This window comes from Ruegeria sp. BHSC026, assembly GCF_059613065.1.
On sequence record NZ_JBXWRV010000002.1, the window covers coordinates 1 to 112,425 of the forward strand.

Annotated in this window: 107 protein-coding genes, 2 tRNA genes and 2 pseudogenes; 66 read left to right on the forward strand and 45 right to left on the reverse strand. The window is 63.1% G+C overall.

Annotated features, from left to right (window positions below; all coding sequences use genetic code 11):
* The 6 genes from AC2FME_RS02755 to phoB form a co-directional block, all read left to right on the forward strand.
* The coding region (locus AC2FME_RS02755; RefSeq protein WP_496799552.1) for a PstS family phosphate ABC transporter substrate-binding protein at nucleotides 1-509 on the forward strand (509 nt) is incomplete at its 5' end.
* A 66-nt stretch (nucleotides 510-575) separates the two neighbouring features.
* Nucleotides 576-1,952, forward strand: coding sequence for a phosphate ABC transporter permease subunit PstC (gene pstC, locus AC2FME_RS02760; protein ID WP_496712001.1), 1,377 nt, complete (start codon nucleotides 576-578; stop codon nucleotides 1,950-1,952).
* A 10-nt stretch (nucleotides 1,953-1,962) separates the two neighbouring features.
* Nucleotides 1,963-3,267: a phosphate ABC transporter permease PstA gene (pstA, locus tag AC2FME_RS02765; protein ID WP_496799553.1), complete on the forward strand. Its 1,305-nt coding sequence runs from the start codon at nucleotides 1,963-1,965 to the stop codon at nucleotides 3,265-3,267.
* 19 nt (nucleotides 3,268-3,286) lie between these two features.
* Nucleotides 3,287-4,084, forward strand: a complete 798-nt coding sequence (gene pstB / locus AC2FME_RS02770; RefSeq protein WP_496685573.1) for a phosphate ABC transporter ATP-binding protein PstB — start codon at nucleotides 3,287-3,289, stop codon at nucleotides 4,082-4,084.
* Nucleotides 4,081-4,809: a phosphate signaling complex protein PhoU gene (gene phoU, locus AC2FME_RS02775; RefSeq protein WP_496799554.1), complete on the forward strand. Its 729-nt coding sequence runs from the start codon at nucleotides 4,081-4,083 to the stop codon at nucleotides 4,807-4,809. Before pstB ends, phoU begins: the two co-directional genes overlap by 4 nt.
* Complete coding sequence (gene phoB / locus AC2FME_RS02780) at nucleotides 4,809-5,492, forward strand: phosphate regulon transcriptional regulator PhoB (protein ID WP_496684579.1); 684 nt, start codon at nucleotides 4,809-4,811, stop codon at nucleotides 5,490-5,492. Before phoU ends, phoB begins: the two co-directional genes overlap by 1 nt.
* Here phoB and AC2FME_RS02785 read toward each other — a convergent pair.
* The 3 genes from AC2FME_RS02785 to AC2FME_RS02795 all read right to left on the reverse strand — a co-directional run bounded on the left by AC2FME_RS02785 (nucleotide 5,477) and on the right by AC2FME_RS02795 (nucleotide 8,968).
* A complete protein-coding gene (locus AC2FME_RS02785) occupies nucleotides 5,477-6,760 on the reverse strand; it encodes an O-antigen ligase domain-containing protein (protein ID WP_496799555.1) in 1,284 nt (427 codons plus the stop codon). The genes phoB and AC2FME_RS02785 overlap by 16 nt on opposite strands.
* Nucleotides 6,757-8,238, reverse strand: coding sequence for a GumC family protein (locus AC2FME_RS02790; protein WP_496799556.1), 1,482 nt, complete (start codon nucleotides 8,236-8,238; stop codon nucleotides 6,757-6,759). Before AC2FME_RS02790 ends, AC2FME_RS02785 begins: the two co-directional genes overlap by 4 nt.
* Nucleotides 8,239-8,353: 115 nt before the next feature.
* Nucleotides 8,354-8,968, reverse strand: coding sequence for a response regulator transcription factor (locus tag AC2FME_RS02795; protein ID WP_496742524.1), 615 nt, complete (start codon nucleotides 8,966-8,968; stop codon nucleotides 8,354-8,356).
* A 253-nt stretch (nucleotides 8,969-9,221) separates the two neighbouring features.
* On the opposite strand from AC2FME_RS02795, the gene AC2FME_RS02800 reads away from it, so the two are divergent.
* The 4 genes from AC2FME_RS02800 (at nucleotide 9,222) to AC2FME_RS02815 (ending at nucleotide 14,725) form a co-directional block, all read left to right on the forward strand.
* The gene (locus AC2FME_RS02800; RefSeq protein ID WP_496799557.1) at nucleotides 9,222-10,595 is read left to right on the forward strand and encodes a WecB/TagA/CpsF family glycosyltransferase; all 1,374 of its coding nucleotides are present in this window, start codon (nucleotides 9,222-9,224) and stop codon (nucleotides 10,593-10,595) included.
* A 21-nt stretch (nucleotides 10,596-10,616) separates the two neighbouring features.
* A complete protein-coding gene (locus AC2FME_RS02805; protein ID WP_496799558.1) occupies nucleotides 10,617-11,504 on the forward strand; it encodes a UTP--glucose-1-phosphate uridylyltransferase in 888 nt (295 codons plus the stop codon).
* A 100-nt stretch (nucleotides 11,505-11,604) separates the two neighbouring features.
* Nucleotides 11,605-12,105, forward strand: a complete 501-nt coding sequence (locus tag AC2FME_RS02810) for a putative pterin-binding protein (protein ID WP_496799559.1) — start codon at nucleotides 11,605-11,607, stop codon at nucleotides 12,103-12,105.
* A 166-nt stretch (nucleotides 12,106-12,271) separates the two neighbouring features.
* Nucleotides 12,272-14,725, forward strand: coding sequence for a hybrid sensor histidine kinase/response regulator (locus tag AC2FME_RS02815; RefSeq protein WP_496799560.1), 2,454 nt, complete (start codon nucleotides 12,272-12,274; stop codon nucleotides 14,723-14,725).
* On the opposite strand, the gene AC2FME_RS02820 is transcribed toward AC2FME_RS02815, so the two are convergent.
* Nucleotides 14,715-15,944 (reverse strand): polysaccharide biosynthesis/export family protein, encoded by a 1,230-nt coding sequence (locus AC2FME_RS02820; RefSeq protein ID WP_496799561.1) that lies wholly within the window; start codon nucleotides 15,942-15,944, stop codon nucleotides 14,715-14,717. The genes AC2FME_RS02815 and AC2FME_RS02820 overlap by 11 nt on opposite strands.
* 195 nt (nucleotides 15,945-16,139) lie before the next feature.
* On the opposite strand from AC2FME_RS02820, the gene AC2FME_RS02825 reads away from it, so the two are divergent.
* From AC2FME_RS02825 to AC2FME_RS02840, 4 genes are read left to right on the forward strand one after another with little or no spacing between them, the layout of a single operon-like run.
* The gene (locus AC2FME_RS02825; protein ID WP_496799562.1) at nucleotides 16,140-17,378 is read left to right on the forward strand and encodes an oligosaccharide flippase family protein; all 1,239 of its coding nucleotides are present in this window, start codon (nucleotides 16,140-16,142) and stop codon (nucleotides 17,376-17,378) included.
* A complete protein-coding gene (locus AC2FME_RS02830; protein ID WP_496799563.1) occupies nucleotides 17,375-18,295 on the forward strand; it encodes a glycosyltransferase family 2 protein in 921 nt (306 codons plus the stop codon). Before AC2FME_RS02825 ends, AC2FME_RS02830 begins: the two co-directional genes overlap by 4 nt.
* 20 nt (nucleotides 18,296-18,315) lie before the next feature.
* The gene (locus AC2FME_RS02835) at nucleotides 18,316-19,302 is read left to right on the forward strand and encodes a glycosyltransferase family 2 protein (protein ID WP_480727647.1); all 987 of its coding nucleotides are present in this window, start codon (nucleotides 18,316-18,318) and stop codon (nucleotides 19,300-19,302) included.
* Nucleotides 19,303-19,316: 14 nt separating this feature from the next.
* Complete coding sequence (locus AC2FME_RS02840; RefSeq protein ID WP_496799564.1) at nucleotides 19,317-20,300, forward strand: glycosyltransferase family 4 protein; 984 nt, start codon at nucleotides 19,317-19,319, stop codon at nucleotides 20,298-20,300.
* A 17-nt stretch (nucleotides 20,301-20,317) separates the two neighbouring features.
* Here the strand turns inward: AC2FME_RS02840 and AC2FME_RS02845 are convergent, their stop codons facing one another.
* From AC2FME_RS02845 to AC2FME_RS02870, 6 genes are all read right to left on the reverse strand, one after another.
* Nucleotides 20,318-20,740, reverse strand: coding sequence for a GNAT family N-acetyltransferase (locus AC2FME_RS02845; protein WP_496799565.1), 423 nt, complete (start codon nucleotides 20,738-20,740; stop codon nucleotides 20,318-20,320).
* 44 nt (nucleotides 20,741-20,784) lie between these two features.
* On the reverse strand, nucleotides 20,785-22,062 hold the full coding sequence (locus AC2FME_RS02850; RefSeq protein ID WP_496799566.1) for an amylo-alpha-1,6-glucosidase: 1,278 nt from the start codon (nucleotides 22,060-22,062) through the stop codon (nucleotides 20,785-20,787).
* 10 nt (nucleotides 22,063-22,072) lie between these two features.
* Entirely contained in the window at nucleotides 22,073-23,113 is a 1,041-nt protein-coding gene (locus AC2FME_RS02855; protein WP_496799567.1) for an ABC transporter ATP-binding protein, read from the reverse strand.
* A 21-nt stretch (nucleotides 23,114-23,134) separates the two neighbouring features.
* Nucleotides 23,135-23,974: a carbohydrate ABC transporter permease gene (locus tag AC2FME_RS02860; RefSeq protein ID WP_496683710.1), complete on the reverse strand. Its 840-nt coding sequence runs from the start codon at nucleotides 23,972-23,974 to the stop codon at nucleotides 23,135-23,137.
* A complete protein-coding gene (locus tag AC2FME_RS02865) occupies nucleotides 23,971-24,816 on the reverse strand; it encodes a carbohydrate ABC transporter permease (protein ID WP_496742536.1) in 846 nt (281 codons plus the stop codon). The genes AC2FME_RS02860 and AC2FME_RS02865 overlap by 4 nt, the downstream gene beginning before the upstream one ends.
* Nucleotides 24,817-24,917: 101 nt before the next feature.
* A complete protein-coding gene (locus AC2FME_RS02870; protein WP_496685540.1) occupies nucleotides 24,918-26,186 on the reverse strand; it encodes an ABC transporter substrate-binding protein in 1,269 nt (422 codons plus the stop codon).
* A 247-nt stretch (nucleotides 26,187-26,433) separates the two neighbouring features.
* On the opposite strand from AC2FME_RS02870, the gene AC2FME_RS02875 reads away from it, so the two are divergent.
* Complete coding sequence (locus tag AC2FME_RS02875) at nucleotides 26,434-27,480, forward strand: LacI family DNA-binding transcriptional regulator (RefSeq protein ID WP_496799568.1); 1,047 nt, start codon at nucleotides 26,434-26,436, stop codon at nucleotides 27,478-27,480.
* A gap of 41 nt (nucleotides 27,481-27,521) precedes the next feature.
* Here AC2FME_RS02875 and AC2FME_RS02880 read toward each other — a convergent pair whose 3' ends face one another.
* From AC2FME_RS02880 to AC2FME_RS02905, 6 genes are all read right to left on the reverse strand, one after another.
* Nucleotides 27,522-28,484, reverse strand: a complete 963-nt coding sequence (locus AC2FME_RS02880) for a 2-hydroxyacid dehydrogenase (protein ID WP_496799569.1) — start codon at nucleotides 28,482-28,484, stop codon at nucleotides 27,522-27,524.
* Between the two features lie 4 nt (nucleotides 28,485-28,488).
* Nucleotides 28,489-28,683, reverse strand: coding sequence for a hypothetical protein (locus tag AC2FME_RS02885; RefSeq protein ID WP_496799570.1), 195 nt, complete (start codon nucleotides 28,681-28,683; stop codon nucleotides 28,489-28,491).
* 4 nt (nucleotides 28,684-28,687) lie between these two features.
* Nucleotides 28,688-30,043 (reverse strand): amidase, encoded by a 1,356-nt coding sequence (locus AC2FME_RS02890; protein WP_496711979.1) that lies wholly within the window; start codon nucleotides 30,041-30,043, stop codon nucleotides 28,688-28,690.
* Nucleotides 30,040-31,404, reverse strand: coding sequence for a TRAP transporter large permease (locus AC2FME_RS02895; RefSeq protein WP_496799571.1), 1,365 nt, complete (start codon nucleotides 31,402-31,404; stop codon nucleotides 30,040-30,042). The genes AC2FME_RS02890 and AC2FME_RS02895 overlap by 4 nt, the downstream gene beginning before the upstream one ends.
* Nucleotides 31,397-32,005: a TRAP transporter small permease subunit gene (locus AC2FME_RS02900; RefSeq protein ID WP_496685530.1), complete on the reverse strand. Its 609-nt coding sequence runs from the start codon at nucleotides 32,003-32,005 to the stop codon at nucleotides 31,397-31,399. The genes AC2FME_RS02895 and AC2FME_RS02900 overlap by 8 nt, the downstream gene beginning before the upstream one ends.
* A gap of 82 nt (nucleotides 32,006-32,087) precedes the next feature.
* A complete protein-coding gene (locus AC2FME_RS02905; RefSeq protein WP_496684525.1) occupies nucleotides 32,088-33,182 on the reverse strand; it encodes a TRAP transporter substrate-binding protein in 1,095 nt (364 codons plus the stop codon).
* Nucleotides 33,183-33,427: 245 nt separating this feature from the next.
* On the opposite strand from AC2FME_RS02905, the gene AC2FME_RS02910 reads away from it, so the two are divergent.
* Nucleotides 33,428-34,258, forward strand: coding sequence for an IclR family transcriptional regulator (locus AC2FME_RS02910; RefSeq protein ID WP_496799572.1), 831 nt, complete (start codon nucleotides 33,428-33,430; stop codon nucleotides 34,256-34,258).
* Nucleotides 34,259-34,264: 6 nt separating this feature from the next.
* Here AC2FME_RS02910 and AC2FME_RS02915 read toward each other — a convergent pair whose 3' ends face one another.
* A complete protein-coding gene (locus tag AC2FME_RS02915; protein ID WP_496684195.1) occupies nucleotides 34,265-34,642 on the reverse strand; it encodes a winged helix-turn-helix transcriptional regulator in 378 nt (125 codons plus the stop codon).
* 113 nt (nucleotides 34,643-34,755) lie between these two features.
* Between AC2FME_RS02915 and AC2FME_RS02920 the strand changes: the two genes are divergently transcribed.
* The 12 genes from AC2FME_RS02920 to AC2FME_RS02975 all read left to right on the forward strand — a co-directional run bounded on the left by AC2FME_RS02920 (nucleotide 34,756) and on the right by AC2FME_RS02975 (nucleotide 44,583).
* The gene (locus AC2FME_RS02920; RefSeq protein ID WP_496799573.1) at nucleotides 34,756-35,364 is read left to right on the forward strand and encodes an NAD(P)H-dependent oxidoreductase; all 609 of its coding nucleotides are present in this window, start codon (nucleotides 34,756-34,758) and stop codon (nucleotides 35,362-35,364) included.
* Nucleotides 35,351-36,070 carry a glutathione S-transferase family protein gene (locus tag AC2FME_RS02925; RefSeq protein WP_496799574.1) on the forward strand — a complete coding sequence of 240 codons (720 nt, stop codon included), beginning with the start codon at nucleotides 35,351-35,353 and terminating at the stop codon, nucleotides 36,068-36,070. Before AC2FME_RS02920 ends, AC2FME_RS02925 begins: the two co-directional genes overlap by 14 nt.
* 223 nt (nucleotides 36,071-36,293) lie before the next feature.
* Entirely contained in the window at nucleotides 36,294-38,273 is a 1,980-nt protein-coding gene (locus AC2FME_RS02930) for a bifunctional 2',3'-cyclic-nucleotide 2'-phosphodiesterase/3'-nucleotidase (protein ID WP_496799575.1), read from the forward strand.
* 311 nt (nucleotides 38,274-38,584) lie between these two features.
* Nucleotides 38,585-39,352 carry an urease accessory protein UreD gene (locus AC2FME_RS02935; RefSeq protein WP_496799576.1) on the forward strand — a complete coding sequence of 256 codons (768 nt, stop codon included), beginning with the start codon at nucleotides 38,585-38,587 and terminating at the stop codon, nucleotides 39,350-39,352.
* Nucleotide 39,353: 1 nt separating this feature from the next.
* On the forward strand, nucleotides 39,354-39,656 hold the full coding sequence (locus AC2FME_RS02940; RefSeq protein WP_496799577.1) for an urease subunit gamma: 303 nt from the start codon (nucleotides 39,354-39,356) through the stop codon (nucleotides 39,654-39,656).
* Between the two features lie 11 nt (nucleotides 39,657-39,667).
* Nucleotides 39,668-39,826, forward strand: a complete 159-nt coding sequence (locus AC2FME_RS02945) for a hypothetical protein (RefSeq protein ID WP_496685513.1) — start codon at nucleotides 39,668-39,670, stop codon at nucleotides 39,824-39,826.
* Complete coding sequence (locus AC2FME_RS02950; RefSeq protein WP_170341542.1) at nucleotides 39,823-40,128, forward strand: urease subunit beta; 306 nt, start codon at nucleotides 39,823-39,825, stop codon at nucleotides 40,126-40,128. Before AC2FME_RS02945 ends, AC2FME_RS02950 begins: the two co-directional genes overlap by 4 nt.
* The gene (gene ureC, locus AC2FME_RS02955) at nucleotides 40,128-41,837 is read left to right on the forward strand and encodes an urease subunit alpha (RefSeq protein ID WP_496799578.1); all 1,710 of its coding nucleotides are present in this window, start codon (nucleotides 40,128-40,130) and stop codon (nucleotides 41,835-41,837) included. Before AC2FME_RS02950 ends, ureC begins: the two co-directional genes overlap by 1 nt.
* 15 nt (nucleotides 41,838-41,852) lie before the next feature.
* Complete coding sequence (locus AC2FME_RS02960) at nucleotides 41,853-42,299, forward strand: urease accessory protein UreE (protein ID WP_496711970.1); 447 nt, start codon at nucleotides 41,853-41,855, stop codon at nucleotides 42,297-42,299.
* Nucleotides 42,283-42,936: an urease accessory protein UreF gene (locus tag AC2FME_RS02965; protein ID WP_496799579.1), complete on the forward strand. Its 654-nt coding sequence runs from the start codon at nucleotides 42,283-42,285 to the stop codon at nucleotides 42,934-42,936. Before AC2FME_RS02960 ends, AC2FME_RS02965 begins: the two co-directional genes overlap by 17 nt.
* Nucleotides 42,933-43,568: an urease accessory protein UreG gene (gene ureG, locus AC2FME_RS02970; protein ID WP_170359481.1), complete on the forward strand. Its 636-nt coding sequence runs from the start codon at nucleotides 42,933-42,935 to the stop codon at nucleotides 43,566-43,568. Before AC2FME_RS02965 ends, ureG begins: the two co-directional genes overlap by 4 nt.
* Before the next feature lie 175 nt (nucleotides 43,569-43,743).
* Nucleotides 43,744-44,583: an EamA family transporter gene (locus tag AC2FME_RS02975; protein ID WP_496799580.1), complete on the forward strand. Its 840-nt coding sequence runs from the start codon at nucleotides 43,744-43,746 to the stop codon at nucleotides 44,581-44,583.
* A 9-nt stretch (nucleotides 44,584-44,592) separates the two neighbouring features.
* Here AC2FME_RS02975 and AC2FME_RS02980 read toward each other — a convergent pair whose 3' ends face one another.
* Entirely contained in the window at nucleotides 44,593-45,210 is a 618-nt protein-coding gene (locus tag AC2FME_RS02980) for a TetR/AcrR family transcriptional regulator (RefSeq protein WP_496799581.1), read from the reverse strand.
* A 127-nt stretch (nucleotides 45,211-45,337) separates the two neighbouring features.
* On the opposite strand from AC2FME_RS02980, the gene mbfA reads away from it, so the two are divergent.
* The 6 genes from mbfA (at nucleotide 45,338) to AC2FME_RS03010 (ending at nucleotide 50,835) form a co-directional block, all read left to right on the forward strand.
* The gene (gene mbfA / locus AC2FME_RS02985) at nucleotides 45,338-46,312 is read left to right on the forward strand and encodes an iron exporter MbfA (protein WP_496799582.1); all 975 of its coding nucleotides are present in this window, start codon (nucleotides 45,338-45,340) and stop codon (nucleotides 46,310-46,312) included.
* 43 nt (nucleotides 46,313-46,355) lie between these two features.
* Nucleotides 46,356-47,285 carry an AEC family transporter gene (locus AC2FME_RS02990; protein ID WP_496685499.1) on the forward strand — a complete coding sequence of 310 codons (930 nt, stop codon included), beginning with the start codon at nucleotides 46,356-46,358 and terminating at the stop codon, nucleotides 47,283-47,285.
* A gap of 97 nt (nucleotides 47,286-47,382) precedes the next feature.
* The gene (gene fghA / locus AC2FME_RS02995; RefSeq protein WP_496799583.1) at nucleotides 47,383-48,216 is read left to right on the forward strand and encodes an S-formylglutathione hydrolase; all 834 of its coding nucleotides are present in this window, start codon (nucleotides 47,383-47,385) and stop codon (nucleotides 48,214-48,216) included.
* A 3-nt stretch (nucleotides 48,217-48,219) separates the two neighbouring features.
* Nucleotides 48,220-49,689, forward strand: a complete 1,470-nt coding sequence (gene sthA / locus AC2FME_RS03000) for a Si-specific NAD(P)(+) transhydrogenase (protein WP_496684038.1) — start codon at nucleotides 48,220-48,222, stop codon at nucleotides 49,687-49,689.
* Nucleotides 49,686-50,141 (forward strand): YaiI/YqxD family protein, encoded by a 456-nt coding sequence (locus AC2FME_RS03005; RefSeq protein ID WP_496799584.1) that lies wholly within the window; start codon nucleotides 49,686-49,688, stop codon nucleotides 50,139-50,141. The genes sthA and AC2FME_RS03005 overlap by 4 nt, the downstream gene beginning before the upstream one ends.
* 73 nt (nucleotides 50,142-50,214) lie before the next feature.
* A complete protein-coding gene (locus tag AC2FME_RS03010) occupies nucleotides 50,215-50,835 on the forward strand; it encodes an HAD family hydrolase (RefSeq protein WP_496684041.1) in 621 nt (206 codons plus the stop codon).
* Nucleotides 50,836-50,837: 2 nt separating this feature from the next.
* On the opposite strand, the gene AC2FME_RS03015 is transcribed toward AC2FME_RS03010, so the two are convergent.
* A complete protein-coding gene (locus AC2FME_RS03015) occupies nucleotides 50,838-52,079 on the reverse strand; it encodes an MFS transporter (RefSeq protein WP_496685489.1) in 1,242 nt (413 codons plus the stop codon).
* Between the two features lie 145 nt (nucleotides 52,080-52,224).
* Here AC2FME_RS03015 and zapE point away from each other — a divergent pair, with 145 nt between their 5' ends.
* Nucleotides 52,225-53,283 (forward strand): cell division protein ZapE, encoded by a 1,059-nt coding sequence (gene zapE, locus AC2FME_RS03020; protein ID WP_496684046.1) that lies wholly within the window; start codon nucleotides 52,225-52,227, stop codon nucleotides 53,281-53,283.
* A 64-nt stretch (nucleotides 53,284-53,347) separates the two neighbouring features.
* On the opposite strand, the gene AC2FME_RS03025 is transcribed toward zapE, so the two are convergent.
* From AC2FME_RS03025 to AC2FME_RS03040, 4 genes are read right to left on the reverse strand one after another with little or no spacing between them, the layout of a single operon-like run.
* Nucleotides 53,348-54,622: a bifunctional folylpolyglutamate synthase/dihydrofolate synthase gene (locus AC2FME_RS03025; RefSeq protein ID WP_496799585.1), complete on the reverse strand. Its 1,275-nt coding sequence runs from the start codon at nucleotides 54,620-54,622 to the stop codon at nucleotides 53,348-53,350.
* Nucleotides 54,619-55,563 carry an acetyl-CoA carboxylase, carboxyltransferase subunit beta gene (accD, locus tag AC2FME_RS03030; protein WP_496799586.1) on the reverse strand — a complete coding sequence of 315 codons (945 nt, stop codon included), beginning with the start codon at nucleotides 55,561-55,563 and terminating at the stop codon, nucleotides 54,619-54,621. The genes AC2FME_RS03025 and accD overlap by 4 nt, the downstream gene beginning before the upstream one ends.
* A gap of 58 nt (nucleotides 55,564-55,621) precedes the next feature.
* Nucleotides 55,622-56,524: a CPBP family intramembrane glutamic endopeptidase gene (locus AC2FME_RS03035; RefSeq protein ID WP_496799587.1), complete on the reverse strand. Its 903-nt coding sequence runs from the start codon at nucleotides 56,522-56,524 to the stop codon at nucleotides 55,622-55,624.
* The gene (locus AC2FME_RS03040; RefSeq protein WP_496742552.1) at nucleotides 56,521-59,601 is read right to left on the reverse strand and encodes a cyclic nucleotide-binding domain-containing protein; all 3,081 of its coding nucleotides are present in this window, start codon (nucleotides 59,599-59,601) and stop codon (nucleotides 56,521-56,523) included. Before AC2FME_RS03040 ends, AC2FME_RS03035 begins: the two co-directional genes overlap by 4 nt.
* A gap of 222 nt (nucleotides 59,602-59,823) precedes the next feature.
* Between AC2FME_RS03040 and AC2FME_RS03045 the strand changes: the two genes are divergently transcribed.
* The 3 genes from AC2FME_RS03045 (at nucleotide 59,824) to AC2FME_RS03055 (ending at nucleotide 62,581) form a co-directional block, all read left to right on the forward strand.
* The gene (locus tag AC2FME_RS03045) at nucleotides 59,824-60,585 is read left to right on the forward strand and encodes a DUF6478 family protein (protein WP_496685480.1); all 762 of its coding nucleotides are present in this window, start codon (nucleotides 59,824-59,826) and stop codon (nucleotides 60,583-60,585) included.
* An 11-nt stretch (nucleotides 60,586-60,596) separates the two neighbouring features.
* Complete coding sequence (locus tag AC2FME_RS03050; RefSeq protein WP_496799588.1) at nucleotides 60,597-60,950, forward strand: hypothetical protein; 354 nt, start codon at nucleotides 60,597-60,599, stop codon at nucleotides 60,948-60,950.
* Nucleotides 60,951-61,054: 104 nt separating this feature from the next.
* A complete protein-coding gene (locus AC2FME_RS03055) occupies nucleotides 61,055-62,581 on the forward strand; it encodes an MFS transporter (protein WP_496799589.1) in 1,527 nt (508 codons plus the stop codon).
* A 54-nt stretch (nucleotides 62,582-62,635) separates the two neighbouring features.
* Here AC2FME_RS03055 and AC2FME_RS03060 read toward each other — a convergent pair whose 3' ends face one another.
* The 7 genes from AC2FME_RS03060 to AC2FME_RS03090 form a co-directional block, all read right to left on the reverse strand.
* Complete coding sequence (locus tag AC2FME_RS03060) at nucleotides 62,636-63,982, reverse strand: S41 family peptidase (protein WP_496685472.1); 1,347 nt, start codon at nucleotides 63,980-63,982, stop codon at nucleotides 62,636-62,638.
* Between the two features lie 6 nt (nucleotides 63,983-63,988).
* A complete protein-coding gene (locus AC2FME_RS03065; RefSeq protein WP_496742556.1) occupies nucleotides 63,989-65,122 on the reverse strand; it encodes a murein hydrolase activator EnvC family protein in 1,134 nt (377 codons plus the stop codon).
* Nucleotides 65,119-66,636, reverse strand: a complete 1,518-nt coding sequence (gene gpmI, locus AC2FME_RS03070) for a 2,3-bisphosphoglycerate-independent phosphoglycerate mutase (RefSeq protein ID WP_496799590.1) — start codon at nucleotides 66,634-66,636, stop codon at nucleotides 65,119-65,121. Before gpmI ends, AC2FME_RS03065 begins: the two co-directional genes overlap by 4 nt.
* 92 nt (nucleotides 66,637-66,728) lie before the next feature.
* Entirely contained in the window at nucleotides 66,729-68,396 is a 1,668-nt protein-coding gene (locus AC2FME_RS03075; protein WP_496799591.1) for an alkaline phosphatase family protein, read from the reverse strand.
* Nucleotides 68,397-68,642, reverse strand: coding sequence for a (Na+)-NQR maturation NqrM (nqrM, locus tag AC2FME_RS03080; RefSeq protein WP_170599965.1), 246 nt, complete (start codon nucleotides 68,640-68,642; stop codon nucleotides 68,397-68,399).
* Nucleotides 68,643-68,657: 15 nt separating this feature from the next.
* On the reverse strand, nucleotides 68,658-69,683 hold the full coding sequence (locus AC2FME_RS03085; protein ID WP_496799592.1) for an FAD:protein FMN transferase: 1,026 nt from the start codon (nucleotides 69,681-69,683) through the stop codon (nucleotides 68,658-68,660).
* Nucleotides 69,684-69,749: 66 nt separating this feature from the next.
* Nucleotides 69,750-69,935, reverse strand: coding sequence for a hypothetical protein (locus tag AC2FME_RS03090; RefSeq protein WP_149776649.1), 186 nt, complete (start codon nucleotides 69,933-69,935; stop codon nucleotides 69,750-69,752).
* A gap of 120 nt (nucleotides 69,936-70,055) precedes the next feature.
* Here AC2FME_RS03090 and AC2FME_RS03095 point away from each other — a divergent pair, with 120 nt between their 5' ends.
* Nucleotides 70,056-70,580 (forward strand): CBS domain-containing protein, encoded by a 525-nt coding sequence (locus tag AC2FME_RS03095; protein WP_496799593.1) that lies wholly within the window; start codon nucleotides 70,056-70,058, stop codon nucleotides 70,578-70,580.
* Nucleotides 70,581-70,587: 7 nt separating this feature from the next.
* On the opposite strand, the gene AC2FME_RS03100 is transcribed toward AC2FME_RS03095, so the two are convergent.
* Nucleotides 70,588-71,364 carry a metallophosphoesterase gene (locus tag AC2FME_RS03100; RefSeq protein WP_496799742.1) on the reverse strand — a complete coding sequence of 259 codons (777 nt, stop codon included), beginning with the start codon at nucleotides 71,362-71,364 and terminating at the stop codon, nucleotides 70,588-70,590.
* A gap of 135 nt (nucleotides 71,365-71,499) precedes the next feature.
* Between AC2FME_RS03100 and AC2FME_RS03105 the strand changes: the two genes are divergently transcribed.
* Nucleotides 71,500-72,519, forward strand: coding sequence for an NAD-dependent epimerase/dehydratase family protein (locus tag AC2FME_RS03105; protein ID WP_496682669.1), 1,020 nt, complete (start codon nucleotides 71,500-71,502; stop codon nucleotides 72,517-72,519).
* Nucleotides 72,520-72,555: 36 nt separating this feature from the next.
* Here AC2FME_RS03105 and nqrF read toward each other — a convergent pair whose 3' ends face one another.
* From nqrF to AC2FME_RS03135, 6 genes are read right to left on the reverse strand one after another with little or no spacing between them, the layout of a single operon-like run.
* Nucleotides 72,556-73,776, reverse strand: a complete 1,221-nt coding sequence (gene nqrF, locus AC2FME_RS03110) for an NADH:ubiquinone reductase (Na(+)-transporting) subunit F (protein ID WP_496685462.1) — start codon at nucleotides 73,774-73,776, stop codon at nucleotides 72,556-72,558.
* A 12-nt stretch (nucleotides 73,777-73,788) separates the two neighbouring features.
* A complete protein-coding gene (nqrE, locus tag AC2FME_RS03115; protein WP_170453916.1) occupies nucleotides 73,789-74,397 on the reverse strand; it encodes an NADH:ubiquinone reductase (Na(+)-transporting) subunit E in 609 nt (202 codons plus the stop codon).
* On the reverse strand, nucleotides 74,397-75,050 hold the full coding sequence (locus AC2FME_RS03120) for an NADH:ubiquinone reductase (Na(+)-transporting) subunit D (protein ID WP_093963366.1): 654 nt from the start codon (nucleotides 75,048-75,050) through the stop codon (nucleotides 74,397-74,399). Before AC2FME_RS03120 ends, nqrE begins: the two co-directional genes overlap by 1 nt.
* Nucleotides 75,050-75,865, reverse strand: coding sequence for a Na(+)-translocating NADH-quinone reductase subunit C (locus AC2FME_RS03125; RefSeq protein ID WP_496799039.1), 816 nt, complete (start codon nucleotides 75,863-75,865; stop codon nucleotides 75,050-75,052). The genes AC2FME_RS03120 and AC2FME_RS03125 overlap by 1 nt, the downstream gene beginning before the upstream one ends.
* Nucleotides 75,858-77,066, reverse strand: coding sequence for an NADH:ubiquinone reductase (Na(+)-transporting) subunit B (locus AC2FME_RS03130; protein ID WP_496799594.1), 1,209 nt, complete (start codon nucleotides 77,064-77,066; stop codon nucleotides 75,858-75,860). The genes AC2FME_RS03125 and AC2FME_RS03130 overlap by 8 nt, the downstream gene beginning before the upstream one ends.
* Before the next feature lie 5 nt (nucleotides 77,067-77,071).
* Complete coding sequence (locus AC2FME_RS03135; protein WP_496799595.1) at nucleotides 77,072-78,415, reverse strand: Na(+)-translocating NADH-quinone reductase subunit A; 1,344 nt, start codon at nucleotides 78,413-78,415, stop codon at nucleotides 77,072-77,074.
* Between the two features lie 299 nt (nucleotides 78,416-78,714).
* Here AC2FME_RS03135 and AC2FME_RS03140 point away from each other — a divergent pair, with 299 nt between their 5' ends.
* Nucleotides 78,715-79,827 carry a THUMP domain-containing class I SAM-dependent RNA methyltransferase gene (locus tag AC2FME_RS03140; RefSeq protein ID WP_496799596.1) on the forward strand — a complete coding sequence of 371 codons (1,113 nt, stop codon included), beginning with the start codon at nucleotides 78,715-78,717 and terminating at the stop codon, nucleotides 79,825-79,827.
* A 93-nt stretch (nucleotides 79,828-79,920) separates the two neighbouring features.
* A tRNA-Pro gene (locus tag AC2FME_RS03145) sits at nucleotides 79,921-79,997 on the forward strand.
* 348 nt (nucleotides 79,998-80,345) lie between these two features.
* Here the strand turns inward: AC2FME_RS03145 and AC2FME_RS03150 are convergent.
* The 7 genes and pseudogenes from AC2FME_RS03150 to AC2FME_RS03180 all read right to left on the reverse strand — a co-directional run.
* Nucleotides 80,346-81,875, reverse strand: coding sequence for a cryptochrome/photolyase family protein (locus AC2FME_RS03150; RefSeq protein WP_496799597.1), 1,530 nt, complete (start codon nucleotides 81,873-81,875; stop codon nucleotides 80,346-80,348).
* Between the two features lie 67 nt (nucleotides 81,876-81,942).
* Complete coding sequence (locus AC2FME_RS03155) at nucleotides 81,943-82,095, reverse strand: DUF2256 domain-containing protein (RefSeq protein ID WP_496682710.1); 153 nt, start codon at nucleotides 82,093-82,095, stop codon at nucleotides 81,943-81,945.
* A gap of 2 nt (nucleotides 82,096-82,097) precedes the next feature.
* Complete coding sequence (locus AC2FME_RS03160) at nucleotides 82,098-83,660, reverse strand: FAD-binding domain-containing protein (RefSeq protein ID WP_496799598.1); 1,563 nt, start codon at nucleotides 83,658-83,660, stop codon at nucleotides 82,098-82,100.
* Nucleotides 83,661-84,048: 388 nt separating this feature from the next.
* Entirely contained in the window at nucleotides 84,049-84,993 is a 945-nt protein-coding gene (locus AC2FME_RS03165) for an aldose epimerase family protein (RefSeq protein WP_496799599.1), read from the reverse strand.
* Entirely contained in the window at nucleotides 84,990-86,444 is a 1,455-nt protein-coding gene (xylB, locus tag AC2FME_RS03170; RefSeq protein WP_496799600.1) for a xylulokinase, read from the reverse strand. Before xylB ends, AC2FME_RS03165 begins: the two co-directional genes overlap by 4 nt.
* 231 nt (nucleotides 86,445-86,675) lie before the next feature.
* Nucleotides 86,676-87,000: pseudogene (locus AC2FME_RS03175) on the reverse strand (hypothetical protein); the annotation flags it as partial.
* A 239-nt stretch (nucleotides 87,001-87,239) separates the two neighbouring features.
* Nucleotides 87,240-87,680 (reverse strand): annotated as a pseudogene (locus AC2FME_RS03180) (SDR family NAD(P)-dependent oxidoreductase); the annotation flags it as partial.
* A 28-nt stretch (nucleotides 87,681-87,708) separates the two neighbouring features.
* Between AC2FME_RS03180 and AC2FME_RS03185 the strand changes: the two are divergent.
* The 12 genes from AC2FME_RS03185 (at nucleotide 87,709) to AC2FME_RS03240 (ending at nucleotide 95,523) form a co-directional block, all read left to right on the forward strand.
* Nucleotides 87,709-88,050, forward strand: a complete 342-nt coding sequence (locus tag AC2FME_RS03185) for a hypothetical protein (RefSeq protein ID WP_496799601.1) — start codon at nucleotides 87,709-87,711, stop codon at nucleotides 88,048-88,050.
* 1 nt (nucleotide 88,051) lies between these two features.
* Nucleotides 88,052-88,375, forward strand: coding sequence for an amino acid kinase family protein (locus AC2FME_RS03190; protein WP_496799602.1), 324 nt, complete (start codon nucleotides 88,052-88,054; stop codon nucleotides 88,373-88,375).
* A 174-nt stretch (nucleotides 88,376-88,549) separates the two neighbouring features.
* On the forward strand, nucleotides 88,550-88,903 hold the full coding sequence (locus tag AC2FME_RS03195; protein ID WP_496799603.1) for an amino acid kinase family protein: 354 nt from the start codon (nucleotides 88,550-88,552) through the stop codon (nucleotides 88,901-88,903).
* Nucleotides 88,904-88,964: 61 nt separating this feature from the next.
* Nucleotides 88,965-90,356, forward strand: a complete 1,392-nt coding sequence (atpD, locus tag AC2FME_RS03200) for a F0F1 ATP synthase subunit beta (RefSeq protein ID WP_496799604.1) — start codon at nucleotides 88,965-88,967, stop codon at nucleotides 90,354-90,356.
* The gene (locus AC2FME_RS03205) at nucleotides 90,353-90,763 is read left to right on the forward strand and encodes an ATPase (protein ID WP_496682695.1); all 411 of its coding nucleotides are present in this window, start codon (nucleotides 90,353-90,355) and stop codon (nucleotides 90,761-90,763) included. The genes atpD and AC2FME_RS03205 overlap by 4 nt, the downstream gene beginning before the upstream one ends.
* On the forward strand, nucleotides 90,760-91,047 hold the full coding sequence (locus AC2FME_RS03210) for an AtpZ/AtpI family protein (protein ID WP_496682697.1): 288 nt from the start codon (nucleotides 90,760-90,762) through the stop codon (nucleotides 91,045-91,047). Before AC2FME_RS03205 ends, AC2FME_RS03210 begins: the two co-directional genes overlap by 4 nt.
* Complete coding sequence (locus tag AC2FME_RS03215) at nucleotides 91,044-91,331, forward strand: N-ATPase subunit AtpR (protein ID WP_496799605.1); 288 nt, start codon at nucleotides 91,044-91,046, stop codon at nucleotides 91,329-91,331. The genes AC2FME_RS03210 and AC2FME_RS03215 overlap by 4 nt, the downstream gene beginning before the upstream one ends.
* Nucleotides 91,331-92,026, forward strand: coding sequence for a F0F1 ATP synthase subunit A (locus tag AC2FME_RS03220; RefSeq protein WP_496682703.1), 696 nt, complete (start codon nucleotides 91,331-91,333; stop codon nucleotides 92,024-92,026). Before AC2FME_RS03215 ends, AC2FME_RS03220 begins: the two co-directional genes overlap by 1 nt.
* Nucleotides 92,023-92,310: a F0F1 ATP synthase subunit C gene (locus tag AC2FME_RS03225; RefSeq protein WP_490362510.1), complete on the forward strand. Its 288-nt coding sequence runs from the start codon at nucleotides 92,023-92,025 to the stop codon at nucleotides 92,308-92,310. The genes AC2FME_RS03220 and AC2FME_RS03225 overlap by 4 nt, the downstream gene beginning before the upstream one ends.
* A gap of 3 nt (nucleotides 92,311-92,313) precedes the next feature.
* The gene (locus AC2FME_RS03230) at nucleotides 92,314-93,075 is read left to right on the forward strand and encodes a F0F1 ATP synthase subunit B family protein (protein WP_496799606.1); all 762 of its coding nucleotides are present in this window, start codon (nucleotides 92,314-92,316) and stop codon (nucleotides 93,073-93,075) included.
* A complete protein-coding gene (locus AC2FME_RS03235; RefSeq protein ID WP_496799607.1) occupies nucleotides 93,072-94,625 on the forward strand; it encodes a F0F1 ATP synthase subunit alpha in 1,554 nt (517 codons plus the stop codon). Before AC2FME_RS03230 ends, AC2FME_RS03235 begins: the two co-directional genes overlap by 4 nt.
* Entirely contained in the window at nucleotides 94,609-95,523 is a 915-nt protein-coding gene (locus AC2FME_RS03240) for a F0F1 ATP synthase subunit gamma (protein WP_496682715.1), read from the forward strand. The genes AC2FME_RS03235 and AC2FME_RS03240 overlap by 17 nt, the downstream gene beginning before the upstream one ends.
* Nucleotides 95,524-95,692: 169 nt before the next feature.
* On the opposite strand, the gene AC2FME_RS03245 is transcribed toward AC2FME_RS03240, so the two are convergent.
* A tRNA-Leu gene (locus AC2FME_RS03245) sits at nucleotides 95,693-95,777 on the reverse strand.
* Between the two features lie 618 nt (nucleotides 95,778-96,395).
* Between AC2FME_RS03245 and AC2FME_RS03250 the strand changes: the two genes are divergently transcribed.
* From AC2FME_RS03250 to AC2FME_RS03305, 12 genes are all read left to right on the forward strand, one after another.
* Nucleotides 96,396-96,800 carry a hypothetical protein gene (locus AC2FME_RS03250; protein WP_496799608.1) on the forward strand — a complete coding sequence of 135 codons (405 nt, stop codon included), beginning with the start codon at nucleotides 96,396-96,398 and terminating at the stop codon, nucleotides 96,798-96,800.
* Nucleotides 96,801-96,802: 2 nt separating this feature from the next.
* Nucleotides 96,803-98,815 (forward strand): dynamin family protein, encoded by a 2,013-nt coding sequence (locus tag AC2FME_RS03255; protein WP_496799609.1) that lies wholly within the window; start codon nucleotides 96,803-96,805, stop codon nucleotides 98,813-98,815.
* Between the two features lie 5 nt (nucleotides 98,816-98,820).
* Entirely contained in the window at nucleotides 98,821-100,479 is a 1,659-nt protein-coding gene (locus AC2FME_RS03260) for a dynamin family protein (RefSeq protein ID WP_496799610.1), read from the forward strand.
* A 124-nt stretch (nucleotides 100,480-100,603) separates the two neighbouring features.
* Nucleotides 100,604-101,005: a hypothetical protein gene (locus AC2FME_RS03265; protein WP_496684595.1), complete on the forward strand. Its 402-nt coding sequence runs from the start codon at nucleotides 100,604-100,606 to the stop codon at nucleotides 101,003-101,005.
* Nucleotides 101,006-101,028: 23 nt separating this feature from the next.
* Nucleotides 101,029-101,892 carry a hypothetical protein gene (locus tag AC2FME_RS03270; RefSeq protein ID WP_496799611.1) on the forward strand — a complete coding sequence of 288 codons (864 nt, stop codon included), beginning with the start codon at nucleotides 101,029-101,031 and terminating at the stop codon, nucleotides 101,890-101,892.
* 69 nt (nucleotides 101,893-101,961) lie between these two features.
* On the forward strand, nucleotides 101,962-104,004 hold the full coding sequence (locus tag AC2FME_RS03275; RefSeq protein WP_496799612.1) for a dynamin family protein: 2,043 nt from the start codon (nucleotides 101,962-101,964) through the stop codon (nucleotides 104,002-104,004).
* Nucleotides 104,001-105,281 (forward strand): dynamin family protein, encoded by a 1,281-nt coding sequence (locus AC2FME_RS03280; RefSeq protein WP_496799613.1) that lies wholly within the window; start codon nucleotides 104,001-104,003, stop codon nucleotides 105,279-105,281. Before AC2FME_RS03275 ends, AC2FME_RS03280 begins: the two co-directional genes overlap by 4 nt.
* A 339-nt stretch (nucleotides 105,282-105,620) precedes the next feature.
* Nucleotides 105,621-107,795, forward strand: a complete 2,175-nt coding sequence (locus AC2FME_RS03285) for a serine/threonine protein kinase (protein ID WP_496799614.1) — start codon at nucleotides 105,621-105,623, stop codon at nucleotides 107,793-107,795.
* A 202-nt stretch (nucleotides 107,796-107,997) separates the two neighbouring features.
* Nucleotides 107,998-108,984 carry an FHA domain-containing protein gene (locus AC2FME_RS03290; protein WP_496799615.1) on the forward strand — a complete coding sequence of 329 codons (987 nt, stop codon included), beginning with the start codon at nucleotides 107,998-108,000 and terminating at the stop codon, nucleotides 108,982-108,984.
* 3 nt (nucleotides 108,985-108,987) lie between these two features.
* Nucleotides 108,988-109,773 (forward strand): PP2C family protein-serine/threonine phosphatase, encoded by a 786-nt coding sequence (locus tag AC2FME_RS03295; RefSeq protein WP_496799616.1) that lies wholly within the window; start codon nucleotides 108,988-108,990, stop codon nucleotides 109,771-109,773.
* 22 nt (nucleotides 109,774-109,795) lie between these two features.
* The gene (locus AC2FME_RS03300; RefSeq protein WP_496683606.1) at nucleotides 109,796-111,058 is read left to right on the forward strand and encodes a substrate-binding periplasmic protein; all 1,263 of its coding nucleotides are present in this window, start codon (nucleotides 109,796-109,798) and stop codon (nucleotides 111,056-111,058) included.
* Nucleotides 111,059-111,104: 46 nt separating this feature from the next.
* The gene (locus AC2FME_RS03305; protein ID WP_496799617.1) at nucleotides 111,105-112,211 is read left to right on the forward strand and encodes a peptidoglycan-binding protein LysM; all 1,107 of its coding nucleotides are present in this window, start codon (nucleotides 111,105-111,107) and stop codon (nucleotides 112,209-112,211) included.
* Nucleotides 112,212-112,425: the final 214 nt, after the last annotated feature.

Here is a 112,425-nt window from a genome sequence, read left to right on the forward strand (position 1 = left end):
CCCGCGACGCCTTCGTCGAGCTGGCGATGCATGCCGGCTGCGAAGAGCTGGATTTTGTCAAGAATGGCGGGTTTGATGGCGACTGGGTCAAGGAAAACTGCTCGCGCATGCGCACCGACGGACCCTTCGTCGAAGCGGGCGAAAATGACAACCTGATCGTTCAGCGCCTTGAGGCGGACCCGAACGCCGTTGGCATCTTCGGCTACTCGTTCCTGTACGAAAACTTGGATAAGCTGAAGCCGGTCAAGATCGAAGGCGTCGAGCCGAATGCCGACACCATCGCCGACAAGTCCTATCCGGTGTCCCGCCCGCTGTACTTCTACGTCAAGAACGCGCATCGCGGCGTGATCCCGAACTTGGACGAATTCCTGGAAGAATACATGTCGGACGACGCGCTGGCCGCTGACGGCTATTTGGCCGAGCGTGGCCTGGTGGCCCTGTCCGACGAGCGCCGTGAAGAGCTGCAGGACGCAATCCTGAACGGCCAGAACATGGAACCCAAGTCGTAAGACTTGCAATTCACGGGGCTGTCCGGCCACGAAACCGGGCAGCCTATTTTTTTGCCTGGGGGGCAGATGACGACTTTCGTGTTTGCGGCGCTGTTGGGCGTCAGTATCCTTGGATATTTGCTGAACCGGCGGGCTGCAGCCGGTCTGCGCGCAGATGGGGCGCGTCTGCACTCTCTGCCCGGCTATCACGGGCTGTTTTCTTTTCTGTCCACGCTGGTTCCGGTCTTTGTGCTGATCGTACTGTGGCTGATCCTGCAAGGCCCGGTGATCGACCATGTGGTCATGTCGGGCCTGCCTGCCGGCAGCCTTGACGGATTGGACACTGGCGGGCGCCAGTTGGTGCTGGCCGAGATTAAGTCGATCTCGCGCGGGCAGATCTTCGGCGAGCCCGAACAATGGAAGATGGCCGCGGCCCAGCGGTATCTTGAGCTGCATAAGATGTCGGGATGGGTTCTGCTGTCGATCGTCCTCGCTCTGTCGTTGGCCATCGTGGCCTTTGCCCGCTCGCGCGTGGGGGCCGCGTTCCGCGCTCGCCACGGGGTCGAGCGCATCGTGTCAAGCCTGATGATCTTCTGCTCGACCGTCGCCATTTTTACGACCGTCGGTATCATTGCCGCGCTGCTGTTCGAATCCATCCGCTTTTTCGAGATGGTGCCGATCACCGAGTTCTTCTTTGGCCTGAATTGGGAACCGCAGATCCCTCTGCGCGAAGACCAGATTGCGGCCGAAGGTGCCTTTGGCTGGCTTCCGGTCATCCTCGGCACCATCGTCATTACCGTGGTCGCGCTGTTCCTGGCGGTTCCGGTGGGCCTGTTGTCGGCCATCTACCTGAACGAATTCGCACCCGACCGCTTGCGGGCGGTGGCCAAGCCGGTGCTGGAGATCCTGGCCGGCGTGCCGACTGTAGTCTATGGCTTCTTCGCGATCCTGGTGGTGGCGCCGGCGATGCGCAGTTTCGGCGCCTCGCTGGGCATTCCGGTGTCGCCCAACACGGCGCTGGCCGCAGGCAGCGTGATGGGCATCATGCTGATCCCGTTCATCTCGTCTTTCACCGATGACGCCCTGTCGGCGGTACCGCGTTCGCTGCGCGACGGGGCGCTGGCGCTGGGGGCAACCCGGGCCGAGACGGTTCTGAACGTGCTTTTCCCTGCCGCCATTCCCGGCATCGTCGGTGGCATCCTGTTGGCCGTCAGCCGCGCGATCGGGGAAACCATGATCGTGGTCATGGCCGCCGGCCTGATCGCCTCGCTGACCATCAACCCCCTGGACAGCGTAACCACGGTGACCGTGCAGATCGTCACGCTTCTGATCGGCGACACCTCGTTCGACAACCCCAAGACGCTGGCGGCCTTTGCCCTTGGCATGATGCTGTTCGTCGTCACCCTGATCATCAACGTCTTCGCGCTGCGCATCGTGCGCAAGTACCGCGAAGCCTATGACTGAGGCCAAGACCATGGCTGACCTGACCGCAGGACCCGAAAAGACGCCCCCGCAGGGCAACACCGCCGACGCCGTACGCGCCAGCCTGACCCGCCGCAACCGCAAGCAGAAGCTGCTGCAGGGCTTGGGCCTGGGCGCCATCGGCTTTGCCTTTCTGATGCTGTTCATACTGGTGGCCTCGCTGGTATCGTCGGGATATCAGGCCTTTACCCAGACCAAGATCACGCTCGAGGTTTATATCGACCCCGAGGAGATCAAGCCCGAAAAGCTGCCGCGCGGCGGCTTCAAGGACGTACTGCAAGCCTCGCTGTCCGAGTTGCTGCCCGAGGTGGACACCAGCGACCGGGCCACCCGTAAGGCCCTGGCGGGCATCCTGTCCAACGGCGCCCAGTTTCAACTGCGCGACCGGGTGGTGGCTGACCCTTCTCTGATCGGGCAGACCATCACGCTGACGGTGCCGGTATCGGATCCGTATGACCAGCTGAACAAGGGCACCATCGACCGCGACACGCCCGAGCAGAACCGCCGTCTGAACGATGCCGAGATCGCCTGGTTCGACCAGCTGAAAGCCCAAGGTGTAATCAGCAAGCCGCTGAACACCGGCCTGGTCACCAATGCCGACAGCCGATTCCCGGAACTGGCTGGTCTGAAGGGCGCGCTGATCGGGTCGTTCTGGGCGCTGTTCGTATGTTTCGCGATTTCCTTCCCGCTAGGCATCGGCGCGGCGATCTACCTTGAAGAATTCGCGCCCAAGAACAAGATCAGCGACTTTATAGAGGTCAATATCAACAACCTGGCCGCGGTGCCGTCGGTCGTGTTCGGCCTGCTGGCGCTGGCGGTGTTTATCGGCTGGTTCGGCCTGCCGCGCTCGGCCCCGTTCGTGGGCGGCATGACGCTGGCGCTGATGACCATGCCGACGATCATCATCGCCACCCGCGCCGCGCTTAAGGCGGTGCCGCCGTCAATCCGCGAGGCGGCCCTGGGCATCGGCGCGTCCAAGCATCAGGTGGTGTTTGGCCATGTGCTGCCGCTGGCGATGCCCGGCATCCTAACCGGAACGATCATCGGGCTGGCGCAGGCGCTGGGGGAAACGGCCCCGCTGCTGCTGATCGGGATGAACGCGTTCATCACCTCGGCCCCGGCCGGCCCGTTCGACAGCGCCACCGCCTTGCCCACCCAGATCTTCATCTGGGCCGACAGCCCCGAGCGCGGCTTCGTCAGCCGGACCTCGGCGGCGATCCTGGTGCTGCTGGGTTTCCTGGTCACGATGAATGCCATCGCGATCTATCTTCGGAACAAATTCGAGCGCAGCTGGTAAGCGCAAAGGGATCATCATGATGAATGACATGAGCAAGATCGAACCGGGCGTCGCCGTCGATGCCGTCAAGATAAAGGCACAGGACGTCCAGGTCTTCTATGGCGAAACCCAGGCGATCAAGGACGTCTCGGTGGACATTCTTGACAAGACGGTCACGGCCTTTATCGGGCCGTCGGGCTGCGGCAAGTCCACGTTCCTGCGCTGCCTGAACCGGATGAACGACACGATCGACATCTGCCGCGTCAAGGGCGACATCCGGCTGGACGGCGAGGATATCTATGACCCCAGCATCGACCCGGTGCAGTTGCGGGCGCGGGTGGGAATGGTGTTCCAGAAACCCAACCCGTTCCCCAAGTCGATCTATGACAACATCGCCTACGGCCCACGCATCCACGGGCTGGCCAAGACCAAGGCCGACCTGGACGAGATCGTGGAAAAATCCCTGCGCCGCGGCGCCATCTGGGACGAGGTCAAGGACCGGCTGCATGCGCCCGGCACAGGCCTGTCGGGCGGCCAGCAGCAGCGCCTGTGCATCGCCCGCGCCATCGCCACCTCGCCCGAGGTGCTGTTGATGGACGAGCCATGCTCGGCACTGGACCCGATCGCCACCGCGCAGGTGGAAGAACTGATCGACGAACTGCGCGAGCGGTTCTCGGTTGTGATCGTGACCCATTCGATGCAGCAGGCCGCCCGCGTCAGCCAGAAAACCGCGTTTTTCCACCTGGGCAGCCTTGTCGAATACGGTGACACCGGCCAGATCTTCACCAACCCCGAAGATCCCCGCACCGAATCCTATATCACCGGGAGGATCGGATGACCGACGAAGCCATGAAGGAAAAGCACATCGTCCGGTCCTTCGACACGGAATTGGAGGCCGTCCAGGCACACCTGATGCGCATGGGTGGGCTGGTCGAAACCGGGCTGTCCGATGCAATCAACGCGTTGCGCGATCGGGATATGGATCTGGCCCAACGGACGGTCAAGGCCGACCGCAGCATCGACGAGTTGGAAGAGCTGGTGAAGACCGAGGCCGCCAACATCATAGCGCGCCGTGCCCCCACCGCCGTCGATCTGCGCGTGGTTCTGGCCACCTTCACCATCGCCAATCAACTGGAACGCAGCGGCGACCACGCCAAGAACATCGCCAAGCGCGCCATCACCATTGCGGCATCGTCCAGCCTGGACGAGGTGAGCGCAGCGATTGCGCGTCAGGCCCAAATGGTTCAGGGCATGCTGGCCGACGCACTGGATGCGTTTATGCAGCGTGATCTGGACGCGGCGCAAAGCATCCGTGAACGCGATGCCGAGGTGGATTCGATCTACAACAACGTTTTCCGGACCCTGCTGACGCATATGATGGAGAATCCGGCCAATATCACCGTCGGCATGCATATGCACTTTGTCGCAAAAAATCTTGAGCGAATCGGCGACCACGCCACCGGCATCGCCGAGCAGACGATCTATTTGGTCACCGGCGAGTTACCGGATGATGATCGTCCACGTCAGGATCAGACACCAACGGAAATGACCGAGGTCCGGTGATGCCCACCCCTACGATCCTTGTCGTCGAAGACGAGCCGTCCCAGCGCGAGATCATCCGCTACAATCTTGAGGCCGAGGGGTTCACGGTCGTACAGGCCGAGAACGGCGACGAAGCCCTGCTGCAGATCAAAGAGGCCCCGCCCGACCTTATCTTGCTGGACTGGATGCTGCCCGGCGTTTCCGGGATCGAGATCTGCCGGCAGCTGAAGATGACCGCGGCCACCCGTGCGATCCCCGTGATCATGCTGTCGGCCCGGTCCGACGAGGTCGACAAGGTGCGGGGGCTGGAAACCGGTGCCGACGACTATGTCACCAAGCCCTATTCGGTGATCGAGCTGATGGCCCGGGTCAAATCCCAGTTCCGGCGGACCCGCCCCGCTGCCGTGGGCGAGCGGTTGGAATACGATGACATCGTTCTGGATGGCGAAACGCACCGTGTGACCCGCGCGGGCGAGGACATCAAGCTGGGTCCGACCGAGTTCCGGCTGCTGTCGACCTTCATGGAAAAGCCGGGCCGGGTCTGGAGTCGCGAACAATTGCTCGACCGGGTCTGGGGGCGCGATATCTACGTGGATACCCGGACCGTCGATGTGCATATCGGGCGTTTGCGAAAAGCTTTGACGGTGCGTGGGGGGGATGACCCGATCCGCACCGTGCGCGGGGCCGGTTACGCGCTCGGCTGAGCCCGGACCTCTGCCATTTCGCGCAGGTGACACCCCAGCATCAGCAGCGCGGGCCAGAGCAGATAGGCCTCGATCTCGATGTTTTCGCCGAAGGTCAGCAGCAGCAGGGTCATCAGCAGGCCCAGCGGCAGCCGCCCGCGCGCCGACCGGACCGCGTCGGTGATCACCACGCCGAAATGCACGGCGAAGGGGACAAGAAACGCCACGAAACCGGTGATGCCTTTAACGAACAGAAGGCCGTACCAGGTGTGGTGGCTTCCGATGGGCATGTATTCGACCAAATGCGCACCGGGCTGAACCGTTCCGTGACCAAACAGCACCGCGTCGGACTGCCAGCGTTCATAGGCGATGCGTTGCAGGGTTTCGCGCACGCGTGTGCTGTCGGCGCGGGCCGATTTGAAATTGTGCAGTGCCTGGTTTCCCAGATCAATTGCAGCGGCCCCCCACGCCGCGGACGCCGTCGCCACGGCCGACACCAGAAACCATCCGATGCTGCGCGCCACCAAAGGCAAAAGGCGCGGTCCCAGTGTGCAGGCCACCAGCCCGACCAGCCCCATGCGGGATTTCGACGCCAGGATCATGAGAATACCCGCGCTCAGCCCGACGGTCATCCATCCACGGTGCCGCTCTTCGAGCGCGAACAGGACCATGCATACCCCCAGCAGGGCGGCAAATGGCGACCAAGGCGCGAAGAACTGCCACCGGGGCGTCCAACTGGCCGGGTCGATCGTGTAGAGATAGACTGAGAAATACTCGGGCCCCGGCCCACCTACCGCCTTGAGCGGTGAGGTGAAGATCTGGCTGGGCAGGCCCAGATAAGGTGCCGCCAACAGCGGGGGCGCAAGGCACAGGGTCCACAGCCCCAGTCTGCACTGGCCCCGCACCAGAACCTCGCGCCGGATCGGCAGCACGGCCCCGGCCAGGATGAACAATGGAATAAGCGCCCAGCCCTTGGCCCAGCCGATCGAGGATTTTATAGTCTTGCTCAGCCCCAGCCCCCAATCCAGATGGCCGGCCCACAGTGCAAACAGCATCAACAGCATGCCGGCCATCCATAGCCAAGCCAGCGCGGGAACCGGCCCGGTGGCCCGCAGATCCGAACGGATCGCCGGCCCCAGATACAAGGCCAGCGCCGCCAACCCCGCCAAGGACCATCCCAGCACCGGCCCCACGACATAGAGCGCGCCGATGGCATAGAACGGCCATGTCCAGACCACCGCGCACCAGACAAGCCGCTCGGCCGGGTTCTGCGGCTCGGCCTGGGTCATGCCTTGTTCTCGCCTGTGTCTTTCAACAGCCGCGAGATCAGCGGGTTACGGACCCATGCCAGCGTCAGCCCGATCAGAAGCATCAACGTGGCGGCAATCCCGGCCGCGATCGACAGCTTCTTGTTGGGTGAAGACGGCCGGTCCGGCAGCGACGGATTTTCCAGCACCTGGATCAGCGGGTACGAAGCATAGACATCGGTCTTTTTCGATTCCGACCGGGCGATGGCCGAGGCAAAAACGGCTTCGGCCACGGCAAAATCCCTTTGACGGTCTTCAAGTTCGGCGGCCACCGGCGCCAGCGCGGACAGGCGCGCAGTTTCGGCCGCGACCTGTGCGGCGAGGGTTTTTACATGCTTCTCCTGCCCCGCGCGTAAGGCGTTTTCGCGGACAAGCTCGCTGAGCAACTGCGCGCGCTCTCCCTCGGGGGCGCGGTCCAGACCCGAGAGCTGCTCGACCGACAGGCCGGTCACCTCGGCCGCGCGTTGGACGGCAACCTTTCGTGCGCCTTCATATTCCTCCCGCGCTGTGCGATAGACCGGATGGCGCGGCCCGTAATTGGCATCGGCCTGTGCCAGCTTGGCCGCGCCGGCCGAGACATCCTTGAGCAGCGACATGTATTGCGCGTCGGCGTAAAGCTTTAGCGTCACCGCAGCGGCATCCGGAGGCAGATCCAGCGCCACTTCAAGCGCCGCGACGCGCTCGGCCTGGCGGGCCAGCGTGCTTTCCTCGGCCCGCAGCGTTTGGCGCGCGCGGTCATTGGCGGCCACCTGCTCACGGTATTGGGCGGCAGAGAGCAGCCCACTCTGCCGCTGCAACTGCTCGATCGCAGCGCGGGTTTCACGAACCGAGCGCTGATAGTCTTCGATTGCGCCGCTGTTGCTGGCTTCGCGCGTGGCGATTTCGTCCGCGCGCAAGGCGTCGATCTCGGCAAAGAACGCAGCGACAAGGGCATCGCCGTGGCGTTGCGCGTCCCCCGGGCTGGCGGCCTCCATTTCGATATGGATCAGGCTGGTCTGGTCCACCAGGCGGATGCGCGGCTTGCCGAACGCATCGCGTTCCGCGCCGACGGCGCGCGCCGCCGCATCCAGGATGCGATCCGCAGACAGCAGGCGCTTGTAGGTTTCGGTGGGGCTGATCGACCCGTTGGCAAAGGCTGAATTGGCGTAGGACGAGGCCTGCCCGATATTTGCCAGATTGACCGAGGCCGACGCGCCCGATCCCGGCAGGATCAACGAGGCGTGGGATGCGTATTTGACCGGCGCGGTTGCCAGATACCCGCTGATCGGGGCCCAGATGCAGCTGGACCCCAGAAGAAAAAGCGCAACATATCGCGGCAATCGTCCGGCATCGGTCAACCGCCCACCCTTGAGGACGCGCCGCCAACCCAGAGACCGGATGTCGCTGCGGCTTATACGCGCCCAGTCCCAGGAACGGTTGGGCGCAAGGGGCTGATGGTTGTCGGAAATCTGGTTCGGCATATCACATCCTCTCTCAAAGAAGTGATAGACCGGGACGGCATGGGCTGTCCGCTGCGCAATGGGTTAGACTGGGGCGGGTTGGGACAGGCCCACTATCCGAAAGGATGGGCGTGGGTCAGAACAGGCCCGCCTCGCGCGCGGCCATTGCGGCCTGGGTACGGTTGCTGACACCCACTTTGCGGTACAGCGTTTTCACATGCAGCTTGATCGTCGGCTCGGACAAGTCCAGATCGCGGGCGATCTCCTTGTTCGACTTGCCCTCGGTCAGACCCTTGAGGACCTGGCGCTCGCGCTCGGTCAGTTTTTTGGCCATCGGATGGGTGTCGTTCGGCTGCTCGGCGCTCATGAAACCGACGGGCAGATATTGCTCACCCATGGCCATGAAACGGATGGCGTTTACCAGCGACTTGGCCGGAAGGGTCTTGGGCACGAACCCGGCGGCCCCCAGTTCGAGCGCACGTTCGGCCAGACCGCGCGAGGCATCGCCGGTGAACAGCGCCACATGCCGCGCGCGATCCATGCCAATGCAGGTTTCCAGCCCACTCAGCCCGTTCATGCCAGGCATATTCAGATCCAGCAGAACCAGATCAAACGGACCCTCGGATTCGATCTTGGCCTTTGCGGTCGCAAAATCCGGCGCGGTGGTGGGTTCGATCCCACCCGTAGCCTCAATGAAGGCGACAAGCGTGTCCAGAACCAGATCGTGATCGTCGGCGATAAGAACTTTCATCAATGAACTCCATGTGCCTCCACCCAGACCTGAAAAGGTTAATAAAGCATTGATGATCGGCGGTGAAGCCTACCGAACGGACAGGCAGATACCCGATCGGATAGGAGCAACTGGCCGGATTTCCGGGCGGTGCCGCATCCGGGCCGTGCCGATCAGCCGATTTCTCCGCCAACTCTCCTGATGCTCGTCTGTACCGGTGCCGACACCGCGGACAGGTTTAGGGCAAGAGTTCAATTCATGTTCGGAGAGTTCCATGCACTTCCAAGCCGCAAACGCCCTTTTCGACGGCGCACACACCACGCCCTGCACCGCGCTGCCGATCACCGAAATCCTTGGGCAGCCGGTGGTGAATGCAGAATCCGGGCCGGTCATCAACACGCTTTTGGACGGTCACCGCCGAACCGTTTTTTTCCTGAATGCGCATTGCGCGAATGTCCGGGCAAAGAATGACCAATATCGAGCAGCCCTGACGCAAGCCGACCTCGTCCTGCCCGACGGGATCGGGGTCGAGCTTGCAGCCTCGATGCAGGGCGAACGCCTGGCCGAGAACCTGAACGGAACCGACTTTGTCCCGCGCCTGGTCCGGCGCGCGGCCAAACTGGGCCAGTCGGTCTATCTGCTGGGCGGAACGCCCGGCACCGCACAGGCCGCAGCAGCGCGCCTGCAAGACATGGCGCCCGGCCTTAGGATTGCCGGTTCCCGCGACGGGTTTGGGGGCATCGAACGGACGGACGAAACCTTGGACGAGATCAACCAGTCCGGCGCAGATATCCTGCTGGTGGCGATGGGCGTTCCGCTGCAAGAACTGTGGATTACGCGGCACCGCGCACGGCTGAACCCAAACCTGGTGCTGGGTGTCGGCGCGTTGTTCGACTTTCTGGCGGGCAACGTCCGGCGGGCCCCCGGGATCGTGCGGCGGACCCGGATGGAATGGGCGTGGCGGCTGGCGATGGAGCCGCGCCGCATGGCCCGCCGCTATCTGATCGGAAATTTCGAGTTTCTGGGCCGGTGCGTCGCCCAGGCTCTCGGCGGGCTGACGCCCAGCCGTAGTCTTGACCTGACCGTTGCGCTGGCGGCCATGACGGTTCTGGCCCTTCCAATGCTGGCCATTGCCGCGCTTGTCCGGTTGGACAGCCAGGGCCCGGCCCTGTTCCGGCAGACGCGGGTGGGCAGGAACGGGGTTCCCTTCACCGTCTACAAGTTCCGCTCGATGACCACCGACGCCGAAGCACAACGGGCCAGCCTGCTGGCGCAGTCCGACCGCGCAGGCGTGTGCTTCAAGGCACGTCAAGATCCGCGTGTGACACGGGTGGGCAAGCTTCTGCGCCGCTTCTCGCTGGATGAGCTGCCGCAGATCCTCAACGTCCTCAAGGGCGACATGTCGATCGTCGGACCGCGCCCTGCCCTGCCTGAGGAGGTCGCCAAATACCCGCCGCGCGCGCTTGAACGCCTGGCCGTCCGCCCCGGGATCACCGGCCTGTGGCAGGTGTCGGGCCGGGCCGCCATCGACTTCGACCGGATGATTGACCTGGACACGGCCTATGTGCGGTCCCGCTCGGCCCTTCTGGATCTGATGCTGATTGCCATGACCGTGCGGGCCGTCGTGTCCGGCCGCGGCGCCTACTGAGAAAACCCAAGGAGAATTGATATGACCAAGATTCGCAAAGCCGTCTTTCCCGTCGCCGGACTGGGCACAAGGTTTCTGCCCGCGACCAAGACCGTGGCCAAGGAAATGCTGCCGCTGATCGACCGCCCGCTGATCCAATATGCCGTCGACGAGGCGCGCGCGGCCGGGATTGAAGAGTTCATCTTCATTACGTCGCCCGAAAAAACCGCGCTGGAGGCCTATTTTGGGCGGAATACGGCGCTTGAACGCAAGTTGAAGGATGGTGGTAAAACCGAGTTGTTGAACAACCTGCGCTGCGCCGATCTGGAGGATGGCAAATACTGCTTTGTCCGGCAGGACGCGCCCCGTGGATTGGGCCATGCTGTGTCGCTGGCGCGCGAATGTGTGGGCAACGAGCCGTTTGCCGTGATCCTACCCGATGACGTCATCAGCGCCCGACGCCCAGCCTTGGCACAGATGGTCCAAAGCTATTGTGACCAAAACGGCCACATGGTTGCGACCCAATCCGTGCCGTCCGACAGGATCGGGTCCTACGGGGTGGTCGATATCGCTCTGCAGGCCGGGCGTGTGCAGAGCCTGCGCGGCTTGGTTGAAAAGCCCAACCCCGAGCAGGCGCCGTCGAGTTTCGGCATCGTCGGGCGGTATATCCTGCAGCCGTCGATCTTTGGTCGTCTGGCCGGCCAGGCACCGGGTGCGGGAAATGAAATTCAGCTGACCGACGCCATCGCTGCGGATATCAAAACCGCTGGCTGCTCGGGCTATGCCTTCGCGGGTGAACGCTTCGACTGCGGCTCGGTCGCCGGGTATCTTGAGGCCACCGCGGTCTTTGCCCTGCAGCGGTCAGAGCTGCGCGAAGAGTTTGAGCGGATCATGGCGCAGCGCATGGGCCACCTGCGCCCGGCCGCGTAACGAAGGGCACCTATCCGTTCGGATAGGTGCTTATCCCGATGCCCGTCTGTTGCCCTGCTAAGCTTTCTGATCTTGTGCAGATGGACACTAGGAGAATGACATGCGGATTTTACTTGCAGCTCTGGCAATGGTTCTGACCTTGAGCCAGGCACAGGCTAAGGATCTGGCCGAACCCACCGGAGAGGTGGTTCTGACGATCACCGGCAACCTGACTCGGCCCGGAGCCGAGGACGGAGCGCGGTTCGACATGGACATGTTGAAAGCCTTGCCCGCGCGGACTTTTGCGACCTCGACGATCTGGACCGAAGGAGAGAACTCCTTTGTCGGCGTGCCGTTGTCGGTCCTGCTGGAGGCTGTCGGTGCAGATGGCCGCATGATCCGCGCCACGGCGATCAACGACTATGCGGTTGAAATCCCGATAGACTCAGTCACCGAAAGCGACCCGATCGTGGCTTATGAGATGGACGGCGCCGAGATGTCGCGCCGGCAGAAGGGCCCGCTGTGGATCGTCTACCCCTATGACAGCGACCCGAAATACCAGACCGAGGTGACCTATTCGCGCAGCATTTGGCAACTCGATCGCCTCGAGGTCGTTAAATAGCTTGCAACCGGACCGAGTGCAGTAATGAGTAAAGCGCAGTGAACTATCGATGGGGCTCGGGTTGAGCGGTACCGGCACGCACATTTTGCGACGCCGATGGGTCTTCGGGCTCATCGGCTTTGGCGTTTTGTTAGGTCTGGTCGCGGTAGCGTGGCTGTCGGCGCAGGTGTTTACAGATTTCAACGACCGGCGGGCGGCGCCTTCGGACAATGTCCAATGGACGCTGTCGCAGGTCGAGGTTGACTATCTGTCCTACCTGAACGCTCTGGAAACTGCGTCGGCGGCCCAGGACGCGGAACATGGCACATTGGATCTGGTGCGCCGGCGGTTCGACCTGTTCTACAGCCGTGTCGATACGCTGGCACAATCCCGTGTGTTTCAACCGTTGCGCCAGGATGACCGGTTCCGCTTGCCGTTGGAGCGGGTGACCCAGCACCTGAACGCCGCAATCCCGTTGATCGACGGGCCGGATGCGGAGCTGGCCGAACAACTGGACGATCTGAAACGCGCCGCCCTTGAGATCGGTCCGCATGTCCGCACGTTGGCCGTTTCGGGCATCTCGTATTTTGCCACCGAGTCGGACCAGCAGCGCACCCAGACCGCCGCAAATCTTCTGCGATTGGCGATTCTGTCGGGAGCCTTGCTTCTGACCTTGGGTGCCGTCAGCGCCTATCTTCTGGTGGTCAACCAGCGCGCTACGCGCCGCGGCAGGGCGCTGCGGCAGGCGAATGAACGGATGAACACGATCCTCTCCACCTCGTTGGACGCGGTGATCGTGGTCGATTCCAAGGGCGACGTGATCGAGTTCAACCCAGCTGCCGAGGCAATATTCGGCTATACGGCAGATCAGGCACGGGGTCGCGCGATTGGTGACCTGATCGTGCCGCCGCATCTGCGCGCGGCTCATCGTGCCGGCATGGAACGTATGCAGGCTGGTGGAGAACGGCATGTCGTCGGTAAGGGGCGGGTCCAGTTGGAGGCGATGCGCGCGGATGGCGAGCAGTTCCAGGTCGAACTGGCGCTGCAATCGGCCCGGGCGGGTGATCAGGAAATCATCATTGGCTTTGTCCGTGACATCTCGCAGCGGGTGGCGGCGCAGCAGGAACTGATCCATGCCCGCGACCAAGCCCTGGCCGGTGAAAAGGCCAAGGCCGATTTCCTGACCGTGATGAGCCACGAAATCCGCACGCCGCTGAACGGGCTGCTGGGCAACCTCACGCTGTTGAAGAACACCCGCACCACCCGCGAACAGGCGCGGTTCGTCGAAAACATGGAAATCTCGGGCCAGATCCTCCTGAGCCACGTCGACTCCGTTCTGGACATCGCCCGGTTCGAGGCCGGGAAACTGTCGGTCGCGTTGCAGCCCACCGACCTGAACGACATCCTGCAAGAGATTGTGGACGGTCAAAGCGGCAACGCCGCATCGCGGGGGAACTCTATCTCTTGGCAATGGGTGGGCGAGGCGCGCCCCTGCGTCGCCGCCGATGCCCAAAGGTTGCGGCAGATTCTTCTGAACCTTGTCGGCAATGCCATCAAGTTCACCGAAAACGGCCGGATCTCGATCGAGGTCGAAGTAACCGAGCCTGGCCCCTCTGCGGGGGTCAACATCTTTGAATTCCGCATCATCGACACGGGCAACGGTATTGGCTCGGATGAGGTCGACGTGATCTTTGATGATTTCCACACCAGTGATCCAACCATCGGTCGAGCCACCGGGGGCAGCGGTCTGGGACTGGGCATCGCACGTCGGTTTGCTCAGGCCATGGGCGGAGAGATCGGCGTCGAAAGCACGCCCGGCGAGGGCAGCGTGTTCTGGGTTCGCCTGCCGCTGCAGGACGCGGAATTGGACGCCAACGTTGACAGCGACCAGCCAGAGGTTCAGCACGCCCAGCCGTTGGACGTGCTGGTGGTCGAGGACAACGAGATCAACCGCGAGGTGATCTGCAACATGCTGAAACTGGACGGCCACCGGGTGACGGTTGCCCAGAACGGTCAACTGGGCGTGGACGCGGCGGCAGCGCATCGATTCGACGTGATCCTGATGGATATCAGCATGCCGGTCATGGACGGCCCGACTGCGACGCGCCACATCCGCAGCGGGGGAGGGCCTTCGGCGGACATACCGATCATTGCCGTTTCGGCCAACGTGCTGCCTGATGCGGTCGACGAGTTTAGCTCTGCCGGGATGACGGCCTTTGTCGGCAAGCCGATTGCCCTGGATGCCTTGCGCAAGGCCCTGAGGGCGGTCACCGAACCCGACGCTTTGATCCAGCCCGAGGACGAAGCGGATCACATCGGCGATCTGCGCGCCAGCCTTGGCGCCGACGTGTTTGATAAGCTGCTTGCCAAATACCTGTCCGAAGGGGATGCCATCGTCGCGCAACTTGCCCAGTTGGAGGCCGGTGAAGCCGATCTGCACCAGGTCGCGCAGGAGTGTCACAGGCTGGCGGGAAGCGCGGCGACCTTTGGTGCGATTGGGTTCCGTGATGCGCTGATTGCAGTCGAGATGGCCGCAGAATCCGCAGACCGTCAGCAAGTCACTGACCTGTTGTGCGGTCTGCCCACGGTATGGGAGCGGGCAAAAGCTGCGCTGCCCGCCCCCGGTGCGGTCAAGGGCTGAGCAGAACCGCGGCCCCGACGATGCCCAGCGACCGGGCGATTTCGGTAACTCCGGTGACCTTGCTGTCGTAACAGGCAACGGCATCACCCGGCAGAACATAGGGATCGTAGTCGTCGCGGTCTCCGCGACGCAGCAGCTTTTCGATATTGCGCTCGATCACGACCGAGGATCCGGTCACGGGGTTGCGCGTGAACAGCACTGCGCTGCGGTTAGCGTTTGTCGTCTTCGACCCGCCGACGCAGTTGCTGTCGACCACGGCTTGCAGGAACCGGGTGCCATACGGCACCTCGCGCACGTCGCGCCCGATGGCGGACTGGGCGTTGCCCGCGGCCGGTTGGGTCAGGTTCGACATGTAAAGCGTCACGCCGGGCGGGCTGATCGGGCTGGGACGCATCAGCGCGTCTTGGAAACACCCACGGCTGTTGACCACGATCTGGTCGCCGGTCAGCAGCATGATGTCGGTGGGGTCCGATCCTTCGAACACACCACGCAGATCCATGCGATAGATGCGCCCTTGGCGGTGCAGTTCGACCGCTGACAGATCGGCATCCGGCCGCACCCCGCCCGCGGCCCGCAGCGCCACCGACAGGTTGCGCCCCTCGGTCGAGGCCCCCAGTGCGCCCTGGCGCCGACGGTCGAGGGAATCGCCCGGAACGCCGCCGATCTCGACCGAGTGCGGCTCGAACACCGCGCCGCGCACACCCACTGTCACCGAGGCGAAATCGCTGACCCGCACGGTCACGCGGGGTTCGGCGTCATAGAACTGGGCCGCAACCAGAACGCGGGCCACCTCTTGTTCGACCTGTTCGGTGGTGCGGCCCTGGGCGCGCACGGGCGGCAGGTAGGGCAGCTTGAGGTCTCCGTCACGCGAAACGACATAAGCGTCGCTCAGCAGGTCGTCCCCTTCGATGGTGATCTGGACCATGTCGTTGCGCGACAGTTTCTCGCCCAGCAAGGGGCTGAGCGCCGGTTGCGACCATTTCGCATAGGCATTTGCGCCCTGATCGCCGGCCTGCGGCATGCAGGTCTGGCCGTTCATCGCGGCGGCCTGCAGCAATGGCGTGTCGCCCCGCCGACGTCCGGGTTCGCGATATTGCGCCTGGTAGCTTTCGCCGCGCGATACGGCTTCGATGTTGCGCGGGGTCTGCATGCTGCTGCACCCCAGCAGGGTCGAAGCGCTGACCGCCGTAATAAGGAAAGTCTTGAAACTCGTGGTCATTTTCATCTCCTGATCTGTCACAGAAGATAAACCCCGCCGCGCGGCCTGCGTCAGTCCGGCATCGGGATGACGGCTTGTCCCATTCGGATAGGTCCCTCTCCGAACGGTCCTCTGCCCCGTCCGACCGCGTCCGGGACACAGACCTTGGCCACCCGTAAAACGGAACCAACAACTGTTTTTCGGGATCACGGCGTCATGATGCACAGCTTTGCACATTCCGGTTTTCTGCGGCACCTGTTGGCTTATACCGCCTCCGAAGTGGCGGCCAAGGCGTCGCGGCTGGTCGTCGTGGTGGCCGTTGCCCGTACCCTGAGCCCCGAAGCGATCGGTCTGGCCGCAGCGGCTCTGGCGGCGGGCGACATCCTCAAGGCGCTGACCGAGACTGGGGTGAACCAGCGTATCATTCAGGCCCCGCCCGAGGAGCTGGCGCAGCGGTGCAACACGGCGCACCGCATCTTCTGGGTCTGGTGCGCGGGGCTGTGCCTGCTGCAACTGGCTGTCGCGGCGGCGCTGTTCGCCATGGGCCACACGATGCTGGCGATGCTGCTGGCGGTGCTGGCCGGGGAGTACCTGTTCATGCCGGCGGGCCTGGTTCAGGCCGCACTGGCAATGCGCGAGGGCAAGCTGCAACAGACCGCCGCGATCGCCGGCGGGCAAGTCGTGGGGGCCAATGCCCTGACGGCGCTGCTTGCGGTAGTCTGGGCCTCGCCTCTGGCATTGGTTCTGCCGCGCCTGCTGACTGCACCTGTCTGGCTGGTGCTGATGCGCCGCCTGCGTCGGTGGTCACCTGATCGTCGGGCCGGGTTTGCAGCCTTGAAACCTTTCGCGGTCTACGGCTGGGCCGTTCTGGGCGTCGAACTGGTCAAGGTTCTGCGCCTGCAGGCAGACAAGCTGGTGGTGGGCGCAATGATGGGCGTCGAGGCGCTTGGCATTTATTTCATGGCCTTCAATGCGGGCCTTGGGCTGGCCACTTCGTTCACGCAAGCCTTCTCGGTCGTTCTGTTCCCGCATCTGTGCGCGGCCGAGGACAAGCACGGGGCGCTGCGTCACGGGCTGGGCCTGTCGCTGCTGATCCTGACGCCGCTGGTTTTGCTGCAGGCGGCACTGGCCCCGGTCTATGTGCCGCTGCTGCTGGGACAGGGCTGGGCCGAAATCGCCCCGGTGGTATCGGTTCTGTGCCTTGCGGCCCTGCCGACGGTGATCTGGTCGGCGGTCGCCGGCTGGCTGCGGTCGGAAAACCGCCCCGTCACCGAATTGCGGGTCAGCACGGTTCTGGCCGTGGGCCTGATCGCCAACACGGCCCTGATGGCGCCGCTCGGCCTGATGCCCGTCGCCGTCGGGTACGTCTGCACCTGCAGCGCCATCATGCTGGCCGCTTCCTGGGCGCTGCTGCCGCGGGGTTCTGCTATCATTCAGGAGGCGCGCGCCCAATGACCCGGTTTTCCATCATCGTTCCCTTCCACAATGACGCGGCAACCATTGCCGCCACCCTGAATAGCCTGCTGGTGCAGAGCTTTGCGGATTTCGAACTCATCTGCGTGGGCGACAAGCCCTCGCGCCAGACGACCGAAGTTGTCCGGCAATTTTGCACGCGCGACGCCCGGGTGCGGGTTGAGGCCAACCCCAATCGCGGTCCCAGCTCTGCGCGCAACCATGGTGCGGCAGTGGCCACCGGCGACATCCTCGCGTTCTGCGACGCGGATGACCTGTGGGTCACCGACAAGCTGGCCCAATTGGACCGGTTGTTTGCAGATACCAGCATTGATGCGGCCTTTGGCCAGATCGGGTTCTTTTCCGAAACCCCCGGCGATTGTCCGACGCGCTCAACGGTTCCCACCGATCCCCTGACCATTCCAGACCTGCTGGCGGAAAATGCGGTGTGCACGATGTCGAACCTTGCAGTGCGCCGCCAGGTGTTCGCTGCTGTCGGCGGACTGAACCCGGCTGCGGTCCACAACGAGGATCTCGAGCTGCTGATCCGCTTGGCAGGCGAAGGCCACGTGATCATCGGCGTCGATCGCCTGCAGGTCTGGTACCGGACCAGCGGCAGCGGTCTGTCTTCGGACCTCGAGGCGATGCGGGCCGGGCGCGCACGGGCGGTTGCAACGGCGGCCCGCTATGGCGTTTCACCATCGCCTGCATCTGAGGCGATTTACATGCGGTATCTGGCCCGCCGCGCGCTGCGTCTGGGGGCAGAACCGTCGATGGCCCGCGCCTATGCCCGCGCCGGTCTGGCGCTGAGTCCGCGCAGCTTTCTCAACCCCATTCGGCGCGGTGTGCCCACTGCACTTGGCGCGGCACTGGCCCCCGCCCTGCCCCGCCCGATCCGTCAGGCGCTGTTTGCCCGCTGATCCCAACCAGGAGACCCAAAATGCCCCAGGCATCCATTATTGTTCCCGCCTACAACACCGCCGCGACCCTCGCCGAGACTCTGGCCTCGCTTCTGTCGCAGACCCATGACGATTTCGAGATCATCATCGTGGATGACGGCTCGCAAGACGAAACCCGGGCCATTGCCCGCGCCCATGCGACCGACCCAAAAGTGCGGGTGATCCGGCAGGAAAACCGTGGCTTGGCCGGGGCGCGCAATACCGGCATCGCGGCCGCGCGGGGAGAGTTCGTTGGCTTCTGCGACGCCGACGACTTGTGGCTGCCCGAAAAGCTGGCCACCCATGTGCGCCACCTGCAGGCCGAACCCGACCTTGCGATCAGCTATTCCGGCAGTGCCATGATTGACGAGGGTGGTCGGCTGATGCGCGTCCGCCAGTCGCCGCGCCTGCGGGACGTAACGGCGGCACATGTCCTGAAACGCAACCCGATCGGCAATGGATCGGCAGCGGTGATGCGCAAATCCGCCTTGCTCGATCTGGCCTACCGTCCGGCGTTCGAGTCCAAGCGCGACTGGGTCTTTGACGAAACCTTCCGCCAGTCCGAGGACATCGAATGCTGGCTGCGGCTGATGCTGACGACGGATTGGCAAATCGCAGGCGTACCTGGGTTGCTGACCCGCTACCGGATCCACGCGACCGGCCTGTCGGCGGCCTTGGACCGGCAGTTGCAGGCGTGGGAGCGGATGGTCGACAAGCTGCGTCCGCTGAACCCCGAATTCTTTGCCCGGCACGAGGCGGCGGCGCGCGCCTATCAGCTGCGCTATCTTGCGCGCCGGGCGGTCAGCAATCTGGATCCGCACAAGGCTTGGGAGCTTGCGCAGCGGTCGGTTTCAACCAGCGCCCGGCCCCTGATCGAAGAACCGGCCAAAACGTTGACCACCATAATCGCAGCCGCAGCCCTGCGCGCGGTCGGGCCAGCGCCTGTTGTTCAAGCCGGTCGCCTCATGCGCCGCCAGACTTCCATCTGAACCGAGGTTTTTAAATGTCCAAGATCACCGTTCTTCACCTTGTTGATGACACCACGGCCGGCGGAGTCATGCGTATGCTCGACCATCTTGCGCAGCTGCCCGAACTGGCCGGCGAAGTCCACCAAGAGGTTCGCCCGGTCAAGCGGACCGCCTTCAGCTGGGGCAGTTTCGACGCCAATGTCATCGTGTGCCACATCGCCCCCGGCTGGCGCTGCCTGCCGGCCTTCTCGGCCTTGCGGGCGATGCATCCCACCACGCGGCTGGTGCATGTCGAGCACAGCTATACCCGGTCTTTCACCGCCTTGAACGTGCCGCACAAGCGGCGGTTCTTTGCGATGCTGCGCGTGACCTATTCGTTGTTCGATCAGGTCATCGCCGTCAGCAAGGCGCAGGCCGGTTGGATGGCTGAACGGCGGTTGACCCCCGCATCCAAGCTGAGTGTGATTTCGCCCCAGGTTGACCTAAGCGCGGTTGCCCGCGCAGCCGGGCCGGTCGAGGCGGCCCGGGTCATCGGTGCGATCGGACGGCTCGAGCCGCAGAAAGGCTTCGATCTTCTGATCGAAGGGTTTCGTATGTGCCCCAACCCCGATGCGCGGCTTGTGATCTTTGGTGAGGGCAGCCAGCGCGACCGCCTTGTGGCCTTGGCCGCAGGCGACCAGCGGATTGAGTTTCGTGGCCACGCCGACGACCCAGCCGAAGCCTATCGGACCGTGGACGTGGTGGCGATGCCCTCGCGGTGGGAGGCCTATGGGCTGGTGGCGGATGAGGCGCGCGCGGCGCGGCGTCCGGTCATCGTCAGCATGGTCGACGGTCTGCGAGACCGGATCGGGGCAAGCGGTGTGATTCCGTGCGGATCCGATCCCAAGGCCTGGCGCAAATCGATCGAGGCAGTTCTGGCGGGTACGCCTCCGGTGGTTCCCGCCCTTGCGCCTAAGGCAGATAAATCCCGCTATGCTCAGCGGTGGCAACAGGTGTTCGATCCGGCCAAACGGTTGTGAGGGCGGCGTGGCCACGGCTACGGCAAGGCGCGCCACAAGAACCAACGGCAATGTCCGGGCGGGCTTTGCGTGGGCGTGTCGGTCAGGCGACCAAAGGGCTCGAATCCCGAAGCCTCATAGAACCGCGCGGCGGCCGGGTTGGATGTGTCCAGCCACGCAGAATGACACCCGATCTGGCGCGCCTCGGCAAAGGCTTGGTCTATCAACTGCCGGCCCAAACCGCGGCGTCGGTGGGACGGATCGATCCATAAGGTCTTGGTCAGCAGCCACCCATAGGAGGCTGCGCCATGCAGGCCGCCCACCCGGCCCGCGCCATCCTGCGCAATCAGCGTGACGCTGGCATTGACCCCTTGCGGCGCGGTTGTCCGCAATTCCGCAAGAAGGGCTTGCTCGACCCAGTCCTCCTGCCCGGGGGCGGAAACAATGGACGGGCCCACCATCGGTCAGGCCCATGCCCGTTGGGTGGGGACCGGTGGCGCGCCGCTCATGCCGGGGTGGTTTCCGCGTTCAGGATCTCGATCACCATCGCGGCCGTCCAGGTAAAGCTGCTGCCGCCGCAGGGTTCGGCGGTGACCGGGTCGTAATACTCGGCAAAGCCGCTTTGTTCGATCAGGCGCAAGCTGTCGTCGACGATCCGCTGCACGATCCGGCTCTGGCCCGCGCGTTTCAGCCCATCGGCGATCATGTAGTTCACGATCAGCCAGACCGGGCCTCGCCAGTACCTCAGACCGTCGAACTCCGGGGCCGCCGGGTCGTGGCTGGGCACCAGAAACGGGACTGCGGCACCGATGGCGTCCAACCGCTGGGCGATGGCCTGCGCGCGGTGCTCGGGGACGGGGCAGAACGCCGCCAACAAGCCGCCGATCGAAGGGCTGTCAATCAGCTCCCCGGTGACACGGTCAAAGCACAGATATTGCCCGCGGGTCTCACTCCACAGGGCGTCCATCGCCGCGATGCCCGCTTGCGCATAGGCGCACGAAGCGCTTGCGATCTCGGCCTCGCCCAGGTCGTCGGCCAGCGCCGCCAAGTCCAGGCACGAGCGGATCAGGATCGCGTTGAATCCCGGATCGATAACCCGGAACGGCGAGGCGTCATGCAGCCTGGAATTATCCCAGCCAAGGTCGCGGAAATGTTGCACCAGCCAGATATAGCGGCGGTATTCTTCATCAGTCGGCCTGTGCGCCGGGTTGGCATGGGCTACGTCGCGACGCTGGAACGGGGCCACGCCCTCGGTCGGGACCCGGGCCAGCGCCGCGTCCCAATCGACCGAATTGTCGCGCCCCGATTCCCACGGGTGGATGATGGCGACCAGTCCGGTGCCCTGCGGGTCGCGGTTCGTGTAGAACCATTGGTGCCAGGCATGAATCTTGGGCAGCAGGGCGCGGGCCTGCGCATCGGCCAGCGCCCGGTTTTTCGCCCGCGCATGGATCCGCTGTACGGCGAACCCGGCCACCGCCGGCTGCGTGATGCCCGAGGTGGGAACCGCGTGGCCCGTTGCCCACACATCCGGCCCCGGGAAATAGCCGTCATTCATCTCGTGGAAGATGATATGCGGCACCATGCCGTCATCCCACTGATGCCGGAACAAGGTCTCGATCTCGCGCCAGGCGCGGGCTTCGTCGAAATGCGAGAACCCAAGGGCGCTGAGCGCGCTGTCCCAGTTCCACTGGAACGGATAGAGGCCGTGGGTGGGCACCGTGTAGTCGCCCCGGTCATTACGGGCCAGAACGGCGCGGGCCTGTTCGATCAGATCCTGTTTCATTTCGCGCTCCTCAGGCTACGGCCAGGGTTGTTTCGGGGTCGAACCAGCGCACCCGGTCTGGCTGCGGGGCCAGGGTCAGGGTGTCGCCGCGGCGGACGGTCAGATCGCTGTCCAGAACCGCGCGGAACAGGGCGCCGTCCACGCTGCAGGTGACCAGCAGATGCGCGCCCAGGGGTTCGACCACCTTGACTGTGGCGGCAAGGCCCGTGTCCGCCGGGCGCAGATCCTCGGGGCGGATGGCGAAATGCAGCGGCGTGGTCCGGGACGGCCCGTCGAGGATCTGGCCCGCGACTGTCCATTTACCGTCTCCGGTCGGAGTGGCGGGCAAGAAGTTCATCGGCGGATTGCCGATGAATCCGGCCACGAACTCGGCCGCTGGGTTGCGGTAGACCTCGATCGGCGAGGCCGCCTGAACGATCTTGCCCTGATGCATCACGCTGATCCGGTCGGCCATGCTCATGGCTTCGACCTGGTCGTGGGTGACATAGATGGCGGTGGTGTTGCTTTCGGCCAGAACGCCTTTGAGCTCGGCCCGCATCTCCATCCGCAGCAGCGCGTCCAGGTTCGACAGGGGCTCGTCCATCAGGATCACGTCGGGTTCCATCGCCAGGGCGCGGGCCACGGCGACGCGCTGGCGCTGACCGCCGGACAGCTCGCCGGAATAGCGCCCCAGCAGCTGGTCGATATGCATCAGGCCCGCAGTGCGCTCGACCCGGCGCTTGACCTCGTCATTGGGCAGTTTCTGCATCCGCAAGCCGAACCCGATGTTTTCGAACACGGTCAGGTGCGGGAATACGGCATAGTTCTGGAATACCATGGCGATGCCCCGATCCTTGGGCGGAAGGTGATCCACCCGACGTCCGCCGATCCAGACCTCGCCCTCGGTCGCGGTCTCCAGCCCGGCGATGATCCGCAGCAGCGTGGTCTTGCCGCAGCCCGAGGCCCCCAGCAGAACCATGAATTCCTGGTCCTGGATGGTCAGGTTGATGTCGTGCAGCGCCTGGTAGCTGCCAAAGCGTTTCGCGACATTCTTGATTTGAATTTCTGCCATTATTCCAACTCCTTGGGGCTGTCAGCGGTTGGCGATGCCCCACATGGCGAACAGGTATTTGCGCACGGCGAAGATGAAGATCAGCGCCGGCACGACCAGGATGAAACCGCCCGCGAATTTCAGATGCAGCGGCGAGGTGTCGAGGTTCTGCAGCAGAAAGGCCGTCAGGGTCCGGTTCTCGATCGTCAGGACGGCGGCGGCAAACACCTCGTTCCAAGAGATCACGAAGGCGAAGATGGCCGAGGCCGTGATCCCCGGCAGGATCAGCGGCAGCACCACCTTGGTGAAGGCGGTCAGCCGGGTGCAGCCCAGCGTCCAGGCGGCCTCTTCCAGTTCCAGCGGGATGCCGGAAAACAGCGAAAAGGTGATCAGCACCGCAAATGGGAGCGCCAGCGTGGTGTGCACAAGGGACAGGCCGAATACCGTGTCATCCAGCCCCGTCTGGATGAACATCACCGCCAAGGGCAGCGCCAGCAGCGGCAGCGGAAAGGCACGGGTCAGCAGGATCAGCAGGCGGAACGCCTCTTTCCCGCGAAAGTCGAACCGTGACAGGGCATAGCCCGCCGGCGCGCCGATCAGGATCGACATGATCATCGTCAGCCCTGCCACCAGGATCGAGTTCTTGAGTGCGGTCAGGATGCCCGCGAAACCCGCAAAGAACCCCAGGCTGCCCAGGTCGAATTCGGGGATGAAGGGCTTGGGGAAACTGTTCACCGTTTCCGGCGAGGACAGCGTGTTGATCAGCAGGAAATATAGCGGCACCAGCACCCAGGCGCACAGCAGCACCACCGCGGCGATGTAGACATAGCGTCCGGCCCGGCGCGTATCGGGCGCGGAGACATCGGTCGTGACGGTCGTCATATCGTGGCTCCTTTCGGGACACGCAGGGCGCGCAGGATGATCAGGGTGAACCCGATCGAGATGGCGAGGATGATCAGCGCCATCGCCGCCGCCGCGCCGCTGTTAAGCAGGTCGAACTGATAGGCGTAGGTTTCGCTCATGAGGACGGGGAACAGGGTTCCCCCCAGGGCCAGCACCACGGCGAACACCTCGAAGGCCAGGATCACGCGCAGCACCAGTGCCGTCTGCAAAGACGGACGCAGCAGCGGCAGGGTGATGCGGGTGAAGCGTTTCCAGGGTGAGGCGCCAAAGACCTCGGCCGCCTCGTAATATTCCTTGGGGATCAGGCCGATCCCGGCCACCAGGATCACCAGCATGATCGCGGTGGCGCGCCAGATCTCGGCCAGGGCGATGGCCAGGAACACCACGCCGGGGTGCTGATAGCTGAGGAAATTCACCGGCCGGTCTACCACGCCCAGCCCAGCAAGCATGGAGTTCAAAAAACCCGACTGTTCGAAGATTGCCAGCCAGATGATGCCCGCAGCCAGATCCGAGATACCCAGCGGGATGGTCCACACATACAGCACCAGATCGCGCCCGCGCTGCATCTTGTTGACCATGGTGGCCATCAGCAACGCCAGCGCCAGTTGCACTGGAACCACCGCCGCCGCCAGCAGCAGCGTGTTCTGCAACGAGATCGGGAATTTCCAGTACCCGACCACCTGCCGGAAATTGTCCAGCGTGAATCCGTCCCCGGTGCTGAAGGCCTGTTTGGCGACCAGAACGAAAGGATACAGGAAGAACAGACACAGAAACGCCGTCACGGGCAGAATCAGCACATAGGGCAACACACGAGCGTTCATCTGATCGCTCCTTTCCTTGCGGAAGTTCCGGTGGTTTCGGGCAGAGAGTTCGGGGGACACCGGGCCCGCGTCAAGCCCGGTGTCGGGATCAGGTCAGACCCTTATTCGACGGGGCATGGACCGTCCGAAGGCGCATCCGGAGCCCAGCAGGGCGCGCCGGTTTCCTGCATGATCGCCTCCAGCGCGCCTTTCTGATCGTCCAGCACGGTGCGGATGTCCTGACCCGCCAGCACGATCCGCTCGAACGCATCGGTATAGACACGGTTGAAGTCACCGCCCTTGTCGCCCAGTCCCGCGGGCAGCAGACCGGGGTTGGCATCGGCCGAGCCGCTCATCTTGGCGACCGCGTCGCCTGCGGCCTTGACGGCCGGCGGCAGGTCCGCGGGCAGGTCAACCGCGACGACCGGGAAGAAGTTGGTGGCACGCAGTGTTGCGATCTGGGTTTCCGGCTTCATCATGTAGGCGACCAGAGCTTTGGACGCTTTCATGTCCGGTGCGGTTTTGGGGATCGCAACCCCAGCCAGAACCGGCATGAAGCCGCGCCCGGTCGGGCCCGCCGGGGCCGGGAAGGCCACGAAGTCATCAGGCCGCTCGTTGAAGGCCTGCGCCAGACGCGAGGTGTGGTCGAACACGATCCAGGCATCGCCCGACAGCAGCTGTTCCTGCATGAACGAGAAATTGGTCGAGGCCGGGTTGGTATGTGCCCACAGCTCGCGGAATTTTTCCCACGCGGTTACGGCTTCATCGCTGGCAAAGGTCCGCACCACGCCGTTCGTATAGGACGGGTACAGATAACCCTGGAAGAAGCGGTGCTTCAGGCCCTTGGGTCCGGCCGGAAAGCCGAATTTCGGCTCGCCCGCAGCCTCATGCGCGTTGGCGGCCCATTCGATCAACTGGTCATAGGTCAGCGCATTGATGTCGGCACCTTCGGGCAGGTACTGCAGCGCCTCCTTGTTGGCCGCCATGATATAGCTGGCCTGCATCCAGGGGATGTATTGCAGGCTGTTAGTACCCAGCTTGGCCAGTTCGTTGAACGTGTCCGAGGCCGAAGCGATACCCAGATCATCCAGGTCGACCAGATCATCGGGGTTCATTGCCGAGAAGTCGCCATGCAGTGCGCCCAGCACGCCGATCGTGCCCGAGCCGGCCTGCAATTCGGCCTGCAGACGCGTCAGCCAGGGGCCGCCGTCATTGGGCTGGTAGTCCACGCCACCCTCGAAGCCTGAAAGAACCTGTTCGCGCATGGCCTGCGCCTCTTCGACCGGCTTGGCCTGCGTCGACCAGAACAGAACCTCGGCCTGCGCCACGTTTGTGGCCAGGGCCAGAACAAGGCCGGATGCGGCACCGACCAGCTTGGATTGAATTGACATGGACTCCTCCCAGAGTTTCGATTGGGCCTTTCGCCCGTTCTGCCTGTTGGGGTCGGTTTGCTGTGCGTGTCGAGCAGCGACTCACCCCAAGCGATGCAGTCAGCATGGTATAACGATATATCTTACGTCAACGAATTTTTTTCCAATCGGTTGGCCCGATGTTTTGAAGTTCGCAGGAATTGCACGTTGCAATACCCATGCGGGTTGGGCATTTTGATGATGCAACGTTATACCAGAAGTCCGAGAAATGCCCGCCAAACCTACCCTCGCCAGTGTCGCCAAAGCTGCCGGAGTTTCGATTCCGACAGTCAGTCAGGTGATGCGCGGAACCGGGCGGATTTCCGAGCAGACCCGGAAAAAGGTGCTGCAGGCGGCAGAGGCCTTGCACTATGTCACGGACTCGCGCGCGGCGTCGATGCGGTCGGGCGAGAACCGGGAAATCGGGTTTGTTCTGAACCAGTTCGCAAACCCGTTCAACGCCGAAGTCGTCAGCGGTGCGGTCGAGCTGCTGGAGGCCGAGGGGTATCTGGTCTCGATTCTTGATACACGCGACGACGCGGACCGGCAGGGCAAGCAATTGCGGGATTTCATCCGCAACGGGCGCGGCGGCCTGCTGTGGGTACCTGCGCTGGAAACCAGCGCGCAGACGCTAGACCTGCTGCGCACCCATCGGGTTCCCACGGTGACCTTTCTGCGTCACATCAGCCCCGATTTCGACCATGTCGGCATCCGCAATGCCGAGGCGACCGAAACGGCCACGCATCATCTGGCCGACCTGGGCCACAGGCACATCGCGTTTTTCGGCGGCACCGGCATGAACCCGGTCCGCAAGGACCGGATCGCCGGGTATCGACGCGCCGTTCAGGCCAGATCGCTGGCCGCGCCTGTCATCTGGCCCTCGCCCGATACCAAGCGCGCGGGGATGGAGCAGATGCTGAAGCTGCGCGACGCCCATCCCGAGGTGACCGCCATCGTCTGCAACGGCGACATGGTCGCCCTGGGCGCCTGTTACGGGTTGATGCGCGCCGGCCTGGAGCCCGGGCGCGACGTGTCGATCATCGGATTTGACGATACCGAGGACGCCTCGGTCGCGATCCCGGCCCTCAGCACCATGGCGGTTTCGCCCAAAAAGCTGGGCCGCAGACTGGCACGAACCTTGCTGGACCGGATCAATGATCCGGACATGCCTGCCAGCGTTTCCGAGGTCTCGGCCCGCTTCATCGCCCGCGAAACCACCGGGCCGGTCGCCCAGAAGCGTCAGACCGATCCGAACGGGAACACTTCCCGGCTTTGAACTGCGGCAATGATCGAGACATCCGCAGCCTTCAGGTCGCCTTACACCAGATCCCGAGGGGTTTTGCCGGCAAAGAAAGCGTCCAGATTGTCGAGAGCACGAAACCCCATCGCATCGCGCGTCGTGGTCGTGGCGCTTCCGATATGCGGGAGCATGAAGATGTTTTCGTACGGCGCAAAACCCGGGTTTCCGCCCGGTTCGGTTGCAAAGCAATCAAGTCCGGCCGCCGCCAGCTTGCCGCTTTTGATCGCGTTCAGCAGGGCATCCTCATCCACCAGCGCGCCGCGCGCCGAATTCACAAGCACGGCGCCATCCGGCAAAGCGGCAACCCGCTCGGCGTTCATCAGGTTCGTGGTGTCCGGCGTCGCGGGGCAATGCAAGGACAGGAAATCCGCAACAGGTAGCAAGCTGTCGAGACTGGCATGATAGATTGCGCCCTGCTCCAGGTCCGGTGACAAGCGCGTGCGGTTGAAATAGTGGATTTGCATGTCGAATCCGCGGGCCTTGGCCGCAAAAGCCCGCCCAACGCGCCCCATACCGATGATCCCCAGGCGGGCCCCGGTCACCTGTTTGCCCACCATGAACGACGGGCTCCAGTTGTTCCATCCGCCGCTGCGTACCAACCGGTCCCCCTCGGCCGCACGGCGGGCAGCCCCAAGCATCAACAGCACCGCCAGCTCGGCCGTGGCGTCCGAGAGAACGTCCGGGGTATTGGTCACCACGACTCCACGGGCGGCAAGCGCCGCCAGATCGCAATGATCGACACCCACCGAGTGGTTGGCGATGATCTTCAGCCGCGGATCCAACTGGGCTACGACCTCGGCAGTGAAATGCTCGGAATGGCAGGGCATCATCGCATCGACCTGCGCACTCATCCTGATGATATCGTCGGCTGTGCCGGGTGTGTCCGCGTCGTTCAGCACCACCTCATAGTCGCGTCGCGCCCGAGCGATCGTTGCATCAGACACACGGCGCGGAAGCCACAGGACGGGTTTGTCGCTCATGGCGTCAGTCCTTCTTGATGGCATCTTCCCAGAAGTTGTACAGCGCCAGCGCGATCACGAAGATCGCGATCACCAGAAACGGCAACCCGCCCCAAAACCCGGCAAACCCGGTCGAGATGCTGTGGGCAAGGCCCAGAACAAAGGCCATCATCAACCCGGTTCCGATCACGGCCATGATTATGTTCGTCAAGCGCGACATGATTTCATACTCCTGTTTCTGGCCCGGCGGCGAGTTGGCGCTGCAACCAAGCGGCTGTGCGCAGAAGCCTGTCATCCTCTTCGGCGGCCCCAACCAACTGGACCCCGACCGGGAGGTCATTTTCACCAACCAGCAAGGGAAGGCTCAGACAGGGCAGGCCGGCCAGCGTCCACGTCAGGCAAAACACGGAATCGCCGGTATGGCCGGCGCTGAGCAGGGGCGCCTGCCCCGTTGCCGCCGGTGCGATGACCGCATCGTAATCGTTGAAAAAGTTTGCGAAAAACTCCTGAGCCGAGGCCATGATGCCCAAGGCATCTTCGTATTGCGCCGCACTGATCTTATGGCCCCGGATGATGGCCTCGTGCATCTCGGCGCTGATCCTGTCGGGATCGCTGGCGGCAATCTCGGCCATGTTCTGGCTGATCTCATGGTCGTAGATCACTTTATGAACGTTTGCCAGATCAGCCAGCTGTGCCGAGGCCGGAATGCGTTCGACGCGCCCGTCGAGGGCGTCGACGACGGCGTTCAGGCCTTCGGCCGCATCTTCGTCAAGACGCTCGTTGAAGGGAAAGTCCAGCCACACAAAATCGGGCTCGACCGGGGCTTCGGCCCTCGCGCCGGCCAGCATCTCGCCGCGCGGTCGGGCAAAGCTGGCGGGGTCGGTCTGGTCATAGCCGGACACCGCGTCGATCAACAGCGCCGCATCTTCGAGCGAGTTGGCAAAGCCGCCGATCTGATCGAGCGAGACCGAGGTGCGGAACACACCGCTGCGCGAGATCGTGCCACGGGTGGGCTTGATGCCGAAGACCCCGCAGAACGAGGCGGGACGAATCACCGATCCACCTGTCTGCGTTCCAATCGCCAGCGGCACATGCCGCGCAGCCACGGCGGCGGCCGAACCGCTGGATGAACCGCCCGGTGAACGGGTGGGATCAAACGGGTTGGTCGTGTCGGTCGGGTGCATGAAGGCAAATTCAGTGGTTTTTGTTTTGCCCAAGATCACCGCACCGGAGTCGCGCAGACGTTCGACCAACCGCGCGTCGGCATCAGGTTGGCGACCGGCGAACACCGCGCTGCCCCGTTGGGTCGGCATGTCGCGGGTGTCCACGATATCCTTCAGGCCAACCGGAACGCCATGCAGTTTTCCAGTCGGTCGCCCGGCTTTGCGAATGCGGTCCAATTCCCGCGCCTGATCCAGCGCCGATCCCGCATCCAGATAAGCCCAGGCGCGGATCGCCGGCTCAGTCTGTTCGATCCTTTCAAGGCAGGCCTCGACCAATGCCTGTGACGTGATCCGGCCTGCCCGGATGGCATCGGCGGCGTGAACCGCCGAAAGCAGGGTCAGGTCGTGTTTCGTCATGGCACCCACACACCGAACAGATAGTCCGGGAACCACAACGCAATGCCCGGAAACTGGTACATCAGTACCATGCACAGGATCACGATCGCCAGATAGGGCATCAGCCCGCGGAAGATCTCCATCAGTTCGATCTGCGACTTCAGAACCCCCTTCAGGTAATAGGCTGACATCGCCATTGGCGGAGTCAAGAAAGAGGTTTGAAGGTTCAGGGCAACGAGCATCGCAAAGAAATACGGGTTCACCCCAAAGGTCTCGAGCATCGGCAGGAAAATCGGCACGAAGATGATCAGAATCTCGGACCACTCCAGCGGCCAGCCGAGCAGAAAGATGATCAACTGCGCCAGAACCAGGAACTGCCAAGGCTGCAGGTTCATGCCAACGACCCAGTGTTCGATGACGTCATGCCCCCCCAGATAGGAAAACACGGACGCGAAAGTCCACGATCCGACGAACAGCCAACAGACCATCGCCGTCGCCTTGGCGGTCAGAAAGACGCTTTGCTTGACTTTATCCCAGGTCAGGGACCGATAGATCATGGCCAGAACCAACCCGCCAAGCGCACCCATCGCAGCCGCCTCGGCCGGAGTTGCAAGCCCGCCTAGGATCGAGCCGAGGACCAGCAAGATCAGCACGGTCAGCGGCACGAAGGAAACCAAGAGATCCATATAGATCTGACGTTTGGGCGGGATGTCCCCCTCGGCCGGCTTTGGGGCCAGCGACGGGTTCAGCCATACCCGCACCATCACGTAAATGATGTACAATCCTGCCAGCATCAGGCCGGGAAATACGGCGGCGGCATAGAGGCGCAGTGGTGACAACTCTGCGATTGCCGCATAGACGATCAACATGATCGATGGCGGGATCAGAATTCCGAGCGTTCCGCCGGCACAAATGACGCCGGCCGCAAAGCTGCGCTGGTATCCGGCATTGGCCATCGCCGGATAGGCCAAAAGACCCATCAGCGTGACCACTGCCCCCACGATCCCCGACGCGGTCGAAAACACCGCGCAAGTCATCAGGGCAGCGATTGCCAGCGACCCCGGCAGGTTTCGAGCCGCCATATACAGCGAGAAGAACAATCGGTCGACGATATTGGCCCGTTCAACCACGTATCCCATGAACAGAAACAAAGGGATGGCGACCAGCGTGTCATTTTCCATCACCGAATAGGTGTTCTGGTTCAGCAAGTAGAATATGTTGTTGTTGAAGATGTCCGAAATGGTTTCGGGGGCGGATTGGTAGTATGCATAGTACCCAAAACCCACGCCCATCGCCAAAAGCGTGAACGCGATCGGAAAGCCCAGCAGTACCAGTACGATGAACAGGCTGAGCATGAGGATGGCGACTTGAGGATCAGTCATCGCTGCGCCCTCCTTTCTCGGTGCGGGTCGCATTCAGACGGTCGATGGTTTCGTCCATCAGCATGTCTTCGGTTTCACGGACATCATCCAGACGCGGCAGCCATTCGCCATCGCGCATGGCCAACCAACACCGGCCCATCTCGGCCAAGCCCTGGACCATCAGCAAAAAGCCCGCAAGCGGGATCAGGGTTTTGAAGAAATAGATCTGAATCCGCGCGGGGCTGTTCCAGCTCACTTCTTTGTAGCGCCAGCTGTCGGCTGCGATTTCCCAACCGTACCAGAACAGGGCAAACATACCCGGGAAAAAGAACAGGATGTACAGAACGAAATCGACCCGCGCCTGCCAGCGGACGGAAAACAGTCTGTAAAGGACGTCGCCCCGGACATGCGCGTCCTGGGCCAACGCATAGGCGCCTGCCATCAGAAACAGCGCGCCATACATCTGTACCATCATGTCGAACGCCCATACGGTCGGGCTGTTGAGCACATAGCGCACGAAGACTTCGTACGATACAGAAAGCGTCAATATCAGAATGCACCACCCGAAGGCCTTGCCGACCCATTGGCTCAGCCCTTCGATGGCGTGGATTGTCTTGATCAAGGTCCGTCCCTCGCCTGTTCTACCCCGTATTAGGATGCCGCGCGCGGGGCGCGACCTCCTTTGGTGCTACTGACGTCGTTGGTCAGCTGAAGTAGTGCTTGTAGGCCAGCTTGTAGTCGGGCTGGTTCAGGTTCAGATAGTTCATGACCGTCTTGGCATAGGCCTTCTGGCTTTCGATGACCTTGGCAAAGAACGGATCCTCGCCTGAAATCCGCTCGACCACCACGTCCCACGCGTCCAGCTGCGCCTGCATGACGCTGTCGGGCGTACGATAGACGTTCACGCCCTGCTCTTCGGCCAGCTTTACCAGATCTTCCGAGTAGCGCTTGGTGTTGTGCCAATAGAAGTTCGAGTTCTCGGCCTCGGAGGCGTATTTCAGAATTGCCTGAAGCTCGGGCGACAGGGCGTTGTACTTGTCCTTGTTGAACGTGACCTCAAAGAATTCCTGGCTCTGGTGGAACGAGGCCAGATGGTAATGCTTCGAGACGTCCTGCATGCCAAAGTCGCGGTCTGATGTCGGGTTGTTGAACTCGGCCGCGTCGATCAGGCCCGACTTCATCGCAGGCTGAATCTCGCCACCCGGCAACTGCACCACAGACATGCCCATTTCCAACAGAACATCCGCCGCCAATCCGACGGTCCGGTATTTCAGACCGTTCATCTGGTCGGCGCTGGTGATCTGCTCTTTGAACCACCCCAGCGGCTGCGCCGGCATGGGCGAGTTGAAGAACGACACGACGTTCAGACCCAAGTTGGCCATCAATTCGTCGAACAGTTCCTGACCGCCGCCGTAATAGACCCAACCCAGAACTTCTTGGCTGGACCAGCCAAAACAGGGGCCAGTCCCAAACAGAGAGGCCGTTTTGGATTTCGAATACCAATAGGCCGGCACGTAATGGGCCGCGTCCAGAACACCGCGGTGAACCGCGTCCTGCATCTGGCTGGTCTTCACGACCGAGTTCACGGGCAGCAGTTCGATGGTCAGGCGGCCTCCCGTCATCTCGTTGACACGGTTCACATAGGATTGAGCATTTTCAAGAAAGATGCCTCCGCCCCAGGCCGCCTGCATCTTGAGTGTGGTTCCCTCCTGCGCGTGTACCGCGGGTGCCGCAAGCGCACCTGCGCCCACAACGGCCGACCCGCGCAGAAAATTTCTGCGGTTCAAAGATTTTGTCATGTTTCCTCCCTTAGTTGGGCACTGACCGTTTGCGCGGTGCTGGCTCCGATCCGCCCTCCTGCGGATGCCTCAACGATAAGCCAGAATCCCATTTTTTCAAAAGATTTTGGAAATACCTGAAAAAAAGGCAGAAAAAATCTCATAACATTATGTTTTTGAACACTATTATATTTTTCATTTTTTTACTGTGCTCTGGCCGCTAAGTTAAAGGGACACGAATTTGACGAATTGATGCTTGGATTTCCATGACCGAACAAACGCCCGCCGCGCGCCGAGGACGTCCGCGCAGGAAATCTCCGATGGAAACGAACGATGTCTCGCCGGTGATGGCGCTGGACCGCGGACTGCGTATCTTTTCGTGTTTGGCGGACATGCGCCGGGCGTCGCTTTCGGCGATTTCGACCGAGACCGGAATTCCGGCGCCAACTGTGCACAGGGCTTTGGCAACACTCCAAAATCGGGGTTTGGTGTCCCAGGACGGGACAGACGGAATGTGGCGCATCGGGCCACAGGCATACCGGATCGGCAACGCGTTTGAGCCCGGCTCGAACCTTCTTGAAATCGCACCGCCCGTCATGCGCACCCTCGCGGCGGAGACAGGCGAAACCGCCAATCTGGCCATCGAGAACGGAGGAGCGTTGCTGTACCTGGTTCAAGCCGAATCGGACAACCCGATCCGCGCCTCGATAAAGAACGGTACCACCACCAAGTTTCACACATCAGGTGTTGGCAAAATAATAATGGCACACATGGACCCCGGTCGTCTTGAGACCCTACTGCGCAAGTCGAAACTCGAGGCCCAGACACCGAAATCAATCACCGATGTCGCGCTATTGAAGCACGAACTGCAAAGATGCAGGGCACAAGGCTGGGCGATTGACGATGAAGAGCGCTTTCTGGGTATGCGTTGTATTGCGGCACCCATTTTCGATGTTTTGGGGCGCGTGATTGCCGGCCTGTCCATTTCCGGGCCCACAACCCGTTTTTCGGACGCCCAGCTTGAGGCGATGGCTGCTCGCGTCACGCGCGCCGCAGCCCAGATCTCCAACGGTTTGCAACAATCCCCCGAGGCATAGCGCCAGTCAGGTTTCACCGCCTGGTAATGTTTCGGTCCATTTCCGCAGCTCGTCTAGAAAACCGAGTGCAGTGCGCCCCAAATCCGTAACGGAATATTGCACCGAAACCGGCGAGGTTTCGAGCACTTGGCGGTGAACCAGCCCTTGTTGCTCCAATTGCCGCAGGCGTTCGGCGATCATCTTTTTGCTGGCCCCACCGATCATCCGCGAAAGGTCATTGAACCGCACCGGCTCGTCTTTGAGGTGCCATAGGATTGACCCGGTCCACTTGCCGCCGATGATCCGCATGCCGCGTTCGATGGGGCATGGTTCGCGGCACGCATCCACCGCTTGCCGCTTTCCTTGGTCGTCCTGTTCGATACGGGCACGCATCGCCTTCTCCAATCCAGTAGGTTACAAAAAGTAAACTGGTTGCAATTCCTCACTACTGTTCTCAAGTTCGGTTTCACCCCGGCCAAAGTCAAGGGGCAAGCAGTTTCAAAACCAAGGATATGAAGATGAGCAAGATCCTGATCGTGAACGGTACGCAGCCTTACGAGTTCGCACCTGGCCGCCTGAATGCGTCGCTGGTGCAACGGGCGCAGGACGCACTGGCCGGTATGGGCCACGAGGTGCGTATGACCACGGTTGCCGAAGGGTACGACATCAACACCGAGATCGACGCGCATGTCTGGGCGGATGTGGTCATCATGCAGTTTCCGGTGAACTGGATGGGTGTGCCGTGGGTGTTCAAGAAATACATCGACGAGGTCTACACCGCGGGCATGGACGGCCGGTTGCTGGCCGGCGACGGCCGGACCGCCAAGGCGCCCAAGGCCAACTACGGCACCGGTGGCCTGCTGTACGGAACGAAATACATGCTGTCGGTCACCTTCAACGCCCCGCGTGAGGCGTTCGACAACCCGGCCGAGCCGTTCTTTGCCGGGGCCAGCGTCGACGACCTGCTGTGGCCCATGCACCTGAACGCCAAGTTTCTGGCGATGCAGCCTTTGCCCACCTTCGCGGCCTTCGACGTGATGAAAAACCCCCGGATCGAACAGGATTTCCAGAGGTTCGACGCGCATCTGAAAGAGCATTTCGAGGAGATCGCGCATGTCGCGGCCTGACATTCACCTGTACACCGCGGCCACGATGAATGGCTACAAACCGGTGATCTTCTTGGAAGAGGCAGGCGTGCCCTACGACCTAACCCCCATCGACTTTTCCAAACAGGAACAGAAGTCGCCGGCGTTCTTGTCGCTGAACCCCAACGGCAAGATTCCGGTGATCGAGGACCGAGAAGAAGGACGGGCGATTTTCGAAAGCGGCGCAATCCTGTGGCACCTCGCGCAGAAATACGGTCGATTCCTGCCCTCTGACCCCGTTCAGCAGTCCGAGGTGATGCAATGGATGCTGTTCCAGGTCGGACATGTGGGTCCGATGATGGGCCAGGCGATGTATTTCCAGCATATTGCCGCCCCCAACGGCCATACCGAACCGTTCTCGATCCGCCGCTACGTGGACGAAAGCCGCCGCCTGATGGAGGTGATGAATGATCGCCTGAATGGGCGCGACTGGATCGCGGCGGGGCAATATACGATCGCGGACATGATGCTGTACCCCTGGGCGCGGGCCTATGTCTGGGCAAGGGTTCAGGTCGATGACCTTCCGCATCTGAACGCATGGTTCGACCGCATCGACGCCCGGCCCGCAGTTCAGAAGGCGCTGACCATTCCCAAGGCCAATCCTCAGTTCTGGGATGCCTCGGCTGATGCCAGTGCCTTTGCGCGGGAAAACGCCGCGCGGTTTGCTGGCGACGTGAAAAAAGACTGAGGCCGCGGCCCGGGCGCCCCAGCCTGGGCCCGCGCCATAGCACCTTAGGCGCCGCACGGCCCAAGCGCGGGTCGATGGCTGAGTGGACGCTTTACTCGGATGTCAAAAGCGGTCAGTCTGAACCATCGGCGCGCCGGGCGATCCCCTCGGACCGCGCTGTCACATCATTGTCGTCATAAACGTTCAGATGATGCGTCGACCAATTTATTTCGAGAGGTGCCTCATGACCCTATCCAGCAAATTCGCGATGTCTCGGCGTCAATTTCTGGCCACCAGCACGGCTGGCGTCGCGATGGTTTCCCTGCACCCGTTTTCCGCCGCCGCCGCAAGCAATCAGGCGCATCTGCGGATCATGGAAACGACCGACATTCACGTTCACGTCTTCCCCTATGACTACTATGCCGACAAGCCGCGCGATACGGTGGGCCTGTCGCGCGCGGCCTCGATCATCAACCAGATCCGGGCCGAGGCCACAAACTCGATGCTGGTCGACAATGGCGACTTTCTTCAGGGCAACCCGATGGGCGACTACATCGCCTACGAGCGTGGCATGAACGATGGCGACACCCACCCGATCATCAACGCATTCAACACGTTGGGTTATGATGCCGCGACGCTGGGCAACCACGAGTTCAACTATGGCCTGAGCTTTCTGGAAAAATCGCTGGCCGGGGCGCAGTTCCCGATCGTGCTGGCCAATATCGCCAAGGAACAGGGCGCCAATCCGCGCGCGGACAAGACGCTGGTGCAGCCCTATGTCATCCTCGACCGCGAGATCGAGCTGGGCGATGGCAGCAAGCAGCCGATCCGCATCGGCGTCATCGGCTTCACCCCGCCGCAGATCATGAACTGGGACCGCCGCCATCTGGAAGGCAACGTGCAGGCCCGCGACATCGTCGAGACCGCCAAGGCTTATGTGCCCGAGATGAAAGAGCAAGGCTGCGATCTGATCCTGGCCCTGTCGCATTCGGGCATCGGCGCGGCAGATCACGCGGACGGGATGGAGAACGCGTCGGTCCCGCTGGCCGGGGTCGATGGCATCGACGCGCTGGTGACCGGGCACAACCACCTGGTCTTCCCCTCGCCCACCTTCGCCGACCGTGCGGGCGTTGACGTGGACAAGGGCACGCTGATGGGCAAGCCGGCCGTCATGGGTGGGTTCTGGGGGTCGCATCTGGGCGTGCTCGACCTGCTGCTGGAACGCGACGGCAACGAATGGCGCGTGGTCACCACCACCTCCGAGGCCCGGCCGATTTCGAAGCGCAACGAAGACCGCTCGATCACCGCGCTGGTCGAGGACGACCCCAAGGTGCTGGCCTCGGTCGCGCAGGATCACGAGGAAACGCTGGCCTATGTGCGCCGCGCGGTGGGCAAGACCTCGGCCCCGCTGCACAGCTATTTCGCGCTGGTGGCCGACGACCCCTCGGTCCAGATCGTGTCGATCGCGCAAAAATGGTATATCGAAGAGATGCTGAAAGGCACCGAGCATGAGGGCCTGCCGATCCTGTCGGCCGCGGCGCCGTTCAAGGCCGGTGGCCGGGGTGGCCCCGAATACTATACCGACGTCCCGGTGGGCGATGTGGCGATCAAGAACGTGGCCGATCTGTATCTCTATCCCAACACCGTGCGCGCGGTTCGCGTGAACGGCGCGCAATTGCGCGGCTGGCTGGAGCGTTCGGCCGGGATGTTCAACCAGATTGAGCCGGGTGCCAAGGATGCGCTGCTGCTGAACCCCGAATTCCCGTCCTACAATTTCGACGTGATCGACGGTGTGACCTATCAGATCGACCTGTCTCAGCCCTCGCGCTTTGGCCCAAAGGGCGAAGAGATCAACCCCGATGCGACGCGCATCGTGGACCTGCAGTTCAACGCTGCCCCGGTGACCGACGACATGGAATTCATCATCGCCACCAACAACTACCGCGCTTCGGGCGGCGGATCGTTCCCGGGCGCGATGGGCGACACCATCGTGTTCGAGGCCCCCGACACCAACCGCGACGTGATCGTGCGCTATATCGTCGAGCAAGGCACGATCGACCCCAAGGCCGACGGCAACTGGTCCTTCGCACCGCTGGGCGACACCACAGTTCTGTTTGAAACCGGCCCCAAGGCGCGTGATTACATCAGCGACGTCAAAGGGTTGGCGCTGGAAGATGCAGGCAACGGGGCCGACGGTTTCGCGGCCTTCCGCATCACGCTCTGACCGACGACAGACACCGGAACGGGCGGCCAAACTGGCCGCCCTTTTCTTTTGATTTGTGGCCGAGGGCCGGATTATCACACGCATTGGCGAAGTGATTATTCTTCGGGCGACAGGGGAAATAGTGCCCAGAAAATGGGCTAACGAGTGTTCTGACCCAATTGCCTCTGCCGGGCTGCGCTGACTCGAGGAAATGGCTGTGGTGCTTTCGCATCCGACAGTCCTCTCGCCCGGAGCTTCCAATTACTTCTTTGTCCGCAATAACGCCCGCACAAGCGATCGCCGCGCCTCCTCGTGCCGTCGGGCGGGGCGTGGTGTCCGTGGTTGGGCGCGCGAGCCGGACCGAGTTGCAGGACCTGCGCCAGCAAGGGTCGCTGAAGTTGCTGTTTCCACGGCGCGATGGCGCTGACATGCAGGCCGTGCTGGTCAATACCGCCGGCGGCGTCACCGGCGGAGACAGATTTGACCTGTCTGCCACCGCAGGGGCAGATTCGCGTCTGACCATAACCACGCAGGCGGCCGAGCGCGCTTATCGCGCGTCCGGAGCAGCTCCGGGCCAGCTTCGGACACATCTGACCGTGGCTACGGGCGGCCAGTTGAACTGGCTGCCGCAGGAAACCATCCTGTTCGATGGTTGCGCGATCGATCGCCGCCTGCGTGTCGATCTGGCCCCCGATGCCAGCATGCTGCTGGTGGAATCCCTGATCTTCGGCCGCGCGGCGATGGGCGAGCAGGTCACATCGGCTCACTTCCAAGACCGCATCGAAATCTGGCGCGCGGGCCGACTGGCGCATCTGGACGCGCTGCGTTTGACCGGTGATCTGGCGGCAGAAATGGCCCGGCCGGGCGTTGGCGACGGCGCGGGCGCGCTCAGCAGCCTGATACTGATCCGCCCGGATGCCGCTGCGCATCTGGACCCGATCCGCGCGACCTTGCCTGACACCGGCGGCGTCAGCCTTGTGGGTGATGACATGCTGTTGATGCGCCTGCTGGCGCCCGACGGTTTCGCGCTGCGCCAGACCCTTGTGCCGATCCTGAACCGGCTGACCCGCAATTCCCTGCCAAGACCCTGGATGATCTGACATGCAACTCTCGCCGCGTGAAAAAGACAAACTGCTGATCGCCATGGCCGCCGAGGTGGCGCGCAAGCGCTTAGCCCGGGGCGTGCGTCTGAACTACCCCGAGGCCATCGCGCTGATCACCGATGCCGTGGTCGAGGGCGCCCGCGACGGCCGCTCGGTCGCCGACATGATGGAGGCCGGCGCGCAGGTCGTCACCCGCGACCAGTGCATGGAAGGCATCCCCGAGATGATCCACGAGGTGCAGGTCGAGGCGACGTTTCCCGACGGCACCAAGCTGGTCACCGTGCACAACCCCATCCGCTGAAGGAGATGACGATGAAATACCTGGGTTTCCTGCCCTTCGCCCTGATGGCCGCACCCGCGCTGGCGCATGACGGGCCGCACCTGCACCCGCATGACTCGGGCACTTGGCTGGTGCTGGTCCTGCTGCTGGCGATCGGCGGCGTCGCATTCTGGCTTAAGGCGCGCAAATGATCCCCGGTGAGGTCATCACTGCCCCCGGCGAAATCGAGCTGAACGCGGGCGCGACGGCGATCACACTGATGGTGGCCAATACCGGTGACCGGCCTGTACAGGTGGGCTCGCACTATCATTTCGCCGAAACCAATCCGGCGCTGGACTTCGACCGGGCCGCCGCCCACGGCATGCGGCTGGACATCGCCGCCGGAACCGCCGTGCGTTTCGAACCCGGCCAGCGGCGCGAAGTGCAGCTGATCCCGATCGGCGGCGCGCGGCGCGTCTTCGGGTTCAACGGCGCAGTCATGGGAGACCTCTGATGCCAGCCCAGATCAAACGTTCCGACTATGCCGCCATGTACGGCCCCACCAAGGGCGACAAGGTGCGGCTGGCGGATACCGACCTGATCATCGAGGTCGAGCGCGACCTGACCACATATGGCGAAGAGGTAAAGTTCGGCGGCGGCAAGGTGATCCGCGATGGCATGGGCCAGTCTCAGGCAACCCGCGCCGAAGGGGCGGTGGACACCGTGATCACCAATGCGCTGATCGTTGACTGGACGGGCATCTACAAGGCGGATGTGGGCCTGAAGGACGGACGCATCGCCCGGATCGGCAAGGCGGGCAACCCCGACACGCAGCCCGGCGTCGATGTCATTGTCGGCCCCGGCACCGAGGCCATCGCGGGCGAAGGCCGCATCCTGACCGCCGGCGGGTTCGACAGCCACATTCATTTCATCTGCCCGCAACAGATCGAGGATGCGCTGCATTCCGGCCTGACCACCATGCTGGGCGGCGGCACCGGCCCGGCGCATGGCACGCTAGCCACTACCTGCACGCCCGGCCCTTGGCATATCGGGCGCATGCTGCAGGCGGCCGACGCCTTTCCGATGAACCTGGCCTTTGCGGGCAAGGGCAACGCCTCGCAGCCGGCCGCTCTGCGCGAACAGGTCCTGGCCGGGGCCTGCGCCCTGAAGCTGCACGAGGACTGGGGCACCACCCCTGCGGCCATCGATTGCTGCCTGTCGGTGGCCGACGAGATGGACGTGCAGGTGATGATCCACACCGATACGCTGAACGAAAGCGGATTCGTCGAAAACACCGTGGCCGCCATGAAAGGCCGCACGATCCACGCCTTCCACACCGAGGGCGCGGGCGGTGGCCACGCCCCCGACATCATCAAGATCTGCGGCGAAACGCATGTGCTGCCCTCCTCGACCAACCCGACCCGGCCCTTTACGGTGAACACGGTCGAAGAGCATTTGGACATGCTGATGGTCTGCCATCACCTCGACAAATCCATCCCCGAGGACGTGGCCTTTGCCGAAAGCCGCATCCGGCGCGAGACCATCGCCGCCGAGGACATTCTGCACGACATGGGCGCCTTCAGCATCATCGCCTCCGACAGCCAGGCGATGGGCCGCGTGGGCGAGGTGCTGATCCGCACTTGGCAGACCGCCGACAAGATGAAGAAACAACGCGGGCGCCTGCCTGAAGAAACGGGCGAAAACGACAATTTCCGCGTGCGCCGCTATATCGCGAAATACACGATCAACCCGGCCATCGCGCACGGGCTGGGTACCCATATCGGCAGCATCGAGGAGGGCAAACGCGCCGATCTGGTGCTGTGGAACCCCGCCTTTTTCGGCGTGAAGCCCGAGATGGTTTTGCTGGGCGGCACCATCGCCTGTGCGCAGATGGGCGATCCGAACGCCTCAATCCCCACGCCTCAGCCGGTCTATTCCCGGCCGATGTGGGGGGCTTATGGCCGCTCGGTCGAGCAGGGCGCGGTGACCTTCGTGTCGGAAGCCGCGCAAGAGGACGGCATCGCCGCGCGTCTGGGCCTGGCCAAGCAGACCGTCGCCGTGCGCAACACCCGGGCGATCGGCAAGCGCGATCTGCGACTGAACGATGCCTTGCCCGAAATCGACGTGAACCCCGAAACCTACGAGGTACGCGCCGACGGTGAATTGCTGACTTGCCAACCCGCCGAAACCCTGCCCATGGCGCAACGCTATTTCCTGTTCTGAAAAGGGATGCCCTCGATGCTTGCCACATCACAGAAAATCCGCCGCAACGGTCAGTGGGACGAAACCCATGGCACCGTGACCCTGAACTACGAAGACCGCTTTCTGCGCCGCCGGATGCTACGCACCACCCAGAACGAGGAGTTCCTGGTGGATCTGTCGCAGACGACCTCGCTGGACGGGGGGGACGCGTTCGAACTGGCCGATGGCCGCCTGATCGAGGTGGTTGCCGCCGAAGAGGACCTGTTCGCCGTCACCGGCCCCGATCTAACTCGGCTTGCCTGGCATATCGGCAACCGTCACACCCCCTGCCAGATCGAGCCTGACCGCCTCATGATCCGCCGCGACCACGTGATCCGCGACATGCTGCTGAAGCTTGGCGCGACGGTCCAGGACATCCGCGCGCCCTTCAGCCCCGAAGGCGGCGCCTATGGGCACGGACGGACGCATGGCCACAGCCACTGACCTTGATCTGCTGACGCTGACGCAATGGCTGTCACCCGCCTACCCGGTCGGGGCTTTTGCCTATTCGCACGGGCTGGAACGTCTGGTTCAATCGGGCGCGGTGCACGATGCGGCCAGCCTGCAGGATTGGCTGCACGACGTGCTGGAATACGGTGCCGGATGGTCGGATGCCCTGTTTCTGACCGCCGCTTGGCGCGCCAAATCCGAGCTTGCCGTGGCCGAACTTGACGATATGGTCCGCGCCTTCGCCGGCCCCTTCGAGCGCAGGTGCGAGACCGCGCAACAGGGCGCTGCCTTCTGCGGTGTGACGGCAGCGGTCTGGGACATCGAGCTGGCGGATCTGACTTATCCCGTCGCCGTCGGCTGCGCCGCGCGCCACGCCGGTTTGCCGGTGGAACCGACCGCGCGGCTGTATTTGCATGCGTTCATCAGCAATCTTGTTTCGGCCGCGCAGCGGCTGATGCCCCTCGGCCAGACCGCTGCGCAAGGGGTAGTCCGAGACATGGCGCCCTTGTGCGCACATCAGGCGCACGCGGCGGTGGAGGCCGATCTGTCCGCCCTGTCCGGCACCGCCTTTCTGGCCGAGATCGCGGCCATGCAACATGAAACTCAACAACCAAGGATATTCCGCACATGAGCAGCATGAACGGCCCTTTGCGGGTGGGCATCGGCGGCCCGGTCGGTGCGGGCAAGACCAGCCTGACCGCCGCCCTCGCCCGCGCGCTGCGCGACACCCACTCGATCGGGGTGATCACCAATGACATCTACACGCAAGAAGACGCCGAGGCGCTGATGCGCATGCAGATCCTGCCGCAGGACCGGGTGATCGGGGTGGAAACCGGAGGCTGCCCGCATACGGCGATCCGCGAGGATGCCTCGATCAATCTGGCCGCGGTGGCCGAGATGGTGCGCCGTCACCCCGAGGTCGAGATCGTTCTGATCGAATCCGGCGGTGACAACCTGTCGGCCACCTTCAGCCCGGAACTGGCCGATGTGACGATCTATGTGATCGATGTGGCCGCGGGCGAAGAGATCCCCCGCAAGGGTGGCCCCGCGATCACCCGGTCGGACATCCTGATCATCAACAAGATCGACCTTGCCCCGCATGTCGGAGCGGATCTGTCGGTGATGCAGCGCGATGCGGCCCGGATGCGCGGTGATCGGCCATTCGTATTCACCAACCTGCGGAGCGGTAGCGGAACGAGTGAAATCATCGACCTGTTGGACAAGATCGCCGGCATCGACGCCGGACGGCGTGCAACGGCTTAAGACCAGCAACGCGCCTTTGGACTCTTGCTGTTCCAGACTTAGGAGCCTTGCGCGCGAAGGCCAATCCGATGTAACCGGAATCGACCACCGGCGCGGCCCCGCTGACAGCCCGGTGCGAGAAAGTTGCAGCCGGGCCGATCCTGCTTGGGGCCGCCCCATCACCTGAGGACCGCCGGTGAGCCCATTCGTCGTTGCAATCATTCTGTCGGCTGCCATCCTGCACGCCGTCTGGAACGCCATCGTCAAAACCGCGGGCGACCGGACGACCACGCTGGGCCTTGTGGCCTTCGGGCATGTGATCCCGGCCAGCGTCATGATCCTTATCCTGCCCTTTCCGGGCGGCGTAAGCTTTGTCTACATCCTTTTGTCCACGGTGGTGCATTTCGGCTATTACTACATGCTGGGCAAAGCCTATCAGCATGGGGACCTCAGCGTCGTCTACCCGATCGCGCGGGGCATCGTTCCTGCGTTGGTGGCGCTGTGGGCCTATCTTTTGCTGGATGAGGTTCTGCCCCTGCAAGCCTGGATCGGCATCGGCCTGATCGCGGTCGGCATCCAGCTCAGCAGTTGGAGCTCGCTCCGGCAAGGGGTCGGCGGCGCAGCGCTGGGGTTTGCGGTGGGTACCGGACTTTGCATCTCGGTCTATTCGGTTGTGGATGGCATCGGGGTGCGGCTGTCTGGAAACACGCTCAGCTACTGGGCTTGGGGAGCGTTTTTGCATCTGTTCATCGCCGGATTTGTGGGCCTTCGACGGCGCCAGGTTCTGGCACAGCTTCCGGCGCGCACCTGGGCGATCGGCATTCTGGGCGGTTTCGTATCGATGCTGGCCTATGGACTGGTGCTCTATGCCAAGAATTTCGCACCGCTGGGGGCGGTCTCGGCGTTGCGGGAAACCTCGGTGATTTTTGCGGCCCTGATCGGCTTCGTCTTCCTGCACGAAGGCTATTGGGTGCGCAGGCTGGGGGCCGCTGTGCTGATGGCGGGGGGCGTGGCGCTGGTTGGGCTGTCGAGCTGAGCCGATCCGTCAGGTGCCGTACCGCGCCATGAACATCTCGACCGCGTTCCTGGCCACTTCGTCGATTTCCTCGTCCGAGAACCGGGTCTGGATCCCCAAGGCCGCCAGCGTCCACAGGCGCACCTTGCACAGTTCGGCGAATTGTTCGGCGGCAAAATGCACGTCATCAATCGCCAGTTCGCCCTTGGCCACGGCTTTTTCCAGGTATTCGGCCATCTGGCGCTGGCCGTTGGCGGGGCCGGCCGCGTAGAACGCCTTGCCCAGTTCGGGAAACCGGTCGCGCTCGGCCACGCAGATGCGAAACACCTGCTGCGCGAAATCCGACACCAGAAACCGGGTCAGATGGGTTGCCGTGATCATCAACGCCTCGCGCACGGGCTTGGTCTCATCGATCATGGCCAACACGTTTTCAGCCATACGGCAGCACTCGGTCTGCGCCACCTCGGAAAACAGAAGCCGCTTGTCGGGGAAATAGCTGTAGAGCGTGGCCTTCGATACGCCCGCCGCGCGTGCGATGTCATCGACGCTGGCGCCTTCGAACCCGTCCGCCATGAAAACCTCACGGGCGCCTTTCAGAACCTGGTCGAATTTCCGTCCGGTACGCACGATGGTGGCGGCTTGGGTCATGGTGTCTCCTTGGCTGGGTGGTGCTGCAAATCTATAAACCGGACAGTTCAGTTTCAACGGTTTTCGACAAGGGTTGAATGCCCGATCGCACCGGATATATTAGAACCATTCTAAAAATGGGGCAGAGATGCGGTTTTTCACCCAACGCAAACACTTCAAGGATCTGACCGAGCAGGAAATCCTCGCGCTTGCGATTTCGTCCGAAGAGGACGACGCGCGAATCTATCGGTCCTATGCGGAAATGCTGCGCCAGGACTATCCGGCGACGGCGAAGATCTTCGACGGCATGGCCGCCGAAGAGGACGAGCACCGCCGTCGCCTGATCGCGTTGCATGAAAAGCGATTCGGCCCGGTCATTCCCCTGATCCGCCGCGAACACGTCGCCGGGTACTACGCCCGCCGCCCCATATGGCTGGTCGAGAACCTCGGTATCGAGCGCATCCGCGAAGAGGCCGAGATGATGGAGCGCGACGCCGAGCGGTTCTATCTGGCCGCCGCCGCGCGCACGACCGACGCCGCGACCCGTCAGTTGCTGGGCGATCTGGCGGCGGCCGAGGCCGGGCATCAGGCCACGGCAAACGAATTGGAACAGGCCCATCTGGGCCATGACGAGAAAGAGGCCGAGAAGGCCATCGCGCATCGGCAATTCATTCTGACCTGGGTGCAGCCGGGGCTGGCGGGGCTGATGGACGGATCGGTGTCGACCCTGGCGCCAATCTTTGCCACCGCCTTTGCCACCCATGATCCGTGGACGACCTTTCTGGTGGGTCTTGCCGCCTCGGTCGGGGCGGGCATCTCGATGGGCTTCACCGAGGCCGCCTCGGACGATGGCGAGTTGTCGGGCCGTGGCTCGCCGGTCAAGCGCGGGCTGGCCTCGGGGGTGATGACCACGCTGGGCGGGCTGGGCCATGCCCTGCCCTATCTGATTCCGGACTTCTGGACCGCGACGATCATCGCCTTCTTCATCGTGTTCGTCGAATTGTGGGCCATCGCATGGATTCAGAACCGGTACATGGAAACGCCGTTCTTCCGTGCGGCCTTCCAAGTGGTTCTAGGCGGGGCGATGGTACTGGCGGCGGGGATATTGATCGGCAGCGGGTGACACGCGACTTGCGAAGCGGTCAAATCATGTTACCACTTCGCCCATGGTCGATATCTTTCTGCGCACCCTGCCCTTCTTTGCGATCATCGGCCTGGGATACTGGGCCGGGCGAAGCCGGTTCTTCACCGAGGACGCCACGGCCTATCTGACCAAGTTCGTGTTCTACTTCGCGCTGTCGGCGATGCTGTTCCGCTTTGCCGCCACGCTACCCTTTGCCGAGATCTTCAATGCGCGGCTGATGCTGGGCTATCTGATAGGCACGGCGGGCGTTTACGCGCTGGCGACGCTGGTGGCCTGGCTGCGCGGGCTCGACATCCCCACCGCGGCGGTCGAAGCGCAATGCGCGGCCATCGGCAATGTGGGCTTTCTGGGTCTGCCGATGCTGGCCATGCTGTTCTCCGAGGCCGCCATCGGGCCGGTCATGCTGGTTCTGACGGTCGATCTGGTGGTGTTTTCCTCGCTGATCGTGATCCTGATCAATGGCGGGCGGGATGGTCGGCTGAGCGTCGGGACATTGCGATTGATCGGGCTCGGTTTGCTGAAGAACCCCATGATCGTCTCGATCTCGGCCGGGTTGATCTGGTCGGCCCTGCAGATGCCGGTGCCGGCCCCATTGAACGATTTTCTGACCATTCTGGGCGGCGCCGCCACGCCGGGCGCGCTGTTCGCCATCGGCGCCTCGCTGGCCACCAAATCGGCCGAGCGGGTTCAGATCGCGTTATGGCTCAGCTTCTGCAAACTGGCCGTGCATCCGGCCTGTGTGGCCGTGGTGCTGCTGTGGCTGCTGCCGACCGATCCTTTTGCCGCCGCCGTGGCCATTTCCGCTGCCGCCCTGCCCGTGGCCGGGAACGTCTACATGCTGGCAGCGCACTACGGGGTGGCGCCGCACCGGGCCTCGGCGGCAATCTTCTTGTCGACCCTGGTCAGCATTTTGACCATTCCCTTGGTGATCGCCTGGGTCGGGACCCCCTGAAGCAGGACAAAAAAGCCGCGTTCCCGGCCCGCTGCACTTTACGCGGCGTCCCTTGCCCGTTAGCCATGGCGCAAAGCCAACGTAAGGATGATGCCAGATGGAAACCCTTTCCGAAAACGCCTGTTTCGGTGGCGTGCAGGGTGTGTACCGCCACGCCTCAGCGGCGTGCCAGTGCGACATGACTTTTGGCCTGTTCCTACCGGCCGAGGCCAAGGACGGCCCGGTTCCAGTCTTGTGGTATCTGTCGGGACTGACCTGCACCCATGAAAACGCGATGGTCAAGGCGGGCGCGCAGGGCTGGGCCGCAGAACAGGGCATCGCACTGGTCTTCCCCGACACCTCGCCGCGCGGCGAGGGGGTCGCCGACCACGAGGATTACGATCTGGGCCAGGGTGCCGGGTTTTATGTGAACGCCACCCAGACCCCCTGGGCCCCGCATTTCAACATGTGGGACTATGTGGCCGACGAGTTGCCCGCGCTGCTGGTCGAAAACTTCGCCATAGACGGCGACCGCCAGGCCATCACCGGACATTCCATGGGCGGCCACGGCGCGCTGACGCTGGCGATGAACCTGCCGGGCCGGTTTCGGTCGGTCTCGGCCTTCGCGCCGATCTCGAACCCTACGGCCAGCGATTGGGGCCGCAAGCAGTTGAGCGCCTATCTGGGCGACGACCCGGCCGCCTGGGCCAAACATGACGCGACGCTGATGATGAAGGAAAAGGGCTTTGACGGCCCAATCCTGATCGACACCGGCACCCACGACCAGTTCATCGACCTGCTGCGCCCCGAGGCCCTGGCCCAAGCCATCGCCGAACGCCGTCAACAGGCGACGGTCCGGCTGCAGCCGGGCTATGATCATTCCTACTTTTTCGTGTCCACCTTCATGGAGGACCACGTCACCTTCCACGCCGAAGCCCTGTACGGAGACTAAGGGATGAGCGAATACGACTATGATCTGATCATCATCGGCTCGGGCCCATCGGGCCGCGCGGCGGCGATTCAGGCGGGCAAGCTGAAACGCAAGGTTCTGGTGGTTGACCGTCGTGACCGTTTGGGCGGCGTGTCGGTTCACACGGGCACGATCCCGTCGAAGACACTCCGCGAAACGGTACTGAACCTGTCTGGCTGGCGCGAGCGCAGCTTTTACGGCCGTTCGTACCGGGTCAAGGACCAGATCCGCGCCGAGGACCTCAAGGCCCGGCTGCACATGACGTTGGACTACGAGGTTGACGTGCTGGAACACCAGTTCAACCGCAACCACGTTGAAACCATGGACGGCGTGGCCCGTTTTGTCGGCCCGCACGAGATCGAGGTCACCGCCGATGCGGGCGACACCACCCGCCTGACGGCCGCGAAATTCCTGATCGCCACCGGCACCAAGACCTATCGCCCCGATTACGTGCCCTTCAACGGCAAGACCATCGTTGATGGCGACGAGTTCCTGGAAATGGCCGAGATCCCGCGCTCGCTCTGCGTGATCGGCGCAGGCGTCATCGGGGTGGAATATGCCACGATGTTCTCGGCGCTCGACGTGCGGGTGACGTTGATCGAACCGCGCGAGACTTTCCTGGATTTCATCGACAAGACCCTCATCCAAGAATTCACCCACCAGATCCGCGAAAACGGGGTGGACCTGCGCCTGGGCTCGGCCGTGGAGAAGATCGAGGACGCCGGCAAGCATGTCGAGGTCACCATGGCCAATGGCCGCCATGTCCGGGCCGAGATGCTGCTGTTTGCGGCGGGCCGCATGGGCAACACCTCAGCGCTGAACCTCGAAGCGGTTGGAATCGAGACCGACCACCGCAACCGCATTTCGGTCGACCGCAAGACCTATCAGACCTCGGTGCCGCATATCTATGCCACCGGTGACGTGATCGGCCATCCCTCGCTGGCCTCGACCTCGATGCAGCAGGGCCGCGTGGCCGCATGCCACGCGCTGGACACCCCCACCCTGCCCGAAAGCCCTTGGTTCCCCTATGGCATCTACTCGGTGCCCGAAATCTCGACCTGCGGCATGTCCGAGGAAGAGCTGCAGGAACGCGGCATTCCCTACGAGGTGGGCGTCGCCCGGTTCCGCGAGACCTCGCGCGGGCATATCATGGGGCTCGAGCATGGGATGCTGAAGATGCTGTTCTCGCTGAAAACCCGCCGGGTGCTGGGCGTGCAGATCGTCGGCGAGGGCGCGACCGAGCTGATCCACATCGCCCAGGCGGTGCTGAACCTGAAGGGCACGGTGGACTATTTCGTGCAGAACACCTTCAACTATCCGACCCTGGCCGAGGCCTACAAGATCGCCGGGCTCGACGCCTTCAACCGGATGCCGATCCCGGACGAGTTCAAGGTACGCAAATCGGACACGCCCGAACCAGCAAAGTTGGCGCCCAAAAAGGCCAAGCAGGCGTGACGACCCTGTATGTCGATGGCGACGCCTGCCCGGTGAAGGCCGAGGCCGAGCGCGTCGCCACGCGGCACAAGGTGCCGATGGTGGTGGTCGCAAATGGCGGGCTGCGCCCGTCGGCCAACCCGCTGATTCAGATCGTCACCGTGGCGCAAGGCGCGGACGAGGCCGACAAGTGGATCGCCGAGCGGTGCGGCGCGGGCGACATCGTCATCACCTCGGACATCCCGTTGGCCGCCAGATGCGTCGAGGCCGGCGCGCGGGTGCTGCGCCCCAATGGCGAAGCCTTCACCGCCGCCAATATCGGCCAGCAACTGGCGATGCGCGATCTGATGGCGGATCTGCGCGCCGCCAACCCGCTGGGCGCCGGGGGCGGTAGCAAACCGTTTTCCAAGGCCGACCGGTCGCGGTTTCTGGACGCGCTCGAGCGCGAGATGCGCGCCGCCCTGCGGACCTGAGTTAGGCCTTGCATCCCGCCCGGCGGGTTGGTTCAGTCGGCCGAAAGCGCAACACAAGCGAACAGGAAATCCCATGCCCGTAGAAGCGGTCGTTTTTGACATCGGCAACGTTCTGATCGAATGGCAGCCCGAGCGGTATTATGACCGCGTGATCGGCGAGGACCGGCGCCGCGAGATGTTCTCGGCCGTCGACCTGCACGGGATGAACGACCTGGTCGATCAGGGGCATCATTTCACCGAAACGATTTATGCCTGGGCCGAGAAACACCCCGAATGGCGCGACGAGATCCGCATGTGGCACGACAACTGGATCGAACTGGCCGCTCCGGAGATCCCGCATTCGGTCCGGCTGCAGCGCGCGCTGCGGGCCAAAGGCGTGCCGGTCTTTGCGCTGACCAATTTCGGGGTGCAGAATTTCGACTATGCCACCACCGTCTATCCGTTTCTGAACGAGTTCGACCGGCACTATGTCTCGGGGCGGATGAAGATGGTGAAACCGCATGCCCCGATCTACCAGATGGTCGAACAGGATTGCGGCCTGCCGCCCGAGACGCTGCTGTTCACGGACGACCGGATCGACAACATTGAAACCGCCCGTGGCCGTGGTTGGCAGACCCACCATTTCAACGGCCCGCAGGGCTGGGCAGAAAGGCTGGTGGCCGAAGGTCTGCTGACCCCGGACGAGGCCGCCTGATCCTAGGCGGCCGCGGGCTGCGCGGGGCGGTTCTCGCGGATCGGCAGGTGCACGATCGCGCTGAAGGCGCCGACGGCCACCCCGATCCACCAGACGACAGTGTAATCGCCGTAGATGTCATACATCCGGCCGCCCAGCCACACGCCCAGGAACCCTCCGATCTGATGGCTGAGGAACACCACGCCATAAAGCGTGCCCATGTAACGCAGGCCGTAAAGATGCGCCACCAGCCCCGATGTCAGCGGCACCGTCGCCAGCCAAAGCGAGCCCATCACGATCGAGAACACGATCACCGACATGGGCGTGATCGGCAGCAGGATGAAAGCAGCGGCCGCGACGGTACGCGCCGAATAGATCGCAGCCAGCAGGTATTTCTTGGGGAAGTGGTTACCCGCCCACCCGGCCAACAGGGTGCCGCCGATATTGGCCAACCCGACCAGCGAGATCGCCACCGCCCCCAACGCCGAGGTGGTGGTGATGCCCATCGAATGCAGCACGCCACCGGGCTGGATCGGGCCGCACATCTCGGTCACGAAGGCCGGGAAATGCGCGGTGATGAAGGCCAGCTGATACCCGCAGCTGAAAAAACCCAGGAATATCAGCGCATAGGACGGGTCGCGGAAGGCACGGCCCAGGATCTGGCCCATGCTTTCCTCCAACTCGGCCTTGCTGACCTGCGCGGGCGCGCGCATGAAAGGCAGCGTCAGCACAAGGGCCAGAATTGCAATAGCAAAGATGATGAACACCTGCTGCCAGGGCAGGAAGGTCAGCATCCATTCAGCCGTGGGCGCGCCGATCACCTGCCCGAAGCTGCCCGCCGCGGTCACGATCGCCAGCGACATCGAGCGGTTCTGGTCCGTCGAGGCCCGCCCGACCACCGCCAGCACCACGCCAAAGCCTGTGCCCGCGATACCGAAGCCCACCAGCCAGGCATAGAGTTGATGCCCGAAGGGCGTGACGGACCAGGCCGACAGGACCATCCCCGCCGCATAGGTCAGCGCACCAAGAATGATCGCCCGCCGATCGCCCATCTTCTCTGCGATGGCGGCAAAAATCGGCTGGCCGATGCCCCAGGCCAGGTTCTGGATCGCGATGGCCAGCGAGAAATCGGTGCGCAGCCAGCCGAACTCCTCGGCGATCGGAATCTGGAACACGCCGAACGAAGCGCGCACGGCAAAGCTGACCGTGATGATCACGCATCCGACGATCAGCACCGGGTTTAGCAGACGGGCGGTTGGGGTCATGGGGCCTCCGGGTTCAGCCCGCCGACAGTATCCGCTTGGGCTCGCTCGTCAATTCAGGAGTTTTGCGGTCACGATTAACCAAAATTGATGCGTGCCGGAGGATGCCTTCTTTTCAACGGCGCGGGCGGGCGCTATGGCTCGGGCCATGACCGACATGATCTCGTTGTACGAGGCCCGCGTTGCCGATGGCACCCTGAACCGCGACGACGCGCAAGAGGCCGTTCTGCCTCAATTCGAGCGTATCCGGGCAGCACTGGCCGCGCCGGTGAAACGCGGGCTGTTCCGCAAGGCGCCGCCGGCGCCCAAGGGCTTGTACCTGTGGGGCGGGGTGGGGCGCGGCAAGTCCATGTTGATGGACATGTTCGTCGAAACGCTGGGCGATGTTCCGGCCCGGCGCGTCCATTTCCATGCCTTCATGCAGGAAATCCACGCCGGCATGCACCAGGCGCGCGAAACCGGCGTGCAGGATGCGCTGGCGCCGGTGGCGGCTTCGGTCGTGAAATCCGTGCGGCTGCTGGCCTTTGACGAGATGCAGATCACCGACATCACCGACGCGATGATCGTCGGGCGGCTGTTCGACCTGCTACATGCGGGGGGCGTCGTCGTTGTGACCACCTCGAACCGTCATCCCGACGATCTGTACAAGGATGGCCTGAACCGGCAGCTGTTCCTGCCTTTCATCCACCACATCAAGCAGCAGCTCGAAGTGTGGGAGCTGACGTCGCCCACGGATTACCGGCAAAACCGGCTCGAAGGCTCGCCGGTCTATTTCACACCCATCGGACCCGAGGCGCGGGAGAAGATCCGGGCCGTATGGGCCGACCTGTCAGGTGGACCGGCTGAACCATTGACCCTGCACGTCAAGGGGCGCGAGGTGGTGTTGCCCGCGTTTCGCAATGGTGTGGCACGCGCCTCATTCTATGATCTGTGCGGTCGGATGCTGGGGCCGGGGGATTACCTGGCAGTTGCCGAGGCGGTCAAGGTGCTGGTGCTTGAGGACATCCCACGCCTGTCGCGCAACAATTTCAACGAGGCCAAGCGGTTCGTGACGCTGATCGACGCGCTGTACGAGGCGGAAGTGCGGTTGATCTGTTCCGCGGCGGCGGAGCCCGAGATGCTGTACGTCGAGGGCGAGGGAACGTTCGAGTTCGAGCGCACGGCTTCGCGTCTGCGGGAAATGCAAGACAAGGATTGGGGGAAATAGGGGGCGCTGCCCCCGTCGCGGCGGGGCCGCGACTCCCCCGGGATATTTTCAGCCAGATGAAGCCTTAGCCGTTTTCGCGCAGGATGTTCCCCGCGAGATAGAGCGAGCCGCAGATCAAAACCCGGGCCTGTGGATCGCGGGCGGTGATCGCGGCCAGCGCCTCGGCCACGCTGTCGGCGGTGGTGGCGGGCAGGTTCACGGCAGTCGCGGCGGCGGCGGTTTCCGCGGCAGGGAGCGTATTGGCTTCGCCGGGGATGGACACGGCCGTCAGGGAGCTTGCCCTTTCGGCCAGAGGCGCGAGGTAGCCGGTTACGTCCTTGGTGTTGAGCATGCCGCAGATCAGGTGCGTCGGGCGCGGCGGCAGTTTGGCCAGGACATCCGCCAGCGCGTGCCCGGCGGCGGCGTTATGGCCGCCGTCTAGCCAGAGTTCAGCCCGGGGCGCCTGTTCGACCAGCGGGCCGGTCTTCAGGCGCTGCATCCGGGCCGGCCATTCGGCCCGGGTGACCGCTGCCTCGTAGGCCTCGTCGCCCAGGTCGAGGTGGCGCAGGACCGCCAGTGCGGCGCCGGCGTTCTGGATTTGGTGGTCACCCAGCAGGTTCGGCAGCGGCAGGTCGCGCAGGCCGGTTTCGTCCTGATAGATCAGGCGGCCATGTTCCTCGTGAGCGTGCCAGTGCTGTCCGTAAGCCAGAAGCGGTGCGCCGAGGCGGGCGGCGGTGGCCTCGATGACTTCCATCGCTTCGTCCGGCTGCGGGCCGACGATGCAGGGCACGCCACGTTTGATGATGCCGGCCTTTTCGGCGGCGATCTTGGCCAGCGTGTTGCCCAGGAACTGTTCGTGGTCGATCGAGACTGGGGTGATGACCGTGACGGCGGGTTTTTCGATCACGTTGGTGGCGTCGAGCCGTCCGCCAAGCCCGACTTCGAGCAGCGTGTAGTCGGCGGGTACGCGGGAAAACGCCAGCAGGGCTGCGCAGGTGGTGATCTCGAAATAGGTGATGTTCTCGCCGCCATTGGCGGTGTAGCACTCATCCAGAACGGCGGTCAGGTCGGGCTCCGAGATCAGCTCGCCCGCCAAGCGGATGCGCTCGTGAAAGCGCGCCAAGTGCGGCGAGGTATAGGCATGGGCTGTCAGCCCGGCCCCTTCCAGCCCGGCGCGTATCATCGCCTGGGTCGAGCCCTTGCCGTTGGTGCCGGCGATGTGGATCACCGGGGGCAGCCTGTCCTGCGGGTTGCCCAAGGCCTCGAGCAGACGCCAGACGCGGTCCAGGGTCAGGTCGATGATCTTGGGGTGCAGCGCCATCATCCGGTCGAGGATGACGTCGGATGTGGGCGCGGTCATTTCTTGGGCTTGTCTTCGGCAGGCTTGGCCTGCGCATCGGGCTGTTCGGTTGCGCCCTCTTTCGGGGCGGGTAGATCGCCTTTGACCGCCGGGGGAAGCCCCATCAGCATCCGGGTGATCGTGATCAGCTCGTCCCGCAGCTCGGTCCGTTTGGTGACGCGGTCCAGCATGCCGTGATCCAGCAGGTATTCGGCGCGCTGGAAGCCTTCGGGCAGTTTCTCGCGGATCGTCTGCTCGATCACGCGGGGGCCGGCGAAACAGATCAACGCGTTCGGCTCGGCAATATGCACGTCACCCAGCATCGCGTAGGAGGCCGTCACGCCGCCGGTGGTGGGATGGGTCAGCACCACGATGTAGGGCAGGTCGGCTTCTTTCAGCATCTCTACCGCGACGGTGGTGCGCGGCATCTGCATCAGGCTGAGGATGCCCTCCTGCATCCGGGCGCCGCCGGCGGCGGAAAACAGGATCAGCGGGCGCTTGAGTTTCACCGCCTCTTGCGCGGCGGCGATGATGGCGTTGCCGACATACATTCCCATCGACCCGCCCATGAACGAGAAATCCTGCGCCGCGGCCACGATGGGGGTGCGGCCGATCTCGCCGGTGGCGACCAGCATCGCTTCTCTCTCACCGGTTTTTTTCTGCGCCGCCTTCATGCGGTCGGGGTATTTCTTCTGGTCGCGGAACTGCAGCGGGTCATCCTTGGGCGCGGGCACGGCGACCTCGGCGAAAATGCCACCGTCGAACAGATGCTTGAACCGTTCGCGCGGGGTGATCAGCATATGGTGTCCACACTGGGTACAGACATTCTGGTTGTCCGCCAGTTCGCGGTGGAACAGCATCGTTCCGCACTCGTCGCATTTGTGCCAGAGATTCTCGGGCACCTCACGGCGGGAGAAAATCGAGTTGATCCGGGGGCGGACGTAGTTCGTGATCCAGTTCATGTCGGAACCTTGCTGATGCGGGTTGCAGTCAAATAAGACGCTACGGAAGGAAATGCAATCAGCGCCTGAGCGCAAGTCGGGCCGTCAGCCACCCGACGATCATCACGCCGAAGTCGACAAACAGCCATAGCCGGAGAAACCCGGTATCGGACATGTCGAACGGCAGGTGAAACAACGCCAGCCCCCCAAGGCTGTCGGGCAGGGACACGATCAGCAATGCTGTGACATTGTTGGCGAAATGCAGGGCGATGGCCGGCCCCAAGGTTCCGGCGCGGGCGGTCAGATCGGCGCTGAGCACACCGAACACGCAGGCCCAGACCGCAACCAGCGCCGCGTTTTCGCCGGCGGCATTGGGCGCATAGTGGCCGGCCGCGAACAGAACCGCGGGAACGCCGATCCAGATCACGGGTGAACGAAACCGTGCCGCCAATGACTGTTGCAGGTAGCCGCGGAACAGAATCTCCTCGGCGCTGGTCTGGATCAGGACTGCGGCCAGAGACAGCGGCAGCAGACCCAGCCACAGACCGACCGGCAGGTTGGGTTCGAACGAAACGCCCATGCCATAGGGTGGCAGCAGCAACAGCACGACCCCCAGGACGAGCAGCGCGCCCAGAACGCGCCAGAACTGCGCCACCGCCTTGCGCCGGGGCCCGATGACGGAACACAGGCTGCGATTCTGGAACTGGCGGACGGCAAGCGCCACGGCCAGCGTGACAAAGCCGAAACTGAACAGCAGGATCAACACCGCCATCGGCGACGCGCCGCTTTGGAACCCGGCCACCTGGTCTGGCGGGGCCAGGCCGACCACGGCGGCGAACAGCACTAGGTTCAACGCGACGACGGTCGCGACCACCAGGGCCACCCCGCCGAACAGCCGCCACAAGGCCGCATGGGCGCGCACCGGGGCGACCAGCGCCTCGTGTGCCGCATAGGCGCGTGTCACTTCGCCGGGCTCGGTCATCCGCCAGCCCCGGTTTCGACCTCGGGGGGAAGTTCGATGTTTGCGGCCAAGAAACGTTCGGATACCGAGGTCAGATAGCCCGCAACCGTTTCCAGCAGGCTGACCGCAACCGTGGGATCGCTTTCGATGACGGCCCTCAGTTCCTCGGCGCCGATGCGCAGGAACGAACAATCGGTCAGGGCGACAAGATCCAGTTGCCGAGGCGCGCCGGTAATGATCGACAGATCTCCGATCAGGCGGCCGGGCTCGACGGTCGAGATGCGGCGCTTTTCGCCGTCGGGCATCGACCATTCCAGGCTGGCCTGGCCGGACACGCACAGATAGGCCGCATCGGGCGTCTGCCCGCGCGAGAAGATGACCTGCCCGGCCGCCGCGTCGTACCATTTTGCCGAAAAGGCCAAGAGCCGCTGGTTGCGGCCATCCAGCCGTGAGAACAGTTCGGTGGCGGCAATCACCTTCAGCTTGCGGGTGAAGTCATCCGAAGCGCCTTCCTCGACCGGCAGGGCCGCCCGAGAAACCCCGTCAATGCGCCCGTCCTTGATCTCGAGATACAGGTCATAGGCCTCGGGGTGGGAAAAATGATCCTCCATAAAGATCATGATCGAATCGGGCAACAGCTGCCGCAGTTTCATACGGGTCTGATGCCGGCTTTCGGAATCGTGACTGGCCAGCACCTTATCCAGGATCAGAATATCCGGCCGCTTTATCGCGGCGCGGGAAAAGGCCGCCCTTTCCTGGAACACCGTCGGCAGGTTGGCCCCGCCCAGACCGGTGGACAGGTCATAGATGATGGCCGCCAGCCGCCGTCGTAGCCCGGCCTCGTTCAACACCTCGGCGACCACGTCCTCGATGTCCCGGTCGTGACTACCCGCGGTCAGCGACACGCGGCCGTAGATGGCATTTTCCATCACCGTCAGGCGCGGGACGTAGACATCCGGCCCGACCTTGACGAACAGCCCGTCGAACGACTGGTGCAGGCTGTCGGCGTGGGTCTTGCGGATCTTCAGGATCTTGTCCTTGTATTCCTCCGGAAAGCTCGGCCCGATCTGTTCGGCCGTCAACATGAACGGTACCGTCAACAGCAAGGCCTTCTCGCCCTCCGACAGGCTGTCTTCGCCCTGGCTGCGGCGGCGCTCCTCGATGTCGAGCAGCCGGTGATACAGGTCCTTGGACAGCCCCAGGCGCAGGAACAGAGGATGATCGGCGCCTTCGCGGCCGAAGGTCTGGTTCAGCGTGTCCAGAACGGCGCTGGCGATGCTCAGCGCATCGCGATCCAGCTCATGCGCCCGAAGCATTTCCAGAAACCGGGCATCCCCGGCCAGTAGGTCTGCGGAAATGTCATTCAGAGGCGACGCAAACAACAGGTTTCCCCCCAGCGGAACCGCCGGGTTGAACTGGTCTGGGTCGAACCGAAAGATATATTTGTCCAGCCCCTTTTCCCTAAGCCGTTCGGCGACCTTGGGCCGCAGCCGGACAATTTCGTCGGCTAGGGCCGGATGCTGCCGGGGGTCGAACTGCGACCGCAGCGTGCGGCGCAGCATGAATTCGTCGATCCCCATCGCCTCGACCAATTGGAACCACCAATCCCGGATGTCTTCAACGCTGTCCAGACCCGCCAGGCTGGGATCAACCCAGTCATCCGACAGTGAATCGGGCAGATTGCCCGACCGGGCCGCTTCGATCGCGAAGCGCGATGGCACTTTGCCATCCTCGGTTTCGTACTGGGGATGCGTGCGCAGGGGCATCAGCAGGTTGTCGCCCAAGGTACCGCTGAACAGGTAGGGCCGCGAATGCGCGTATCCGATCCGGGCGGCGATCACGGCCTGGTGCAGCTCGTCCAGCTTGTGTCCCGACAGGGTGACCTCGCCCTGGGCGGGCAAGACCTCACGCGTGAGCAGCTCGGCGAGGGCGCGCCGCTCAGATTCGTGCGAGGCCTTGATCGCCACACGCGCCTTGCTGGGAATGGTCAGGTCGATATCTTCCAGAACGATCTTTCCGTCCTCGTCCCGCACGGTGACGTTCTTCAGTTCGATGTCGCCGTGCAGATGCGGGATGGCGTCGGGTTCACCTTCGAACAGCTCCTCGGGGATCATGTTGTCGGGGTTGAAGCGTTCGGTCACGACCTGCCAGCGCAGCGACATGTCCTGAACCTGGTTGTAATAGGTCAGAAGATCGCGCCAGGGGCCGCTGAGGTCCTTGTAGGCGCCCAGTGCCGCAACCAGCGCCCCCACCGTGACCTTGCCGGTGATCGCCAGATACCCGCCGATCGAATAGAACAGGAAGGGTGTGATCTGGGTGATCAAGTTGTTGAGGAATTTCATGAAGAACTTCTTGTTGTAGATCTTCACGCGAATCTCGAACAGGGTTCCCAGCCGATGGCTGAACTGGGCCAGCCGATACCGCCAGCCGCCATTCACCCGCAGATCGCTGATACCGGCTGCGGTCTCGCCGATCTCGGTGCTCAGGTGCCGGATTTCCTGGATGCGCTCCTTGTTCAACAAGTTGATTTGGCGCTGCAGGCGCGGGATCAGCCAGGCCTGCAACGGAATGAGCGCAATCGCGGCCAGCCCGAACCACACGCTCTGCATGAACAGGAAGGTCACGATGGTCATCATCTGGCCGAACTGGAAGACCGGCTGGGCGATGGCATCGCCCATGAGCCCGCCCAGCGGCTCGGCCTCGGCGGTGATCATCGACACCAGCTCGCCCTGGCTGGTCGAAGAGAAATAGGGTTTCGGAAACTTCAGCATCCGCCGGATCAGGGTGAACCTGAGGCGGCGCAACATGCGTTCGGCCACAATGCCCTTCATCGTGTTGATCCGCATCTTCATGATGCCGCCGGCGATCACCGTTCCCAGAAACGCAAGGCACAGGATCATAAGGTACTGAACTTGCGTCACCGTCACGCCGAAAAACGTCACCGTGTTGCCCGTGGCACCAATTGCGTCGTTGATGATCCGCTTGGGCAGCTCGAGTGAGGCGTAAAGGAATGGGAAGGAAATCACGGTCAGAAACAGAAGGATGAACTGCTGTTTCTTCGAATGCTTCCAAATAAATGCAAAGAGGGTGGGTTCCATGCCCGGCCTTGTCTTGAAGTTTTGGACTGCGGCCCGTTGCAAAGGTTCCACTGCGGCCGGGTGCCTGACGGTAAGCTTTGGCCGGAGCCATTTCAAGAACACCCGAAAAATTGTTCCGCCCACCCCGCGTCACCGCGAATTTTGCCGCACCCCGCACGAAGGCGGGTTTATCCTGCCCCGGCAAATCGACTAAAGAGGTGGCGTTTCTCGATGCAAGGGCTCATGCGCAAGCTTCTGACACGCTATTTCAACCGAAAGGTGCTGGACCGATGGCGCCGGGCGGCCGCGACCGCCGGCACGGCCAGCCTGCCGCAACTGCGCCTGCAGCGCGATCAGGCGCGCCTGCTGAGGTTCGAGCTCAATCGCCTGATTCATGAGGCTGACAGCCGCCTGATGCGGCCCCGGATCGGTTCACGACAATTCCCCAAACCGCTGGGCACAGACTGGTCGTGGCGACCCGACTTGTGGCGCGGGCCGATGCCCGGACGGGGCGTCTGTCCGGTCGCGCGGCAGGAGCGGCTGGATGAACAGACGACCATCTTCCACGATTGCCCGCAGGCCGAGATCGGCATGCAGCAGGTGCGCAACAGCGACGAACGCGATCTGGCCCCGTTCGGTCTGGCTCTGGATGTGTTCGATTTCCGCGGTTCGTTCCTGTCAGTGTCCGTCGAATTGCCGTCCGAGGCCCGGGCTGCCCTCAGCCGCCAGCACATGTTCCGCGCCAGCGTCCAGTCGGAACAGGAGCGGCAGGCGCGGATGTTCGCGCGTCTGAATATCCAGCACGGCCCAAACACCGAACAGGTCCTTCGGGAACTGCCGCCCGGGTCCGAGGTTTCGACGGTGGATTTCGATCTGGCCCACCTGGAACTGAACGAACGTCGGGTCCAGAAAATCTGGTTGGATCTGATCCTTGACGGGCCGGCCATGAACCGGGTGGTCATTCGCGACCTGACCCTGTGCCGCTATCATCGCGCAGATCTGTGAAGGACACCGACATGACCCATGCAAAGCTTGTACCGATCCGGTTCGAAAACGCCCTCTGGGAGGGGCAACTGACCGCCGCATCGGAACCCCGGGTCGAGGCCCGGTATCTGGGCGAGGCGCTGCCGGGCGTCGAGGTCACTCCGAACGACGCGGGCTGGATGCTACGGGTTCCCGTACCGCCGGCCCTGCTGTCGGACGGGGTGCATTGCGTCACCATCTGGGACTGCGAGCGCCAGTCGAAACTGGGCGACTTTTCGGTGATATCCGGGGCGCCGGCCTCGGGCGACATCCGGACCGAGCTTGAACTGCTGCGGGCCGAGTTGGACATGCTGAAACGCGTCGTGCGCAGAATGAACCAGGGGTAGCGCCACCCCGATCCGCCGGGCCGCACGGGCCGACTCCAACTGCGACCTGTCAATTTGACGGGATTTGTGGCTTGATGGGGCATTCGAAACGGCCGGGATGCGTCATGGAACGCGACAGCATCATCAAGGTCATCGCGTTGATGGTGACCGCCTTCGGCATCGGGATCGACTTCACCGGTGCTCTGATGCTGGTGCCCGCGATCGAGAATTCCTTCGACGCCGACATCACCAGCACCCAATGGGTTCTGAACATCTATGCCCTGTTCTTTGCCATGACCATGGTCGCGGGCGGGCGGCTGGGAGACCTGTACGGCCACCGCAAGGTCATGCTGATCGGTCTGTCGGTGTTTCTGTTTTCGTCGATTCTGTGCCTCGTCGCACCGAACCTGGATTTTCTGATCGGTGCCCGAGCGTTGCAGGGGGTGGGTGCCGGGTGCGTCTGGCCATGCACCCTGGCCCTAGGCGCCACCAAGGTCTCGCGAGACGAACACCGCGCGCTGGTGATGGGCCTGATCCTGGCCGGCGTCACCAGCGGCAATGTCTTTGGCCCGATGATCAGCGGGTTCGTCGTCAATCTGGGGGACTGGCGCCTGTTCTTCCTCGCCAATGTGGTGTTTTCGACCGTCTCGATGGGCACCACGCTGACGCTGATCCCGCGCGAGACCGATCACAAGAACGGCGAACACATCGACTTTGCCGGAATGGGCATTTTGTCGATGGCGGTTCTGCTGTTGCTGTACGGGTTGGATGTCGGGGCCGACTGGGGGTGGCTCTCGGTTCCGTTGCTGGCGGTGTTTTTCGTCAGCGCGGTGCTGTTGGGGCTGTTTTCGAGGGTCGAAAATCGTGTGCGCCAACCGCTGCTGCTGCCGCAGATGATGCACAACCCGCAATTCCGGATCACGCTGGGGCTGAACATGTTCAATGTCTCGGCCGCCTTTGTCGGGCTGCTGTATTTTCCGCAATACATGCAAAAGGTCCTGGGCTGGTCGGCTTTCGAATCCGCCTTGGGCCTGGCGCCTCTGACTGTCCTGCTGGCCGTCGGTTCGATCGTGTCGGGCACGCTGTACAACGACTTTGGCCCCAAGCGGCTCATGTTCTGGGGCTACCTGTCGGCCACGACCGGCGCCGCCAGCATCGTCATCCTGCCGATGAGCCTGGGATACCTGCAGATCCTGCCGGGCATGGCCCTGATCGGATTGGGGGCCACGCTGACGGTCGGGCCTTCTGGTACGGCCGCCGTGTGTGCTGTCCGGCCCGAGCGCGCCGGGCTGGTCGGGGGCCTGAGCTTCATGGCACATCTGGTCTATGGCGCGGTTTCGGTCGCGGTTGCCACCGCGATCATGTACACGACCAGCCTGTCCAGCCTCGGCACTCAGCTCGCCAAGGCGGGCATCGACATGCCGGCCGCCGATCAGAAGGCGATCAATGGCGGCACCCTGACAACCCGGACGGCACAGGCCATCATGGGCAAGCTGGATGCAGACCAGGCCGAGACGGTCAAATCCGCCATTGCCACGGCATTCGATACGGGAATGAACATGGCTTTCGTGTTTGCCACCCTGTCGGTTTCGATGGGCATCATCCTTGCCCTGTTGCTGGACGAAAAGAAACTGCACAAGGTTGAAAGCTGACGACACGAAAACGGGCCGCGCCCGGCGCGACCCGTGCTGTTCGATGCCCGGTCGTTACTGCGAGGCGCGGGCGGTCGGGTTGAACGCGGACAAACCCTTCAGGATGTCGATGGCATAGGCCAGTTGATAATCCTGCTTGCGAAGTTCCGCTGTCGCCTCGGCCTTGGCGCGGTCTTCTTCGATCTGGCGGTTCTCGTCCTCGGTCAGGCTGTCATTATTCAGGCTTCCGCGCAGATCGGCCTCGGACCGGGTGCGGGCGGCCGCCTCTTCGTCCTCGTCCTCTTCGGGTCGGTTGCGCGGCTGTTCCACGATGATGTCCGGGCTGACACCCAGCGCCTGGATCGAGCGGCCCGACGGCGTGTAGTACCGCGACGTGGTCAGGCGCATCGCGCCATCCCCCCGCAGCGGCATCACCGTCTGGACAGACCCCTTGCCGAAGCTCTTGGTGCCGACGACGATGGCCCGGCGATGATCCTGCAGGGCGCCCGCGACGATTTCCGACGCCGAGGCCGAACCGCCATTGATCAGCACGACGATCGGCTTGCCCTCGGCCAGGTCACCGGGCGTGGCGTTGAACCGTTCCCCATCTTCGGGGTTGCGGCCACGGGTCGAGACTATCTCACCTTCGTTCAGGAACGCGTCCGAGACCTTGATCGCCTGGGTCAGCAGGCCGCCCGGGTTGTTGCGCAGGTCCAGCACGACGCCGTTGATCTTGTCGATGCCGCCGGCCTCGGCGATCTGTTTCTCCAGACCCTCCTTCAGGTTCGGATAGGTCTGGTCGTTGAAGGTGGTCACGCGCAGGACCACGCTTTGACCTTCGGTGCGCGCGCGGACGGCGGTCAGCTTGATCGTGTCGCGGATGATGGTCACGTCGAACGGATCGGGCTCGCCTTCGCGCACCACGGTGATCACGATCTCCGACCCCACAGGGCCGCGCATCAGATCGACCGCCTTGTCCAGCGTCAGGCCCAAGATGCTTTCGCCATCGACATGGGTGATGAAATCGCCGGCCTCGATGCCCGCCTCATCCGCCGGGGTGCCGTCGATGGGCGAGACAACCTTGACGAACCCGTCCTCCTGCGTGACCTCGATGCCCAGCCCGCCGAACTCGCCGCGGGTTTGCACGCGCATCTGTTCGGCGTCGTCGGGCGACAGATAGCTGGAATGCGGATCCAGCGAGGTCAGCATCCCGTCGATCGCCGCCTCGATCAGGTCTTCGGGCGCGACCTCTTCGACATACTGGGCACGGATGCGCTCGAAAATGTCACCGAACAGGTCCAGCTGCTCGTACACGCTGGCCTTGTTTGCGGCCTCCTGCGCCAGCAGCGGCCCGGCGATCTGGGTTGTGGCGATGATCCCTGCCAGGGTTCCGGCCAGACCGGCCATCACGAATCGTTTCATGCGCGTCTATCCATCCTTGTGCGTCCGGAACCATGTTTCCGGATCAACGGGCCTGTTGTTCTCTCTGACCTCTATATAGAGCGTTTCTGACCGATCAGTTCCAGTGCCATCACCGCTTGTTGACAAAATCGCGCCGATTTCCGGCAGATTCCCCGGCATCAACCCCACCGGAGAGCCCTCGGGGATCACCTGCCCGGGTTCGCCATAAACCTCCTGAAGGCCCGAGAACACGAAAAGAAGCCCCGGCTGCGGTTCCAGGATGATCAGGTTGCCAAGGTCCAGCAGCGGCCCGCGATAGCGAATCGTGGCGGCCGTGGGCGACACTACCAAGGCACGCGGCCGGGTGGCCAGAACAAGGCCGGGCCGGGTGACGCCGGCCGCATCGGTTTCCCCCGACCGGTGCACCAGAACGCCCTGCGTCGGCAGCGGGATCCGGCCCTTGCGATCCGAAATATCAGCATCGGTTTCGGCAATTTCACCGGCCGAGATCTCGGCCAGACCGCTGGCGAACCCGTCCAATGTTTCGGTGGACGAGATCAGAATCGCGGTGCGCACCGGATCTTCGACAAAACGGCGCGGCAGGTTGGTACGGTCGGCGATGGCTTCGCTCAGCCGCGTGCGGGCATCCTGCACCTGCTCCAACCCTTCGGTCAAAGTTTGCGCCGCGCTTTGCTGCAGTCGGCGCAGGGTCTGAACCTCGTCCAGATCGCGGGCCAGCGCCCGGGCCTTAGCATTCAGGCCGGGGGTGACCTCGGACAGCATCATCCCGGTGCGCGCCGCCCCCAGCGGCCCGGCCGGGTGCAGCATCAGAACCGGAGGCGCCGTGGTTTCGATGGTTTGCAGCACGCCCAGCAACTGGCGGATTTCGCGTTCGCGCGCGTTCAGCTCGGCGGTCAGCTGGCTTTCGCGTAAAGCCGCCCGGCGCAGCCCGTCGCGCATGGCGGCCAGCCCGGCTTCGTAGGCTTGGATCGTCTCGGTCAGGGCGCGCACACGGTCGCGGGCGGTTTCGGCCTCGGTCAGCGCGATCGAGGCCTGTTCCAGCATCTGCGCCGCATCCAGCGCCGCCTGCGCGGGGTCCGGCGCGGCCCGGGCCGCCTGCCCCGCCATCAGAGCCGCCAGAAGAAGCGCGCGCAGCCTCATGACAGCAGGCTCTGACCCGTCATTTCCAGCGGCTTGGGTAGGCCCATCAGGTCCAGCACCGTGGGGGCCAGATCGGACAGGCGACCTTCGCGCAGGGTTGCGCCCTCGGGTCCGCCAACCAGTGCCACAGGTACCGGGTTCAGGGTATGGGCGGTATGCGGGCCGCCGGTTTCGGGGTCGATCATGGTTTCGCAGTTGCCATGATCGGCGGTCACGATCATGGCCCCGCCCGCCTTTTCAAGCGCAGCGACCACACGGGCCAGGCCTTGATCCACGGCCTCGCAGGCCTTGATCGCGGCCTGCAGGTCACCGGTATGGCCCACCATGTCGGGGTTGGCGTAATTGGCGACGATCAGGTCATATCCGTCCTCGATCGCCTCGACGAATTTGTCCGTCACCTCGGCGGCCGACATCTCGGGCTGCAGGTCATAGGTCGCCACCTTGGGCGACGGGGCCATATAGCGGTCCTCGCCGGGCTCGGGTGTCTCTTTGCCGCCGTTCAGGAAGAACGTGACATGGGGGTATTTCTCGGTTTCGGCCAGACGGAACTGGCGCAGGCCCTGCTTGGCGACCCATTCGCCCAACGTGTTCACGATCTCGCGCTTGGGGAACACGGTCGTCATGTAGTCGTTGTGGCCGTCGGAATATTCCACCATGCCCAGCAGCGCCGACAGGTGCGGGCGTGGTCCGGTGTCGAATTCGGCAAATCCGGGTTCGCCGATGGCGCGCAGGATCTCACGCGCGCGGTCGGCGCGGAAATTGAGGCAGAAGAACCCGTCACCGTCGCGGACGCCGTCGTAGCCGGGCAAAACCGTGGGGGCGATAAACTCATCGGTCTCGCCCCGGTCGTAGGCGGCCTGAATCGCGGCGCTTGCGGTATCAGCCTGCCCGCCCTGCGCTTTGATGATCGCGTCATAGGCGCGGCCGACCCGTTCCCACCGGTTGTCGCGGTCCATGGCATAGTACCGCCCCGAAACGGTGACGACGCGCGCGTTCGCGGGCAGGCGACGCTCCAGCTCGGCCAGGAAGTCCAGCGCCGATTTCGGGGCCACGTCGCGCCCGTCGGTGATGGCGTGCAGAGCCACCGGAACGCCTGCATCGGTGATCGCTTTTGCGGCGGCGACGATATGGTTCAAGTGCCCATGCACCCCGCCATCCGAGACCAGCCCCATCAGATGCGCGGCTCCGCCCGCCGCCTTCACCTTGGCGACAAAGTCCTGCAGCGCGGCATTTTCGAAGAACGAGCCGTCCTCGATCGCTAGATCGATCTGGCCCAGATCCATAGCCACGACCCGCCCGGCCCCGATATTGGTGTGGCCGACCTCGGAATTTCCCATCTGCCCGCTGGGCAGGCCCACATCCGGACCGTGGGTGATCAGCCGCGCGTGCGGACCCTTGGACATGATCGCGTCGAATGTGGGCGTGTTGGCCAGATACGGCGCATTGGCCAGTGTGTCGTCGGACAGGCCCCAGCCATCGAGGATGCACAGGACGACGGGTTTGGGTGCGCTCATGTCGGGTCTCCGGTAACTGCTCTTGTCCGTTCTTCTATCCCCTGCCCGCCGCATCGTGAACCGCCTTTTGCGGCGATCCGCGCCGCGCGGGGTTATTTCCTGATCTGCTGCCAGGGCCGCGCCTTGCGGCCGCGATACTTGACCGTTAGCTCGGGCGGAGCGTCGCTTTCGTCATAGGCGCCCAGGATCACGCCCTTGCCGCGACTTTTGGTGCGCATCCCGACCAGCTCGGCTTCTGAGCGGGTGGTGCGTTGCGACGGGCGACGTGCCCAAGCGAACAGGTGGTAGTACATCTGCGCGATCACACCCGCATGGGCCGGGCTGTCGCCCAGATCGGTCAACTCGGCGGGGTCGTTTTCCAGATCGAACAGGATCGGGCGGAACCCGCCTTCGCAATGGATCAGCTTCCACTTTTTCGTGGCCACCATGAACATCGCCGCGTCGCGCACCGACACGCCCAGCGTTTCTGCGATGGGCGAGGCCGAATAGTCGTATTCGCAGATCACGAATTCGCGCGGGGTCTCGGCCGCCTGCCCGTGAAGGATGGGCAAAAGGGAATGACCTTCCAGAATATGGTCGGGCACCGCAACGCCCGCGACCTCGACGAAAGTGGGGGCTAGGTCGATCGACTCGACCAGCGCGTCGCAGGTGGTGCCGCGCGTGGCATCGGCCTGTTCGGATGGGTCGTAAATGATCAGCGGCACCTTGGTCGAAGCGTCGTGGAAGAACGTCTTTTCGCCCATCCAGTGATCGCCCAGAAAATCGCCATGGTCCGAGGTTAGCACGATCATCGTGTCGTCCATGCGGCCGGTCTGCTCCATCCAGTCCAGCAACCGCCCGATCTGGTCGTCGGCCTGCTTGATCAGGCCCATATAGGCGGGGATCACCGCCGCGCGCACATCCTGCCGCCAGAAGGTCTGGCCGATCTTGGTGTGCATGAAGGCGCTCAGCACGGGATGCGCCTCGGCCCGCTCGGTCTCGGACCGGTTGGGCGGCAGAACATGCTCGGGCCCGTACATCGAGGCATAGGGCTCGGGGACGATATAGGGCCAGTGCGGCTTGATGTAGCTCAGGTGGCAGCACCATGGGCCGTCATGGGTTTCCATGAACTCCATCCCGCGCGTGGTCAGATAGGGGGTCTCGCTGTCCTCCTCGGCGATGTTTGCGGCCTGCGGCGCGTTTTTCAGAAACCAGCCCGACAACACGTTTCCATCGGCATCCAGACCGGAATTAGCAAAGTCGTGCCAGGGGTTGTCGCTGTCGTAACCCTTGTCGGCCAGCCAAGCGTTATAAGCTCGGGCGCCATCAGGGTCATAGAACCCGTCGGGGCCTTCGGGGCGCATCCCGTCATCGCGCTCGAACACGTCAAAGCCGCATTCGGCCACCCGCGCGCCGATCAGGCTGTCGGGCTCCAGGCCCAGCCGGGCCATGCCTTCGGCGTCGGCGCGCATATGGGTCTTACCGACCAGCCAGCAGTCCATCCCCGCCTTGCGCAGATGGTCGCCCATGGTCAGCTCGCCAACCTTCAGCGGAATGCCGTTCCACGAGGCGCCGTGCGACTGCACGTATCGCCCGGTATAGGTGGACATACGCGAGCTGCCGCAGATCGGCGACTGGATATAGGCCCGCGTGAACCGCACGCCGCGCGCGGCCAGACGGTCGATATTGGGCGTGTGCAGATGTGGATGGCCGTAACAGCTCAGGTAGTCCCAGCGCAGCTGGTCGAACATGATGAACAGGATGTTGCGGGCCTTGGCCATTCAGGTCCGTTCGCCCTGGCTTTCCATCTGTTCCACCATCCGGCGGGCGCGCTTGCATTGCAGCTTGTCACGCAGGGGGCTGTTGGGGTCCACGTCCTTTTGGCACACCACGCATTTGTCGGCGCCCGAGATCGCGTTCAGCCCGCCGCAACTGCCTTTGATAGTCTTGCCCATCAGCATCACGCCCAGCGACATGCCGACCATGATGATCAGCAGCAGAACAAACGCGAGGATAAAGGTGCTCATCGGCCGGCCCGCCCTTCAGTTCGATCCCAGCGCATCCTTGAATGCGCTGCTTTGTACCGTGATATAGGCATCTTTGCCGCCTGTCACATCCCGCGAGATGAAAAACACCGCCAAACCCAGCTGATCGGCCAGTTTCAGCCCCCGCTCCTGCCCCAGCGCCAGCATCGCGGTGGCCCAGGCATCGGCCATCATCGCGTTTTCCGCCAGAACCGTGACCGAGGTCGTCCGATGGGTGATCGGGCGTCCAGTGGTCGGGTCGATGATATGCGAATACCGCACCCCGTCCTGTTCGAAAAAATTCTTGTAATCGCCCGAGGTCGCCATGCCGCGGTTGTCCAGCGGCACGATGAATTGGATGGTCTGCGACCCGGTTTCGGGCTTTTCGATGCCGATGCGCCAGGCCTCGCCCTTGTCGTTCTGACCGCGGGCCACCAGATCACCGCCGATCTCGACCATATAGTTCTCGACCTCCGCCGCGCGCAGCGTCTCAGCCACGGCGTCGATCCCGTATCCCTTGGCGATGGCCGACAGGTTGATCCCCACGCCCGGCTGTGTCTTGGCCAGCGTCCCGGCCTGCGCATCCAGCGTCAGCAGGCGCGCCTGCCCCACCTGCTCGAGCGCCGCCGCGATCTCGGCATCCGATGGCACCGGGTCCTCGGGCTTGCGCGGGCCGAACCCCCACAGCTCGATCAACGGGCCAAGCGTCACGTCGAACACGCCGCCGCTTTGTTCGTGCACCTGGTTGGCCGCCGCGATTACATAGGCGAATTCTTTCGACACCGGCATCGGGTCGGTGCTGGCCGAGGCGGAAAAGACCGAGACCTCGGAATTCGGGTCCCAGTTGGACATCTTCGCGTTCACCTGCGCCAGCGTTTCCTCCACGGCGGCGGACAGGGCATCCGCGTCCAAATCCTCGCCGATTGCGGTGACGTGATAGGTGGTTCCCATGGTTTCACCCGACAGGCGAACAACCTCGGGTTCCTTGTCGAACAGGCAGCCAGCGACGAACAGGGTCAGGGCCAGGGCAAGCAGTCGGCGCATCGCGTGATCTCCGGGTAATGTTTCGTGGCGCGTATGCCAGCGCCCCCGGTCAGAGTCAAACCGACCTCAGACCTTCAGTGGCAGAAAGCCAAGCGCCAGCAGCCCGATCGCCGCCGGCAGACCGAACAGCCAAGCGCGCTTCTGCCAGCCCGGGGGCTGCTCTTTCCACAGTTTGCGGAAGTTGTGGCCACAGACCACCACCCCGAAAAAAATCAGCGCGGCAACGGCAGGGGTCAGATGCAGGTTCGACACGCGGCCCGGGTTTCCTTTTGGTCTGGCGCGGTTGCGCGGGTTTCGCGAAATTGCACCCTATACAGGTGCGCATCCTGGGGTAAGGTGAAAGGACAGCACCAGTGAAGGAGGAGACCGCCCATGGCCCCAAGCTCTTACCAGCCCCCGACGCGCGGCGACAAGCCCGAGAGCGCAACCTACAGCCAGTCGGTCGAGTCGAATCTGTCGCAGACCCAATCGACCGTGGCGAAGCTGCTGGAAGGCAAGGGCGAAGACGTGATTGCGGTTCGACCCAATGACACGATCCATACGGTTGTGCAGATCCTGAAGGACAAGCGCATCGGCGCGGTCGTGGTCACCGATCAGAACGGCGCGCTGCAGGGGATCCTGTCCGAGCGCGACATCGTGCGCCGTATGGCCGATACGCCGGGCCAGACCCTGCCTCAGTCGGTTCAGGACCTGATGACGCGCGAGGTGCGGACCTGCACACCGGACGACCTGCTGATCGAGGTGGTGAAAACCATGACCGAAGGCCGATTCCGCCACGTGCCGGTTTTGCGCGACGGGCATCTGTGCGGTGTCATCACAATCGGCGACGTGGTGCAATTCCGCTTGAAGGAACTGGAATACGAAGCCCTGCGCATGAAACAGATGATCGTCGGCTGACCGGCAGTCAGGTCTGCACCGGATCGGTGCACAGGAACCGGACCGTGCCGGGCCCGATCTCGGCCGCCGTCAGCCGACCCGTGGCAAATGCGCCCGTGTCGATCGAGATCACCCGGTTGCGCACGCATGGTTCCGGCACGATCGTATGGCCGTGGACGACCCACTGACCGTCCGAACGCGGCTTGCCCGGAAAATCTCCATGCCCCCACAGGCAGGTTCCACGGGCCTGGTCGGCGGGGTCCGAACCGGGGTTCAACGCTGCGTGCACGACGGTCACGTTTCCCGTCGTCCAGCACAGCGGCCGGGCGTGCATCCACTCAAGCAGCGGCGCCCCCATTTTCTGTTCCAGCCGTCGGGCGGCGCGCACCGCGTCGTCGGGCGTCAAGTCCAATGCAAGATCCGTCAGCCCGAACGAGGCCAGCGTCTGCCGCCCGCCATTGTGCATCCACAATCGACAGGTTCGCCTGGGCCGTTGAAGGAACCGCAGCAGCAGGTCTTCGTGGTTGCCCAGCAAGCAGATCACCTGCCGGTCACGGGCTTGGCTCAGGTGCTGCAGGTGGCGCAGGACCTGGGCGCTGTGGTCGCCGCGGTCGACATAGTCGCCGACGAACACGATTGGCAGGTCTTGCTGCAGCTGACCCAGGATCTGCTGCAGCAGATCCAGCCGCCCATGGATGTCACCCACGGCGTAGAACCGTTGCCCGGGCGCCAGCGTGGCCAGTGCGTCGGACGGGTTCGTCCCGCCGGGGCGCGAAACAAGCGACTTGAGCCAGGAAAAAATCATCACCCGCAGTGACTATCCCGAAGACCCGCGCCCGGCAATGCTCAACGGCCCTGACGACCCCGAAAATCTCCTTGACCTCGGCCGTTCGAAAGGGTCCCTGATGGTTGGACCACGGGGTTTGCGGACGGAGCTTGAATGAAACGGGTATTGGTGACGGGAACGGCGGGGTTCATCGGGTTTCACCTGGCACGACTGCTGTTGTCCGAAGGGTTCCGGGTGCATGGCTATGACGGGATGACCGACTACTACGACGTCACGCTCAAGCAACGCCGGCATCAGATGCTGCTGCAGACGCCTGGCTTTTCCGCAACCGAGGACCTGCTGGAAAACCATGACCGCCTGATGCAGGTCGCCGAGGAATTCCGACCCGAGATCATCGTTCACCTCGCCGCGCAGGCGGGCGTGCGCTACAGCCTGGAACATCCGCGCAGCTACGTGGACTCCAACGTGGTGGGCACGTTCAACGTGATGGAAGTGGCGCGCACGCACAAGGTCGAGCACCTGCTTATGGCCTCCACCTCCTCGGTCTATGGCGCGAACGAGGACATGCCGTTTTCCGAGCTGGACAAGGCCGACCACCAGCTGACCATCTATGCCGCCACCAAGAAGGCGAACGAGGCGATGGGCCATTCCTATGCCCATCTGTGGGACCTGCCGACCACGATGTTCCGCTTCTTTACCGTCTACGGCAACTGGGGGCGGCCCGACCTGGCCTATTTCAAGTTCACCGATGCCATCCTGCATGACCGGCCCATCGACATCTACAACAACGGCGAGATGTACCGCGACTTTACCCATGTCGATGACCTTGTGCGCGGCATCCGCCTGCTGATCGATGCAGTGCCCGAACGGCCTGCGTCAAAGGCGGATATCGCCGAGGGCGACAGCCTGTCGCCCGTCGCACCCTTCCGGGTGGTCAATATCGGCAATTCCGACAAGGTCCGGCTGATGGATTTCATAGAGGCGATCGAGGAAGCGGTCGGCAAGAAGGCCATTCGCAACTACATGCCGATGCAGATGGGCGACGTGCCCGCGACCTGGGCCGACACCTCGCTTCTGCAGCGCCTGACCGGGTTCAAGCCGCAGACCGACATTCGGGACGGAATGAAATCCTTCGTGGCGTGGTACCGCGACTATTACGGCATCGGCGCATGAAAAAACCGGCGCTCTGGGCGCCGGTTTCAAGGTTGGTCATCCGCCGAAATCGTCCAGCATGATGTCTTCGCGGTCCACGCCCAGTTCCAGCAGCATGTTGATGACCGACTGGTTCATGATCGGCGGACCACACATGTAGAATTCGCAGTCCTCGGGCGCCGGGTGATCCTTGAGGTACTGCTCGTACAGCACGTTGTGGATGAAGCCGGTGAAGCCCTCCCAGTTGTCGCCCGGCTGCGGGTCCGACAGGGCGACGTGCCATTCGAAATTCTCGTTCTCGGCGGCCAGCTGGTCGAAATCCTCGACATAGAACATCTCGCGCCGCGACCGGGCGCCGTACCAGAAGGTGATCTTGCGCTTGGTCTTCAGCCGCTTGAGCTGGTCGAAGATGTGGCTGCGCATCGGGGCCATGCCCGCGCCGCCGCCGATGAACACCATCTCCTTGTCGGTGTCACGCGCGAAGAACTCGCCGAACGGTCCCGAGATCGTGACCTTGTCACCCGGTTTCAGGTTGAAGATATAGGACGACATCTGGCCCGGCGGGATGCCCTCGGACCCCGGCGGGGGCGAGGCGATCCGCACGTTGAGCATGATGATGCCCTTTTCCTCGGGGTAGTTCGCCATCGAATAGGCGCGCTCGATCGGTTCGCTCACCGTGGACTTGTACTGCCACAGATTGAACTTGTCCCAATCCTCGCGGTACTCCTCGGCGACGTCGAAATCCTTGTAGTCAACATCGTGCGGCGGGGCGGCAATCTGGATGTAGCCACCGGCGCGGAAATTCACATCCTCGCCTTCGGGCAGCTCCAGCACCAGCTCCTTGATGAAGGTCGCCACGTTGTCGTTCGACCGGACGGTGCATTCCCATTTCTTGACGCCGAATACCTCTTCGGGAACCTCGATCTTCATGTCCTGCTTGACGGCCACCTGGCACGACAGACGGTCGCCGCAGGCGGCCTCGCGCTTGGTGATGTGGCTTTCCTCGGTCGGCAGGATCGACCCGCCGCCTTCCAGAACCCGCACCCGACATTGTGCACAGGTGCCGCCGCCACCGCAGGCCGACGGAACGAAGAGTTTCTGAGCCGCCAAGGTCTGCAGCAGCTTGCCGCCCGCAGGCACCGAGACGGTTTTCTCACCGTTGATGGTGATGTTGACGTTGCCTGTCGAGACCAGTCGCGAGCGCGCCACCATAATGATGGCTACCAGCGCAAGAACGATCAGGGTAAAAAGGACAACGCCGAGCGAGAAAGTTTCCATGCCCCTGCCCCTTTACAGTTTGACGCCCGAGAAGGACATGAAGGCCATCGCCATCAGACCTGCGGTGATGAAGGTGATGCCAAGGCCCTGCAGCCCGTCGGGGATGTCGGAATATTTCAGTTTTTCACGCACGCCCGCCATGGCGGTGATCGCCAGCGCCCAGCCAAAGCCCGAGGACAGGCCATAGGTCGCGGCTTCGGCAAAGTTGTAGTCGCGTTCGACCATGAACAGCGAGCCGCCCAGGATGGCGCAGTTCACCGTGATCAGCGGCAGGAAGATCCCCAGCGCATTGTAGAGCGGCGGGAAATACTTATCGAGGATCATCTCGAGGATCTGCACCATCGCCGCGATCACGCCGATATAGGAAATCAGACCCAGGAAGGTCAGGTCCACGTCCGGGAATCCGGCCCAGGCCAACGCGCCCGGTTTCAGCAGATAGTTCAGCAGCAGGTTGTTGGCCGGAACAGTGATCGCCTGCACCAGCATCACCGAGATCCCCAGACCCAGCGCCGTCGAGATCTTTTTCGACACGGCGATGAAGGTGCACATGCCCAGAAAGAAGCTGAGCGCGAGGTTTTCGACGAAGATGGCCTTTACGGCCAGTGAGATGAGCCCTTCCATCAGTGCGCCTCTACCTGCTGGATCTTGTATTCACGTTCTTCGACCTGGTTCGGCTTCCACGTGCGGAAGGCCCAGATGATCAAGCCGATGATGAAGAAGGCCGACGGCGGCAGCAGCAGCAGCCCGTTGGGGACGTACCAGCCGCCGTTGTTCACGGTCTCCAGAATGGTCACCCCGAACAACGAGCCCGAGCCGAACAGCTCGCGGATAATACCCACCAGCATCAGGATCAGGCCATAGCCCATGCCGTTGCCCAGACCGTCGATGAAGGACGCCACGGGCGGGTTCTTCATGGCAAAGGCCTCGGCCCGGCCCATCACGATGCAGTTGGTGATGATCAGGCCCACGAAGACCGACAGCGTTTTCGAGATCTCGAAGGCATAAGCCTTGAGGATCTGGTCGACCAGGATCACCAGCGACGCGATGATGACCATCTGCACGATGATCCGGATCGAGCCGGGGATCTGGTTGCGCAGGCATGAGATGAAAAAGGACGAAAACGCCGTCACGAACATCACGGCCAGCGACATCACGAAGGCCACTTGCAGCGACGAAGTTACCGCCAACGCCGAGCAGATGCCCAACACCTGCAGCGTGATCGGGTTGTTGTCGACAAGCGGGTCGACCAGCAGATCTTTCTTGGTCTGTGACATCAGATCTCTCCTGCTTGCAGCTTGGTCAGGAACGGAGCATAGCCCGCGTCCCCCATCCAGAATTTCACCAGGTTGTCGACGCCGACCGTGGTCAGGGTCGCGCCGGCCAGCGCGTCGATGTAGAAGTCAGGCCCTGCGGCGGGCATGGTCTTGGCGACGGTGATCTGCAGATCACCAGCATCGTCGCGCAGCTTCTTGCCGTTCCACAGGGCTTTCCAGCGCGGGTTGTCCACCTCGGCGCCCAGACCCGGCGTTTCACCGTGCTGATAGAATTGCAGCCCGAAGATGTCGTTGCCGTTCTCTTCCAGCGCGATGAAACCATACAGTGTGGACCACAACCCGTAGCCGTGGACCGGCAGGATCACCTTATCCAGCGCGCCGTTCTCGTCGCGCAGCAGGTAAATCACGCGGTATTTCGCCTTGCGGCCGATCCCGGCAGGGTCGTTTTCCAGAGGTTCGCTCAGCTCTGGGTCGCTGGCGGCGGCAATGTCGTCGAACGTGGCCGGGTCGAAACGGTCGTCGACGAATTCACCCGACGCCAGGTCCAGCACGTGCGGCTCGAACGCGGCAAAAGCCTGGGCCACGTCGATGCCGGGTTCATAGATACCCGCGACCTGCAGAACGTTGATCTGTTTGTCCTTCAGCTTGTTCGCTTCTTGCACCGGGCGCAGGCTGACCGCGGCGGCCGACACGATCATCGAGGCCACGAGGCACACGGCGACAGCGATGAAGATCGTCTTGCCCACCGAATCCGGCGAGGCCGCCAGGAACCGCGCGATGGCGCCTTTGGGTTCAGGGGATTGCGTATCAGACATGGCGACGCGCCCTCCGTTTGATGTTTGCCTGCACGACGAAATAGTCGATCAGCGGCGCAAAGACGTTGCCGAACAGGATGGCCAGCATCATGCCTTCGGGGAAGGCCGGGTTCACCACCCGGATCAGCACGACCATGACACCGATCAGCGCGCCATAGATATAGCGGCCCATGTTGGTGTGGCTGGCCGAGACCGGCTCGGTCACCATGAAGGCCAGGCCGAACGCATAACCGCCCAGCACGACGTGCCAGTACCAAGGCATCGCGAACATCGGGTTCGTGTCTGACCCGATCAGGTTCAGAAGCAGGGTAAAGCCGATGGTCCCTGCCAGACAGCCCACGATCAGGCGGTAGTTGGCGATCTTGGTCATCAGCAGGAAGGCCAGCCCGATCATCGCCGCCAGGGTCGAGGTCTCGCCAAAGCTGCCCTGGATCGTGCCGAAGAAAGCATCCCACCAGGTGATGCCCTGAGCGGCCAGCGCCTGATACCCGTCAGCCGCCGACACCGCCAGCGCCGTCGCGCCCGAGAAGCCATCTACCGGGGTCCAGACGGCATCGCCCGACATGGATGCGGGATAGGCGAAGTACAGGAAGGCCCGCCCCACCAGCGCAGGGTTGAGAAAGTTCTTGCCGGTGCCACCAAACACTTCCTTGCCGATGACCACGCCGAAGATGATCCCCAGCGCCACCTGCCACAACGGCGCGGTGGCCGGCATGATCAGCGTGTACAGCATCGAGGTGACAAGAAAGCCTTCGTTCACCTCATGCCCACGCACGGTGGCAAAGATCACCTCGAAGGTGCCGCCGGCGACCAGTGTCACGATATAGATCGGCAGGAAATACATCAGCCCGTGCATCACGTTGGCAAAGATGCTGGACGGGTCCAGCGAAATGCCCAAGGTTTGCAGGATGGCGATGCGCCAACCGGTTGCCGACTCCGGGCCCAGCGTCGCGATGGCCGAGTTGGCCTGGAACCCGGTGTTGTACATGCCCCACAGGATGCAGGGGATGGTTGCGATCACGACATAGGTCATGATCCGCTTCATATCCACGTAGGACCGCGCATGCGGCGCCACGGTGGTCACGGTTTTCGGAGTGTAGATGAAGCTTTCCACCATCTCGTAGATGGGGAAGAACTTCTCGTACTTGCCGCCCTTGGTGAATTGCGGCTCGATCCGGTCAAAGAAGTTGCGCAAACCCATGTGGATCAGCCCTCCTTTTCAATCTTGGTCAGGCAGTCGCGCAGCGCCAGCCCGTATTCGTACTTGGCCGGACAGGCAAAGCCCACCAGGCCCATGTCCTCTTCGTCCAGCTCCAGCGCCCCCAAGGCCTGCGCCGTGTCGGTGTCCATCACCAGCAGCGCCCGCAGCAGTTGCGTCGGCAGGTAATCCTGCGGCATCAGTTCTTCGAAGGTGCCGATGGGCACCATGGCGCGGCGACCGCCGTTCAGGTTCGACGTGAAGGCGAACAGCTTTTGGGCAAAGGCCGAGCCCAGAACCGGCTGCACCGCGTATTTCGACGGCATCGGACGGATCCAGCCCATCGGGATCTGGTCGTGATCCTCGCGGATAATGCAAATCTGACGCGCAAAGCGTCCCAGATAGGCGAACGGCCCGGTGGCGTGACGGCCCGACAGAACCGAGCCGGAAATGACGCGGGCTTCGCCGCCTACATTGATCTCGTCGCGTGTCAGATCCTCGGTCGAGGCCCCCATGACGGTGCGGATCAGACGCGGCTGACGCGCGCCGGGACCGGTCAAGGCGACCACCACGTTCGGGTCCAGATGGCCCGATTGCAGCAGCCGCCCGATGGCAATCACGTCATGATAGCCGATGGTCCAGACGGTTTTCTCGGCGGTCACGGGTTCGAGGAAATGGATATGCGTGCCGGCAAGGCCCGCCGGATGGGGGCCGTTGAAGGCCGCGGCCTCGACGCCCGGCAAATCGGCGCCTGGGATCGTATCGCCATCCTTCTGGCACAGATAGGTCTTGCCTTCGGTCAGCTTGGCCACGGCGGCCAGACCGGCGGAAAAGGCCTCCGCCGCGTCGTTGATGATCAGCGCGGCATCGGCGGCCAGCGGCTCGCTGTCCATGGCGGTTACGAAGATCGCGGCGGGCTGAGTGCCCGGCTGCGGCATCTTGGAATAGGGCCGCGTGCGGAATGCGGTCCACAGGCCGGCGGCGCACAGCTTGGCGGTGAGGCCCTGCGCGGTCTCGGCATCGCCCACGCCCGAGAAATCAACACCGGGGTCGTTGGGGTCCGACACTTCGATGACGACGCTTTGCAGCACGCGCCGCGCGCCGCGGTTGATGGCCACGACCTTGCCGGTCAGCGGCGCAACCATCATCGCCTCGGGCGCGTCCTTGTGGCAGAACAGCGGCGTGCCACGCTGGACGAGGTCCCCTTCCTGCACCAGCATGCGGGGTTTCAGACCGATGTAATCGGCACCCAGAACGCCCACGGTTGAATAGTTCGGACCCGGCTGGATGCTTTGCTCGGGCGCACCCAGAATCGGCAGATCCAGCCCTTTTTTCAGTTTGAAAGTTTGCATGTCGCTACGTTCTTCCAAGCCTTTTTCTTGCGCCCGCCATGCAGGCCCGATGATCCGAGCACTGAACAGCGCGGAGTTCCGCCCGCCCCGTCGCAAAAGCAACGCAGACCGGCCGAAATCCGCAGGCGTCTTTCCGATTACGGCCCCTTTACGCGGCACTGCGTCCAAACGCAAACCTGTTACCGCCAAAATCGCCACCGAAACCAAAAAAAACTGCGAAATCCAGCGCCGAAATACCCAAAACCCGGTACGCGCAAATTCCTGTCGCACGCCCACAAGCGCTGGTGTATGCACCCGGGATGGACACAGCCGAGCTTGAAATCTTTCTGGTGGCCGCGCCCGGGTTGGAAAAGCCCTTGCTGGCCGAGACCATCCGCAACGGATTCGCCGGTGCGAAGCAAGTGCCCGGCGGCGTCTTGCTGCGCGGCGGCTGGCCCGAGGTCTGGCGGGCCAACCTGATGCTGCGCGGGGCCAACAAGGTTCTGGTCCGGCTGGGGTCTTTTCCCGCCGTGCATCTGGCCCAGTTGGACAAGCGCGCGCGCAAGTTTCCCTGGGGCGACGTGCTGCGCCCGGACGTGCCCGTCAGGGTCGAGGCCACCAGCCGCAAATCCCGTATCTACCACGCCGGTGCGGCGCGTCAGCGCATCGAACGCGCGGTCTCGGACACACTGGGCGCCCCGCTCGCCCAGGATGCGCCGGTGCGGGTGCTGGTGCGCATCGAGAGGGACATCTGCACCCTGTCGGTCGACAGCTCGGGCGATCCGCTGCACAAACGCGGCCACAAGGCGGCGGTGGCCAAGGCGCCAATGCGCGAGACGATGGCAGCCATGTTCCTGCACGAATGCGGTTTTGACGGGTCCGAGCCGGTACTGGACCCGATGTGCGGGTCTGGCACCTTCGTGATCGAGGCGGCCGAAATCGCGCTTGGCCTTCCGCCCGGCCGGTCGCGCGACTTTGCCTTTCAGCATCTTGCGACGTTCGATGCCGCCGAATGGGCCCGGATGCGCCAACCGCACGACGCCGCCGGGACCGGGCTGCGGTTTTACGGCTCTGACCGGAATGCGGGCGCGATCGAAACCGCAACGGCCAACGCGCAACGCGCCGAGGTCGATACGGTCACGCGGTTTCGACAGGCTGCGGTCCGCGACATCAAGCCGCCTGCCGACCAAGCCGGGCTGGTGATCGTGAACCCGCCCTATGGCGCACGGATCGGCGACGAAAAACGCCTTCGGTCGCTCTATGGCAGCCTGGGCAAGGTGCTAATGGCACGGTTTTCGGGCTGGCGGGTCGGAATCGTGACCAGCAACCAGTCGCTGGCGCGAGCGACGCGCCTGCCCTTGGTCGCGCCGGGGCCGGTCGTCGATCACGGCGGCACCAAGATCCGGTTGTACCGAACCGACCCCTTGCCTTGACCACGGCGGTGTCCGGCGAAGAGTTTTGAGCGCATTGCCCCAAGAATCCCTCTTGCACATTCAAATCGCCGGGTATAGATCACGCGCCACGGTCGGAGTGTAGCTCAGCCTGGTAGAGCACTGTCTTCGGGAGGCAGGGGCCGGAGGTTCGAATCCTCTCACTCCGACCAATAATTCAAGGCGCCCTGCGGCGCCTTTTTTGTTGGCAAGACAGAGCTCCAAGGTTTGTTGAACCTCATTGCTATTCGAACTCCAGAACTCTGGCAGCCTTCCGCAGATGCTCGGGACTGAACCGAGCGTAGGTCGACGCCGTGATTCTAGTATCGGTGTGACCGAGATACTGAGAGCTATCTCATCCACCTTAGACCCTGTGCACGGCTCCCCAACCTTGGACCACTGGAAGCTGGAACTTCCCGGCTGTTTCACGATCACGGACTGGTAAAGCCAGGTGCGCGCGGTAAGTCGCTGGCGCTGGCCATTCTAGAAATATACGACACAACCCTTGCCGGAGCGTGGCCTCAGACCGCGTCGCCCGCCTCCATTCGGGCAAGGAAGGTTTCAGCCTCGGAAAGGATCTGCGCCCGCGTCGCCGGCGCCCGTTTGTTCCAGCCGCGATAGATCGGCCCCATGCGCGGGTTCTGCGCGAAGCGCTCTCGGTGACGGTCTAGAAAGTGCCAGTAGAGAAGGTTGAAAGGACACGCATTCGGCCCCGTCTTTTCTTTGACGTCATAGGCGCAACCGACGCAATAGTCCGACATCCGGTCAATATAGGCGCCGGACGAGGCATATGGTTTTGACGCCACCACGCCGCCATCGGCGAATTGGCTCATGCCTAGGGTATTCGGTGCCTCGACCCATTCAAAAGCATCCGCATAAACCGCAAGATACCATTCATGGACCTCGGCCGGGTCAATCCCGGCCAAAAGCGCAAAGTTGCCCGTCACCATCAGCCGTTGAATGTGATGGGCATAGGCGAATTCGCGGGTCTGCCCGACCACCTCGGCAATGCAGCGCATGCGCGTCGGTGCCCCCCAGTAGAATTTGGGCAGGCTGCGTTTATGGGCCAGCACGTTGTTGTGAATGTATCCCGGCCCTTCCAACCACCAGACTCCACGGATGAATTCCCTCCAGCCGATGATCTGTCGGATAAAGCCCTCGACCGCATTGATCGGTGCCCGGCCCGCCCGCCATTCGGCCTCGGCAGCCCGGCAGACCTCTAGCGGAGACAGGAGCCCAAGGTTGAGAGCTGGCGAAAGCAAAGAATGGAACATCGTCGGGGCCCCGGTGACCATGGCGTCCTGAAAATCGCCAAAACGTGGCAGAGCATGGCGCAGAAAATGCTCGAGCAGTTTCTGCGCCTGATCGCCGTCGGTCGGGAGTGAGAAAGGTTCGACCGTACCGAAGTGGCCGGAAAAGCGCTCCCCCACCAGGTCGAGCACCGCGCGCACGGTGGCATCTGGCGCAAATGCGGGCGGATCGGGAAAAGCAAGGCCAGATTTGGGCGGTTTTCGGTTCTCGGCATCGAAGTTCCAGCGCCCCCCGGCGGGTTGCTCACCTTCCATCAAAAGGCCCGTCTTGCGGCGCATCTCGCGATAAAACCACTCCATGCGGAGCGCCTTGCGGCCCTTGGCCCAAGCGGCGAACTCCTTGGTCGAGCAGATGAACCGATCATCTTCGAGGAGCAGCATCTCCAGCGGAGTCTCTTCCAGCGCGGCTGCAAGCCGCCAGTCGCCCGGTCGGATGGCAATGACCTCGGTTGCACCAGTCTCATCCGCACGACGCAGCAACTCGCCCGGAATCGAGCCGGCATTCTCGGGGTCGTCCAGCCGGCCGTAAGCCACGCGCCAGCCGTCCGCCACCAGCCGCGCGGCAAACTTTCGCATCGCGGTGAAGATCAACGCGATCTTTTTGGGATGGTGTGGCACACTTGTGGCTTCGGCCAATACTTCGGCCATCACCACGATATCGCGGCGCCGATCAGCCGACCGCAGCGCAGCGCCGTCCACGCTCAACTGATCCCCCAAGACCAATACAAGCCGCGGTGTCAACATGGAACAGCCTTGCAGATGACGTCGAACAAGTTGCCCGAACGTCCGGCGACACAGGCTCTTGTGCTCATTTCTGTCTCTCCTTTTTCCTGCGTGCACGACGGCACGCATCGGAACAATGGCGTACCTCATCCCAAACCCGCGCCCATTTCCGCCGCCACACGAAAGGCCTGCCACAGGTCGCGCAGGTCTTTGCGGGCAAGTCACCCTTTCGGCGCATCTTCACAGGCCCAAATCCAGTTTGAGTTGGCGGTCGTCGGCCGTGCCGCGCCCGGCTTTGCGGTGCCGCCGCGCCCCGCGCCTGCTGCCGTGCAGCGCGAGGACCTTCGCCTTCGCCGCTTGAAACCCGGCACCGCGCCGGGCTTCGGCCATCCGCGCCTTTGCCGCCCGCGCCGCTGTGGCAAGATCGACCACCGGTTCGGGGTATTGCCGCCCCAGAACGCGCCCCGCCCCGGCCCAACGCCATGGCTCATGCAAAAAGGCGTCGGGCACCTCGGCAAGCTCAGGAACCCAGCGGCGGATGAAGCGCCCGTCGGGGTCGTGTTCGCGACCCTGTTTGACGGGGTTGTAGATACGCAGCGCATTGATACCGGTAACCCCCGACTGCATCTGCACTTGCGGCCAATGGATTCCCGGTTCGTAATCCGTGAAAAGCCGCGCAAGGTGTTGCCCTGTCGGGCGCCAGTCCAACCACAGATGATAGCTTGCCACGGCCATCAGCATCGCGCGCATGCGGAAATTGATCCAGCCTGTGGCGGCAAGGCTGCGCATACAAGCATCAAAAAAGGGAAACCCGGTTTCGCCCTGCTTCCAGGCTTGCAACAGTTCTGCCTCGGGCCGGCGCGGGCGAATGTCGTCAAGCGCCGGGTGCATGGCGCGCTCTTCGAGATCGGGCGCATCCTCAAGCTTTTGCATGAAGTGGCTGCGCCAGTGCAACCGTTCCTCAAACGCGGCAAGCCCTGCAGGCCAGCCCGCCCGGCCGTGCATCGCCGTGCGCGCCTTGGCTGTACGCGTGGCCTGCACCACTTCGCGCAGGGACAGGGTGCCAAAAGCCAGATGCGCCGACAACCGCGCGCAGGTAAACGGTGCGGTTCGGGGGCTCGATATCCCACGCCTGTATCCCCCCGCGCGCGTCTCCAAGAATGCAGAAAGGTCGCTCAGGGCAGCAGCCCTGCCCCCGCGCTGGCGGCCCGGACAATGGTCAGCCGCGATCCCAATCTCCGCCTCGGTCGGGAGAGCGCCGGGCGCCACGCCGGACAGCGGTACCAGTGCACCCGGCGGGCTGGCCACCGGCGCCGTCATCTCGGCCTCCCAGCGATTGGCCCAGCCATCCCGGGATGCAAGCCTGCGCACGACGCCACCCTGGGGCAGTTCGTGCCACTGAATCCCCTGCGATCGGGCCCACTCGGCAACTTGCTTGTCGCGTCCAAAGCTCCACAGGTTGCCCGTCTCCTCGTGCGACCAGATCGCGGCCAAACCCTGCCTAGCGTGAAGCTCTGCCAGAACGTCGACTGCGGCGCCGGTTCGGATCACAAGCGGCTGACCCTTTGATGCGAGGTCTGCGGACAGTTCAGCAAGGCATTGGCCAAGGAAGGCAAACTGCCGACCCGACGCGTCCGCCGACCGCCATTGATCCGGATCGACGATGTAAAGAGGAAGAACCGGCCCCGCGGCCGCCGCCCGAGCAAGCGGAGCGTGATCCTGTATGCGCAGATCTCGCTTGAACCATACGACCTGCAAGGTGGGGCTTCTGGAGCCCGGTCCGGTCCGCACCGCCAGCCTCATGCTGTGGATAGGGTACCGACCGCGTGGAGGGATTCTTCCGCAATGTCGAATTTTGCAAAAACCATACCATCGTTCCCGTTCGTCGGGCCATGTCTGCTGGCGTCTACCACTGTTTTTCTCCGCTTGGCCATGCTCTCATAATCCAGGACCTCGGGGCGACGTCTCGGTGCGTTGGGCGGCCCGGCAAACCGCGCCGCGTAGCCCAAGATCGGGGCATGGATCAACGCACCTGGTCTGGACGCGCCGCATTTGCTCATCCGCTGTCGTATCACCCAAGGATACGGAAATGCCCGTCAATCGGATCACGCAACCCGTCTCGACCGCTTCGTTTTCGGCCAGCAGAGATCTGCATGGACCGGGTGCGTAGCGGCAAGCCCTGAGCCCGGGTCTAGGCGATCTCGAGGATAAGCGTCTGGCGATAGGGCCGGTCAGGCGTGCAGACAATCGCCGGAAATGCCGGGACATTCGGCGCATTCGGATAGCCCGAAGGCTCAATGCAGACCCCGGCATACGGCGCGAAAGGCGTGGACAGATGGGCGGCGGAATAGACCTGCGCCCCGGGCTGATCGGACCGAACCGTCATCGTCAGACCCGACGGAGCCGCAAGCGCGGCAACCGGCTGATCCAGCATGCCGCTGGTGCGGAACACGAAGAAATGATCAAGATCCTTGGCGGCCTGTCCAATCCGCCGGGACGACGAGAAATCCAGCCCGACCGATGCGGACTCGACGATCCCGCCGCGTGGAATCCCCTGATCGTCCAACTCCAGGTGACGATGCGACGCCAGTTGCAGGAGGTGTTCGGAAATGCCTTGGGCGGACCCCAATGTGTAGTAGTTGTGCTGCGCGATGCTGATCGGGGTCGGCCTGTCCGGCCAGGCCGAGATCAAATACATCAAGCGTGGGCAATCCAACCGGACCTGCACCTCGAACCGAACGGCCCCCGGAAACCCACAGGTACCGTCGGGCGAGATATGCACCAGCACCGCCTCGCGTCGGGAAAGCCGCTCGACCTGCCAAGACTGTCGCGACAACCCGTCGGACCCGCCATGCAGCGTGTTTCGCCCTTCGTTGGCACTGAGCGCGTGTCGAGTGCCGTTCAACTCGAAGCCTGCCCCGCCAATCCGGTTGGCGACCCGCCCAACAATCGCGCCCAGATAGAACGGGTCGTCCAGATATTGGGACGGGTCGTCATAGCCAAGGATCAGCGGTTGATCCTTGTACCACCACCCCTGCGTGATCGCGCCATGGCCCAGCATTGACACCCGCATGCTCCCATCCTGCAGGTGGACAACCGGAATTTCAGCCAAGCCCTTCCGTTTTTTGTTCATCATCCGGCCAATGGCGCCAGCGCCTTGTAATACGTTCTGTATCGTCGATAGGCGCTGTCATAGGCTTCGGTCAAACCGCTCTGCGGTTCGATGACGGCGTCGATATTTGGCGGTGTCATCACCGTTTCGGGTGTTGCGTCCCCGGCAGCGCACATGGCCAACCGCGCCGCACCCAGTGCTGCGCCAAACGCGCTGCCTTCAGGCAGGGCCAGCGGCACGTTCAACGAGGTTGAAATCGTCTGCAGCCAAAAGCGGGATCGCGCCCCACCACCCACGGCAACCAATTGCGCCGGCTCGGTGCCCGTGGCCCTCAGTGCCGCAAGACAATCGCGCATCGCAAAACCGACCCCCTCCATCACGGCCTGCACCAGATCCGTCGACCCGGTTGCGATGTCGAGGCCCAAAAAAGCCCCGCGGATGGCGCTGTCATTGTGCGGGGTCCGCTCGCCAGAGAGATAGGGCAGAAAAGTCACCGGTGACGGCCCACAAGGCTCGGCAGCCAGCGCCCCGGCCAGCACCTCGACCGGTTGACCCAGATTGCGTGACAGCCAGTTCAAGCTGTTGGTCGCAGAAAGAATGACGCCCATCTGTATCCAACGCCGGGGGACCGCGTGGCAAAAACAATGAACCGCCGTCTCAGGCGCCGGCGCATAGCTGTTCCGGGCCATCAGAAGCACACCCGAAGTGCCAAGAGACAGAAACCCGGACCCTTCGTCGATGCTGCCGATCCCGCAGGCTGCGGCTGCATTGTCGCCTGCACCTCCGGCGACGACGACCGGGCCAGACAGCCCGAATTCGCGGCACAGATCCTGCCGCAGCTCGCCGCCGGGTTCGGTGCCTTCGACCAGACGGGGCATCTGGTCGGACCGCATGTGGCCCAGCTCGAGCGCCAAGTCCGACCAGTCCCGCGCGCCGACGTTCAGCCAGGACGTTCCCGCACTGTCGGACAGGTCACTGACATAATCTCCAGTCAACCAGAACCGCAGATAATCCTTCGGCAGCAACACCATGGCCGTACGGGCAAACAAGTCGGGTTCATGGGTGCGGACCCATTCGAGTTTGGGCGCTGTAAAACCGGGAAACACGATATTGCCCGTGGTCTGGCGCATCCCAGGGCTTTCGTCCAGCGCTTTGGCCTCTTGCGCCGACCGGGTGTCGTTCCACAGGATGCATGGCCGCAGCACTGCACCGTCCCGGTCCAGCAGCGTCGCGCCGTGCATATGCCCGCTCAACCCGATCGCCCGTACGGCGCCCCAAGACCGCCCGTCGGCGTCCCGAAGCCGGCCCATGACGGTCCTGCAGGCCTTGATCCAGTCCTGCGGGTTTTGTTCGGACCAGCCCGGATTCGGGGTGGATGTGGCAACCCCGGCCTCGGCTTCCGCAACAACCTGCCCGGCCCCGTCCACAAGAATGCCCCTGAGACCCGATGTCCCCAGATCCAGACCCAGATACATATGATGTGACCCCGCCCGTCCAGTTAGCGAGCGCAAATTGTTTCTTGAGCCGCAAGAATGTCAACATTGAACACCGCCTCTCGGGATGATCCAATTGGATTGTTGGTGAACGACCGGCCTTTGGACTGAAGTTGTCCCACCTTTTCGGACAACTTGGCAGCCTTTCCGAGGTGTATGCGCTTTGTCGCTAAAACCGGGTGAAGGGTAGACTTCCCCTTTCCCCGAACGGATTTACACCATGGCCCGTATGACCGCAGTGCCAAGCGCGGTGTAGCGGTTGAGCACGGCGACGCGGACCTGGATGTCCGCGACCTGCCCGTCGAAGCCCCTTTCCATGAGGCGTTGGCCCATCAGTTTCACGCAATGCATCTTGGGCTCGACGCGGCTTCGGCGGTGATATCCGCTCCTTTCATTGCCCGGCAGGCGCACCCGCAGGATACTGCCAAGAGGGGTCGCCAAAGCACGCGACCCGGGGATCGTGACGCGTTGGCCGCTTCTTTTCGGGCGATGCCCCGGCGCTGGCAGGCTTCCACGGGCTGGCTTTCGTGCGCCGCGGGTCGGATTGCCGTTCTGTGCCCCGTCGCCGGTCAACGCCGCGATGGCGTTCATGACCTGTACCGCATGGTCGGGGTTGGCCGCCGCCGGGTGCGGGGAGACAAAACGGCCGCTGTCATTGTCGAAAAAACGCCCCGAAGCCTCGGCGAATTCGTCCGACAGCGCCGCGCGGCGCAGGGTGTCGGCGCCGATGGCCAGGTCGTTGCCGACCACGCCAAAGCCTTCGCGCACCATTTTCGACGCCAGCAGCGAACCGGGATTGACCGCAACAAAAACCGGCCGCTGCGGATGCGCCCGTGCCATCTCCTGCGACCAGATGGTGAAGACCAGCTTGCTTTGTGCATAGGCCTCCATGTCCGAAAGCGGCCGCTTGCCGTGCATCACCCCCACGTCCACCGGCGCCTGCGCGGCCGATGATAGGTTCACCACACGGCCCCCGGCCAGGATGATCGGCAAGAGCCTTCGGGTCAGAAGATGGGGCGCCAGCGTGTTGACTACGAAACGCACGTCCAGCTCCTTGGGCGTCAGCGGCTGCGGGGTCTTGTAGACACCAGCATTGTTGATCAGCACACCCAGCCGGTCATGGCGGGCGCGCACGGCCTCGGCCAGCGCGGCGGCCCCGTCGAGGCGGGACAGATCGGCACGGAAGGTTTCAGACGCCCCGCCCACCGCCCGCGCGGCGGCGGCGCGCTTTTCGGAGCAGCACGCGGTGGCCGTCCGGGACGTCGATTTCGTCTACACCGATGTATGGGTGTCCATGGGCGAGTCGGATGAGGTTTGGTCACAGCGTATGAAACTGCTGCACCCGTACCAGGTGAACGTCGCCCTCATGGCCAAGACCCGAAATCCGCAAGCGCGTTTCGTGCACTGCCTGCCGACTTTTCACAGTGCCGAATCCTCGGTCGGTGCAGAAATCCAGAGCAAATTCAGGCTGGACGCGATGGAAGTAACCGAGGAGGTGTTCGAAGACCTGGCCTCGATCGTTTTCGACCAGGCCGAAAACCGGCTGCACTCCATCAAGGCCGTTCTGGTCGCCACTCTGGGGGCCTGAGATGCTGGTTGGCGCGGCCTTGGGCGGGAACGCGCTGTTGCGGAGGGGCCAGCCGCTGACCGCGGAGGTTCAGCGCGCCAACGTGCGTCGGGCGGCCAAGGCGCTGGCGGACATCGTCGGGGCCGGGCATCGGCTGGTGATCACGCATGGCAACGGCCCGCAAGTTGGGTTGCTGGCGCTTCAAGGGGCAGCCAGCGGACCGGATGGCGCATTCCCTCTGGACGTTTTGGGGGCCGAAACCGAAGGCATGATCGGCTACATGATCGAACAGGAGCTGGAAAACGCGCTGGCCCATGTGCACCCGATGGCGACCCTTCTGACCTAGGTTCTGGTCGACCGCAACGATCCGGCTTTTCGCAAACCGACCAAGTTCGTCGGCCCAGTCTATGACCGCGCCGAAGCCCAGGCGCGCGCCCGCGCAGCTGGTTGAACCATAGCGCAGGACGGGGACAAATGGCGGCGCGTCGTACCCGCGCCCCGCCCAGTCGAGATTCCAGATTTGCGGGTTCTGAACCTGTTGTTGGACCAGGGCGTGATCACGATCTGCGCAGGCGGCAGCGGCATACTCGTCATCCGCAAGGATGACAGCAGCCTGATCGGAATCGAAGCGGTGATCGACAAGGATGCGGCCAGCGCCCTGCTGGCGCGTCAATTGCGGGCGGACGCATTGTTGTTGCTGACGGATGTCGACGCGGTCTATCATGATTTCGGAACCGGCGCGGCCAGGCAGGTTCCAAGACTGACGCCCGACGAGGCGCGCGCATTGGATGCCCCCGCCGGTTCCATGGGGCCCAAGCTGGCAGCGGCGCGGATTTTGCCCAATCCGGCGATCTCAGCGCGATCGGACGGCTAGAAGATGCGCTAGCGCTTCTGGCCGGCAGGGCCGGGACCCGGATCGTTTCCAAGGAACTACCATGACCCAATCCGCCGATCTTCAAAACCGTGCCACCGGCCAAATCGTCGCAATCCGCGGCGGTGTGGTCGAGGCGGCATTTCCAGACCCCATACCCCGCGTCAAGGAATTGCTTTACGCCGGGAGGATCCCGCTCGAAGTGGAGTCGCTGGCAGAAGGCGGCGTGGTGCGGACAATTGCCTTGGCCCCGGTTCACGGGCTGGGGCTGGGTATGCCGGTGCGCGCAACCGGCGCACCGATTACAGTGCCGGTGGGGGATGCGGTTCTGGGCAGAATGTTGGATGTATTCGGCCAACCGCTGGACGGGTTGCCGGAACCGGCGACCGACTTGACCCGACCCGTTCACCGCCCGCCGCCTGCCCTAGCGGATCGCACCGTTCGGGCCGAAGTCCTGGAAACGGGCATCAAGGTGATCGACCTGCTGTCCCCGATCGAGCGGGGCGGCAAGACCGGCCTATTCGGGGGTGCCGGTGTCGGAAAAACGGTACTGATCACCGAATTGATCAACAACACGGTCCAAAGCCACGAGGGCGTCAGCCTATTCTGCGGAATCGGCGAACGCTCGCGAGAAGCCGAAGAACTTTACCGGGAAATGGGCGCTGCCGGCGTGCGGGACAAAACCGTGATGCTGTTCGGCCAGATGAACGAAGCCCCCGGCGTGCGGTTTCTTGTCGGCAACACCGCCTTGACGATGGCCGAGTATTTCCGCGACGACGCGCACAGGGACGTTCTGCTGCTGATCGACAATATCTTTCGTTTCGTGCAGGCCGGATCAGAGGTTTCGGGCATGCTGGGCCGGATGCCGTCCAGCGTGGGCTACCAGCCGACGCTTGCTACTGAACTGGCGGCACTGCAAGAGCGTATCGCCTCGACCAGACGTGGGGCGATCACCTCGATTCAGGCGGTTTATGTACCCGCCGACGACTTTACCGACCCGGCCGCAGCGCACATCTTTTCGCACCTCTCCGCCTCGGTCGTGCTGTCGCGAAAACGCGCCAGCGAGGGGCTGTATCCGGCGGTGGATCCGCTGGCCTCAACCTCGGTCATGTTGTCTGCATCGGTCGTGGGCCAGCGCCACTATGATGTTGCGCGCGCCGTGCGCAGGACGCTGGCCGAGTACGAGGAACTGCGCGACATCATCGCGATGCTGGGACTTGAGGAACTGTCTGCAGCGGATCGAACCACAGTCGCCCGCGCCCGCAGACTGGAGCGGTTTCTGACCCAGCCGTTCTTTACCACCCATGCATTTACAGGCACCCAGGGTCGGCGCGTGACGATCGACCAGACGCTGGACGGGTGCGAGGCGATCCTGAACCAGGATCGGTTCGATCTGCCGGAAAGCGCCTATTACATGATTGGTGCGCTGGACGAAGTGAAGGAGCAGGCCGCATGACGATGGCACGCGACATGCATGTGACACTGAGGCTACCGACCCGAACACTGTTCGACGGCAAAGCCACCGCCTTGACCGCCGTCGCGCCCAATGGCGGCTTTGGCCTGCTTCCCAACCATGTCGATTTCGTCACAGCGTTGGTACCATCGGTTCTGACCCTGAAAACCCCTGAAGGCGCTGAGTGTTTTTTTGGGATCGACGAGGGTGTATTGGTCAAGAAGGGCCATGATGTCAGCCTGGCGATCAGGCGCGGCGTGAAAGGGGACGATCTGGACAGTCTGCGCGCCACGATCAAGGCAACGTTTCTGCACATGGACGAGGACGAACGCGTCGCGCGCTCGGCGTTGTCGGGGCTCGAGGCCAATCTGGTCCGTCGCTTCGCCGAATTCAGAAAGAACGCGCCATGACCCAGAAGACCGACAGATCCGCCGAAGAGATTTCCCGCCGGGCCGAACGCATGAAGGCCGCGCGCGACAACCCCGGACCTAGCCCGTTGCGCGGGATTGGAACCTTCGGAATGATCGGTTGGTCGATCGCGGTTCCAACTGTCGGCGGCGCATTGCTGGGGTTGTGGCTGGATCGGATCGCTCCACAGGATTTCTCGTGGACCCTGGCGCTGATCCTGGGAGGGGTGGCAATAGGCGGGATGATCGCATGGGCCTGGGTGAACAAGGAAGGAAGTGAGAAATGATCGATTGGAACTGGTTCAGTTTTCTGACTGGCTTCGCATCAGGAGCCGCTGTCGGGGTCTTGTACTTCGCAGGTTTGGCGATGAGTGTTCGCTTGGCGCTGCGTGCGGCGCGACCCACCGGCCTGCTGCTGATCAGTTCGGCACTTCGGATCGCGACGGTCCTGGGGTTCGGCTGGCTGGCCGCGCAGGCCGGGCCGGCATCCCTCGCCGGCTTTGCCTTGGCCTTTATGCTTGCACGAGTGACGGCGATTACACTGGCACGCCCGGCAAACGGAGCGGCCTGATGGAGCTGACACCGGACTCGATCATTGTTTTCACTGTCTGGGGCATCCCGATCAATGCCACCATCTTCAACACGTGGATCGTCATGGGGTTGTTGACGGGCCTGTCGGTCGTGGTCACACGAAACCTCCGACCAGACACGCCACCCAATCGCTGGCGCACGACGCTCGAGGTGATCATCCAAGGCATTCAGCATCAGATACAGGAAATCACCCGGCGCCCGCCCGGCAGCCTGATCTATTTCGTCAGCACCCTGTTTCTGTTCATTGCCACGTGCAACCTGTTCGAAGTCGTTCCGGGCTTTGACGCCCCTACCGCTTCGTTGTCCACGACCACGGCGCTGGCGCTGTCGGTGCTGATCGCCGTGCCCATGTTCGGAATTTCAAGGCGCGGTCTGCGTGGCTATCTGAAGACATATCTCGAGCCATCGCCCATCATGCTGCCCTTCAATATCATCGGAGAGATCTCGCATGGGGTGTCATTGGCGATCCGCCTCTATGGCAACATCATGAGCGGCGCGGTGATCGCCGTGATCCTACTGAGCGTGGCGCCGTTCTTCTTTCCCGTATTGATGGATCTGCTGGGCCTGCTGACCGGGCTGATCCAAGCCTACATCTTCGCAATTCTGGCCACCGTCTACATCTCGGCCGCGATTTCGGATTCCGATGAGACGCAAAACGAAAAGGAACAGACATGACCGACCTAGCAATCATCGCCGCGGTTTCGATCTTTACGGCGGGACTGACGGTTTCATTCGGCGCCATCGGTCCAGCATTGGGCGAAGGCCGTGCGGCAGCCCAGGCTCTGGCGGCGATCGCCCAGCAGCCCGATGCCGCCCCCACCCTGTCGCGCACACTTTTCGTCAGTCTGGCCATGATCGAATCCACCGCGATCTACTGTTTCGTCGTCGCGATGATCCTGATTTTCGCCAACCCGTTCTGGGACACCGCTCTGGAACTGGTTCGGACATCGGGTCAATAGAGCATGTCTGTCGATTGGCTGACCGTTGCGGCGCAGATCGCCAATTTCCTGGTTCTGCTGTGGTTGCTCAAACGGTTTCTCTATCGTCCAATCCTTGATGGCATCGACGCCCGTGAAAAGGAGATCTCGGATCGAATGTCGGAAGCCCATCGTCTGATGGAAGATGCCCGGGCGGAGATCTCGGCCTATGATGCCAAGTTGTTTGAACTGGAAAACAGCCAGGCCAGAATGGCGGAAGACCTGCGGCGCGAGGCCGCCCGCGAACGCGACGCCATGATTACCGAGGCCCGCCATCGGATCGATCAAGAGCGGCGTGATTTCGAAAGACATCTGGCGGTCGAGAAGCAAAAGTTCCTCCGTCAACTCAGCGAAACCGGTGCCCGGGTTCTGGTTCATCTGACGCGAAAGGCGCTGTCGGATCTTGCGGACGAGACTTTGGAAGAACGAATTGCGGCCCACGCGGTGAAAAAGTTGCAGCCCATGGCCGACGAGATACGGAAGATGATCGCAGACGACAGGCCGGTCACCGTGACGACTCATTCAGCGCTGCCCGAAGGTTTGAGACGGAAAGTGTCCGACGACCTTCAGAAACTGGCGCCGGAAACCAGTTGTATTTTTGAGGTCGACTCCACCCAGCCCTTCGGTTTGGTCCTCAAGGTTGGAGCGACCAGCATCGAATGGACACTCGACAGTTATCTAGGTGAACTGGAGACGATTATGATCGAGGGACTACGCCAGACGCAGGCGGGCAAGGCTGCACAATGACCCAGACGCCCCCGGCTTTCCCGGCTTCCGAGCCGACCGTTTCGCTGGCCGACCAGCTAGTGGCGACCCTTCAAACGGTATCGCCCCGGCCCGTCGTTAGCGAGATCGGTCAGGTCGTCGAAGTCGGAGACGGCATTGCCGTTGTCCGCGGTATGAGCCACGCGCTGGCCAATGAGCTTTTGCAGTTCGCCTCGGGCGCAGCGGGAATTGTTCTGGACCTGGAAACAGACCGCCTCGGGGTGGTTCTGTTCGGTGGTTCGGACAAGGTCTCGGTCGGTGAGGCCGTGCGCCGCACCCGCAGCGTGCTGACGGTTCCAGTGGGTTCCGCGCTTCTGGGTCGGGTGGTGGATGCGTTGGGTGCCCCGCTGGACGATGGCCCGCCGGTCGATTCCGATTTCAGATTGCCCGTCGAAGCGGATGCTCCATCAATTCTTGACCGCGAGGCGGTCCGGCGGCCGTTGGCAACGGGCCTCAAGGTGATCGACGCCGCCGTCCCGATTGGCCTGGGGCAGCGCCAACTTATCATCGGGGATCGCCAGACCGGCAAGACCTCGATCGCCATCGACACGATCCTGAACCAGAAACAACACGGGGTGCTCTGCGTCTACTGCGCGATTGGACAACGCGGGGATGCGGTGGCCAAGGTCATCGGTGCGCTGAAAGATGGTGGCTCGATGGCGCACACGATCATTATTGCCGCCGGAGACGAAGATCCTCCCGGACTTGCTTATGTGGCCCCGTACACCGCCATGACCATGGCGCAACATTTCTCGGAGCAAGGGCATGATGTGCTGATCGTGATGGATGACCTGACCCATCATGCCCGCGCCTATCGCGAGCTTTCACTTTTGTTGCGCAGGCCGCCAGGCCGCGAAGCCTTTCCCGGCGACATTTTCTATTTGCATGCCCGTCTGCTGGAACGCGCAGGCAACTTTGCCGACACAGCGGGGGGCGGGTCGATCACGGTTCTGCCGGTCGTTGAAACGCAGGCCGAAAACCTGTCGGCCTACATTCCGACCAACCTGATTTCGATCACCGATGGCCAGATTTACTTGTCGCCACGCCAGGTCCGCAAGAATCAGTTTCCGGCCGTCGATCTGGGTATTTCAGTGTCCCGTGTTGGCGGCAAGGCACAGTCTGCCGCCTTTCGCGACGTGGCCGGAAATCTGCGGGTCACGCTGTCCCAGTTCGAAGAGCTCGAAGATTTCGTCCGTTTCGGAACGCGGCTTGACGACGCCACGCGCGCCCGGCTGGCGCGAGGCGCGGCTGTCCGCAGGGCCCTCAGACAACCCGAACGCGACCCGGTTTCGGCGTTGGAGCAGGTTGCAGTTCTTTTGGCGGCACTGGAGGGCGTGTACGATCATCTGACCGACCCGGAGGCATTTGCCGCGATGGACCGGCTGAGGCTGTTCCTGCGGCAATCGCCGCACGATCTGTCGAAACGCATCGCCATCGACCAACCGCTGAACGAGGCCGACCGAGCCGCGTTGCTGAATCTGGCCAGGCAAGCCTGTACATCAAAGGGGTCTTCGGATGCCGCAGACTCTTGAAACCCTGCTTCATAGGACCGAAACGCTGAGCAACATTCGCAGCATCGTCCATATCATGAAGACGTTGTCGGTTTTGAACTCGGCGCCTTATGAGCAGGCCGCAAAATCCATCGACGCCTACCACCGAACCGTCCTTGACGGAATCGCTGCCCTGTTGCACCGCACGGGTCGCATGGATCTGACATCGCCGCCCCAGCAGAACATGGCCATCGTCGTTTTCGGATCTGACCATGGTTTGTGTGGTGCCTACAACGAAAGGGTGGCTGCGGAGCTGGCCAGGCATCTCGCCCTTGGGGGGGATACTCAAGCCGCACCTTATATCTTGTGCATTGGCGCCCAGATGAACGACGCCCTGAATGGCTGGGGCATTCGGGCCGACGATGTCATGCTGACACCAGCTTCAACTGACGGAATCGGGCGGCTTGCCAGCGCCATCGTCGAGCGATTCGACCACATCATGCGACATGGCGAAGCGGACGGCCTTGCCGTGAAACTGGCCTATACACGGCGCAGTGACCATGGGCAGCAAGATCCCATAGTCGAGCATTTCATGCCGTTTTCCACCGAGATGATTGACCAATTGATGAAACGGCCATGGCAATCCCGCAGCCTGCCGACCTACACCATGCCACCGGACGATTTGTTTGCCGCCCTGATCCGCAGCCACATTTTTTCAGGCGTATTTCGCGCCTCGGCAGAAGCTTTGGTGACTGAAAACGCGACCCGCCTGGCGGCTATGCACCGGGCCGAACAATCCATCGGCGATCGGCTCGAAGAGCTGAAGGCGGATACCCGAACGCTTCGGCAGGCTGAGATCACGTCCGAGCTCATGGACGTGGTGATCGGCTTTGAGGCCCGCAATCGAAAGCGGCGCAAGATACCGACCGATCCAGCTTGATGCGCAATAACGGAAGGCGAGGCACCTCGCCGGCCTATATTCCCGGCTTCCGCATCCAGTTGACGAATCTTGCCCGCCATCGGAACACCCATTGTATCCAAAGTTGTGACCTTCAAACGGTCACACGGCCTTGTTTGCAAGGCTTTTCTTTGATTTCAAAGGGATAGTATGGTGCGGGTGGAGGGACTTGAACCCCCACGCCTTGCGGCGCCAGAACCTAAATCTGGTGCGTCTACCAATTTCGCCACACCCGCATGCCAGCACCTGCCGTGCCGGGCTGTTGGGCTGATAACAAAGCTTCCCGGCAAGTGCGAGAGGGAATTTTTCGCATCGCGCCGAGCTTGGCCCGCGGCCGGGAAACCTGCGCGTCAGGCAGGGCCAGATTTTGGCCATCGTGCGCGGGATCGTGACCGTATCGCAAGAACCTCCATACGTTGTGCCGCAAGACAAAGGCATGTCAGGCGCTCTCTCGCCACCCAACAAATGCCCGCGCCTGGGTTTACGTCGGGGCGAGCATTGCCGGGGCGACGAAGGCCTTCCGGGTGAATCCAAAAGTTGAAGACTTCTCGGAACCTTAGCTTCCTGCCGGGCCCTGCGCGCGTTCCCGCTCAGACCGTCTGGCCATCTTCCGGTTCGGCCGTGCCGGGGCGTCTCGGCCAATTTCGCAATTCTTCTATAAGTTGCAACACCTTACCAGAGGCTACCCACAATTGCGCCACATTTCAGGCGCTAAAAGAACGCAATCGCGCCCAACAAAGACCGCCTTGAAGGTAATTCTGTTCAGCAAGGAGTTAATGAGTCTTTTCGCCGCCCGGCAATTTACCAGTGTGTCTCGCAACTCCAGAACAAGGGTCTCAGCCGTGACCAAACACATGAGCTCATACGCCACCGAGGAAGACACCGTCTTTCTTGCCCGACAGAATTTTGCCGGCGAACTCAGAACTCTGAACCGGCGCTTTCCGAACACCGGATTCGGCATCGCCCTGCAGACCCAGGCGGGCGACGAATACCTGCTGGCCAACGCCCGCATGCCGCTTCCCACAGAAGGCGCGCGCGGGTTTCCGAGCGGCCGCCGCGTCGCGCGGCTGGAGAACGGGAACCGCTTCAGGTCCATCGAGATTCTGGCCGATGCCGAAAGCCTGAAGTCAGTCTCGCCCAGCACCGAGGCGGAGATTCTCGGCAATGCGCTGGAAATCATCGCCCGCATCGACAATTTCGGCGACTCGGTAGCCGCCCGCCCACAACCCGACGTCGCCGCAACAGGAACCGGAGGCTGAAAATGGCCCGAAACGACCACCTTCTGTCCGTAGGAAACGAGGCATTGGCACCGATGACCGAGGCCATGTCCGCGCTGACGACCCAGATCGACCAGCTGACAGAGGTGGCCGATGCGCGCTCGACCGCGCGCCTGTCCACGCTTCGGACCCGGCTCGAGAACTTCACTGCCAGCGTCACCTTCGTGGGTCAGGTCAAGGCCGGGAAATCCTCGATCGTGAACATTCTGGCAGGTCGCCCGAACCTGCTGCCGTCGGACGTGAACCCGTGGACCTCGGTGGTGACGACGCTGAACATCAACACCCGCGCGCCGGGTGACTACAAATCGAAATTCACCTTCTTCGAGCAGGAAGAATGGGACAATCTGATGGTGGGTGGCGGCCGTCTGGGCGAACTGGCCAACCGCGCCGGCGCCGATGACGAGATGGAGGACATCCGCCGTCAGATCGCCCAGATGAAGGCCAAGTCCGAAGAGCGGCTGGGCAAGCATTTCGACCTGATCCTGGGCCAGAGCCACCAGTACGACTATTTCGACGAGGAACTGGTCCAGCGCTATGTCTGCCTGGGCGACGAGGATGATCCCGACATCAATCCCAAGACCGGTCGCTTTGCCGACGTGACGAAATCGGCGGAACTGTACATGGACATTCCGCAATATCCGATCGCGCTGAAACTGTGCGACACGCCGGGCGTCAACGACACCTTCATGGTACGCGAGCAGATCACCCTGCGCAGCCTGCGCGGGTCCGAGGTCTGCGTCGTCGTGCTGACGGCCAGCCAGGCTCTGACGACGATGGACATGGCCTTGATGCGGATCATCGCCCAGTTCGAGAACCGCCAGATCATCCTGTTCGTCAACCGCATCGACGAACTGACCGACCCGGTCAGCCAGGTGCCCGAGATCCGCGACCGGATTCTGAACACGCTGAAACAGAACGGCGTCGACACCAATACCAGCGTCGTGTTCGGCAGCGCCCTGTGGGCCGAGGCCGCCCTGACCGGCAATCCTGAAATTCTGACCGAGGATTCGCGCCGGGCGCTGAACACGTTCTATCTGGCCGCAGGGTTCGGCGATCAGGCGGCCTCGCTGGACAAGATCTGGGCGCTGTCGGGACTGCCCGATCTGCTGCTGGCCATGAACGAACGCATCGCCGAGGGCGCGGGCCACCGCCTGCTTGACCGGGTGCGCCACCGTGCACGCAACATCGCCAGCCAGATTCAGGCGACGTCGGTGGCCAAATCCCTGTCGGACAGTGACGGGCTGGCGCGCGACCTGGATGGCGTCGCGCCCGAAGAGGCGATCGCCAAGCTGAGCGAGGACTACGAACAGAGGGCCGCCGAACTGACTACGAAACTGCGCGACAAGGTGCTGGAACGGCTGGCCTCGGCCGAGGCGAATTTCGTCAAACGCGCCACGGACTCGCTGATCGCCCATCTGGAACAGAACGGCGAGCAGGGCACCTGGCAATATGACCCGGCCGGCCTGCGCACCCTGCAGAAGGCGGCCTATTTCAGCTTTGCCCGGTCGATGCGCAAAGAGGCTGGCGCTCTGTATTCCGCCGCTGCCGCCGATGTCGAGGCGCTGTACCACAAGATTCTGGGCAACCACCTGGGCGAATTCAACATCGAGGCCCCGATCGTGCCGCGCGTGCCGCCCCCATTGGGCATCGGGCGCACCATCGCGCTGGATCTTCAAAGCACCTGGTGGCGCAGGTGGTGGCAACGGCGCAAGGGGTTCGAAGCCTACGCCGCCGACTATACCCGCCTGATTGCGTCCGAGGCGAACTCGATCACCAAGGACCTGGAAGAGACCCAGATCGCTGCGGTTCTGGAAAACGTCCGGGCGACGCTGACCGATTTCATGCGCGAGCAGAAGGAAACCCTGCTGAGCATCTCGCCATCCGCGACCAAGGGCGACAACCCCAACGCCGCCCTGCTGGCCGGAATCGAGCCGAAAAAGTCCCGCGATGAAATCCTGGGCGACATCCTCAAGAACCTCAGCAACGAAGCAGCGTAAGAAAAATGGCCAAAGGTACACAGATCCGCTTCGTCTCTCCGAAGGCATGGGAACGCATCGAGCAGTGGTCCCGCCGCAAACCGGTATTTGCCTTGATGGGAGAATTCAGCGCCGGAAAGTCGACGCTGATGAACTTTCTTCTGCGCAAGCAAACCTTGCCCACGCAGGTCACCGCCACCCAGCTGCCGCCGGTCTGGTTCAGCTGGGGCAACCGTCCGGCCTATGTGCACGGCCACGACGGCAGCAAGACGGAAATCGGCCTGGATCAACTGAACCAGGTCGGCGTCAATGACGCGCAGTTCATCCGGATCTTTCTCGAGGCCGACATCCTCGAGGCGGTCGATCTGATCGACACGCCCGGCATTTCCGACCCCAAGATCGACACCGATGTCTGGCGCCGTGCCGTGGGTCAGGCCAACGGGGTTCTGTGGTGCACGCATTCAACCCAGGCCTGGCGTGAAACCGAACGGGCCACCTGGGTGTCGCTGCCTGAACGCCTGCAGCACAACTCGCTGCTGCTGGTCACGCGCGCTGATGCCCTGACCCAGAAAGACCGCCAGAAGGTGCTGCGCCGCGTCAACCGCGAAGCTGGTCACCTGTTCAATCGCACCGTCCTGTTTTCGGCCAAGGACGCCATCATCGCGCGCGACAAGACCGGCGATGCCGAGCTTTGGGCCCGCAGCGGCGGCGGCAAGATGATCGACAGCTTCCTCGAAATCACCGAGCAGATCATGGATCAGCGCGCCGAAATGCTGACCCGCTACCAGATCGACAGGACACTGGCCCCGGCCAGCGAGCCCCGGACGGCCGCGACTGCGGTGCCGGAGGTGCCCGCCCCCGAGGCTCCGCTGAAACTGGGCGACGCGCTGCGGGCCGAGGACGGATTCGATGCGGTTCGCAACTCGGACGACGTGATTGCGACCTTCCCGGTCCGGCCCGCCCGGGTCGAGCGCCGCAAGGAAGACGGCGAGCGCGCCCGCATCGACGCCGAGGATGCCGAGCGGATGCGAGCCGAGATGACCCCCATGGGCGAAGACGACGATGACCTGCGCTCGTTGTTCCGTGAACCCGAGGACTCGCGTGCGGACATCACCGGCCGCCATCTCGAGCCGTCCCGCCTTGAGGGGTTCGAACTCGAGGACGAATTCGATCTGAGCGACGGAGCGTCGGACTTGTCCGACGAGGACGACTCGGTAGAGGACCCCGACCAAGTGGTGACGACCCTGTCGGAAAAGCTACGCGCAGACGCACCGGCCGATGCCGCCCCTACCGAAGATTCCGACTCGGCACCTGCCGATATCGAGGTTTCGGTTTCCTCGATCACCGCCCTGCTGTCCGAACAACAGGCCGCCGACCCGGACTGTTACGAGCCCGAGCCCGAATCGAATGCCCTGACCAATGGCGATACCACGGACGACCCGCAGCCGGCCCGAACGTTTGATCATTTGCTGGACGTCCCGGCCGGAACGCCGCTGAGCGCGTCCGCCATGTGGCGCGAGATTTCCGACGGCACCGAACTACCGTCGGATCCCGCTGGGTTGCGCGCCGTATTTCAGGCTTTTCTGGAGGAATTCGACCAGATCGCGCGCGAACACAGTGGCCAGCAGAGCCCACCAGCGGTGATGAGCGAACCCAAGGACAGGGCTGAATGGCAGGTCTCGTGACGCGACCCCGCGAACCGGGCGGATCGGAAAAAGCCGTTTCCCGCCCGGACGATGAATGCTATCGGTTGCGCGACGGGAAGACCCCGTTGCGCATCGGTTTTTTGAAAGGTTGACAGGACGTTAGATGAGCATAGAGGCCGCCCTGACCAGCGCCATGGAGACTATCCCCGACTGTATCGCAGCCGGATATATCGATATGGAAACGGGCATGTTGCTGGGCGCATCAACGACGGATGATGCCGATGCCGAGGTTCTGAACAATCTGGCCATCGCCGTTGCCAACCTGTTTCAGGGGCGCGGTGTACAGGCCTTCCAGGACCTGCTCGAATCGGCCGGCCTGCAAGACAACGACACCCCCGGGTTCGGAGAAATCGCCGTATTCTCGGAAGATCGGCTGCACATCTTTCTGCGGACGCGCGAGTACCCCGAACACGTGGTCTGCTACATCTGTCACGCCAGCGCCAATACCGGCCTGGCCCTGACCAAATCGCACCTGAGCCTCGGGCCGGTGGCGGCGGCGGTCTAGCAAGGATATCAAGGACGGATGCAATGACGGCGACAGAGATCATCGACATGCTCGAAAACATCGGGCGCAGGGCGACTCCACGGCTGTCGCCCGCGGTCGACCTGACGGCGGAAACACCGGCCGCGCGGCGCAGTCTGATCCTGCAGGCGATCCGGGGTACCGTACTGCCCCGCCGCGCCGAGTTCACCGCCCCTGACGGAACGCGTCTGGCGCTTGAACTGAACAGCTCGCGCATTACCGATGTCTACCGGACCAGCACCGGCGAGCTTCCCGATTTCGCGACCGAAGCGCGTGAAACCATCGTGCGGAAGCTGGCACGAATGGTGTCGGACCTCGCCCTTGCGGGCGATCCGATTCAGATGGTGTCCCTTCAACCCTACGGCCCGACCGAGGCCGACGATGTCGGGATCACCTTCACCGAGATGAAAACGGCCTGTGCGGCGGTCGAATTGCCGGAAGACGAGCCCAGGCTGACCGTCCTGCAGACACCCGCCCCCGAACCCGTCGCGGACGACCCAGTCCCGGCCCCTAAAAGCGAAGGGCTTGCAGCCGCCTTTTTCGAAGGCTCCGGGCGGTTTGCGATGGGACGCTTTCTAAGCGGCCCGGCATCCACGCATCGGCATGACGGCCTTTGCGCGGATGGCCAGCCCCTGCACCCGTCGGCCGGCTTGCTGGACCGGTTCGCAAAGGACCTGGCCGGCTGGGATGCCGATGCAAGCGGGCAACTGCCTCATCCGCAACTGATCGTCATGCGCCCATCGGGCGGCAAGGGGGCCGCGCTGGCCCTGTTGCGTGACGGTCAGGACAATGCCGCCGCCATTCACGACGCGCGCAAGCTGGGGGCCGTCGTCGCGCTATGTAAATCGCTTCGGGGGACGGATCCGTGACGACCCGGCCCTTTTTTGCAAATAAATCCTTACCGTCACGCGTTTTTGCCAGTTTTCAAGGTTAGTGTCATGAGTGAATCCAACCGCCGGGACTTGATCCGGATCGCCAACGAATTGAACGAAATGAGCAATGACGAGACCCGTCATTTCATTTCACGGATCATTGATGACCTGACCAACCTGAAACCCTCGATCGCCTTTGTCGGGCAGATCAAGGCAGGGAAATCGCGGCTGATCAACGGATTCACCGGACAGGCCGAATTTCTGCCCTCGGACGTCAATCCTTGGACGACGGTGATTACCGACATGCATTTCGGGCACCCGTCGGGGCGAACCCAAGGGGCGCAGTTCCACTTTTTCGACGACCGTCAGTGGCGCGCCCTGATCGCCGAAGGCGAAGAATTGCGCAACATGTTCCCCGATGACGAGGACAGCTACAAACGCGAGATGATCGAAGAGCAGGTCGAGGCGATGAAAACCCGCGCCCGGCTGCGGCTGGGCGACAGCTACGAGCAGTTGCTGGGCCAGCACCACGACCTCGAAGAGCTGACCTCCGAGGATCTTGCCCGCTATGTCTGCGCCGGCGAGGATCCGACCGAGGCGACCGAACATGATCCGGGTTCGGACCGGGGTCTGTACAGTGACATCACCCGCAAGGCCGATGTCTATTTCGAACGGGGCCATTTCCCGTTTCCGCTGACCGTGACCGACACGCCTGGGGTGAACGACCCGCTGCTGATCCGCGAGGAGATCTCGCGTCAGTATCTCAAGGAAAGCGATTTCTTCGTGGTGGTGTTGTCGGCGCATCAGGCACTGTCGCGTGCCGATCTGAAACTGTTCCGCCTGATGCAGGCGCTGGAACTGGGTCAGATCGTGGTATTCATCAACCGCGTCGACGAATTGAACGGCGGTGCCGAAGATGCCGCGAAGGTTCGCGCTGACGTGCTGGACGGCCTGCAAAAGGCGTTGGGAAAGACCAATATCGACGTGCTGATGGGCAGCGCCCAATGGGCGCATTATGCGCTGACCGGCGACGAATCCCAGGTGAACCATGACAAGGTTCTGGCCTGGCTGCGCGCCCATCCCGATCAGATGCAGCAGTATCTGGAAGGCGTTCAGAAGCTGAAGCAGGCCCCCGCCCCGATCAGCCGCGAAGCGGTCCTGCGCTATGCCGCGATGATCGCGTCGGGCCTGCCGGATCTGCGTCGCCACGTCACCACCGCGCTGGCCGAAGGCAAGCGCGAGGAACAGCTGCGCATGGCGTGGCAGCATCTCAACAGTTTTGCCGAAGGGGCGCTGGAACGCGGCAAGGCGCGCTTGCGCGCACTGGACGAAGACGGCCGGTGCCAGACCGAAAGCGCCGCGGAGAACGACAAGACACTGACCCATCTGCGCAAAACCGTGGCGGACCAGATCGTCGAAATTACCCGCGAGATGGACGACATACTGGCCAATCTGCGTGGGGTGATGGACGACACCGTGGCCGAGGCGGTCGCCGACGTGGTATACGGCCCCAATGGGCAATCCCCGCTGTTGGCCAAGGGCGACGCGACCGAATTGAACTTTGTCCCCCTGCGCGAACGGATGCGCGAGCTGGTCCAGGGTGCGACCCAGGTGATCCGCCAGCGCATGCTCAGCGAACTCTATTCGATCGACATGCAGGCGAATGGCGCGCTGCGCGCCCTGCCCGGCTGGCAGGAGCCGGCCGACAGCCGCATGAACACCAGCGCGGTGCGCTGGTACCGACCCGACACCTCGGCCCTGACCCGCGGGATCACGGTCGAGCTGCGGGTGAACTGGCTGTCGCGGTTGATTTCCCGCAAATCGGTCGTGTCCCGGGCCGAGCGCATGATCGTGCAGGAATTCCAGCTGATCGGCGACGACCTGATCGACACCGCCCGCGACGATCTACTGGAGCGGTTGAACACGGTACTAGATCATTTTCTGGCCTTGCTGGCGGGTCATCTTGAAAACCGCGCCGCATCTGGCAAAAACTCGGAACGCGGTCAGGCCCAGATCGAGCTGGACCGCGCGCGGGCCATCGCGGACCAGCTGCAATTGGTCTTTGACATCGAACACGGCAACGAACGACAACCGGAGGCCGCAGAGTGATCGAATTTCCCTCAACCGAACACGAGGTCCGACAGCTCGAGCGCTTTCTCAGCGCCACCGAGTCGCTGCCCGCGACGGATCGGCTCGAGGATATGCGCGCACGCGCGCAGGCCCATGCCGAACGGTTGTCGACCGCGGTGTCGATCGGGTTCGCCGGAGAATTCGGCGCCGGCAAATCCAGCTTGGCCAACATGCTGGCCGGGGCCGACATTCTGCCCACCGGCCCGCAGCATCTGAAACTGCCGCTGGTGATCGTGGCCTATGCCGACGCGCCGGAAACCACCGTCGGCTGGTGGGACAAGGAACCCAAGACCTACTCCGGCATCGTCCTTGAAAAGGCGGCAGCCGATAACCCCGATTTCATTTCGGTCGGGCTGAACACCCCGGCCCTGCGCGAAATCTCGTTGTTCGACCTGCCCGGATCGGGTTCCCTAGATGACAGCTACAAGCAAACGCTGGACCTGCTAAAGTTCGTCGATTGCGCGATCTGGTGCACCAACGGCACCAACGCCTGGCGCGAGACCGAACACCACCTGTGGGCACAGGTGCCGGAAACCCTGCGGGCGAACAGCCTGCTGGCCGTGACCCATGCCGACTTGCCGCCGGTGCGCGACGCCCTGGACCGCGTGTTGGCCCGGCTGGAAAAACAGAAGACCGGCATGTTCCGGGCCATCGTCCCGATCGGAACACCGGTCGCCGTGCGCGCCATGGCCCAAGAGCCCGAACCCGATTTCGCCTTGTGGGAGACCTGCGGCGGCCAGAAACTGGCTGAACAGATGCTGCAAATCGCCTCGGACCGGCGCAAATCCGACTTGGAGGCCGCACGCCGCGACCTTAAACAGGAATTTCTGCCGTTTCTGGAGACCCTCAAGGGAGACGAACCAGAAATCCCCGACTCGCGCACCGTCCAGCCCAGTCTGGAATCGGCGCTGCCGCCGCTGTCCAATCCGATCCTCGAAGACTGGCTGGCCGCCATCGCCAGCATCTACGAGGACCTGCGCGACAGCTCGGACATTGACCCCAGCGCCTTCCTGGAAAGCTGCCGGGAAATCGTCGAAGATTTTGCCGAACGCCTAGACTCCGGGTCCGAGATCGACCCCGAGGCCGACTGGATCCCGACCGAGTTCGAGAAGGCCACGGACCTGTTGCTGCTGCTTCAGTTCGAAACCGGCGAGACCCGGCTGAAGGATGCGGTCAGCATACTGGCGCAGCTCAGCGACAATCTGGCCTGGGCCGGCAGCAAGGTCGCCACGGCCGCGCCCCGCACCGGCACCTGAACTCTTCGCGCCCGGATTGCGCCGCTCAGCGGCGAATCGAGCGCCTGGACTCTGCCAACCATTGTTTCGAATCCGTCGACCATGCCGGTCGCGACCAGCGGACTGACAATGGTCAGACTACACCATTTTCCAATATATAGAATATTTCCTCAGATAACACACAAGATACAGATCGCCCTGCGGGTCGATCCATAGTGAAGCCATGCGGCGGCCCCAATAAAGTCAAATTTGAACCGTCTAACCGTTCTCAAGTGTCCTGCGGTTGTTTTTGGTTGTGAGTGCAAGGGCAGTTTGTCCGGTTTTTGTAGGCCGCAAGAATTGAACTCATGGGCGGGAAAAATGAATCACAACCACGCGGTCGGCGCCTCGCACGACGAACCACAGATCCAAGGGCTGCAACCCGGCGCGAAGCTGCTGCGCGGCCAGTATGAAATACTGGAATTTCTCAGCAATGGCGGGTTCGGGATTACCTACCTGGCCCGTGACAGCCTGGATCGCGACGTGGTCATCAAGGAATGCTATCCGGGGGCGCTGTGCCGCCGGAACGGCGATCTGGTCGAACCCAACGACCCCGCCTTCAAGGACGATCTGCGCGCCATCATCGATCTGTTCATCCAAGAGGCCCGCAACCACGCGCGGCTGGTGCACCCGAACATCGTGGATGTTCATCAGGTGTTCGAGGACAACGACACCGCCTATATCGCGATGGACCTGATCCGCGGCTGCGACCTGCTGGATTACATCGAAGACCCCAAGACCGAAAGCGGCCCAGATTTCATTGTGCAGGTCACCGAGAAGATGCTGTCGGCGGTGTCGTTCATTCACCAAAGCGGCATGCTGCACCGCGACATCTCGCCCGACAACATCCTGATCGACGAACATGGCGAACCGATCCTGATCGATTTCGGGGCCGCGCGGGAACAGGCCGCCAACAAGTCCGCCGCCCTGCTGACCCTGCGGGTCATCAAGGACGGCTATTCCCCGCATGAATTCTATGTACGCGGATCGGAACAGGGACCTAGCAGCGATCTGTATGTGCTGGGCGCCACGCTGTACCACGCGATCAGCGGCGAACGGCCCATCGACGGGCAGACCCGCCTGAACGCCTTCAACAACGGCCAGCCGGACCCGTATGTCCCGCTGACCGGCCGGTTCCAGGGCTATCCCGAAGGGTTCCTCGAGGCGATCGACAAAGCGATGGAGCTTCACGCCACCGATCGCCTGCAATCAGCTCTGGACTGGCTGCGCATGTTCCGCGGTCCCAGCGTCGTGTTCGACAACTTCGATTATCGTCCGGTCTCGGTCATCGTCGCGCTGGACCGCGGAGATGACGAGGCAGAAAAGGCCCGCATCAAGGCCGAGGCCGACAATGCCGAAGCGGTCGTGACCGCCCTGCTGGCCGGCAATTCCGATCTGGCTCTTGGCCCGACCAAGAACGACGAGGCGGCTGCCTCGGGGTCCGTGGGAGATACGGCCCCGACGGTCGACACCGTCGTTCAGAAAAGCTCGAGCGGCAGCGGCAAACTGATCGCCGGCCTGGCGGTTCTGGCAGCCCTGGCTGCCGGCGGCGGCTATGTCTGGATGAACAAGGACGGCACGGCACCCGACGCTGCCGTATCCGCCATTCAGGCGGATACGACCGTCGCGGCGGCGACACCCGAAATCACGCCGGAAGCACCCGCACCCATCGAATCAGACCCCGAACCGGACACCGCCCTCGAAACCCCGCCGACCGACGGTGTGGGAAATCGCGGGCCGGAAGAAACCGCGGCAACACCAGAAGCGCAGGACCAGCCTGTCGAGCAGCCCCTGGCCGAGCCAGCCCAAACGGCAGATCCAGTCGTCGAAAAACCCACGGCTGCGGCGCCCGAGACCCCTGCCCCGACCGCACCGGTCAAGCTGGCCCAGAACCAGTTCGGCTTTGCCCATTGGGATGTCGAAGTCCCGTTCTCAACCGCCACGCGGCGCGGTTCTACCGGCAGCGCGATCGCGATCACCGGTGTTGAACAGGGCCGGGACCTGTCGGTCATTGGCGATTGGGTCGCACGCGGCGCGGTCATCTACACCCTGAACGGCGAGCCTATTCAGGACGACGCACCCCTGGCGACGCAGGTGCTGAACAACCTTCAGATCGACCCCGACGGCTATGTCCGCGTGGCCGCCCGGTACCGGGCACCAGGCAAGACCCGGCCCGAGAACGGCCTGCTGGCCCTACCCGCGATCCGCAACTTCGGGTTGATCAACGGGTATGGTTTCACCGCCCGTGCCGGTGGCGACACGGGTTGGCAGACCATCGTGAGCGAAGCGCCGATCGAAGGGGCTGGATCCTTGCAGGAAGGCGACATCCTGCTGCGCGAAATCCACACCGGCACCGAGATCACCGAGTCCGACAGCCTGGACCGGGTGATTTCCGAACTGGTGGCCGATGGCCAGCCCGAGGCAAAGCTGACGGTATCGCGCAACGGCGCCGAGACCACCGCCCTGATGCCCCTGACACAGGAGCAGGCGGAATGACCTGACCGACAAGTCCCGAACCCGCCAGCGTGTTTGGCTGAGGGTGGCATCGGTTTTGCGCCACCCTGACGGGATCCGGCCCGTCGCGGAGCGTAAAGATTTTCTGGTTCCCCGATCATCAGTGCCCTGCCCGTGCGCAGAGGTTTTTCGCAGCCCCACGGACCCATCTAGTCCGTGCAAGAAGTCAAAAGGTGTCGACACCATGTTCAAATACAAAAGCCCCCTCAGCCGGCTTCTCGAAGGTGCCGGCAAGACCAAGGAAGCCGAGGCCACCGATACGGCCGAAGCCACGCAGACAGAACCCGAGGCTGCGCCCGACGAGAAACCTCAGCCGATCGCGGATTTCAACGCGCTTCGGCAGGCTCTGGGTGGCGGCAGCCTGAACACCGAAGGCTTCGAGGAAAGCGACGAGTTGCTCCCCGAGGACAAGATGCCCGAGTTTGACGACGAGGAAGAACCGGTCACCGAGGCGGCCGAGGAAGCCCCGTCGCAGCCCGAAGCGGCCGAGCCCGAGCCGGTCGTGACCCTGCGTTTGGCTCAGCCCGAGCCTGAACCCGAGGCAGCTTCGATCGAGGCGGACAGCGCCGAGGAAGCAGTTGCCGAGGCGCCCGAGCCAGAGGCGTCGGCGCTGGAAGAGTCCCCCGAACCGCCCGTCGCAGCGCCCGAGCCTGCTACGATCGCGGCCACCGCAACCGCAGCCATGACGGCGGCACCCGACGTAGCCCAACAGGACCGCCGCGCGCGGGTCAAGACCACCTTCCTGGGCTTCGAGCGGCCGGACACCCATGTTCAGGATCTGATCGAAACCGCCGAACCGATCCGCAAGGCCGAGACTGCCGCCGAGACCTTCCCGGTTGGCTGGCTGGTCGTCACTGGCGGCCCAGGCCGTGGCGCCAGCATCACCCTGAAGGAAGGGCTGATGCAGATCGGCCGCAACGACGATCAGGCGATCCAGCTCGATTTCGGCGACACCGGCATTTCGCGCTCGAACCATGCGTTCATCGCCTATGATCCGGAAGACCGGAAATGCTATATGGGCCATGGAGGCAAGGCCAACCTGGTGCGCCTGAACGGCAAGCCGGTTCTGAGTACCGTACCGCTGGCCAGCGGCGACCTGATCCGCATCAGCGAAACGTCCCTGCGGTTCGTCGCCTTCTGCGACGAAAACTTCGACTGGCGGGACGCATAACGAATGCTGGCGACTCCGTCATATGACATTGCGCTGATCCTGGATCAGGGCCGGCGCGACTCGCAGGAGGACGCGATCGCGGCACGTGTCTTTGACGCGGCCAATGCCGGCTACGTGGTGGTGGCCGACGGCATGGGCGGTCACGCGGCCGGCGAGGTCGCCTCGGACCTCGTGATCAAGGCCTGGCGCTCGGTTCTGGATGCCGTTCTGGACAGTCGCGAACCGACCGAAAGCGAATTGCAAGACGCCCTGCCCCTGGCCGCCATGCAGGCCAATGCGACGGTGGCGGGCTACGGCGAAGATCAGCCGGCAGGCTTCAACATGGGGTCGACCCTTCTGGGCGTTCTGCTGCTGCGCAACCGGCTGTTCTGGATCTCGATCGGCGACAGCCCACTCTACCTGTTCCGCGACGGGGCCCTGACCCAGATCAACGAAGATCACTCGATGGCGCCCGAAATCGACGCCCGTGTCGCACAGGGGCATCTGTCGCCGGCCGAAGCCCAGGCCCACCCCGACCGCAACCAGCTGACCTCGGTCATCATGGGCGCGGCGATCCCCAAGGTGGACTGCCCCGAACAGGCGCTGGAACTGGACCCCGAGGATATCGTGGTTCTGGGCAGCGACGGGCTGCAGTACCTGACCGACGACGAAATCCGCGCGACTCTGCAGGACAACGCCGACGCGCCTTCCCAGGACATCGCCGACAGCCTTCTGCAGGCCCTGATCGCCAAGGCCGATCCCGACCAGGACAACATTTCGATCGCCGTCGTGAAAGCGACCGGACAATAACAAGAGCAACCCAACAGGACCCATGAAAAAGACATTCCTCATATCCAGCCTGGCCCTTGCGGCAGCCGCAGGAGCAGCCTCGGCGCAAGAGGCCTGCTCGGACTACGAGATCCAGCGCGGCGACAGCCTGCGGGCACTGGCGATCGAAGTCTATGCAACCGAAGACTTCCGCATCATCTATGACGCCAACCGCGAGGTGATCGGCTCGAATCCGAACATCATCCGCGTGGGTGACATTCTCAAGATGCCCTGTCTCGAAGATGTTGGCCGGGCCGCACCCCAGCCCGAGACCGAGGCCGAGCGCATGGCCGCCGAGATGGCCGCCGAACTGGTCAAGGCCGCCGAAGAGCGCGCTGCCAAGGCCATCGCCGAGGCCGAGGCCCGCGTCGCCGCCGCTGAGGCCGAAGCCAAAAAGGCCAGCGAAGAGGCGGTGATTGCCGCCAAGACAGCCGCGAAACAAGAAATTGAAGCCGCCCGCGCCGAGGCTGCCGCTCTGATCCGCGACGCCGGCACGGCCGAGCGCCCGGCCATCCGCGACCGTCAGCTGCTGCTGATCACCGGCGGCAACTATGCGCCCTTCACCGACGAGTCCCTGCCCTATCGCGGGCTATACACGCATCTGGTCGAAACCGCCTTCCTGCGAGCCGCGCCTGAACAGGCCTACAAGATCCAGTTCGTGAACGACTGGTCTTCGCATCTCGACCTGCTGATGCCGACCCTCGCCTTCGACGCCACCTTCCCCTGGTCGCGCCCCAACTGCGACGAGGCCGAAGCCCTGTCGGAAAGCGACAGGAACCGGTGCGAGACCTACAACTTCTCGAACCCGTTCTACGAGGTGGTGGACACGTTCTTTGCCAAGGATGGCTCGGGCTACGAGACCACGCTCAGCTATGCCGATTTCGCGGGCGCAACGATCTGCCGTCCTGAAGGATGGTCAACGACCCACATGGATGCGGTTGGCCTGTATGAACCCGCGATCACCCTGATGCGCCCGGTCGACCCAGATGACTGTTTCCGCGCCGCCATGGACGGAAGCGCCGATATCGTAGCTATCGAGGCACACCTGGCCGTCGATGCGATCAAGCGGCTGGGCTACGAGCATCAGCTCGTTGAGAACCCCAACCTTGCGGCGATCAAACCGCTCAATGTCATGACCCACAAGGACAACCCGGATGGGGAAGCGATCCTTGAGACTCTGAATCAGGGTCTGGCGATCATGCAACAATCGGGCGAATGGCGCGACATCGTGTCCGAGGCCCTGCGGTACCAAATGGAAAACGGATAAGGCCCCGAACAGGCCTGAAAAAAACAAAAGTCTGGAGGAAGTGGACATGTTTGAAATCAACCTGAAGAATCTGGTGGTTGCGGCCACTGCTATCACCGCCCTGAGCGCCAGCGCAGCCGCAGCTCAGGAAGCCTGCTCGAACTATACGGTTCAGGATGGCGACACGCTGGCAACCATCTCGATCGCGGCCTACGGCACGTCGAACTACCAGCCGATCTTCAACGCAAACCGCAACATCATCTCGAACCCCTCGAACCTTGAGCCGGGCGTCGTGCTGGCCCTGCCCTGTGAGGACGGCAGCCTGCCCAACGGCCTGAGCGCACAGGACCTGATCGCCGCCGAGGAAGCCCGCAACGCGAACAACAAGGCGTCGAACGTCTATGAACCCCCCGTCAAGATTCTTGCCGGCGGCAACTATGCACCCTTCTCTGACGAGAGCTTGTCGGGCGGTGGCATTCTGGTGCGTCTGGCCTCGACCGCGCTCAGCCGTGGCGGCAACAGTCGCGAGCATTCGGTAAGCTTCGTGAACGATTGGGGTTCGCACCTGGACACGCTGCTGCCGCTGGGCGCGTTCGACGTAGGTCTTGGCTGGTACATCCCGGACTGCTCGAACCGCAGCTATGAATGGTCGGCGGAGACAACCCGTCGCTGTAACGAGTTCGACTCGACCGTCAGCGTGTATGACGTGGTTATCGGTTTCTACACCCTGCCCGACAGCAAATACGCCGAGGCCCGTTCTTTCGAAGACTTCAAAGGCGCGCGGCTGTGCCGGATGGATGCCTGGTTCACCCACGACCTCGAAGAACAGGGCGTTTTCGAGCCGAACATCACAATGGTCCGCCCGATCAGCGCCGCTGAGTGCCTGGACGCCGTTCTGACCGGTACCGCCGACGTTGCATCCTTCGAGGTTCAGCTGGCGGCGGATGCCATGAGCGAAATGGGCCTGACACCTAAGGACATCGTGGAAAACCCCTTCGTGAACACCATTGCCAGCCAGCGCATCATCGCGCATCGCAGCAACCCGTTCGGCAAACAATACATCGCGATGCTGAACAAGGGCCTGAATGAAATGCGCGAGTCGGGCGAATGGTACGCCATCGTTTCGGACACGCTGCGCGAGCACAACGAAGAGATGAACGCCGCGTCGAACTGATCCCTCGGTTGCGCGAAAATCTTGGGGCCGGTCTTGCGACCGGCCCTCTTTTTTTGTCGGCGCCCGTCACAGGCCATATCGACAAGAAAAACGGCCAGCACCCCAAATGCTGGCCGTTTTCTGAGTGAGTGGTGCAGCCCCGACGGGCCTCACCGGTATTTGTCCGAGGTTGTTTTCAGGATAGCCCCGCGCAGTGCGGCTGAATATTGGGGGA

Excerpts from the sequence above, each read along its gene's own strand:
- AC2FME_RS02945 (WP_496685513.1), top strand. The coding sequence starts at position 39,668 with ATGAAATACCTGGGTTTCCTGCCCTTCGCCCTGATGGCCGCACCCGCG.
- AC2FME_RS02785 (WP_496799555.1), bottom strand. The coding sequence starts at position 6,760 with ATGACCCAGGCCGAGCCGCAGAACCCGGCCGAGCGGCTTGTCTGGTGC.
- AC2FME_RS03100 (WP_496799742.1), bottom strand. The coding sequence starts at position 71,364 with ATGATTTTTTCCTGGCTCAAGTCGCTTGTTTCGCGCCCCGGCGGGACG.
- AC2FME_RS02855 (WP_496799567.1), bottom strand. The coding sequence starts at position 23,113 with ATGGCAGAAATTCAAATCAAGAATGTCGCGAAACGCTTTGGCAGCTAC.
- AC2FME_RS03120 (WP_093963366.1), bottom strand. The coding sequence starts at position 75,050 with ATGTCACAGACCAAGAAAGATCTGCTGGTCGACCCGCTTGTCGACAAC.
- AC2FME_RS02870 (WP_496685540.1), bottom strand. The coding sequence starts at position 26,186 with ATGTCAATTCAATCCAAGCTGGTCGGTGCCGCATCCGGCCTTGTTCTG.
- nqrE (WP_170453916.1), bottom strand. The coding sequence starts at position 74,397 with ATGGAAGGGCTCATCTCACTGGCCGTAAAGGCCATCTTCGTCGAAAAC.
- AC2FME_RS02795 (WP_496742524.1), bottom strand. The coding sequence starts at position 8,968 with ATGAAAGTTCTTATCGCCGACGATCACGATCTGGTTCTGGACACGCTT.
- nqrF (WP_496685462.1), bottom strand. The coding sequence starts at position 73,776 with ATGGAAACTTTCTCGCTCGGCGTTGTCCTTTTTACCCTGATCGTTCTT.
- AC2FME_RS03225 (WP_490362510.1), top strand. The coding sequence starts at position 92,023 with ATGACCGACCTAGCAATCATCGCCGCGGTTTCGATCTTTACGGCGGGA.
- AC2FME_RS03010 (WP_496684041.1), top strand. The coding sequence starts at position 50,215 with ATGCCCGTAGAAGCGGTCGTTTTTGACATCGGCAACGTTCTGATCGAA.
- AC2FME_RS02960 (WP_496711970.1), top strand. The coding sequence starts at position 41,853 with ATGCTTGCCACATCACAGAAAATCCGCCGCAACGGTCAGTGGGACGAA.
- AC2FME_RS03160 (WP_496799598.1), bottom strand. The coding sequence starts at position 83,660 with ATGAGGCTGGCGGTGCGGACCGGACCGGGCTCCAGAAGCCCCACCTTG.
- AC2FME_RS03125 (WP_496799039.1), bottom strand. The coding sequence starts at position 75,865 with ATGTCTGATACGCAATCCCCTGAACCCAAAGGCGCCATCGCGCGGTTC.
- AC2FME_RS02810 (WP_496799559.1), top strand. The coding sequence starts at position 11,605 with ATGCGGATTTTACTTGCAGCTCTGGCAATGGTTCTGACCTTGAGCCAG.
- AC2FME_RS03250 (WP_496799608.1), top strand. The coding sequence starts at position 96,396 with ATGAGCTCATACGCCACCGAGGAAGACACCGTCTTTCTTGCCCGACAG.
- phoU (WP_496799554.1), top strand. The coding sequence starts at position 4,081 with ATGACCGACGAAGCCATGAAGGAAAAGCACATCGTCCGGTCCTTCGAC.
- AC2FME_RS03240 (WP_496682715.1), top strand. The coding sequence starts at position 94,609 with ATGCCGCAGACTCTTGAAACCCTGCTTCATAGGACCGAAACGCTGAGC.
- AC2FME_RS02890 (WP_496711979.1), bottom strand. The coding sequence starts at position 30,043 with ATGACGAAACACGACCTGACCCTGCTTTCGGCGGTTCACGCCGCCGAT.
- fghA (WP_496799583.1), top strand. The coding sequence starts at position 47,383 with ATGGAAACCCTTTCCGAAAACGCCTGTTTCGGTGGCGTGCAGGGTGTG.
- AC2FME_RS03235 (WP_496799607.1), top strand. The coding sequence starts at position 93,072 with ATGACCCAGACGCCCCCGGCTTTCCCGGCTTCCGAGCCGACCGTTTCG.
- AC2FME_RS02930 (WP_496799575.1), top strand. The coding sequence starts at position 36,294 with ATGACCCTATCCAGCAAATTCGCGATGTCTCGGCGTCAATTTCTGGCC.
- AC2FME_RS02840 (WP_496799564.1), top strand. The coding sequence starts at position 19,317 with ATGTCCAAGATCACCGTTCTTCACCTTGTTGATGACACCACGGCCGGC.
- AC2FME_RS02950 (WP_170341542.1), top strand. The coding sequence starts at position 39,823 with ATGATCCCCGGTGAGGTCATCACTGCCCCCGGCGAAATCGAGCTGAAC.
- AC2FME_RS03105 (WP_496682669.1), top strand. The coding sequence starts at position 71,500 with ATGAAACGGGTATTGGTGACGGGAACGGCGGGGTTCATCGGGTTTCAC.
- AC2FME_RS02825 (WP_496799562.1), top strand. The coding sequence starts at position 16,140 with ATGATGCACAGCTTTGCACATTCCGGTTTTCTGCGGCACCTGTTGGCT.
- AC2FME_RS03295 (WP_496799616.1), top strand. The coding sequence starts at position 108,988 with ATGCTGGCGACTCCGTCATATGACATTGCGCTGATCCTGGATCAGGGC.
- AC2FME_RS03130 (WP_496799594.1), bottom strand. The coding sequence starts at position 77,066 with ATGGGTTTGCGCAACTTCTTTGACCGGATCGAGCCGCAATTCACCAAG.
- AC2FME_RS03205 (WP_496682695.1), top strand. The coding sequence starts at position 90,353 with ATGACGATGGCACGCGACATGCATGTGACACTGAGGCTACCGACCCGA.
- AC2FME_RS02940 (WP_496799577.1), top strand. The coding sequence starts at position 39,354 with ATGCAACTCTCGCCGCGTGAAAAAGACAAACTGCTGATCGCCATGGCC.
- atpD (WP_496799604.1), top strand. The coding sequence starts at position 88,965 with ATGACCCAATCCGCCGATCTTCAAAACCGTGCCACCGGCCAAATCGTC.
- AC2FME_RS02880 (WP_496799569.1), bottom strand. The coding sequence starts at position 28,484 with ATGAGCGACAAACCCGTCCTGTGGCTTCCGCGCCGTGTGTCTGATGCA.
- AC2FME_RS03155 (WP_496682710.1), bottom strand. The coding sequence starts at position 82,095 with ATGCGCCGAAAGGGTGACTTGCCCGCAAAGACCTGCGCGACCTGTGGC.
- AC2FME_RS03285 (WP_496799614.1), top strand. The coding sequence starts at position 105,621 with ATGAATCACAACCACGCGGTCGGCGCCTCGCACGACGAACCACAGATC.
- AC2FME_RS03135 (WP_496799595.1), bottom strand. The coding sequence starts at position 78,415 with ATGCAAACTTTCAAACTGAAAAAAGGGCTGGATCTGCCGATTCTGGGT.
- AC2FME_RS02905 (WP_496684525.1), bottom strand. The coding sequence starts at position 33,182 with ATGACAAAATCTTTGAACCGCAGAAATTTTCTGCGCGGGTCGGCCGTT.
- AC2FME_RS03305 (WP_496799617.1), top strand. The coding sequence starts at position 111,105 with ATGTTTGAAATCAACCTGAAGAATCTGGTGGTTGCGGCCACTGCTATC.
- AC2FME_RS03015 (WP_496685489.1), bottom strand. The coding sequence starts at position 52,079 with ATGACCCCAACCGCCCGTCTGCTAAACCCGGTGCTGATCGTCGGATGC.
- AC2FME_RS02885 (WP_496799570.1), bottom strand. The coding sequence starts at position 28,683 with ATGTCGCGCTTGACGAACATAATCATGGCCGTGATCGGAACCGGGTTG.
- AC2FME_RS03025 (WP_496799585.1), bottom strand. The coding sequence starts at position 54,622 with ATGACCGCGCCCACATCCGACGTCATCCTCGACCGGATGATGGCGCTG.
- zapE (WP_496684046.1), top strand. The coding sequence starts at position 52,225 with ATGACCGACATGATCTCGTTGTACGAGGCCCGCGTTGCCGATGGCACC.
- AC2FME_RS02860 (WP_496683710.1), bottom strand. The coding sequence starts at position 23,974 with ATGACGACCGTCACGACCGATGTCTCCGCGCCCGATACGCGCCGGGCC.
- AC2FME_RS02990 (WP_496685499.1), top strand. The coding sequence starts at position 46,356 with ATGGTCGATATCTTTCTGCGCACCCTGCCCTTCTTTGCGATCATCGGC.
- AC2FME_RS03040 (WP_496742552.1), bottom strand. The coding sequence starts at position 59,601 with ATGGAACCCACCCTCTTTGCATTTATTTGGAAGCATTCGAAGAAACAG.
- ureC (WP_496799578.1), top strand. The coding sequence starts at position 40,128 with ATGCCAGCCCAGATCAAACGTTCCGACTATGCCGCCATGTACGGCCCC.
- AC2FME_RS02820 (WP_496799561.1), bottom strand. The coding sequence starts at position 15,944 with ATGACCACGAGTTTCAAGACTTTCCTTATTACGGCGGTCAGCGCTTCG.
- AC2FME_RS02925 (WP_496799574.1), top strand. The coding sequence starts at position 35,351 with ATGTCGCGGCCTGACATTCACCTGTACACCGCGGCCACGATGAATGGC.
- AC2FME_RS03035 (WP_496799587.1), bottom strand. The coding sequence starts at position 56,524 with ATGACCGAGCCCGGCGAAGTGACACGCGCCTATGCGGCACACGAGGCG.
- AC2FME_RS02965 (WP_496799579.1), top strand. The coding sequence starts at position 42,283 with ATGGCCACAGCCACTGACCTTGATCTGCTGACGCTGACGCAATGGCTG.
- AC2FME_RS02790 (WP_496799556.1), bottom strand. The coding sequence starts at position 8,238 with ATGCCGAACCAGATTTCCGACAACCATCAGCCCCTTGCGCCCAACCGT.
- nqrM (WP_170599965.1), bottom strand. The coding sequence starts at position 68,642 with ATGAGCACCTTTATCCTCGCGTTTGTTCTGCTGCTGATCATCATGGTC.
- sthA (WP_496684038.1), top strand. The coding sequence starts at position 48,220 with ATGAGCGAATACGACTATGATCTGATCATCATCGGCTCGGGCCCATCG.
- AC2FME_RS02980 (WP_496799581.1), bottom strand. The coding sequence starts at position 45,210 with ATGACCCAAGCCGCCACCATCGTGCGTACCGGACGGAAATTCGACCAG.
- AC2FME_RS03095 (WP_496799593.1), top strand. The coding sequence starts at position 70,056 with ATGGCCCCAAGCTCTTACCAGCCCCCGACGCGCGGCGACAAGCCCGAG.
- AC2FME_RS02910 (WP_496799572.1), top strand. The coding sequence starts at position 33,428 with ATGACCGAACAAACGCCCGCCGCGCGCCGAGGACGTCCGCGCAGGAAA.
- AC2FME_RS03085 (WP_496799592.1), bottom strand. The coding sequence starts at position 69,683 with ATGCGCCGACTGCTTGCCCTGGCCCTGACCCTGTTCGTCGCTGGCTGC.
- pstB (WP_496685573.1), top strand. The coding sequence starts at position 3,287 with ATGAATGACATGAGCAAGATCGAACCGGGCGTCGCCGTCGATGCCGTC.
- AC2FME_RS03065 (WP_496742556.1), bottom strand. The coding sequence starts at position 65,122 with ATGAGGCTGCGCGCGCTTCTTCTGGCGGCTCTGATGGCGGGGCAGGCG.
- pstC (WP_496712001.1), top strand. The coding sequence starts at position 576 with ATGACGACTTTCGTGTTTGCGGCGCTGTTGGGCGTCAGTATCCTTGGA.
- AC2FME_RS03190 (WP_496799602.1), top strand. The coding sequence starts at position 88,052 with ATGCTGGTTGGCGCGGCCTTGGGCGGGAACGCGCTGTTGCGGAGGGGC.
- AC2FME_RS02895 (WP_496799571.1), bottom strand. The coding sequence starts at position 31,404 with ATGACTGATCCTCAAGTCGCCATCCTCATGCTCAGCCTGTTCATCGTA.
- AC2FME_RS02830 (WP_496799563.1), top strand. The coding sequence starts at position 17,375 with ATGACCCGGTTTTCCATCATCGTTCCCTTCCACAATGACGCGGCAACC.
- AC2FME_RS02865 (WP_496742536.1), bottom strand. The coding sequence starts at position 24,816 with ATGAACGCTCGTGTGTTGCCCTATGTGCTGATTCTGCCCGTGACGGCG.
- AC2FME_RS02875 (WP_496799568.1), top strand. The coding sequence starts at position 26,434 with ATGCCCGCCAAACCTACCCTCGCCAGTGTCGCCAAAGCTGCCGGAGTT.
- xylB (WP_496799600.1), bottom strand. The coding sequence starts at position 86,444 with ATGTATCTGGGTCTGGATCTGGGGACATCGGGTCTCAGGGGCATTCTT.
- AC2FME_RS03265 (WP_496684595.1), top strand. The coding sequence starts at position 100,604 with ATGAGCATAGAGGCCGCCCTGACCAGCGCCATGGAGACTATCCCCGAC.
- AC2FME_RS03140 (WP_496799596.1), top strand. The coding sequence starts at position 78,715 with ATGGACACAGCCGAGCTTGAAATCTTTCTGGTGGCCGCGCCCGGGTTG.
- AC2FME_RS03055 (WP_496799589.1), top strand. The coding sequence starts at position 61,055 with ATGGAACGCGACAGCATCATCAAGGTCATCGCGTTGATGGTGACCGCC.
- AC2FME_RS02805 (WP_496799558.1), top strand. The coding sequence starts at position 10,617 with ATGACCAAGATTCGCAAAGCCGTCTTTCCCGTCGCCGGACTGGGCACA.
- AC2FME_RS02835 (WP_480727647.1), top strand. The coding sequence starts at position 18,316 with ATGCCCCAGGCATCCATTATTGTTCCCGCCTACAACACCGCCGCGACC.
- AC2FME_RS03220 (WP_496682703.1), top strand. The coding sequence starts at position 91,331 with ATGGAGCTGACACCGGACTCGATCATTGTTTTCACTGTCTGGGGCATC.
- AC2FME_RS03270 (WP_496799611.1), top strand. The coding sequence starts at position 101,029 with ATGACGGCGACAGAGATCATCGACATGCTCGAAAACATCGGGCGCAGG.
- AC2FME_RS03045 (WP_496685480.1), top strand. The coding sequence starts at position 59,824 with ATGCGCAAGCTTCTGACACGCTATTTCAACCGAAAGGTGCTGGACCGA.
- phoB (WP_496684579.1), top strand. The coding sequence starts at position 4,809 with ATGCCCACCCCTACGATCCTTGTCGTCGAAGACGAGCCGTCCCAGCGC.
- AC2FME_RS03290 (WP_496799615.1), top strand. The coding sequence starts at position 107,998 with ATGTTCAAATACAAAAGCCCCCTCAGCCGGCTTCTCGAAGGTGCCGGC.
- AC2FME_RS03075 (WP_496799591.1), bottom strand. The coding sequence starts at position 68,396 with ATGGCCAAGGCCCGCAACATCCTGTTCATCATGTTCGACCAGCTGCGC.
- AC2FME_RS03060 (WP_496685472.1), bottom strand. The coding sequence starts at position 63,982 with ATGAAACGATTCGTGATGGCCGGTCTGGCCGGAACCCTGGCAGGGATC.
- AC2FME_RS03300 (WP_496683606.1), top strand. The coding sequence starts at position 109,796 with ATGAAAAAGACATTCCTCATATCCAGCCTGGCCCTTGCGGCAGCCGCA.
- pstA (WP_496799553.1), top strand. The coding sequence starts at position 1,963 with ATGGCTGACCTGACCGCAGGACCCGAAAAGACGCCCCCGCAGGGCAAC.
- AC2FME_RS02800 (WP_496799557.1), top strand. The coding sequence starts at position 9,222 with ATGCACTTCCAAGCCGCAAACGCCCTTTTCGACGGCGCACACACCACG.
- mbfA (WP_496799582.1), top strand. The coding sequence starts at position 45,338 with ATGCGGTTTTTCACCCAACGCAAACACTTCAAGGATCTGACCGAGCAG.
- AC2FME_RS03215 (WP_496799605.1), top strand. The coding sequence starts at position 91,044 with ATGATCGATTGGAACTGGTTCAGTTTTCTGACTGGCTTCGCATCAGGA.
- AC2FME_RS02845 (WP_496799565.1), bottom strand. The coding sequence starts at position 20,740 with ATGGTGGGCCCGTCCATTGTTTCCGCCCCCGGGCAGGAGGACTGGGTC.
- AC2FME_RS03210 (WP_496682697.1), top strand. The coding sequence starts at position 90,760 with ATGACCCAGAAGACCGACAGATCCGCCGAAGAGATTTCCCGCCGGGCC.
- accD (WP_496799586.1), bottom strand. The coding sequence starts at position 55,563 with ATGAACTGGATCACGAACTACGTCCGCCCCCGGATCAACTCGATTTTC.
- AC2FME_RS03275 (WP_496799612.1), top strand. The coding sequence starts at position 101,962 with ATGAGTGAATCCAACCGCCGGGACTTGATCCGGATCGCCAACGAATTG.
- gpmI (WP_496799590.1), bottom strand. The coding sequence starts at position 66,636 with ATGAGCGCACCCAAACCCGTCGTCCTGTGCATCCTCGATGGCTGGGGC.
- AC2FME_RS03260 (WP_496799610.1), top strand. The coding sequence starts at position 98,821 with ATGGCCAAAGGTACACAGATCCGCTTCGTCTCTCCGAAGGCATGGGAA.
- AC2FME_RS02850 (WP_496799566.1), bottom strand. The coding sequence starts at position 22,062 with ATGAAACAGGATCTGATCGAACAGGCCCGCGCCGTTCTGGCCCGTAAT.
- AC2FME_RS03230 (WP_496799606.1), top strand. The coding sequence starts at position 92,314 with ATGTCTGTCGATTGGCTGACCGTTGCGGCGCAGATCGCCAATTTCCTG.
- AC2FME_RS03255 (WP_496799609.1), top strand. The coding sequence starts at position 96,803 with ATGGCCCGAAACGACCACCTTCTGTCCGTAGGAAACGAGGCATTGGCA.
- AC2FME_RS03165 (WP_496799599.1), bottom strand. The coding sequence starts at position 84,993 with ATGATGAACAAAAAACGGAAGGGCTTGGCTGAAATTCCGGTTGTCCAC.
- AC2FME_RS03050 (WP_496799588.1), top strand. The coding sequence starts at position 60,597 with ATGACCCATGCAAAGCTTGTACCGATCCGGTTCGAAAACGCCCTCTGG.
- ureG (WP_170359481.1), top strand. The coding sequence starts at position 42,933 with ATGAGCAGCATGAACGGCCCTTTGCGGGTGGGCATCGGCGGCCCGGTC.
- AC2FME_RS02920 (WP_496799573.1), top strand. The coding sequence starts at position 34,756 with ATGAGCAAGATCCTGATCGTGAACGGTACGCAGCCTTACGAGTTCGCA.